This is a genomic window from Lacrimispora sp. YZC11, from assembly GCF_057543815.1.
Genome location: NZ_BAAJYQ010000020.1, coordinates 403,701 through 519,043, shown reverse-complemented (window position 1 = coordinate 519,043; position 115,343 = coordinate 403,701). Strand labels below are relative to the sequence as shown.

101 protein-coding genes, 1 pseudogene and 2 riboswitches (2 of these 104 cut by a window edge) are annotated in these 115,343 nt (G+C 44.0%); of the genes and pseudogenes, 8 read left to right on the top strand and 94 right to left on the bottom strand.

From position 1 onward, the window contains the following. The 9 genes from AC27IJ_RS23900 to AC27IJ_RS23860 all read right to left on the bottom strand — a co-directional run. Positions 1–329, bottom strand: the 5' portion of a protein-coding gene (locus tag AC27IJ_RS23900; RefSeq protein ID WP_312441201.1) for an ABC transporter permease. It extends 685 nt beyond the left edge of the window; 329 of the gene's 1,014 nt are visible here — the first part of the coding sequence; it begins with the start codon at positions 327–329; its stop codon lies off the left edge, out of view. A 19-nt stretch (positions 330–348) separates the two neighbouring features. Further along, a complete protein-coding gene (locus AC27IJ_RS23895; RefSeq protein WP_313259437.1) occupies positions 349–1,383 on the bottom strand; it encodes a siderophore ABC transporter substrate-binding protein in 1,035 nt (344 codons plus the stop codon). Positions 1,384–1,894: 511 nt separating this feature from the next. Next, positions 1,895–2,242 carry a VOC family protein gene (locus AC27IJ_RS23890; RefSeq protein WP_024296292.1) on the bottom strand — a complete coding sequence of 116 codons (348 nt, stop codon included), beginning with the start codon at positions 2,240–2,242 and terminating at the stop codon, positions 1,895–1,897. Positions 2,243–2,451: 209 nt separating this feature from the next. Further along, on the bottom strand, positions 2,452–3,732 hold the full coding sequence (locus AC27IJ_RS23885; RefSeq protein ID WP_487151069.1) for an SLC13 family permease: 1,281 nt from the start codon (positions 3,730–3,732) through the stop codon (positions 2,452–2,454). A 136-nt stretch (positions 3,733–3,868) separates the two neighbouring features. Continuing rightward, positions 3,869–4,963, bottom strand: a complete 1,095-nt coding sequence (locus tag AC27IJ_RS23880; protein WP_312441197.1) for a PdxA family dehydrogenase — start codon at positions 4,961–4,963, stop codon at positions 3,869–3,871. Between the two features lies 1 nt (position 4,964). After that, a complete protein-coding gene (gene dapA, locus AC27IJ_RS23875) occupies positions 4,965–5,873 on the bottom strand; it encodes a 4-hydroxy-tetrahydrodipicolinate synthase (protein ID WP_487151067.1) in 909 nt (302 codons plus the stop codon). Between the two features lie 33 nt (positions 5,874–5,906). Next, entirely contained in the window at positions 5,907–7,070 is a 1,164-nt protein-coding gene (locus tag AC27IJ_RS23870; protein ID WP_487151065.1) for an iron-containing alcohol dehydrogenase, read from the bottom strand. Between the two features lie 55 nt (positions 7,071–7,125). Then, the gene (locus AC27IJ_RS23865) at positions 7,126–8,289 is read right to left on the bottom strand and encodes a sialidase family protein (RefSeq protein ID WP_487151063.1); all 1,164 of its coding nucleotides are present in this window, start codon (positions 8,287–8,289) and stop codon (positions 7,126–7,128) included. A 32-nt stretch (positions 8,290–8,321) separates the two neighbouring features. Then, entirely contained in the window at positions 8,322–9,563 is a 1,242-nt protein-coding gene (locus tag AC27IJ_RS23860) for a four-carbon acid sugar kinase family protein (protein ID WP_487151061.1), read from the bottom strand. A gap of 246 nt (positions 9,564–9,809) precedes the next feature. Here AC27IJ_RS23860 and AC27IJ_RS23855 point away from each other — a divergent pair, with 246 nt between their 5' ends. Beyond that, a complete protein-coding gene (locus tag AC27IJ_RS23855; RefSeq protein WP_312441189.1) occupies positions 9,810–11,594 on the top strand; it encodes a sigma-54-dependent transcriptional regulator in 1,785 nt (594 codons plus the stop codon). Between the two features lie 187 nt (positions 11,595–11,781). On the opposite strand, the gene AC27IJ_RS23850 is transcribed toward AC27IJ_RS23855, so the two are convergent. From AC27IJ_RS23850 to AC27IJ_RS23665, 38 genes and pseudogenes are all read right to left on the bottom strand, one after another. Beyond that, on the bottom strand, positions 11,782–12,600 hold the full coding sequence (locus AC27IJ_RS23850; protein WP_487151058.1) for a TIM barrel protein: 819 nt from the start codon (positions 12,598–12,600) through the stop codon (positions 11,782–11,784). Positions 12,601–13,194: 594 nt separating this feature from the next. After that, a complete protein-coding gene (gene phoU, locus AC27IJ_RS23845) occupies positions 13,195–13,857 on the bottom strand; it encodes a phosphate signaling complex protein PhoU (RefSeq protein WP_313156041.1) in 663 nt (220 codons plus the stop codon). 35 nt (positions 13,858–13,892) lie between these two features. Further along, the gene (locus AC27IJ_RS23840) at positions 13,893–14,654 is read right to left on the bottom strand and encodes a phosphate ABC transporter ATP-binding protein (RefSeq protein WP_312502633.1); all 762 of its coding nucleotides are present in this window, start codon (positions 14,652–14,654) and stop codon (positions 13,893–13,895) included. 10 nt (positions 14,655–14,664) lie between these two features. Further along, entirely contained in the window at positions 14,665–15,501 is an 837-nt protein-coding gene (pstA, locus tag AC27IJ_RS23835; RefSeq protein ID WP_312441184.1) for a phosphate ABC transporter permease PstA, read from the bottom strand. Between the two features lie 7 nt (positions 15,502–15,508). Further along, the gene (pstC, locus tag AC27IJ_RS23830) at positions 15,509–16,354 is read right to left on the bottom strand and encodes a phosphate ABC transporter permease subunit PstC (protein ID WP_312441183.1); all 846 of its coding nucleotides are present in this window, start codon (positions 16,352–16,354) and stop codon (positions 15,509–15,511) included. Beyond that, positions 16,351–17,199, bottom strand: a complete 849-nt coding sequence (locus tag AC27IJ_RS23825; protein WP_312502634.1) for a phosphate ABC transporter substrate-binding protein — start codon at positions 17,197–17,199, stop codon at positions 16,351–16,353. Before AC27IJ_RS23825 ends, pstC begins: the two co-directional genes overlap by 4 nt. 144 nt (positions 17,200–17,343) lie before the next feature. Continuing rightward, entirely contained in the window at positions 17,344–18,141 is a 798-nt protein-coding gene (gene pstB / locus AC27IJ_RS23820; RefSeq protein WP_312441181.1) for a phosphate ABC transporter ATP-binding protein PstB, read from the bottom strand. Between the two features lie 981 nt (positions 18,142–19,122). Next, positions 19,123–20,901 (bottom strand): oleate hydratase, encoded by a 1,779-nt coding sequence (locus AC27IJ_RS23815; protein WP_312441180.1) that lies wholly within the window; start codon positions 20,899–20,901, stop codon positions 19,123–19,125. Between the two features lie 169 nt (positions 20,902–21,070). Next, on the bottom strand, positions 21,071–21,649 hold the full coding sequence (locus AC27IJ_RS23810; protein ID WP_312441179.1) for a TetR-like C-terminal domain-containing protein: 579 nt from the start codon (positions 21,647–21,649) through the stop codon (positions 21,071–21,073). A 992-nt stretch (positions 21,650–22,641) separates the two neighbouring features. Further along, complete coding sequence (locus AC27IJ_RS23805) at positions 22,642–23,493, bottom strand: DUF2971 domain-containing protein (protein WP_487151053.1); 852 nt, start codon at positions 23,491–23,493, stop codon at positions 22,642–22,644. Between the two features lie 824 nt (positions 23,494–24,317). Then, positions 24,318–26,717, bottom strand: coding sequence for an SEC-C metal-binding domain-containing protein (locus tag AC27IJ_RS23800; protein ID WP_487151051.1), 2,400 nt, complete (start codon positions 26,715–26,717; stop codon positions 24,318–24,320). A gap of 203 nt (positions 26,718–26,920) precedes the next feature. Continuing rightward, positions 26,921–27,178 (bottom strand): recombinase zinc beta ribbon domain-containing protein, encoded by a 258-nt coding sequence (locus AC27IJ_RS23795; RefSeq protein WP_487151049.1) that lies wholly within the window; start codon positions 27,176–27,178, stop codon positions 26,921–26,923. 169 nt (positions 27,179–27,347) lie between these two features. Continuing rightward, positions 27,348–27,614, bottom strand: a pseudogene (locus tag AC27IJ_RS23790) (group II intron reverse transcriptase/maturase); the annotation flags it as partial. Between the two features lie 401 nt (positions 27,615–28,015). After that, entirely contained in the window at positions 28,016–28,138 is a 123-nt protein-coding gene (locus tag AC27IJ_RS23785) for a DUF6809 family protein (RefSeq protein ID WP_487151047.1), read from the bottom strand. 207 nt (positions 28,139–28,345) lie between these two features. Beyond that, a complete protein-coding gene (locus tag AC27IJ_RS23780) occupies positions 28,346–28,504 on the bottom strand; it encodes a hypothetical protein (RefSeq protein ID WP_487151045.1) in 159 nt (52 codons plus the stop codon). A 234-nt stretch (positions 28,505–28,738) separates the two neighbouring features. After that, complete coding sequence (locus AC27IJ_RS23775) at positions 28,739–29,488, bottom strand: GNAT family N-acetyltransferase (RefSeq protein WP_487151043.1); 750 nt, start codon at positions 29,486–29,488, stop codon at positions 28,739–28,741. 319 nt (positions 29,489–29,807) lie between these two features. Then, positions 29,808–31,175 carry a 23S rRNA (uracil(1939)-C(5))-methyltransferase RlmD gene (rlmD, locus tag AC27IJ_RS23770; protein WP_487151041.1) on the bottom strand — a complete coding sequence of 456 codons (1,368 nt, stop codon included), beginning with the start codon at positions 31,173–31,175 and terminating at the stop codon, positions 29,808–29,810. Positions 31,176–31,408: 233 nt separating this feature from the next. Further along, positions 31,409–33,097: a DEAD/DEAH box helicase gene (locus tag AC27IJ_RS23765; protein ID WP_312441173.1), complete on the bottom strand. Its 1,689-nt coding sequence runs from the start codon at positions 33,095–33,097 to the stop codon at positions 31,409–31,411. 224 nt (positions 33,098–33,321) lie between these two features. After that, positions 33,322–34,251 (bottom strand): magnesium transporter CorA family protein, encoded by a 930-nt coding sequence (locus tag AC27IJ_RS23760; RefSeq protein ID WP_312441172.1) that lies wholly within the window; start codon positions 34,249–34,251, stop codon positions 33,322–33,324. A 193-nt stretch (positions 34,252–34,444) separates the two neighbouring features. Next, positions 34,445–35,041, bottom strand: coding sequence for a cytidylate kinase-like family protein (locus AC27IJ_RS23755; RefSeq protein WP_313152128.1), 597 nt, complete (start codon positions 35,039–35,041; stop codon positions 34,445–34,447). Between the two features lie 16 nt (positions 35,042–35,057). Further along, positions 35,058–35,720 carry an amino acid ABC transporter permease gene (locus tag AC27IJ_RS23750; RefSeq protein ID WP_312441170.1) on the bottom strand — a complete coding sequence of 221 codons (663 nt, stop codon included), beginning with the start codon at positions 35,718–35,720 and terminating at the stop codon, positions 35,058–35,060. After that, positions 35,714–36,448, bottom strand: a complete 735-nt coding sequence (locus tag AC27IJ_RS23745) for an amino acid ABC transporter permease (RefSeq protein ID WP_312441169.1) — start codon at positions 36,446–36,448, stop codon at positions 35,714–35,716. The genes AC27IJ_RS23750 and AC27IJ_RS23745 overlap by 7 nt, the downstream gene beginning before the upstream one ends. 24 nt (positions 36,449–36,472) lie before the next feature. Continuing rightward, a complete protein-coding gene (locus AC27IJ_RS23740) occupies positions 36,473–37,360 on the bottom strand; it encodes a transporter substrate-binding domain-containing protein (RefSeq protein ID WP_312502640.1) in 888 nt (295 codons plus the stop codon). Positions 37,361–37,399: 39 nt separating this feature from the next. Then, positions 37,400–38,131 carry an amino acid ABC transporter ATP-binding protein gene (locus tag AC27IJ_RS23735; protein WP_038284088.1) on the bottom strand — a complete coding sequence of 244 codons (732 nt, stop codon included), beginning with the start codon at positions 38,129–38,131 and terminating at the stop codon, positions 37,400–37,402. Positions 38,132–38,277: 146 nt separating this feature from the next. Further along, positions 38,278–39,270 (bottom strand): ABC transporter ATP-binding protein, encoded by a 993-nt coding sequence (locus AC27IJ_RS23730; RefSeq protein ID WP_487151036.1) that lies wholly within the window; start codon positions 39,268–39,270, stop codon positions 38,278–38,280. A gap of 1 nt (position 39,271) precedes the next feature. Then, the gene (locus tag AC27IJ_RS23725) at positions 39,272–40,291 is read right to left on the bottom strand and encodes an ABC transporter ATP-binding protein (RefSeq protein WP_312441166.1); all 1,020 of its coding nucleotides are present in this window, start codon (positions 40,289–40,291) and stop codon (positions 39,272–39,274) included. Between the two features lie 16 nt (positions 40,292–40,307). Continuing rightward, on the bottom strand, positions 40,308–41,192 hold the full coding sequence (locus tag AC27IJ_RS23720; RefSeq protein WP_312441165.1) for an ABC transporter permease: 885 nt from the start codon (positions 41,190–41,192) through the stop codon (positions 40,308–40,310). A gap of 6 nt (positions 41,193–41,198) precedes the next feature. After that, positions 41,199–42,152: an ABC transporter permease gene (locus AC27IJ_RS23715; protein WP_312441164.1), complete on the bottom strand. Its 954-nt coding sequence runs from the start codon at positions 42,150–42,152 to the stop codon at positions 41,199–41,201. Positions 42,153–42,271: 119 nt separating this feature from the next. Continuing rightward, positions 42,272–43,900, bottom strand: coding sequence for an ABC transporter substrate-binding protein (locus tag AC27IJ_RS23710; RefSeq protein ID WP_487151033.1), 1,629 nt, complete (start codon positions 43,898–43,900; stop codon positions 42,272–42,274). Positions 43,901–44,102: 202 nt separating this feature from the next. Continuing rightward, positions 44,103–44,795, bottom strand: coding sequence for an MgtC/SapB family protein (locus tag AC27IJ_RS23705; RefSeq protein WP_487151031.1), 693 nt, complete (start codon positions 44,793–44,795; stop codon positions 44,103–44,105). 238 nt (positions 44,796–45,033) lie between these two features. Next, the gene (locus AC27IJ_RS23700; protein ID WP_312441160.1) at positions 45,034–45,810 is read right to left on the bottom strand and encodes a 5-deoxy-glucuronate isomerase; all 777 of its coding nucleotides are present in this window, start codon (positions 45,808–45,810) and stop codon (positions 45,034–45,036) included. A 140-nt stretch (positions 45,811–45,950) separates the two neighbouring features. Then, entirely contained in the window at positions 45,951–46,964 is a 1,014-nt protein-coding gene (gene iolG / locus AC27IJ_RS23695) for an inositol 2-dehydrogenase (protein WP_312441159.1), read from the bottom strand. A gap of 30 nt (positions 46,965–46,994) precedes the next feature. Continuing rightward, complete coding sequence (gene iolE, locus AC27IJ_RS23690) at positions 46,995–47,894, bottom strand: myo-inosose-2 dehydratase (RefSeq protein ID WP_312441158.1); 900 nt, start codon at positions 47,892–47,894, stop codon at positions 46,995–46,997. 174 nt (positions 47,895–48,068) lie between these two features. Then, a complete protein-coding gene (iolD, locus tag AC27IJ_RS23685; RefSeq protein ID WP_312441157.1) occupies positions 48,069–50,000 on the bottom strand; it encodes a 3D-(3,5/4)-trihydroxycyclohexane-1,2-dione acylhydrolase (decyclizing) in 1,932 nt (643 codons plus the stop codon). A 21-nt stretch (positions 50,001–50,021) separates the two neighbouring features. Then, entirely contained in the window at positions 50,022–51,056 is a 1,035-nt protein-coding gene (iolC, locus tag AC27IJ_RS23680) for a 5-dehydro-2-deoxygluconokinase (protein WP_312441156.1), read from the bottom strand. Positions 51,057–51,200: 144 nt separating this feature from the next. Continuing rightward, entirely contained in the window at positions 51,201–52,724 is a 1,524-nt protein-coding gene (locus AC27IJ_RS23675) for a CoA-acylating methylmalonate-semialdehyde dehydrogenase (RefSeq protein ID WP_487151028.1), read from the bottom strand. A 97-nt stretch (positions 52,725–52,821) separates the two neighbouring features. After that, positions 52,822–53,670, bottom strand: a complete 849-nt coding sequence (locus AC27IJ_RS23670) for a class II fructose-bisphosphate aldolase (protein WP_487151026.1) — start codon at positions 53,668–53,670, stop codon at positions 52,822–52,824. Then, positions 53,661–53,786: a hypothetical protein gene (locus AC27IJ_RS23665; protein WP_312502654.1), complete on the bottom strand. Its 126-nt coding sequence runs from the start codon at positions 53,784–53,786 to the stop codon at positions 53,661–53,663. The genes AC27IJ_RS23670 and AC27IJ_RS23665 overlap by 10 nt, the downstream gene beginning before the upstream one ends. Before the next feature lie 241 nt (positions 53,787–54,027). On the opposite strand from AC27IJ_RS23665, the gene AC27IJ_RS23660 reads away from it, so the two are divergent. After that, positions 54,028–54,804 carry a DeoR/GlpR family DNA-binding transcription regulator gene (locus tag AC27IJ_RS23660; protein ID WP_312441154.1) on the top strand — a complete coding sequence of 259 codons (777 nt, stop codon included), beginning with the start codon at positions 54,028–54,030 and terminating at the stop codon, positions 54,802–54,804. Between the two features lie 134 nt (positions 54,805–54,938). Here AC27IJ_RS23660 and AC27IJ_RS23655 read toward each other — a convergent pair whose 3' ends face one another. From AC27IJ_RS23655 to AC27IJ_RS23625, 7 genes are all read right to left on the bottom strand, one after another. Next, positions 54,939–56,021, bottom strand: coding sequence for an iron-containing alcohol dehydrogenase family protein (locus AC27IJ_RS23655; RefSeq protein ID WP_487151023.1), 1,083 nt, complete (start codon positions 56,019–56,021; stop codon positions 54,939–54,941). A 32-nt stretch (positions 56,022–56,053) separates the two neighbouring features. Continuing rightward, positions 56,054–56,179, bottom strand: coding sequence for a hypothetical protein (locus AC27IJ_RS23650; RefSeq protein ID WP_312441152.1), 126 nt, complete (start codon positions 56,177–56,179; stop codon positions 56,054–56,056). 12 nt (positions 56,180–56,191) lie between these two features. After that, on the bottom strand, positions 56,192–56,965 hold the full coding sequence (locus AC27IJ_RS23645; RefSeq protein ID WP_312441151.1) for an SDR family oxidoreductase: 774 nt from the start codon (positions 56,963–56,965) through the stop codon (positions 56,192–56,194). Positions 56,966–57,210: 245 nt separating this feature from the next. Next, positions 57,211–57,900 (bottom strand): FadR/GntR family transcriptional regulator, encoded by a 690-nt coding sequence (locus tag AC27IJ_RS23640; RefSeq protein ID WP_312502656.1) that lies wholly within the window; start codon positions 57,898–57,900, stop codon positions 57,211–57,213. A gap of 107 nt (positions 57,901–58,007) precedes the next feature. Continuing rightward, on the bottom strand, positions 58,008–58,856 hold the full coding sequence (locus AC27IJ_RS23635) for a sugar phosphate isomerase/epimerase family protein (RefSeq protein ID WP_312441149.1): 849 nt from the start codon (positions 58,854–58,856) through the stop codon (positions 58,008–58,010). A 76-nt stretch (positions 58,857–58,932) separates the two neighbouring features. Further along, complete coding sequence (locus AC27IJ_RS23630; RefSeq protein WP_487151020.1) at positions 58,933–60,087, bottom strand: Gfo/Idh/MocA family protein; 1,155 nt, start codon at positions 60,085–60,087, stop codon at positions 58,933–58,935. 3 nt (positions 60,088–60,090) lie between these two features. Beyond that, complete coding sequence (locus AC27IJ_RS23625; protein ID WP_312441147.1) at positions 60,091–61,110, bottom strand: Gfo/Idh/MocA family protein; 1,020 nt, start codon at positions 61,108–61,110, stop codon at positions 60,091–60,093. Between the two features lie 122 nt (positions 61,111–61,232). On the opposite strand from AC27IJ_RS23625, the gene AC27IJ_RS23620 reads away from it, so the two are divergent. Next, a complete protein-coding gene (locus tag AC27IJ_RS23620; RefSeq protein ID WP_312441145.1) occupies positions 61,233–62,078 on the top strand; it encodes a helix-turn-helix domain-containing protein in 846 nt (281 codons plus the stop codon). A gap of 2 nt (positions 62,079–62,080) precedes the next feature. On the opposite strand, the gene AC27IJ_RS23615 is transcribed toward AC27IJ_RS23620, so the two are convergent. From AC27IJ_RS23615 to AC27IJ_RS23550, 14 genes are all read right to left on the bottom strand, one after another. Beyond that, positions 62,081–62,839, bottom strand: coding sequence for a DUF6062 family protein (locus tag AC27IJ_RS23615; RefSeq protein WP_487151017.1), 759 nt, complete (start codon positions 62,837–62,839; stop codon positions 62,081–62,083). A gap of 3 nt (positions 62,840–62,842) precedes the next feature. Next, positions 62,843–63,532, bottom strand: a complete 690-nt coding sequence (locus tag AC27IJ_RS23610; RefSeq protein WP_312441143.1) for a response regulator transcription factor — start codon at positions 63,530–63,532, stop codon at positions 62,843–62,845. Beyond that, a complete protein-coding gene (locus AC27IJ_RS23605) occupies positions 63,529–65,043 on the bottom strand; it encodes a sensor histidine kinase (RefSeq protein WP_312441142.1) in 1,515 nt (504 codons plus the stop codon). The genes AC27IJ_RS23610 and AC27IJ_RS23605 overlap by 4 nt, the downstream gene beginning before the upstream one ends. Before the next feature lie 239 nt (positions 65,044–65,282). After that, complete coding sequence (locus AC27IJ_RS23600) at positions 65,283–66,557, bottom strand: zinc-binding dehydrogenase (RefSeq protein ID WP_313152145.1); 1,275 nt, start codon at positions 66,555–66,557, stop codon at positions 65,283–65,285. A 30-nt stretch (positions 66,558–66,587) separates the two neighbouring features. After that, positions 66,588–67,523 carry a 1-phosphofructokinase gene (gene pfkB / locus AC27IJ_RS23595; RefSeq protein WP_313260448.1) on the bottom strand — a complete coding sequence of 312 codons (936 nt, stop codon included), beginning with the start codon at positions 67,521–67,523 and terminating at the stop codon, positions 66,588–66,590. Continuing rightward, complete coding sequence (locus tag AC27IJ_RS23590) at positions 67,520–67,990, bottom strand: PTS mannitol transporter subunit IIA (protein WP_312502661.1); 471 nt, start codon at positions 67,988–67,990, stop codon at positions 67,520–67,522. Before AC27IJ_RS23590 ends, pfkB begins: the two co-directional genes overlap by 4 nt. Positions 67,991–68,154: 164 nt before the next feature. Then, complete coding sequence (locus AC27IJ_RS23585) at positions 68,155–70,260, bottom strand: BglG family transcription antiterminator (protein WP_312441138.1); 2,106 nt, start codon at positions 70,258–70,260, stop codon at positions 68,155–68,157. After that, the gene (locus AC27IJ_RS23580; protein ID WP_312441137.1) at positions 70,250–71,593 is read right to left on the bottom strand and encodes a PTS sugar transporter subunit IIBC family protein; all 1,344 of its coding nucleotides are present in this window, start codon (positions 71,591–71,593) and stop codon (positions 70,250–70,252) included. Before AC27IJ_RS23580 ends, AC27IJ_RS23585 begins: the two co-directional genes overlap by 11 nt. A gap of 241 nt (positions 71,594–71,834) precedes the next feature. After that, a complete protein-coding gene (locus AC27IJ_RS23575; protein WP_312441136.1) occupies positions 71,835–73,229 on the bottom strand; it encodes a PTS mannitol transporter subunit IIBC in 1,395 nt (464 codons plus the stop codon). Positions 73,230–73,552: 323 nt separating this feature from the next. Then, complete coding sequence (gene metK, locus AC27IJ_RS23570; protein WP_312441135.1) at positions 73,553–74,740, bottom strand: methionine adenosyltransferase; 1,188 nt, start codon at positions 74,738–74,740, stop codon at positions 73,553–73,555. A gap of 89 nt (positions 74,741–74,829) precedes the next feature. Beyond that, a riboswitch (SAM riboswitch) is annotated at positions 74,830–74,958 on the bottom strand. Between the two features lie 112 nt (positions 74,959–75,070). After that, positions 75,071–75,373, bottom strand: coding sequence for a PTS sugar transporter subunit IIB (locus AC27IJ_RS23565; RefSeq protein WP_312441134.1), 303 nt, complete (start codon positions 75,371–75,373; stop codon positions 75,071–75,073). Positions 75,374–75,415: 42 nt separating this feature from the next. Continuing rightward, a complete protein-coding gene (locus tag AC27IJ_RS23560; protein ID WP_312502664.1) occupies positions 75,416–76,090 on the bottom strand; it encodes a PIG-L deacetylase family protein in 675 nt (224 codons plus the stop codon). Positions 76,091–76,103: 13 nt separating this feature from the next. Then, positions 76,104–77,048 carry a GNAT family N-acetyltransferase gene (locus tag AC27IJ_RS23555; RefSeq protein WP_312441131.1) on the bottom strand — a complete coding sequence of 315 codons (945 nt, stop codon included), beginning with the start codon at positions 77,046–77,048 and terminating at the stop codon, positions 76,104–76,106. Then, complete coding sequence (locus tag AC27IJ_RS23550; protein ID WP_487151011.1) at positions 77,048–78,391, bottom strand: PTS sugar transporter subunit IIC; 1,344 nt, start codon at positions 78,389–78,391, stop codon at positions 77,048–77,050. The genes AC27IJ_RS23555 and AC27IJ_RS23550 overlap by 1 nt, the downstream gene beginning before the upstream one ends. A gap of 183 nt (positions 78,392–78,574) precedes the next feature. Here AC27IJ_RS23550 and AC27IJ_RS23545 point away from each other — a divergent pair, with 183 nt between their 5' ends. Continuing rightward, positions 78,575–79,333 carry a MurR/RpiR family transcriptional regulator gene (locus AC27IJ_RS23545; protein WP_312502669.1) on the top strand — a complete coding sequence of 253 codons (759 nt, stop codon included), beginning with the start codon at positions 78,575–78,577 and terminating at the stop codon, positions 79,331–79,333. Between the two features lie 206 nt (positions 79,334–79,539). Further along, positions 79,540–79,632: riboswitch (glycine riboswitch) on the top strand. A 106-nt stretch (positions 79,633–79,738) separates the two neighbouring features. Continuing rightward, positions 79,739–81,124: an alanine/glycine:cation symporter family protein gene (locus AC27IJ_RS23540; RefSeq protein ID WP_312441128.1), complete on the top strand. Its 1,386-nt coding sequence runs from the start codon at positions 79,739–79,741 to the stop codon at positions 81,122–81,124. 46 nt (positions 81,125–81,170) lie between these two features. Here the strand turns inward: AC27IJ_RS23540 and AC27IJ_RS23535 are convergent, their stop codons facing one another. The 4 genes from AC27IJ_RS23535 to AC27IJ_RS23520 all read right to left on the bottom strand — a co-directional run bounded on the left by AC27IJ_RS23535 (position 81,171) and on the right by AC27IJ_RS23520 (position 86,334). Continuing rightward, complete coding sequence (locus AC27IJ_RS23535; RefSeq protein WP_312441127.1) at positions 81,171–83,123, bottom strand: DUF5107 domain-containing protein; 1,953 nt, start codon at positions 83,121–83,123, stop codon at positions 81,171–81,173. A 30-nt stretch (positions 83,124–83,153) separates the two neighbouring features. Further along, complete coding sequence (locus tag AC27IJ_RS23530; protein ID WP_312441126.1) at positions 83,154–84,029, bottom strand: carbohydrate ABC transporter permease; 876 nt, start codon at positions 84,027–84,029, stop codon at positions 83,154–83,156. Between the two features lie 12 nt (positions 84,030–84,041). Continuing rightward, entirely contained in the window at positions 84,042–84,947 is a 906-nt protein-coding gene (locus AC27IJ_RS23525; RefSeq protein WP_313259658.1) for a carbohydrate ABC transporter permease, read from the bottom strand. A gap of 82 nt (positions 84,948–85,029) precedes the next feature. Further along, the gene (locus AC27IJ_RS23520; protein ID WP_331667258.1) at positions 85,030–86,334 is read right to left on the bottom strand and encodes an ABC transporter substrate-binding protein; all 1,305 of its coding nucleotides are present in this window, start codon (positions 86,332–86,334) and stop codon (positions 85,030–85,032) included. A gap of 235 nt (positions 86,335–86,569) precedes the next feature. Here AC27IJ_RS23520 and AC27IJ_RS23515 point away from each other — a divergent pair, with 235 nt between their 5' ends. Further along, positions 86,570–87,478, top strand: coding sequence for an AraC family transcriptional regulator (locus tag AC27IJ_RS23515; RefSeq protein ID WP_312441124.1), 909 nt, complete (start codon positions 86,570–86,572; stop codon positions 87,476–87,478). A 265-nt stretch (positions 87,479–87,743) separates the two neighbouring features. Here AC27IJ_RS23515 and AC27IJ_RS23510 read toward each other — a convergent pair whose 3' ends face one another. From AC27IJ_RS23510 to AC27IJ_RS23490, 5 genes are all read right to left on the bottom strand, one after another. Further along, positions 87,744–88,562, bottom strand: coding sequence for a hypothetical protein (locus AC27IJ_RS23510; RefSeq protein ID WP_313152164.1), 819 nt, complete (start codon positions 88,560–88,562; stop codon positions 87,744–87,746). Between the two features lie 189 nt (positions 88,563–88,751). Continuing rightward, positions 88,752–89,111, bottom strand: coding sequence for an acylphosphatase (locus AC27IJ_RS23505; protein ID WP_312441122.1), 360 nt, complete (start codon positions 89,109–89,111; stop codon positions 88,752–88,754). A gap of 162 nt (positions 89,112–89,273) precedes the next feature. Further along, a complete protein-coding gene (gene galE / locus AC27IJ_RS23500; RefSeq protein ID WP_312502673.1) occupies positions 89,274–90,290 on the bottom strand; it encodes a UDP-glucose 4-epimerase GalE in 1,017 nt (338 codons plus the stop codon). A 126-nt stretch (positions 90,291–90,416) separates the two neighbouring features. Then, positions 90,417–91,529: a phosphotransferase enzyme family protein gene (locus tag AC27IJ_RS23495; protein ID WP_312502675.1), complete on the bottom strand. Its 1,113-nt coding sequence runs from the start codon at positions 91,527–91,529 to the stop codon at positions 90,417–90,419. After that, positions 91,529–92,458 (bottom strand): nucleotidyltransferase family protein, encoded by a 930-nt coding sequence (locus tag AC27IJ_RS23490; RefSeq protein WP_312441119.1) that lies wholly within the window; start codon positions 92,456–92,458, stop codon positions 91,529–91,531. The genes AC27IJ_RS23495 and AC27IJ_RS23490 overlap by 1 nt, the downstream gene beginning before the upstream one ends. 167 nt (positions 92,459–92,625) lie before the next feature. Between AC27IJ_RS23490 and AC27IJ_RS23485 the strand changes: the two genes are divergently transcribed. Then, positions 92,626–93,534, top strand: a complete 909-nt coding sequence (locus AC27IJ_RS23485) for a helix-turn-helix domain-containing protein (RefSeq protein ID WP_312502676.1) — start codon at positions 92,626–92,628, stop codon at positions 93,532–93,534. Between the two features lie 36 nt (positions 93,535–93,570). On the opposite strand, the gene murA is transcribed toward AC27IJ_RS23485, so the two are convergent. From murA to arcA, 9 genes are all read right to left on the bottom strand, one after another. Next, complete coding sequence (gene murA, locus AC27IJ_RS23480; RefSeq protein ID WP_312441117.1) at positions 93,571–94,863, bottom strand: UDP-N-acetylglucosamine 1-carboxyvinyltransferase; 1,293 nt, start codon at positions 94,861–94,863, stop codon at positions 93,571–93,573. A gap of 106 nt (positions 94,864–94,969) precedes the next feature. Continuing rightward, entirely contained in the window at positions 94,970–97,447 is a 2,478-nt protein-coding gene (locus tag AC27IJ_RS23475) for a hypothetical protein (RefSeq protein ID WP_312502678.1), read from the bottom strand. Positions 97,448–97,651: 204 nt separating this feature from the next. Further along, positions 97,652–99,433, bottom strand: a complete 1,782-nt coding sequence (argS, locus tag AC27IJ_RS23470; RefSeq protein WP_487151004.1) for an arginine--tRNA ligase — start codon at positions 99,431–99,433, stop codon at positions 97,652–97,654. A gap of 17 nt (positions 99,434–99,450) precedes the next feature. Continuing rightward, positions 99,451–99,915 carry an arginine repressor gene (locus AC27IJ_RS23465; RefSeq protein ID WP_312441112.1) on the bottom strand — a complete coding sequence of 155 codons (465 nt, stop codon included), beginning with the start codon at positions 99,913–99,915 and terminating at the stop codon, positions 99,451–99,453. A 25-nt stretch (positions 99,916–99,940) separates the two neighbouring features. Further along, positions 99,941–100,285 (bottom strand): hypothetical protein, encoded by a 345-nt coding sequence (locus AC27IJ_RS23460; RefSeq protein WP_313181582.1) that lies wholly within the window; start codon positions 100,283–100,285, stop codon positions 99,941–99,943. A gap of 72 nt (positions 100,286–100,357) precedes the next feature. Beyond that, positions 100,358–101,602, bottom strand: coding sequence for an AraC family transcriptional regulator (locus tag AC27IJ_RS23455; protein ID WP_487151002.1), 1,245 nt, complete (start codon positions 101,600–101,602; stop codon positions 100,358–100,360). Between the two features lie 210 nt (positions 101,603–101,812). Beyond that, a complete protein-coding gene (gene arcC, locus AC27IJ_RS23450) occupies positions 101,813–102,751 on the bottom strand; it encodes a carbamate kinase (protein ID WP_313259493.1) in 939 nt (312 codons plus the stop codon). 14 nt (positions 102,752–102,765) lie between these two features. Further along, positions 102,766–103,758, bottom strand: coding sequence for an ornithine carbamoyltransferase (argF, locus tag AC27IJ_RS23445; RefSeq protein ID WP_312441107.1), 993 nt, complete (start codon positions 103,756–103,758; stop codon positions 102,766–102,768). Between the two features lie 39 nt (positions 103,759–103,797). After that, positions 103,798–105,036, bottom strand: a complete 1,239-nt coding sequence (arcA, locus tag AC27IJ_RS23440) for an arginine deiminase (RefSeq protein ID WP_487150999.1) — start codon at positions 105,034–105,036, stop codon at positions 103,798–103,800. A 261-nt stretch (positions 105,037–105,297) separates the two neighbouring features. On the opposite strand from arcA, the gene AC27IJ_RS23435 reads away from it, so the two are divergent. Next, positions 105,298–106,278, top strand: a complete 981-nt coding sequence (locus AC27IJ_RS23435) for a helix-turn-helix domain-containing protein (RefSeq protein WP_487150997.1) — start codon at positions 105,298–105,300, stop codon at positions 106,276–106,278. Here the strand turns inward: AC27IJ_RS23435 and AC27IJ_RS23430 are convergent. The 8 genes from AC27IJ_RS23430 to atpA form a co-directional block, all read right to left on the bottom strand. After that, positions 106,270–107,256 carry a helix-turn-helix transcriptional regulator gene (locus AC27IJ_RS23430; protein WP_487150995.1) on the bottom strand — a complete coding sequence of 329 codons (987 nt, stop codon included), beginning with the start codon at positions 107,254–107,256 and terminating at the stop codon, positions 106,270–106,272. The genes AC27IJ_RS23435 and AC27IJ_RS23430 overlap by 9 nt on opposite strands. A 200-nt stretch (positions 107,257–107,456) precedes the next feature. Further along, a complete protein-coding gene (arcD, locus tag AC27IJ_RS23425; RefSeq protein ID WP_487150993.1) occupies positions 107,457–108,878 on the bottom strand; it encodes an arginine-ornithine antiporter in 1,422 nt (473 codons plus the stop codon). A 326-nt stretch (positions 108,879–109,204) separates the two neighbouring features. Beyond that, positions 109,205–109,924: a hypothetical protein gene (locus AC27IJ_RS23420; protein WP_312441102.1), complete on the bottom strand. Its 720-nt coding sequence runs from the start codon at positions 109,922–109,924 to the stop codon at positions 109,205–109,207. 120 nt (positions 109,925–110,044) lie between these two features. After that, positions 110,045–110,974, bottom strand: coding sequence for a sugar phosphate nucleotidyltransferase (locus tag AC27IJ_RS23415; RefSeq protein WP_312502691.1), 930 nt, complete (start codon positions 110,972–110,974; stop codon positions 110,045–110,047). Between the two features lie 168 nt (positions 110,975–111,142). After that, the gene (atpC, locus tag AC27IJ_RS23410) at positions 111,143–111,541 is read right to left on the bottom strand and encodes an ATP synthase F1 subunit epsilon (protein WP_312441100.1); all 399 of its coding nucleotides are present in this window, start codon (positions 111,539–111,541) and stop codon (positions 111,143–111,145) included. Positions 111,542–111,552: 11 nt separating this feature from the next. After that, positions 111,553–112,947 (bottom strand): F0F1 ATP synthase subunit beta, encoded by a 1,395-nt coding sequence (atpD, locus tag AC27IJ_RS23405; protein ID WP_312441099.1) that lies wholly within the window; start codon positions 112,945–112,947, stop codon positions 111,553–111,555. A gap of 57 nt (positions 112,948–113,004) precedes the next feature. Beyond that, entirely contained in the window at positions 113,005–113,859 is an 855-nt protein-coding gene (gene atpG / locus AC27IJ_RS23400; RefSeq protein ID WP_312441098.1) for an ATP synthase F1 subunit gamma, read from the bottom strand. Between the two features lie 16 nt (positions 113,860–113,875). Beyond that, positions 113,876–115,343 carry the 3' portion of a F0F1 ATP synthase subunit alpha gene (atpA, locus tag AC27IJ_RS23395; protein ID WP_312441097.1) on the bottom strand. Its footprint extends 35 nt past the window's final position, so 1,468 of the gene's 1,503 nt are visible here — the last part of the coding sequence; its start codon lies beyond the right edge, outside the window — the gene reads right to left on this strand; it ends in the stop codon at positions 113,876–113,878.

Sequence of the window (115,343 nt, the reverse complement as noted above, 5' to 3'; positions counted from 1 at the left end):
CCCAAACCCGACCATTCAATCGTCCCTGTTGTGGTAGGTTCAACTAAACGATTCTGTGTAATAAGCTGCATGACTAGTCCTGACATTGACATTGCAGCACCAGTAAGCATGAGTGCAGCTGTTCTTGGAACCCGTGTTATGAAAAACATATCCCTTCCATCCACTTGACCCCGTATATCATAAACTCCGGTAAACAGTGATATAATACCTAAAATAATAACAACGATAATCGCTAATATAAAAGGTTTTGTCCATTTTTTACTGTAATTATAACGTTGGGGCTGAGAATTCCCAGCCCCAATCATTTTTTTCATTGTATTTTTAAACACTATGCTATACTCCTATATACTATTCAGCCAAAGCCTTTGCAAGGTCTCCAAATAACTCCAGATAGGTTTGTATGGATTCATTTGTGTATGTATCAGCTGGTGCATAAACGATATGTCCTTCAGAAACTGCAGTTATGTTTTGAAGAGCAGGTGAATTATCGATAACATCCTGAGCAGGAACCGCATCAGTTGTAGAAGATACTGCAGCATCACGATCTAACACGAAAAGCCAATCCGGATTACTTTGTGCAATGGCTTCAACAGAAACATCATCGCCTTGATGATCGGAAGTAGCATTGTTAATGTCTAATGCCGATACCCAGCCGAACACTTCATACATCGGTCCCCAGACACGTCCCGAACCAGGAGCTGAAAAACCAATATTTCCGCCAGAAACCACAACACTCATAACTGTATCCGTTCCATTATATGCAGACTTGACAGCTTCAATAGCCTTATCAAAATCAGCTGCCAGCTGTTCAGCTTCTTCATTTTTATCAAAAATCTTTCCCAAAGTAACTGTAGAATCCTTAAGTCCATTTACTAAGTTTTCTCCAGGTGTATCAGCTTCCTCAGAAACATCAAAATTCAAATCAATAACAGCTGCATTTGGTACTAATTCTTTTATTTCTTCGTAATAGGAAGCAAATCTTTGACCAATAATTACGAGTTCAGGGTCGGCTGCTGCTATAAGTTCAAGATTTGGTTCACGATGATTTCCGATATCCTGAACGGACTCATCGGTTACATATGGTGAATCTGCCGGCATTACCCCCTTGGGAACAGCTACTAATTTAATTCCCCAATCTGATAATGTTTCGTAAGTTCTATTATCCAAAGAAATTACATTTTTAGGATTTACAGGAACTGTAACCGTTCCATGAACATCGGTGATTTCAACCGTTAAAGCTGCCTCAGGCTCCGCTGTTGTAGTGGTTTCAGCTTCAGTAGCCCGAGTCGTTTCAGTAGCTGTGTTACTTGAATTTGAGCAGGCTGTCAACATCATAGCTACAGCTGCAATAATAGCAGTTGATTTTAATATAGATTTTTTCATGGCTGGTCTCCTCTTTAAATAAATATAGTAAGTTAGTTTCCGCTAACTCCACCATTGTATTATTATAAAAGGTTATTGTCAACCGCTTTTTTTAATAATGGTGAACGAATTTCACATTACCCAACCTCTGAACGTTTAACTTTCATCCCCACATCTAACTTGACATTTGTGGAAATCCGAAAAAAAACGGGACCAAAAAAGACCATTTTTAAGTCTCTTTTTCGCCCTGTTTTCATCAAAAAAACACTATATCTTGTGGTTCTCATCTGTTTTTATTAAAACCGCAATACGTCATCATTATCACTACTTCCACATGTCTTGAGTATACAAAAAAGATGCCGCTTGAGTTTAAACGCAACGCCTCATACCCTTTTTCGATGACTATATGTATTCCTCTATAAAAAAACTGCACCCCTTTCGTCTAACATGTTGATTTTATCACATGCCTGACTTTTGGAGTGCAGTTAAATCGGAGGTTGATTTCCCTGTGTTGTTTAAATTTGTTTTGCCGTTACTTTTGCATAATATGGATGGCAAAACCGCCAAACTCGCCGTCTAAATAGACGTTCTTCAGTTTGCCATCCTCGGAATATGCGGCAGTATCCATGTTGAAGGAGAAGCCTTTCTCTTTCAACTCCTCTGCGGCAGCGGTCAAATCAGGTGTACGCATAGCGATATGACCGTTTGCACCCAGGAATGGAGCCTTCATACACTCGAAGTAAGGGCCGCCGAATTCGGATTTTTGTCCGTGACGAGGCTCCAGGTTAAACATCATGCTCAGAAGCTGAGCCAGTTTTTCTGCCTCCTCAGCATTTGGGGTGTTGATGCCAATATGCTCTAGTTCAAATTTATTATTCATAATCATACCTCTTTCTCAAAATGTCGGAATATTATCCGTTTCATATAAAGTTAGTTATTTTTTGATACGCATTGAATGCATTCAGTCACTACTGATTTTGTCGCAATACGCTTGTCGTAAGCGATAAGAGAGACCATAGATCCCTCATATATGCAATAAGGGCTTAAATGAATCAAAAAGATTACCATTCATATAAGTAATTTAGAAGCTTACATTGGGAATATCAGCAAAGCTCCGGCAGTAAGAGCAAGCAGGCGGATGAAGTACATCGGAACTGTGAATTTCCAGAACTCAGTCAGCTTGTAGTTGCCAAGGCCCATGATCATAGCCGGCATGCCGTCAATAGGCAGGAAATGACCGTTCCAGCCTGAAACTACGATTGCAGCCGCGGCAGCAGTCGGATTTAGACCCAAGCTTAAGCAGGTAGAAATAGCCAAAGGTGCAAATACATATACAGTACCCAAGGTAGAACCTGTAAGGGTTGCAAGTACACTTGTCAGGATACAGAAAGCAAAAACCAGAAGGAAAGGATTGATGCTAGTGCCAAGCATTTGGGCCACAGTTTCTCCAACTAAAGCGGTCAGCCCTGTATTGCCAAGAGCATCGGCAACGCCAATAACACCGGCAGACATCAAAATGATTGGAGAACCGATGCTGTTACGAATTTCATTGAAATCCAAAACATGGGCAGCCAGCAGTACAGTTACAGCCAAACCTGGAATTACATAACCTGCATCGCCAATTTTGCTTTGAAGAATCATGCCAACAACGGCAGCCGCAAAGGCTACATATGTAGTGTATTCTTTCCATTTTGGCATTTCGGTAATGTTTTCGCCATGGGACTTAGCATTCTCGGTTGCCTCTGCGATCGGATGGCTAGGCAGTCTTTTGTAAGCAATTAAGCACCATCCCAGGAAGGCTAACGAAAGTATTAAGTTCACAAAAGAGAATTTCACTAAGGAAACCTCACCAACAGTTGCTCCGGCAGCTTGTAGAACAGCAACAACAATGCCGTATTGCAGTGCCACGTTCACAGGAATCAAAGGATGGTTGGCAGCGAAGCCGGAAGCCATAATAATTTTGGAACCTGGTAATTTTTCATTGAAAGGTATGGTGGACAGGATACCTAGAGTAAGAACATAATATGCAGTTGAGCCTGTGCCGAATAGGCTGGTACCTAGCATAACCACAAGAATCAACAGTACATAGGCCTTAAAGCCACCTTTGCCAGCCATGTTGTACATTGCTTTTTTGAAAGAAGCAATAAAGCCGGTCTTTTGCAGAGCGGCTATGATTGCCATGAAGGAGGCAAGCATAACAATGGTAGAGTTAGAAAAGCCAGCGAAAGCAGTCTTGATATCGGCTACGCCGAAAAGAACCAATAGCAGACATGCGAGAATTGGAGGTGCACCGAATGGAAGTTTTTCTGTCATGATTAAAATAATCATGACTACAGTGATAGCAAGGGCAATAATCATTGGGATGGTCATTTGTTTGAACTCCTCTCTTTTATACAGGATTATTTTTTGCAGTTGGGCACATGATATCAATTCAAGCATTCGGTTTGGCGAAATGCTTGAAAACCGACTTGGAGAAATGCGCGTACAGTGTATATACCATACAATGTCAGGCTTCTTTCCTGGCATTAACCATAAGGATGGCATAATCTATGGCATTGACCAGGCTCAGCTCACTGGAACGGCCGCTGCCTGCTAGGTCGATGCCGGTGCCATGGTCCACGCTGGCACGAATGATAGGCAGACCCAGGGTTACGTTCACACCTTCGACAGCCTCCCAATGCTTTTCCTCACGGTTATAAACAAAGCCTTTCACCTTTAGTGGGATATGACCTTGATCGTGGTACATGGCCACAACGATGTCATACCAGCCGCCCAGTGCCTTAGAGAACACTGTATCAGGAGGGGTAGGCTTCTTTTCAGGGATAATGATGCCCTCAGCCATGGCAGCCTCGATGGCAGGCTGGATTTCTTTCACTTCCTCCCAGCCAAACATGCCGTTCTCACCACAGTGGGGATTCAGCCCTGCAACGCCAATTTTAGGTTCTTTAATTCCCAGTGCTTTGCAGCCTTCGTTGGCAATGCGGATGCAATCTAAGACACGATCTTTCTTGACACGGTCACAAGCTTCACGTAAAGACACATGAGTGGAAACATGGACGACCCGCAGATCGCCGTGAGCCAGCATCATGGTGTACTTAGGTGTGCCCGTGTAATCAGCATAAATCTCGGTATGGCCTGAGTAGTGATGGCCAGCCATGTTTATGGCTTCCTTGCTCAGAGCATTGGTAACCGTAGCATTGATCTGGCCATCCATAGCCATCTGAATAACTTTTACAACATACTGGAAAGCTGCCTCGCCACCTAAGGCACAGGCTCCCACGCCAAAAGGCTTAGGTACATCCAGTTTGGAGGTATCCGGAATTTCGTCTGAAGGAATCAGCTTCAAATCCATTAGGTCGATGGTGCCATAAGTGTACTTGCCTTCGGCGGGTGTGGAAACCACATTCAGCTCCAGATGAATTCCGTGAACTTTCCCGGCCACCTTCAGAGCGTAACTCATGGAAGTCTCGTCTCCTACTACTAAGGGTTTACAACGCTGGTAGATTTCCGCATCTGCCAGTGCACGAACAGTAATTTCCGGGCCATTTCCAAAGGGGTCACCCATGGAAATGCCAATAATAGGTTTCAATTGTATACTCATATTAGCACATCCCTTTGTCGGCGTTTTCCTTCAAAACTTGTTTTAGTGCGGTGGCGCCTTCGTTGCATAGGTAGTTGAATGGACGGCGGCAGTCGCCTACAGGATAACCAAGCAGAGAAACAGCCTTTTTCACAACAGTGTTAGGATTGCCATATTTGAATACGGCACGGAAGGAGGCGATGGAGTCTTGAGCGGCTTTAGCCTCTCCGAGCTTGCCAGCCTTGAACAGTTCATAAATAGATGCAAGAACATGAGGATATACGTTGGCACATCCTGCGATGCCGCCTGCACCGCCTGCCTCTAAGCAAGGTAGAATCAGTGAATCGTTTCCGGACAAAACACGGAAATCTTTGTCTAATTCCTTTGTAAGGTTGATGTAGGCAAGTAAGTTATCCCAGTCACCGCTTGAGTCTTTGGCACCCATGATGATATCTACATCTTTCGCCAGCTTTGCAACGGTTTCAGGAAGCAATTTATTGCCTGTGCGTGCAGGGATGTTGTACAGCACGATCGGAATGTCTACATGCTTTGCAATTTCCACATAGTGGTCGTAAAGCTCTTTTTGTGAAGCAAGCGCAAAGCTGGGCGTGATAATGGATAGCACGTCGGCGCCAAGCTCCTGCGCTTTCCTGCTAATACGAATGGTATCCGCCGTGGAAACGCAGCCGGTACCTGCGTACACAGGAACACGACCTTTTACTTGGTCGATCGTAGCCTCAAGAACCTCAATTTTTTCATTTTCGCTTAGGATGTAACCTTCGCCGTTGGTTCCGAATGGGAACAGACCATGGACGCCGCCCTCCAACATGCGTTCAATCTGGTTACGAAGTTCCTTCTGATTGATCGATTCATCGGGATTCATAGGGGTTAGAATCGGTGGGATAATGCCTTTTAATTCAACATTCTTCATAATAACGCTCTCCTTTTCTATTTGTGTAATAATTTATAGGATTTCTAAGTACAGGTTTCTTGCATCCTCTGCAGTTACAAGACGCATATTATTTAACAGCAAGCGCTGCACTTGCATACCGGCCTCTACTAAGCCGTCCAAATCCTCGAGTGGAACGCCGAATTCCTTTAAGCTGGTTGGAATTTCTAAATGACGTACGATTCGCTCAAGTTGCTCAATCATCCATTCTGCCTTTTCATTCGTTGTTTGGCAGATATTTTCGGTGTCATGGCAGCAGCGATCATATACTAAAGCAAAACGATCCTGACAGACAGGTGCATTGAAACGCATAACCGGTGCCAGTAAGATCGCATTGGAAACGCCGTGAGCAATGTGATACTTGCCACCCAAAGGATAGCTTAGGGCGTGAACAGCTGTGGTACCGGAAGCTGTGATGGCAATTCCGGCATAGAATGCAGCAATCTGCATCTTGTTCTTAGCTTCCATAGCCTCGGGATCATCACAGGCAGGGATAATATTGTTCAAAATCAGATCAAGCGCTTCCATTGCAAAGGTGTCTGAGAATGGATTAGCCTTTTTGCTGGTGTAGCACTCAATGGCGTGAGCTAAGGCATCCACGCCGGTAGCAGCAGCAATCTGTCTAGGTAGATTTTTAATCATGCGGGCATCTAAAATCACATAATCGGCAATCATATTTTCGTTTACTATGCCAACTTTCAGCTCTTTTTCCGGAACTGCGACAATGGCATTTGGAGTTACCTCCGCACCGGTGCCGGCGGTGGTGGGAATCAGAATTGTTGGAACACACTTTTTTGCACGCCCCGGCTCATCCAGTAGTTCCTTTACACCGTATTCATCGGTTACAAGCACGCTGGCCAGCTTGGCAGCATCCAAAACACTGCCGCCGCCGCCGGCAATCATCATATCTGCGCCGCTTGCTTTGAATTGATCAACAATATTCTGCACCGCTGTGTAGGACGGCTCTGGTGGAATCTCGTCCAGTACATAGTAATCTGCACCCGCAGCCTTTACTGCAGCTTCCGGCAAATCAAACAGGCCGGAGGCATGTATTACCTTGTCGGTAAACATGGCTACACGCTTAACTTGATGATTCTTTAGGATTGCGGTGATATTGTCTATTGAGTTTTCGCCGCCATAGACGGCATGGGGCAATTTTACGTTATATACAGTCTGCATCTGACATCACTCCTTTTGGTAATAATTTAGTAAAAGATATCCTTGTGGATGTTGCTTATTTTGTGCCCTCGCCGGAGGTAGGGTTGTACACGCCGACGTACTCACGCTTTGCGCCGATAACATCTTCTTCGGTGAAGCTAACGTATTTAATGCACTTACGGGTGTACGCCGCGTATGTTAGATGCAGTCTGCCATCAGTGCTCTGCATCAGGTAAGGGTACTCGTACTGCTTGTTGTTTGTTTTGTTCTCCTCACCGATGTATCCTTCGCCGCGTTCCATCAAGCGGATTAATGGGAAAGTAAGGCCGCCGTCTTCGGACAGTGCCACAGCAACAGGGCAACGCAGCCCCGGCCATGCAGCTTTGCCTGGAACGGGAGATGGAGTGGCGGTGGGGTTATATGCCACAGCAACACGGCCGCTTTTGGTGCGGATAGCACTTATAGAGGAGTTATTGTTTGGCAGAGGAGTAGGTTTCGGCTCTGACCAGGTTTCGCCCCAGTCCAGAGATTCGCTGCGGTAGACATTGTCGGCCTCACGGCTGCGCATGAAAGCTGCAAGGTGCCCGTCATCCATCTCCACAACGGTAGGATGAACACGGCCACAGCTGTCCGGCATTTCTACCATACGCCAAGACTTGCCCTGGTCATCAGAAATCTGAAATACGCTGGGGTCACCGGACAGACCTTCTTCAGAGTCGGTGCACAGCCAGTTGCCAAAAATCCAGCGGCCATTTTTCAGAATCTGAATCGGCTGGCGGCAGAAGCTGCCTTCTCTTGGGAAGACGGTTTCATAGCCGCCCCAAGTCAGGCCGCCATCAAAGCTCTTTTGGCATCTGATTTGAGAGGTGAACTGCATGTTGTCTTTGCCCGCAATGCGGTCCAACTGCGCGGTGTACATACACCAAACAGCACCGTCAGGGCCGTAGAATAAAGATGGATTCTGCTCGCTGCGCTTTGGGTCACCGGAAACGGAGACCGGCGACCTCCATCGATCGGCACCCTTTGGAAGACGGGCACATACAATATGTACGTCGGCTTCCCCTTCATAAGTTCCCGCAAACCAGCAACACAGCATGTCGCCGTTTGGCAACTCCAGCATAGCAGGAGAATGGCAGGTGGCGAAAGGGCCGGGAGGTACCATGGATTCCACAGTACCCATTTCTTCGTTGCGGTAGATACGACCGTCTAAAGTCAAACCGGCGAGAGTAGGATAGTTCATAATATATACCTCCAGTTAATATTTTGTTATTTTCAGGAAATCTTTTCTGCTAATTTTATAAGCAGATCTTGATCTCCAAAACCACCGGATTTTGAAATAATATGATATGTTTTTTCTTTGTAAATAAATTCTGTTAAAACAACGCCTGTTGCCATTTCGCAAATTGGCGTCAGCTCCGAAACGTCTACCGCTTGCATTAATGCCATCAGCGTGTCGCCGCCGGTACATAAAAGAGTGGCGTTCAGACCATCGTCAAGTATTCGTTTAATCAAAACTGCCAGATTGTCCGAAATTTGCACCCGAAGCTGTTCCGTTGTCAAGTTGTGTTCCCGTGCGTAGATATCGGTATCCTCACACCCTTCCGGGTCATTAACATCAAGAATAAAGCGTTTTTTTGCGGATGCCTGTGCCAGCCATTGACGAACACATTCGACCGCCTGTTTACTATCCACCCAGCGACCTTCCAGTTTTTGAACAGGGTTCAAATTTACATGTGGAAAGCCGTGTTCCTGTGCCGCCTTCATTTGGCTGATCGTTACCGGATTGACACTGCCGCAAGCTATAAACAGAGTATCTTCAAGCTTTGGTATTTTCGGGGCAGGCCCCTTCAAATTCAGCATATCTGCAAGCACCGCCGCAAACCCGGCACATCCTGCACAGAATCGTAACAACTCCAGCCCCAGTTCTCTGCCGATGTGTTTTAAATCTGCATCTGTTTCAGCATCAAATACCTGGATGCCGGGATTTGAAATCTTATGCTCTTCCTTTCGTGGGTGTATCAACACCGGCACATTTGTTTGCTGACCAAGGATATCCGCCACCGCCGAGTCCAAAACCGGTTCAAAAAGATCCTGGCCAAAAACACTCTGGGCCAAAGGTACACCGTCGATATAGTGAATTCCCTCCCGGGTGACCCTGCCCAGTTTGGGAAAGGCAGGGAGAAACGGTATGGTTTCGACACCTGTTGCGTCCATCAGTGCCGTCAGTTCACTGCCAATATTTCCCCGCAGTACGGAGTCTGTCTTTTTATAAATGTAAGCAATTCCGGCTTGAAATGCTCTATGCACTGTGCTGTACACAATCTCATAGGCCTCCTGTGGCTGCAGATGCCGGGTTTCTGCAACCATTACTAAAACTTCAACTGTTTTTTCAATTGACCGGAAATCATAGTTTAAATCTGTGACCACGATTGTTGCCGCACCCCTGGCTGCAAACTGCACGCCTGTGTCAAGTGCTCCCGTGAAGTCATCAGCAATGATTAATAGCTTTACCATTCATTCACCTCCTGTTGTTTCATTTTGAAACAGTTTAGAAGGGCTAATTTCTTTTTTTGTACATTTCGGAAATTGTTAATCCCTTTTAGTTTAAATTTATATTCATTTTATATAAATTCCACTACTTTCGTCAAGTTATTTTCGCCTTTAAATTGTTTATATTTGAAACATATGAAAAATTTGTTGCTTAATTTTTGTGCATTTGGTATAATATGTTCAAATATGAAACGTATTATTGAGGTGTTTATGAAAAATTATATTCGTGTTTTGGGCATTGCACCCTACGAGGGAATGAAAATTCAGATGCTCAATCTGGCGAAAGAATATCCCCAGATTGATTTGACAGTCTATGTGGGTGATATGGAGCAGGGTCTTATCATCGCTCGGAATAACTTTCATGGAGATTACGATGTGGTAATATCCCGTGGTGCTACGGCGCAGATGTTGCGGCAGCAGCTAACCATTCCGGTTATCGAGATTGAAATTTCTATGTATGATATTCTCTGTGCCATCAAACTGGCGGGCGGGCTGAAAAAAAAGACTACCATGATTTCCTTCGCCGATATTCGAAACCATGTGCAGCCCCTATGCGATTTGCTGGAATGTGATATTGATATTCATATAGTAGATTCTATTGAAGCGGTGGAGCCGACCCTGCGTAGTCTTCAGGATAAACAGTGTGAGACCATTCTCTGCGACGTGATTGTTAACACCACAGCCCAGCGGCTCGGAATCAATTCCTTCCTTATCACCTCCGGGATAGACAGTATCCGAAATGCCTTTAACCAGATATTGCTACTGTGCGACAACCAACAATACCTGCGGGATGAAAATTTGTTTTTTCGAGAGCTTATTCGCGGGCAGATCGGACAGACTATTGTCTTTGACAGTCAGGGAGATCTGTTTCTGTCCACGCCGGAAGATCTAAAGCCCGAATTATTGGAATTGCTGCGTCAGGAACTATCCCAAGCTGGACAGGAGGGGGATCAGCGAATCAGTCGTTCTTTAAAAGGCATGCGCTACTCCATTCGTGTTCGGCAAATTGCCAGCGGTTCTTTGCGATATACCGCCTTTTTCTTCGATGAAAGAAAATTACCGGTATCCTCAAACCAGATTGGTATCAGTTTCTCCGGTCGAGCCGAGGCAGAGGCAGCTTACTACAACAGCATTTTCAGCTTTGCAGGGAATCTCCAAGGTTTTCAGCAGGAAATTGACCAAATAGGCCAAAGCACCGCCCCTGTCATTTTCACAGGCGAGGATGGCACGGGTAAGGAATCTATCGTCAGCATGCTTTACATCAGGGGCCCGCTGCACAACAACCCCTTAGTGTCCATCAACTGCAGCCTGCTGAACGACCGTAGCTGGGCGTTTCTTATGGAGCATCACAACTCCCCATTGGCAGACGAGGGCAGCACCCTATACTTTGCAAATGTGGATGTATTATCTCTGGAACGGCAGTACCAGCTAATCGCTGTGCTGAAGGAGATGGATGTGTGCCAGCGAAACAGAGTAATGATTTCCTGTGTTTGCCAGAGTGGCGAATATATATCTAAAGTAGGTGCTCTTTTTCGAGAAAAACTTTCCTGTCTTTCCTTGTATCTGCCGCCGTTGCGTCAGCTCTCACATCAGATTCCCACTCTGATGAATCTATGTCTGAGCCACATGAACGTCAACATGCCCCGGCAGATTTTAGGTGCAGATCCGGAAGCGCTGTCTCTGCTGCAAAGTTACAACTGGCCCCATAATTACACCCAATTCCGTCGGGTAATTGGGGAACTTGCGATAACGGGTGCCAGCCAAATCATCACCGCCGAAAATGTCCGTCAGGTACTGCGTAAGGAGCGGCACGTTGGTGCTTTCTCCTCCCTGAAAGAAAATGCCGCTACTCCTCTGGATTTAAACCGTACACTTACAGAGATCAGCCAAGACATCGCTATTCGGGTGGTCAACGAAACCGAGGGCAACCACACCGCCGCAGCCAAACGCTTGGGCATCAGCCGTACAACCCTATGGCGTCTGTTGCAAAAATAATAAGCAAAAAAAGCACACAAGTATCTGTCAACTAAACATATGAGTGCCTGGGATGGCAAAAAAGCTAGTAAAACATTGTTTACCAGCTTCAGACTGCAGACAAAGGAGCTAGGGTACAAGCCCTAGCTCTATTTTTATTTTATTTTCGAATAATTTCAGTACAGAAATTTCATGCAATCATTTTCCTTTACAATCTATCATATGTCTGTTTCAGGAGCAGAGCATCCTTTTCCAGCAACGGGCCTTCAGCAATTATACACCCCTTAACCTTAAAATCCTTAATCGCTCTCAGACATTCTCTATAGTTGAAATCACTTTCCATTAATGGAGCATGACTTTTTTCTCCCTTTGAGGTATACCTTATACCTCCCATGTGAATATGCAAATCCTCTATTGCGCTCCTGCCCAGATTATTGCAGACATATTCAAGAATATCCGTAAAGTCATCATACCTTCTGAGTCCTCCGTTCGTTCTCGCATGGATATGTGAAAAATCAATACAAAGCTTACAAGTAGGAATCTCTTTACACAAAGCCACCAGTTCCTCCAGAGTACCAAACTGAGTTCCTTTTCCAGTTGTCTCAAGCCTATAATTGACTCCGCAGTCAGGCAGCTTCCTTAAATTATCCTTAATGGTATCATAAGTTTCTTTCTTTGAATCTTTCATATAGTATCCTGGATGCAATACCAAACTCCTTCCGTTGACCTTTCTCAGCCCGCCGGCAGCATCAATTATTCTTTTTACTGATTGGTTCTGTATTTCAACATCATCAGCATTCAAATTCAAATAATGAGACGCATGTGCGGAAAGATAAAATTCTTCCTCATTCTTCGCCTCCAGTATTGCCTCCTTGTTGTGATCCGTTACATTAACATTACGGACAAAAAGAAGTTCCATAGCATCCAATCCCACAGACCTCAAATAATGAATGGCACTTGCATAATTATATTTCTTTGTGCCGTTATGTATCGGCAAGCCAGATATACCAAATAACAATCTTTTCATACTTTCTACTAATCATCTAAATTCCTGCAAATTTACTGGAACCCGGAATTTCCCTTTCATTGTTAAAGTGAATAACTCAATTTGCGGGTTTAGCCCCAAAAGATTATTCCCAACCTCCAACCTAACCCGTCTATAATAATCAAACCTATAATGCCATTATCAGACGGTTCTTTAATTTCTATTCTGACAACATGGGCACTAAAAAGAAAATATAATTATTTAGTTATTCTGTCCGCTTAATATCTTCTATTTCCGTCTTTATATCTAAATACCAAGAAGCTATCATACAGGACAGAAACATTATATAAATTCTATTTCGGGCAACCGGTCTTTCCCCTTTGTTTGTATTATAATGCAGATTCCGGTCATTTCAAGAAGAGCTGCTTTCTGACAGCCCAGAAAGTTTTTAATGTTAGAGTTTTTAAGTTTTTCAACTTGAGCTCGGAATGGAGTTTTTTATGGTTGAAGTTACTTCAGTTGAAAATCGTTTCCGCATATGGGAAAAGCCCACTTTTACATGGGCCTTTTTAGTCTGTGTTTTTTTGTTTTAGTTTTTAAGAGCAGTCTGAAAGGAAATAAATTAAAGGCATGCCTCTAATTTATTTCCTTTAACTCACCTGTAATCATGTATATCGTTCTTTCACATATATTGGTAGAATGGTCGGCAATTCTCTCAAGATACCGTCCTAAGAACAGAAGTTTAGTACCTTGTTTTGTAAGTTCCCTTTTTTCTGTGATGATGTTTAGGATATCATTTATAACGGTTTCATAGAGCCTGTCAACATCTTCGTCCCTCTCAGCTGCCTTTTCTGCAAGGGCAATATCCTCATTTACAAAAGCATCAAGACTCATTTTTAACATTTTCTGAGCAATATCTGCCATCCTTGGAATATCTTTTAGGGAATTCATAATGGGTTCTTCGCCAATCTCAAGTATTACCTCTGCAATATTTACTGCATTGTCTCCCATTCTTTCAAGATCTGTTATGATTTTCAGAACCGATGCAATTGTCCTTAAATCCTTGGCGAGAGGCTGCTGAAGGGCAAGAAGCATCATACATTCCTTTTCAATTTCAAGTTCTAACTGATCTATTTCGTCATCTTTCTTCAAAACATTCCTTGCAAGATCAAGATCTTGTGTCTTTAAAGCAGTCACTGCCGTGTCAATAATATTCTCAACCTGAGCTCCCATTTTTAATACCTTTTGTTTAACTTCAAGTATCTTCTGTGTGAATCGTTCTCTAACCAATATGCTCATCTCCTTTTACAAAAAATTAAAGAATATACGGAATTTTAACCAAATCTTCCGGTAAGGTAATCGTTCGTTCGATTGTCCTTGGGGAATGAAAAAACCTCTTGGGTATAGCCTTGTTCTATTAGATCTCCCATTAACATGAATGCAACCCGGTCAGCGATACGCCCAGCCTGCTGAACCGTATGTGGTGCAATGATAATGGTGTATTGCTCCTTAAGCTGTATTAAGGATTCCTCAATTTTAGCCGTTGATATTGGGTCAAGAGCAGAACAGGGTCTGTCCAGCAAAATAACCTCCGGCTCAAGAGCCAAAACCCTGGCAATACACAAGCGCTGCTGCTGACCACCGGATAACCTGGCTGCAGGAGTATCCAGCCTATCTTTGACGTCATCCCAGAGGGCAGACATACGCAGAGCCTTTTCTACTTCCTCTGCCACAGCCGCCTTGGTTTTCATTCCACCCATACGGGGTCCCAATGCGACATTGTCAAAGATGGACATAGGCAGAGGTGTTGGTACATCAAAGACCATCCCTACCCTGCGGCGCAGTTCTGTCACATTAACGTCCGGGTCAAAGATGTTCTTCCCATCTAAAAGTATCTCACCCTCATGCCGGGCTCCCACAGTCAAGTCACTCAGACGGTTTAATGTGCGAAGCAGTGTTGTTATACCACTGTTGGCCGGACCAAAAACAGACATAATCCGATTTTGGGGTATCTCTAGGTTAAGTTCTTTAATAACCTGCTTTTGTTGATAATAGAAGTTTAATCCTTTTATTTCTATTTTTGATTTCTGTGTCATTTTTCACCTCTTAACGGCCTTTAGCTATGAATCTATTGACCAGCATATTGAAACCAACATTAAGCAGAAGAATAAGAATAATCAAGAGCGCTGCTGTTCCATAAGCGTTATCCATGGATATTCCCTCCCTCGCCAGTATATAAAAATGTACTGCCATCGTTCGAGTTGGGGAGAAGAGTGATGTTGGCATGCGCAATGCTGAGCCGGCTGTTAAAATAACAGCAGCTGTCTCCGCTACACATCTCCCTATGCTCAAAATTACTCCATTAACGATACCAGGGAGTGCAGATGGGAGTACCGTCCTGGTTATTGCCTGCCACTTAGTGAGTCCCAAAGAGAAGCCTACCTCCCGGTATAGCTGTGGCACAGTACGAATCGCCTCTTCTGATGTACGTATGATAGTAGGCAGAATCATGATAGCCATGGTTAATCCACCGGATAAAATTGACCATCCCATTTTTAAGTATATGACAAAGAAGATAAAACCAAAAAGTCCATAAACAATGGATGGTATCCCTGCCAGGGACTCGGCACTGAAACGGATAATGCGGGTGACTCTGCTCTCACGTGTGTACTCCGTAAGGTATATAGCTGTTCCAATTCCAAATGGTGTTGCGACAATAACGGCAACTGCAGTCACAATCAGAGTACCGACAATGGAAGAGGAAATACCCCCAGAACGGCCCATATCCCGCGGAATATCCGTTAAAAACTGCCAACTGAGCATAGGTATGCCCTTGATTAGTATATGGATAATTATTGAAAAAAGAATTGCAATAACAAGAAGAGCAGCTGTCCAAATCAAAAATTTTGCTATCTTTTGGGAAGTTTTCGCGCTAATTCTCATAGTGACCTCACCTCTTTCGTGTGATGTATTGGGCAGTAGCATTTAAAATCATGATAATGATAAACAATACAATACCTGTGGCGAAAAGCGCCTGTTGGTGTTCGCCAGATGCATATCCCATCTCAATACCGATATTCGTGGTCAGTGTCCTGACAGGGTCAAGAACTGATTCAGGAAGTGCGACAGCATTACCCAAAACCATAATCACCGCCATGGTCTCACCAATTGCCCTGCCTAAACCTAAAATTATGGCGGCAACAATACCCGATTTGGCCGCAGGTAGCAGCAATGAATGTATGGTTTGCCAATGTGTCAACCCTAATGCAAGTGCCCCATCTTTATAATGGCGTGGCAGCGCAAGGAGAGATACTTCGGTGATGCTGATGATCGTTGGCAGGATCATAATACCCAAAATGATGGAACCGGCCAATATGCTTAAGCCCGGCCCTCCCAGGTAATTACGTATCATTGGTACAACGAACAATACTCCCCAGAACCCATATACCACTGAAGGTATAGCCGCCAACAACTGGATGGCGGGTCTGAATATGTTTCTAAGTTTTGCAGGAGCAAACTCAGCCAAAAAAATACTGCAGCAAATGGCAATAGGAACTCCTAGGATTGCTGCTCCTAAAGTGACCGATACAGATCCCACTATCATCGGGAAAATGCCATAGGCACCTTGGCTTGGAGCCCATTTCATCCCAAAAACAAAGTTTATTATACCAACCTTGGCAATAATAGGTATACCCTTTATAAATATAAAAACAGTGATGAGCGCCAGCACCGATAAAGTCGAAAGAGCAATTAGAAGAAACACACGCTCAGATAATTTTTCCTTAAAACTCTTCATTTCCCTGCCCCCTCTTCTGATGGAATAAGTCCCTCATTGCTCAGTAATTTCTGCCCCTCTGAAGAAAGGGTAAAATCTATGAATTCCCTATTTAACCCGGTCGGCTCACCGTCGGTGACAAATAAAAACTGCCTGGACAGTCTGTAGCTGCCATTCATTATATTTTCTCGTGTCGCTTCGATGCCATCTAAATGTAAAGCTTTCACTTCATCCGTAACCAAACCCAAAGAGATAAATCCTATCGCATTGGGGTCATCCGAAACCAATTGCCGTACCGCCCCATTGGAGTCCTGGACGATAGCTTTCGGGGTTATCTCTTCTTCACCCATCAACAGCTCCGTAAAGGCACTTCTTGTACCTGATCCTTCTTCACGCGCTATGATATTGATCTTTGATTTTGACCCACCCAATTGACTCCAGTCGGTAATTGTAGCTGCATAAATATCGCGAATCTGATCTGAAGTAAGGTTTTGTATCGGATTCCTAGGGTTCACTATCAATACCAATCCATCCTTGGCAATTTCTACATTCCACAGACTTTTCTCCTCATCTTTCAATGCACGGGAGGACATTCCAATATCAGCACTGTGTGTCTTGGTTGCCGTAATGCCGGCCGAAGATCCTCCGCCCTGGATATCAATCACAGCGTCTGGATTTAAAACCATGTACTCTTCAGCCAGAATCTCAGCATAAGGTTGTACAGAAGTTGAGCCTGCAACAATCGTGGCTGAGCCAGGTGCTTGGCTGCAGGCAGTCATCATACCCATAGAAAGGGTCAATATCACTACGCTGATAGAACCTCTTATTCGTCTTAATAATTTGCATGTTACAATCTTTTTCCTCATATCTCTCACAAAAATTAAACATCAGAATCATCAACTATGATAAAACTCTAATGTTTAATTTCCTCCATTTCTCAGAATATATTAAAGAACTACAAGTTCTATGGTGTACTTATCAACCCTATCGGATACACCTTTTAAAAGTTTCTATCCGAACCGACCTGTAATATAGTCCTCGGTGCGTTTATCCTTAGGATTAGCAAAAATTTGTGCTGTTGGAGCGTATTCGACCAATGTCCCCGCTCTATCATGATCCATCATCATAAACGCAGTCATATGAGACACCCTTGCCGCTTGTTCCATACTATGAGTTACAATAATAATCGTATATTTTTTGGCCAGTTCCTCCATTAACCCCTCAACTTGCATTGTAGATTCCGGATCAAGAGCACTACATGATTCATCCATTAATAAAACCTCAGGCTCCACAGCCAATGCACGGGCAATACATAGACGTTGCTGCTGGCCCGGAGAAAGATCAAAAGCAGATTCTTTCAGTTTGTCCTTCACTTCGTCCCATAAAGCCACCTGGTTCAAGTTCCTCTCCACAATCTCATCAAGACGAGCTCTTTGTTTTATTCCATGATGCCTTGGACCAAAAGCCATATTATCATACACAGACATCGGAAAGGGATTGGGTTTTTGAAAAACCATACCAACTCTTTTTTTCAGTGCAACAACATCCATATTCTTATCATAGATAGAAACACCATCAAGCATAATTTTCCCCTCTACCCTAACTCCTGGTATCGGGTCATTCATACGATTAAAAAGACGCAGAAGGGAAGATTTACCGCATCCCGACGGCCCAATTATGGCTGTAATAGCACATTCCGCTATATCCATTGTAACATTCCTCAGAGCTTGGAAGTTGCCATAAAAAAGGTTTACCGCATCTGTTTTTATCTTGGCACTTTGCCCAGACTTTAACATTAGATCATCCATTCGTCACCCTCGCTAATCGACTCCTTATTAAAGCTTTAATAAGAAGCTCTTATCTTTTATAATATTTTAAATTTGTATCTTCTTTTTCACAACAACAATTAATTATACAATAACCAAAGACAATTAAAGCATTATCTATGTTAATTATAGGTAAAATTTTTGTAAAATTTTTCACCTCCGGAGAGATCCGCAGGCAAGGTAATATAAAGCCCTCCCTTCGGGATTCATATAATACCTATATTCTACAATTAGAATTCCGAAGTATTCTTGAAAACAATTCTTCGAACATAATCGCATCTTGTCCTTTATAACTATCAAAAGGATTTTATTGTCCGTAATTCGAAATACGTTTTTATATTCATACTGTTCAAGTTCCCAAATCCCTGTTTATTTATACTGTATTTTGTATGTATTGTAATATCTTCCCCAGAATATCACGGGTAACAGAATTGTCAAAAATTAAGAAAGAGATTTCTAATTGAAATCTCTTTCTCTTAATACTATATATTTATATCAGTTTCCATATTAAAATTTTTTCTATTTTTGTTGGATAAAAGTACCACCGTCTCCACGTGCATTGTACTTATGATTCTGATGACCATAAAGGTATCAACGTAATCCAACGATAACTTAGTTTCTGAATTTAATCCCATATGATTCTTTCCAGCGAGTGTATAATTCCAGCTTTTTTCTTGCAGATGAGACATATTGTAATAAGGTTGATCTTCTCAATTGTCAATAACTATTATTCTTTCATTTTTTGCTGAACAGTCTACCATAGTAACTAAAGCCTTAGGATGAGTATAAATATGAACACATGAGCCAAAGAACTTGAGCTGGAATATTGTGATATCCCTTATAGATTGGATAGCCTGCCACTAAGATAGCACTGATAATGAAATAAATGCAAAAAGAAGGCACAGTTTACTATGAAATGAAACTGCACCTTCTTTTAAGTATCTTTCTAGGAAGATAAAACCGTTAACCTATCAAATGGTATTCCTTTAGCAGCTTTTCAATTTCTGTGTTCTGTACTTTCTTAATTACCTCAACAAGTCCCTTTTTCTGGTCAGGTTCTAATTCAAGGCCCATTAAACTTTTTCCATCCTGTAACTGGACAGTAGCACTAAGAAGACGACGGATATCATATGTGCTTCCCCAAACCTCGGGCACACCACGATCAATGTTCAGTAATGTATAAACGGACTCCATTCCGGTTCTTACAGAATATTCTGTAGTAAAGATAGTATCACGCTTGGTTTCAGCAAACTGTCCAAGGAAAGCAAAATTGGTGCTGCCTTCAGGTACAATACTTGGACGATCACCTAAACGGCGTGGCATGAAAAATGCAGTAATATAGGGCATCATGCAAGGAACGGTATTTGCGCTATGTTCTGCTAATTCTTCGATTTTATCTGTAGGTACGCCCATATGATACAGCCATTCCATACATATTTCCTTACCTGTGCACTCTCGCATAGATTTCTTCACGAAGTTACCTGGTTTGTCGCTGAACAGTCCATAAATCCAACCAACCAGCTGATTCTTTGGTTGACTGCTGAAATGTGGCTGACGATTGAATGTCCAGCTGAGAAGCCAGTTAGAATCTTTAGCTGTTACAATTCCACCTGTTACGACTTTGCCATCGAATGGATCACGTTTACAAATGTTTTGAATATACTGCGGAATACGCTCATCTAAAGTGGTGACAGTAGCCGACATCCAGTTGCTCTGCTCAGGATTGCTACAGAATTTGTCGGGATTTCCAAACGATGCATCCTGCTTTGCGATTTTGCGCCACATATCCCAGCCTCCACCAGCATTGATATCACAGCGGAACTCTGCCGGATGATTTTGGTCACCCAATGTTGAATTTTCAACACAACCACCATTTGTAATGAAAACAAGGTCGTTCTCCGTCAGGGTGATCGTATCCTCCACCTCATCATGAATACACAAAATGCTCTTTGCCTGTTTTTTATCCTTTTGGATATCAAACTCGACATTGACTACTTTCGTTCCATAGTGGAATTGAACGTTATGATTCTCCAGATATTTTACCATCGGAAGAATTAAAGACTCATATTGATTATATTTGGTAAATTTGAGTGCCTTAAAATCGGGCATGCCCCCAATGAGGTGAATAAAGCGGTGAAGGTAGCGTTTCATTTCCAAAGCACTATGCCAATTTTCAAAGGCAAACATGGTACGCCAGTATAACCAGAAATTAGAATTCAGCACTTCATCATTAAATATTTCTTCAATACGTTTATCATACAGGTCTTCATCCTGCATAAAAAACAGTTTCATAATCTGCATAGATCCCTTATCAGACAAACCAAATTTTCCATCCGTATGGGCATCCTCTCCCTGATTGATTGTCGCACGCATAAGAGAATAGTTGGGATCACGTTTGTTGAGCCAATAATATTCGTCTAATACACTGACGCCTTCTGTCTCAATGGATGGAATGGACCGCATCAAATCCCACATACACTCAAAATTACTTTCCATCTCGCGCCCGCCGCGTAATACATATCCAAGTTCATTATATTTATAACCATCGCAGGCACCTCCGGGGAGTTTGTCTTTTTCCAAAATGTGGATTCGTTCTCCCTTCATATGTCCATCACGGACAAGAAAACAAGCCGCTGATAAAGCTGCAAGACCAGAGCCGATTATGTAAGCGGATTTGTTATCCACACCTTCAGGCTTCAAAGGACGCGCAAAAGCTTCATAATTACCACTACTGTAATACATACATTAATCCTCCTTTATAATAGCAAATTCAGGGTTATACCCTAAAAGCTTATGAATTTATTCTATCAACAAGAGGCTTTCACTGATACAGACAAATAATAAAGAGTGTTCGAATTTCGAACACTCTTTATCATCTGATGAATTTTCATATATCCTTGCTGAGACAAATTTACCAACTATCATTTAGCTCAACACTTTTTCGTAAAGAACGTTCTATATTTCCATTAAAAAGTTGGCCGCTTCTACGAATAATATTTTCTTGCTCCACACTCATGCCAGAAGAAATCCAATTAATAAACATTTCGGTTAGGGCATATTGATAAAACAGAATGATAATATCTATATCCCTAATGGAAGCATGGATATCAAGGTTTATTATTATCCTTTCCACGTAACGTCTCATGGCATTACCAGATACATCGAACAAGTATTTTTCTAATTTCTCTTTCTGTATGGAATTATAGATATGGTAAACAGCCTTTTTGTTTTCTACCGCAAATTTCAATGCTTGAAGTACGCTCTCTTCCCATGAATTTGTATCATTATAATCATTGATTACTTTTTGTAATTCTGTTTGAAATATTTCAGATATAATATCATAAATATCCGCATAATAGTAATAAAACGTATTCCGATTGATCTCACAAGCGGTTACAATGTCTGTCACTGTAATTTTCTGTAATGGACGTTTGTTCAACATTTGAACGAACACTTCACGTATCATTTTTTTAGTCAACAATTGTGGCATTTAGAGTCCTCCTTTTCCCTATAAAGTTTTACAATATTGACATCCTTATTTTGAGTATCATTCGTTCATTTCTTCGTTTATTATATCATCTCATTATTGAAATGCAATTGAGGATATCCATCCTTATATAATTCAGTTATTGCTCTCCATGGCAGCTTATTGTTTTGTGTAATATGAAAACAAAGGCATCAGAATTTTTGATTCCAATGCCTTTGGCTTACCTCTGTGAAAGTTGTGTTTTTTGGGGTGTCATTTTAAAAATTCCGAATGTCATCTATAAAAGCCCCTAAAAATCGGGCCAAAAATGCATTTTTCTATCCCATTTTTCGACTATTTTTTGCTAAAACCATAATTTTCTTTTCGTCAGCAAGTAATTCATTACTCTTATACTCAATTATTAAATCTCTGTGACAAGTTCTAGACAATATACGCCATGTGCACAACAATCGATAATCCCCATCCTTCCCATCTTCTTACAAATGCTTCAATCCCTTAACAATGTCTACAAATAAACATGTATTGTGCCTTTGAATTGTCATACTCATTATTTTTCATTATCGTTTTCATAATATACCAAATCAATACTATTAACACCTATTTTCTTGTATCCTCACACTCTATATCAACAACCACAAAAAGATTGATGTAGTTTTAATGATCTTATTCCTGATTTTATCTCACTTACTCGTGAAGACGATATATTTGAAAAAGTGTCTAAAACAAAAGATTTCTACGTATCAGCTCGTTGTATCAACACAATAGCCTCCACATACGGAGGGCGTAAGTTTTATTCTACATGATGAAAACGACCAACTTACATCTATGGTCTGTTTATTATATTCATATTTCTTCTACTAATCATTTAAAGTTACTCTTGTATTATCTATCATGTATAGCTCTGTACTTTTTAAATTTATTCTGCAAAAACTTTTGCAATCTCATTAGTCATTGTTCCTTAACCCTGTAAATGAGGTTTTTAATTAAATTAGTATTTATATATATGTAAGCTCAGACTTCCTAACGGTTATATTTGATACATCATACCCCCATAGGAATAAAATTTGTTTTACTTCACGTTCTGACATACCACATTTAGGTCCAATCACAATTTCATTAATAAAACTATCCTTTTTATTTTGAAAATTCAGATCAAAATATGTCAGTATTTTATTCTTACTACAATATGTTTTTATTTCTGACAATGTACATTTACCAAAATATGCTTTGTTGTTTATTCTACACTCTGGGCTCATTGATATACTAAGCCTCCACTCTTGTTCTTCCTTAAACATAGGGTTTTTCATGCAAGCATATTCATTTACTTTATTCTCATATACATCACTTACTGCATGGAATATCAAATCTCCTTCTAGTATTGCTTCCACTATGGAACTAGCTTGTTCTCTAGCATATTCATTCTGAATAGCTTCATCATAACATACTGGCGAGAATTTTATTCCATATATCTCTTTATTAAAAACCTCTAAAGCTTCTTTAGAAAATCCTATAGACAGGCCTTGGGCATTATCTGCATAGGCTCTCCATTGACTCAATACATCTCCATTTTCAGAAAAACAGCTTGCATATAGTTTGGAATTATCTTGAAGTACACCTTTAGCAAAATTAAAGTTATAATTAACGAGACTTTTTTCCTCTTCAGTAACCCCTCTTAATCCATTAATTTTATCAATTACCTGTCTCTGTATTTTATTTTCAATCCAAACTCTTTCTGCTAAATCATTTGAATTTTGAATATCAGTCAAACGTAAAGTATAAAATTTCGTTATACTATGAAATACTTCAATGCTACAATAATGAAATACATTTAATAAATCTTTATTCATATTATTCCCCCAATTTAAATTTATAAAATGTTATAAACTATTTTCTAATAATCATTTTTTATATTTATACACAATATACTGGTGCTTTAGGAATCACCTTATGAACACATGGTAGTACTACTTTCAGTTCATCTGGCCTTCCAGCATCAAGTTTTTTAAAATATAATATATTTATATCTTAATACCTAATTTCATCATCTTCATTTATGCGATATACATGTGAAAAAGCATATTTTCCACACTATTCATTCTTTCTACATGATCCAATCCGTATGTATTTTAATTACATCAATTTTTTTGTATATTTCATTTTTTTGTTTTGCAGTTTATACATGTTCAACTGAACCAATTATATTTTTCAAGTTCATATATATCCACTATACTTGCATCACCAGTAAAATGAGCTCTTTTTCCCATAAACTCTACTAGGAAAACAATTGAATACTGATTGACTAACTTCGAATTAGGTATGCCAATGGTTCCGTCGCTCTGCACTTTTCTCTTATAATCATCTCTAACTTTTTCAACATCACCTACATTGTTTGGATGTATGAAAATCATTACAGGAAATATTTAGTAATTCTTAATTCTTCTGGCGATTCCTCACTTTGCCTTTCCTTATGCCCATCAACCATAATTATGTACTTTTCTTTTTCATTGACCATCACAATAAAAAACGATCACCAAGTACACTTCCAAAGTTTCGAATAACAAATTTATTCATCATAAATCCTCTTGTCTACTATAGTAAAAATCTAAATTTCCAAATCATAATTATATTATAATTAATCATGGTTTTTCTTGTTTTAACGAAATATCATAAATCATTCGAATTGTATGCAACACTTCTTATACTTTTTACCGCTACCGCATGGACAAAGATCATTCCTGCTAACTTTTCTATGATTTTGACGCTGGAAACTTGCTATTCTGCTTTTTCTATATTCGATATTCAATTTCCTTAATCGGTCAATGTCACTGGTTGGGATGTCACAATAGCTGCATTGTTTACCCTCTACATCAAGCAAATTTCCGTCTTTATCATAATCAAGATTAATCCACATTATTGGCATAGATTCATAGCTAAGAATGGCAGACAAAACATAGTCCTGACGTTCTGCTATATCTATGACTTTAATCCCAGGAGTTGACACAAATAAACAATACTTAATTTCAACAAAAGTAGACATTACAACCATTTTTCCAATTTCATGCTGCCTGCGAATCACATGATGAATAGCTTTGCAAAATTCTTCCTTAGCTTCTGAAGACATATTCAAGAGGAAGTGCGCCACATCAATCTTGTTCTTTTCTATTCCTAGTTCTAATAATTGAATAATCTCAGTTATTTTATATGGTATGTCTTGTTGCGGCTTTGTAGGATTAAGCTCTGGGTGATACAAGCCACCAAAATAGTCGTCTAAATTTTGCCTGTAACCATGCCAATTAACTCTATGCTCTGCCGGAAATTCGGAGGCTGTAATCGAGTACATATTATGGCTAATATACATACCCAAGTGGTCAAGCTCATCGTTCAGTGCAATTTGAGGAATATCTATCGCTAGCTTCCGTTGTTTCAAAAAATGAAGAAAATATATTGGTGAATCAAAATAGTTTTCGTATGCTAGTAGGTCGTCATATGAAATTACAATAGTTTTACTTGAAAGAGTTATAAAATTCAGCTTCTCAGCCTTTGCTGCAAAGTCATTGAAATTATCAATAGTAACAGAAAATGAATATACTTCTTTAAATTCAGAGATGCCGTTGATTTCAAACTTCTTTTGCTTATCAATATCATAGAATGGAGCAGGCTGATGTCCATCTATATATTTAATGGTCCGGCTACATTGAGAATCTGCTTCTTGCGCTAGCTTTGTATATGCCTTTATATGGGCATCGAAGTCATTAATTGGTGGTGTTTGAGGGAAGGAGCCTGCTTTTACTTCTATAATAAAAAGGTAATTCTCATATATAATTAGTAAGTCATTTTCATTCATCTTCTTTAACGAATTGCCTACCGGATAGTAATTACCTCCATAAGCAGTTGCTCCAGGCAGTAATTCTAAAAATAGATCTTGAACCATTTTTTCGCTGGCTATATTTTGTCGTTTACTCCATTTATCTACATATTCAGGTTTTATACGGAATATTTCTTTCTGTAAGGCTCTATAAATATTGTCAAATAATGAATAATAATCAAAAGCATACGCAATCCCATCAATTTTTATAAATGGTTTCTTTTTGGTCGGCATCTCCATGATTGGCCATCCTGAAAACTCTGAGCCGTCAAAGAAGGAATTACACTCGCCAACGCCTAACGACAGAGTATCTATTAACCTGGAATCCCATCCAGTAACACTAGAAATATCATTTAAAGCTTCTCCAAATATTTTTTCGACTATGGAATTCATCAAATCACGTGTATCTTCAATTGCTGCTTTAGGATCTGCTCCCAAATCAACCATCTCGCAAAACTTATCATATTTTTTCCCCATGTCCATCCAAGCATCTGCTAATCCCTGCGACATAGAATATTGGAGCTTTACAAGTCCCGCTATTACTTGATCAGCCGTAATACCGAACAATTCCACAAGAACATCATTATGCGAAGGTAAAAGATTTTTTAGTGGCTCAAGTTCAAAAACCTGATAGCGATTACCTCTAACGAGATAGAGCATCTGGGATTCTACAATATAATTCATCATCTCATCAGAAATCTCATCGGTGTCTTTTTTATACGATGACCAATAATGATAGAAATACATGAATTCCATATACAAGTCTTTTATGTCCGAGAGAACTGAATACCACCGTTTCTCCTGATCTTCTTTGGGTTCGGTTACATCAAAATGGTTTTCTGTTGAAACCAAAATGCTTTGAATGTATTCTTGTTCTCTAATTACAATATTTTCTTCGGTTGAATAATCAAGCTCTGAAAACTTATTCAGATGAGACAACATAGCCATGTCTTTAGTGAATTTAAGCAACATTAACGGATTGCAGATAGATATTTCATTTTTTATTTTTTGGATCTTTTTATTTATCCGGTCCTTAACCTTTGGGTATTCCTCTTTATAAAATGCTAGCATTTGTTTATGCTGTTCGAGTGTGCTAAGGTTACGCATCGATACAACTTTACCATAACGGGCGAGTTCAAATAACCCATCATTATAATATTCATCAACTTTTACTAATTTTTGCTTTTTATATTTCTTTTTACTCATGAAGTACACTCCCTCCAACAGGAATAACCATCTCAACAACATTATTATCTCAATTTTACTCCCATGAGAAGATTTTCACAATGATTAAAAACATTATTTGGTAATAAACCATTTATTCTCTGATTCATTTTTAGTCGTTCATACTCACTTATTTACTCTCAAAACAATCGGTTAAATATTCATATCCTCTAAATTTGAATTATCTATTCCGCATCATTTTTCCCCTTTACGACTAGATATTTTTGATAAACACTAACCCGCTCAACCCTCTCCCTTGTGATATTCTCATCATATAATTCACCACAGACCATATAGGCCAGCCTTTCTTTTATCCATTCCTCATTTATAGTCGGTGACTCTGGGCACGCTTCTTTTCCTTTCTCAGTTCTAGTCTCACATCTCCAAACAACTTTCCCTCTTTCAGTTCTTCTTCGATAAGAGGCTCTACATTCGCCATACACAATGAATCACCCTCGCACGTTTAGACATTTCTTCCTGAACTCTATCAAACACCTCAGCAGTAACAATCGACAGATGACTTTCGCTTACAAAGTACCGAGTTCTCTGTCCAGTATTTTTTGCTTAACTACCCTTCATAATATCTTCTGTAAAGGTTTTTTGAAGCAAGGTATATCTATCTGTAACTGTTGGTACTCCAAGTTTTCTGATTCCACCATCTGACTTTGGTATCTCCACGCGCCTTACTGGTTGCGGTTTATATTTACGTGTCCGCAACTGTTCCTTAATTATTTCGTCGTTCTCCGAAAGGTATTTGCCTAGTTCTGTGTACTCCATTCCGTCCACACCCTCTGCTCCTTTATTTCGTACGACTTGCAGATATGCTGTATTGAGGTTATCTTTACTTAATATCTGCTCCATTAGATTACTTGTGTCCATGCGTTGCTTCCTTTCTGTCCCGTTTGCCTCTGCCACCTTTGACGTTATCGACAGGTGTTGCTTTGGCTACAAGTCGGAACCCACTTCAACTGATTGATTGTTCACCCCTTTACTCCATTTCCATTACGGAAACTTCTTCGCTACTATGGGTTCTGCTGACTTCTCACAGTTCGTGGTTACTCGGCTAATGAAACCGCTGTGAGACCTCCCCGATTAAGGTGCGAGCTCTTTCCTCTCATCTATCCGCCACATTTACTCTTACTTCCAGCAACTTTTGGACTTCATCTCTTTGTGCAGACTTATCCATATTTCAGAGCCTTATATGTGATTTCTGTCCGTAGGACCAAGAGTTTGCCTACAGCTTCCTTCAGATTCCACCTCACGATGGACACCCTTGCTGTTCAGCTATGTGCTTCCTCGTTGCCTAGAATCTCCTTTGCTTCCTTATATCCATCAATGCGAATATTCAACTGTTCACTTGGATAAAGTTCTCCATTATAAAGCTGTTCTATTGTCTTTTGCACCTTCATCACCTCCTGCTTACCATGTTAGAGCAGAATCCATTGAGCGTCCAGACTGGAATAGCGTACAAACTTTTGGTGCGATTCCGGTGCAATCTTCGGCAAAGGCGCATCAAAAAACGTGACTGCCAATCGCTGACAACCACGTTTCCAACTTAATTTATACAACTTTACCAACACAGTTTTACACACTCTATGCTCTGACTGCGACTAAACCCGCACTCCTTCATGAAGTCTTTTATTCTTAAAATCTGCCCCATCCATAGCAAATGCAAAGTGCTTTTGATAATGGGTAAATTCCAGAATAACATAGAGTTTATGCGGATTCAAAGGACTTCCTATCTCGCTTTCTACTTCTCCACCTGACATAGTTTTACCACGCACCCTACGTGCGGTGAAAGTTTCTTCTTATACTACATGGTGAAAACATACTAGCATATTAAAGTGGGGGTAACCTTTTTACCCCATCTATTAAATTTCCATGCCATAATAAAATATCTCTCTTAAGTAAGTCTTATCTTTGTATTATATGGATAACAAGCATTCGATCTACTGTTTAAAATACAGTCCTAATAATCAACGGGAAAAAACGAAATTGTATTTTCATTTTTTGAGTATTCTCTTTAAGTAGGCGACATCTAACAAATTTACTGTCTCAAAATTTCCTTTATAAAACACACCCCAGTTATTGAAAACACAAGGCAATTCCTTTGCTTTTTGTAGCGTATCCACTTGAATTAAAGATACAGGAACGTCATTCATTTCACAATACTGTTTTATCATCTCAATGTTTTGATAGACATAGGGGCATTGCATATCATAATAAATTGTTAGCTCTTTGCTTTCAATTTCTTGATTTTTAACATTTTGTGCGAACTTTGGCGTTGTTCCGTCAAAAGAAAGTGCAAGCAATTCATATCCATTATCGGTAGTATCAACAACCTCAAAGCCGAACTTCTTCGCAAATGATTGGTCAGAAAGGAAAGATTTTTGTTTTTTTGCTCCGAGCATACAAATACCAGATTTACCTCTTTCTTTGGCATCAGCCAAACAATACTCCATCAGTGATCTCCCATACCCTTTTCCTTTGTGACTACCAGAAATCCATAAGCAATACAGATAATAATAGTTGTCACCAGTTATGGGAACCCAAGCTGTTTCAAGAGGAGCATATTCAATAAAAACCGTAGCCTTTTCATTTAACTTTCTAAAGACATGGCCTTCATTTAGTCGGTCTGAAAGCCATTGTCGCTTTGTTTCAATACCTTGATGGAGCTTTTTACTGCGGATAATGCAGCATAAATGCTCATTGACAAGGTTTTCTGTTGTTAAGTTCACAAAATCAGTATTCATATTCACCCTCGCTTTATATTAACATCTATTGCTTATTATGCTGCTAAAAAATGTTTAACATAAACATTTCTTGCGGTTGTTCAAATGGTGTGTTATCTAAAAAAAGACTTCCTCTATCTTTGTATCCGAGCTTTCTATAGAAATGCTGGGCTCCTTCGTCAACTTGTGTTGATGTCATAATCATTTTATAGCCATAGTCTTAAGTTCAATTTCAAACATATAAATTTACTCAAGGGTAAAATAAGTTTCCGCGGACTAATCATCAAAGTTAAAAACACACGTCCATTCTTCTTCCAAAATCCCAGAAACCTTTTATTTACTAGCCTTTCCGCTCCAGCAAACAGACCGTTTCCACATGCAACCCCTGCGGAAACATATCACACCCTCTAACCTTCTCCACCTCATACCCTCTCTCCGCCAGATACTTCATATCCCTTGCCAAAGTAGCCGAATCACAGCTCACATACACCACCCTCTTAGGCGCCATCTTCACAATCGTATCCAAACACGCCTCATCGCAGCCCTTCCTGGGAGGATCCACCACGATTACATCAGCATACACATGATTCTTCTCATACTGCTCCTGCAGAACCTCTTCTGCCTTCCCTACAAAGAACTCCACATTGTCCAACCCATTTAATCTGGCATTCTCCCTGGCATCTTCAATAGCCTGGGGTGCGATCTCCACTCCATACACCTTTTTTGCCTTTTGAGCCAGGAAAAGAGAGATGGTTCCGATCCCGCAGTAAAGATCCCAAACCGTTTCCCCGCCTGTCAGCCCGGCATATTCAAGGGCGGTGCCATAGAGCTTTTCCGTCTGCACTGGATTCACCTGATAAAAGGAAAGAGGCGAAATACGGTATTTCACATCCCCAATATAATCCGTAATATATCCCGGCCCATAAAGGTTTTCCACCTGGTCCCCTAAAATCACATTGGTCCTATACCTATTGATGTTAAAGGAAATACTGGTCATACCCGGAATTTCCAGAAGACGTTCCACCAGTTCCCCGCTGTGGGGCAGGCTTTTTCCATTAATAACCTGACAAACCATAAGCTCTCCGGTCCGAAAGCCTTTACGAATCAATGTATGGCGGATCAGGCCCCTGTGAGTGGCTTCGTCATAAGGCATAAGGTGATACCGCTCCATATGCGCCTTGATCCGCCTTAAAATCTCCCGGTTCTCCTCTACCCCCAAAAGGCAGTCCTCACACCCAATGATGGAATGAGTACGCCCTGCATAAAACCCAACAATAATATTCCCATCCTTATCCAATCCCCATGGAAACTGCGCCTTATTCCTATATCTCCATGGCTCGTCCATCCCCATGATAGGCAGCATGGGAACTTCGGAAAAGCCGCCGATCCTGGTGATATTGTTACAAATCTTCCGTTCCTTATACCGAAGCTGTTCCTCATAATCCATTGCCTGAAGCTGACAGCCGCCGCAGGGCCCTGCAACTGGACATTTGGGTGTCACACGGTTTACAGACGGCTCTGTGATCCGTTCCAGTTTTGCAAACCCATAGGACTTCTTGGTTTTCATCACCTTAGCCTCAACCTTATCTCCTATAACTGTATCTTTAATAAACCAGGTAAATCCATCGGTCTTACCGATCCCTTCCCCGGTTTCACTCATATCTTCAATTACTGCTTCTATTCGATCATTCTTCTTCCACTCTGCCATTATAACCTCCTGTATCTACATATCCGCTCCCAGGCTGTCTTCCACGTCCCTGTCCGAAGCATTTCCAGGTTAAAACATCATGAAGCCTGTACCATATGCACATCTTGAACATATTGTAACTTCTTTTTCCACAAGAAGCAAGAAAACCTTTTACTGCCTGTGGACAAAAAAAATGGGAGCCCGGCGGATCCGGTAAGACGATCCGTCTTCCTTCCTCACCAGCTCCCGGAAATTTATCTGCCTTTTCCGTTGGCTTTTTCCATATGGATATTTTTTCCTTTGATCTTAACATCCTTCATGGCCTGTAATACTGCATCGGCGTTTTCTCTCGGCACCTCTACGAATGTATACTTATCATACATATCAATGCTTCCGACCATCTTTCCAGGCATACCGGACTCTCCGGCAATGGCACCCAGGATATCTCCCGGCTTCACATTCTGGTTCTTTCCGATGTTAATGAACAGACGGGCCATATCATCTCTGGAAGAATCGTTTCTTCCTCCCCGGCTGTTTCCATTTCCATTACCATTTCCGCTTCTGCTGCTGCGGCCACGGCTTCCGCCGCCGTAGAGGCTATCCAGCGTATCAAGGGAACGAGGTTCTCTTGTATCGATGATATCCTCACTTTCGTCGCCCATCGTCATTTTCAGCAGGGCAGCCGCTAAATCAAGGGAGGTGTAATCCTCTTCCAAAAGCTTCTTTTCAATGATGTTTACCATCTTGCTTAAATCCGTATCTCCAATGGTGTCCGCCACACTTTCCAGAATCTTATCCACCTTAATGGCTGTCACGTCATTTAAGGATGGGATCGCCTGAGGAATGATCTTGGTCTTGCAGTAACGCTGAATGTCACGGAGCTTATAAACTTCCTTGCCCACTACAAAGCTGAAAGCAATGCCCTCACGTCCTGCACGGCCTGTACGGCCGATCCTGTGAACATAATATTCGTCATCCTGAGGAAGATCGTAATTAAATACGGCTTCAACATCGTCTACGTCGATTCCACGGGCTGCAACATCAGTTGCCACAAGGATCTCCGTCTTACCATTACGGAAGCTGTTCATGACCCTGTCACGCTGGATCTGCTTTAAATCTCCGTGAAGTCCTTCCGCAAAATATCCCCGTCCCTGAAGGGCCTGTACCAGCTCGTCTACCTGCTTCTTGGTATTACAGAAGACAACGGACAGCTTCGGTGCATACATGTCCAGAAGACGGCACATAACTTCTACCTTGCTCTTAGGCTTTACTTCATAATAATACTGGGTTACCTTCGGAACGGTCAGCTCCTTCTTTACCACCTTAACAGTCACCGGATCCTGCTGGAATTTTCTGGCGATCTCCATGATGGCGTTCGGCATAGTAGCAGAGAACATAACCGTCTGCCGATCTTCCGGAAGCTGGCTTAAAATGGTTTCCATATCCTCAAGGAATCCCATATTTAACATCTCATCGGCTTCATCCATGACCACAGTATGAACGTTTTCAAATTTCACGGTCTTTCTGCGCATATGATCCATAACACGTCCCGGAGTTCCGATGATGATCTGAGTACCGTCTTTTAAAGAACGGATCTGTTTTACAATGTCCTGTCCTCCGTAAATCGGAAGAACTTTAACACCGTGCATATATTTTGCAAGCCTGCGGATTTCATCTGCCACCTGAATGGCAAGCTCTCTGGTTGGACAGAGGGCAACCGCCTGAAGCTTTTTCGACTTAGGATCAATCTTCTGCAACAGAGGGATGCCAAAGGCTGCTGTTTTTCCAGTTCCAGTCTGAGCCTGCCCAACGATATCTCTTCCCTCTGCTTGGACCGGAATGGCCTGGGCTTGGATAGGAGATGCCTCTTCAAATCCCATATCTGCTACTGCCCGCAGAATTCTTTCATCTAACTGTAATTCATCAAATCTAACTGTTTCCATAAATGCTTGGTTCCTTTCTTACGGCCAACCGGCTTCCCATGTTGCCGACGGCCTCGCACACACTTTTCGCAAACAAAACGAGAGGTAGCAGGCACGTTTCAGACCTTCATCCTCTCGCTTCACACAAAGGTATATTATAGCAGATTTTTTTTTGAGTGTCAAGGGCGATGGCTTGAATTTTCCATATCATTTTTAATTGGAAATAATTCCCAAAACCCTGCTTCTTATCTTTTAAGCCAGCCATTCTTAGTAAAATACCAAATCTCTATCAGAATAATTATGACACTTGCTATCACGCAGACCAGATAGCCGTAATCCCAGTTAAGCTCCGGCATATTTCTAAAATTCATGCCATACCAGCCGGCAATCAGCGTAAGAGGCATGAAAATTACAGTGACCATCGTGAGAAAGGTCAGCACGTGGTTCTGCTTCATATCTATATGCACCTGGTACATTTCCCGGATCTGCAGGGCATATTCCCTTAATTCCTTCCCATACTCCGAAAGCCTTGCTATGCGGCCGGAAAACAGGTAAAACAAAGCACAGTCCTCATCCTTTAAGAGTCCGTTATAATTTTCTGTCAAGGTCTGGCTGATATTTAAGAGCTGTCCATAGTAAGAGGAAATCTTTGCCAGCTCCTTTCTCGCTCTTAGAATGGAAGCAGGGACATCGCTCCGGTCCCTTCTACCGCTCATGATCCGGTCTTCCATTTCCGCCAGCTTTTCCTCATACTTCTGCAAAAATTCAATCTCATCCTTTACCAGATACTCCAGGAAATCAAAAAACATATGGGAAACACAGGTTTTATCAAAAATCTGGATCCGGTCCATCTCGTGAAGGTTTTTTTCCACTTTTCCACTGTCATCAATGAAGATAAGCCGGGTCTGGTCCATGTAATAGCCAAACACCACAGGCCTGCCTAAAAGCTCTTTTTTAACAGGAATAACAAGGGTTCCAATGACACAGTCCTTTAACAGCTCTGCCCTGCAGTACTGCGCCCTTTCTAAGTTTCTCATCAGCAAATGATCCTGATACTTCGTATGATAAGCTTTAAAGTATTCTTCCTTGCTCATGATCTCCACCAGGGGTTCCCCTTCTGGAACCGTCTCATCCGCTCCCACAGGAATCAGCCTTTTCTTTAATCGATAACGCACTTTCTTTTCCTCCTGCCACCGCATATTTATCAGGCGGACTTTTTTACCCAATCCCTGCCAGCCTGCTTCTTTATCCAATTTTATCCCTGGTTTTCTTCCATGTCAACAAAACAGGCCCTTTCAGTAAAAAACCGGGGTTTTCACCCAAGTTTCACCAAAAAGGCCTGTTTTTATGAAAAGCTTCCCAATTTGATTATTCTCCATATAACTGACGCACAATCTCTGCAATCAGCTTTGCGGTTCCCGTAACTCCAAGAAGGGAAGAATCGATCATCAGGTTCTTATGTTCCGGATCGCCGGGCAGATAACCGGCGTATTTCTTATGATAGGCATTTCTGGCCCTGTCAACAGACGCGATCATTCGTTTTGCCTCACTCTCTGTCATGCCAAGAGTATTCACACAGTTTTCCAGCCTTTTTTCATAAGGTGCATAAACGAAAATATTGATGTTGTTCTTTTCCTTTTCCAACAGGTAATCCGAGCATCTTCCTACCAGGATGCAGCTGGTCTTTTTAGCCAGGTCCAGAATGATGCCTTTTTGAACATCAAAAATAATATCCTGGATATAAGTCTCGTCCGTCCCCAACGGAAACATACGGGGCAGAAAGCTCTGCTTTGATTTTTCTTCCTCTTCGCTGACCGTGGAGACAGGAAGGTTAAGCTGTTTTGCTACCTCCTCCACAATATCGCGGTCATAGAATTCCACTCCCAGCTCTCTGGACAGCTCCTTGGCGATAGAACGCCCCAGGCTTCCGAATTCACGGGTAATGGTGATTGTAAACTTTTCCATAACAAGATGTTCCTCCCTAACCGGTCACAATGGTTTTCTGATATCCCCTCACCACGCAGCTAAGAGCAAAGCAGATGGTAAAATAGCAGAGGGCTTCAAATCCGAATAAAAGCAGCATACCCCTGGTATCGTAAATGCTTCCAAGGACAACGGAGCAGTTTCTCATAAACTCCGCCACATCCACCATTTTTAAGAAGGAAGTATCCTTGATGATGGTGATTACCTGGCTTAACAGGGCTGGAATCACCTTTTTATACATCTGGGGAAGCACGATAAATAAAAGAGTCTCCACAAAGCTGAATCCCTGGGACTGGGCACCTTCAAACTGCCCCTTTGGAATGGAGTTTAAGCCCCCGCGGAAAATTTCAGCCATGACCGCTGAGGTGAAAAGGGAAATCGCGAATACTGATACTCCTACCTTATTCCCCTTCACGGTGAAATAGATCCAGAGTATCCACAAAAGATTGGGTGTACAGCGGAAAAATTCTGTATAGGCAGCCACAAGCCCTCCTGCCCATTTCCATTTTCCTGATGAATAGGTTCTGATAAGAGCAAGGACCGTCCCGAAAAATGTGCTGATAAGGGTGGCAAGAACGGCAATCATGACAGTCATTCTCAATCCCTTCAGCATGAAGATCACGTTGGCCTGAGTAAATATCTGCTGAAATAATTCTAACATGCTGCCTCCTCATCTGCCTTAATGTCAAGCGTTTTTGCTATAGGAAGCCGCATGGATCTGATTTCCAGATAACGGGCCAGCCTTGCCAATGGGAAACAGATGATAAAGTACATCAGTGCGCTTGTAAAATACGCCTGGGCAAAGTATCCCCGGTCAGCTCCCCAGGAATCCGTAAAGTACATAAGATCCATACCAGCCACCATAGCCAGAATGGAAGTATTCTTCACCAGATTAAGCGCCTGATTCGCAAGAGGCGGCATGATAATCTTTATGGTCTGAGGCAGAATGATATGATACATGGTTTCCAGAAAGGAAAAGCCCTGAGACGAAGCTGCCTCGGACTGGCCTTTTGGTATGGCTTCGATTCCGGTCCTGATGACCTCTGATATATAGGCGCCGTGATAAACACCTACTCCGATCACTCCCAGTACGAACTTAGGGATCCGGAAGCCTGAGCTGGAAAATACCATGGGCAGTACGGAATAATAGCACAATACCTGCAAAGCCAAAGGCGTGTTCTGTATGAATTCCACATAAATTCGTGAAATTATCTTTAATAGCTTAAATCTAGCCGTGGAAAACATACCAAATATCACTCCAAGGGCCAGCGCAACGGCCAGCCCCACCAGTGATATTTTTAGCGTCATAAGAAAGCCCGGTATATAATATTCAGGAAATGCCTGAAACAGGGCATTCCAGCGTTTTGCATCAAAAAGACCTTTTATCATATCATCTATCCTTTACATAAGGTTTTACTGCAAGCCCCATTTGTCCTGAAGGGTCGTAAGGGAACCATCAGAAATCATGGAAGTCACTTTTTCATCAACAAGTGCCGCAAGCCCTGCGTTCTCCTTTGCTGCTGCCACACCATAGTCCTGTTCTGCGAACCGGTCCTCTAAGATCTGGTTGCCGTCATTTAAATAGCCTGCCAGGATGGCACGGTCTACGGAGAAGCAGTCGATCTGCTTGGTCGCCAGCGCCTGAGCCAGTGCAGGGTAACCGTCAAATTCCTGGAACTGAGGATTTACCTTGAATCCTTTTTCGTCAACATATTTCTTAAAGCCGTCCTTCGTCGTGGAGGACTGGGCAACGCCGATGATCTTGCCATCCAGATTTTCGATGGATTCGATTCCGGAGTTCTTATTAACCAGAAGTCCTACTGCATCGGTATAATATGGGGTAGAGAAGTTATAAGTCTCTTTTCTTTCCGGTGTAATGGTAAAGGTAGCGATAACAAGGTCGATTTCTCCGTTCTCCAGGAGAGGTCCTCTTGTCTTAGCGGTTACACCCTGGAATTCTACCAGCTTCTTTTCTTTTGCTTCATCCGCGGTGCATCCGAAGATGGAGCCGGCGATCTCATAAGCCAGATCATCCTCAAAGCCTTCATATTCTCCGGTTGCCGTATTCTGTAAGCTGAACTTTGGAATATCTGCCTTACAGCCAACCTTTAAAGCTCCGCGGTCAATAATCTTCTGTACGTCTGCAGTCACTTTTCCGCCTGCTGCCTCTGAACCAGCCGCCGTTGTTCCTTCCTTTGCAGTAGTCTCTGCGGTGGTAGCCTCCGGAGCCTTTGCTCCGCATGCGGTTAAGGATGCCATAGCTGTAAAAGCCAGGGCCAGTGATAACATTTTTTTCATCATAATTGGTTCCCTCCTCATTATTATTATTTAAACAACGTCCTAATGAAGGATCTTGCTTAAAAACGCTTTGGTCCGCTCATGCTCCGGACATTCAAAAAAGTGTTCCGGTGTTCCTTCTTCCAGGATATAGCCCCCATCCATAAAGATCACACGGTCTGCCACCTGGCGTGCAAATCCCATTTCATGAGTCACACAGATCATGGTGATATTCTCATGAGCCAGCTCCACCATAACATTTAAAACCTCCTGAACCATCTCAGGATCCAGTGCAGAAGTAGGCTCATCAAAGAGTATTAAGGGCTGTTTGGTGCATAAAGCCCTGGCTATGGCCACTCTCTGCTGCTGTCCGCCGGAGAGCTGGACCGGATAATTTCCCGCTTTTTCCTTTAAGCCGACCCGTTCCAGGCATTTGATGGCATTTTTCTTTGCCTCTTCCTTGGGAACATGCTGCAGCTTAATGGGTGCAAGAGTCAGATTTTCTAAGACAGTGAGATGGGGATATAAATTGAATTGCTGAAAGACCATGGATGAATATTTTTTAGCCATTTCCAAATGGTTCTTTTTTGTCACTTCCGTGCCTGCCACGGTTATCTTTCCGCTGGTGGGTTCTTCCAGGTAATTGATACAGCGGATAAAGGTGGACTTTCCTGAGCCGGAGGGTCCGATAATGACCAGCTTTTCGCCCTCCTTTACCGTCAGGCTTATATCCTTTAAAACCTCTAAATCTCCGAAGTTCTTTTTTAAGTTTTCAACTTTCACCATATCTGGCATAATTCCATCCCCTCTCTGTAAGCTTTTTCTAAAAATATGCAAAAAGACGCCTTAGAGTTTGAATATCTTAAGCGTCTTTGCTTAGTCTTTTTTAATTGTTGTTATTATAAAAAGATTTATTTGAAAAGTCAAGGATTATTTTCTTTTCATCCAACAAATGGCAGGCAGGAGCAAGCCACAAAATGCCCGGGAGAAACCTCTCTCATCTCCGGAACCTTACCGCTGCATTCTTCCCTGGCATACATGCATCTCGTATGAAAATGGCAGCCTGAGGGCACATGCATGGGGCTGGGAAGCTCTCCATGAAGCATCAGGCGCTTTGACTTTGCGGAAAGCTGCGGGTCGGCCACCGGGATGGCGGAAAGCAGTGCCTTAGTATATGGATGAAGGGGATTTTCATACAGTTCATCACTGTCTGCGATTTCCACCAGCCTGCCCAGATACATAACGCCGATCCTTGTGGATATATGGCGCACCATGGATAAGTCATGGGCCACAAATAAGTAAGTAAGCCCCATTTCCCCCTGTAAATCCTCCAGCATATTCACTACCTGGGCCTGTATGGAAACATCCAAAGCAGAAATAGGCTCGTCGCAGAGCAAAAATTCCGGCTCCACCGCCAATGCCCTGGCAATTCCGATCCTCTGGCGCTGGCCTCCCGAAAACTCATAGGCATACTTATACATGTCATCAGGCTTCATTCCAACCTTTTTAAGCATCTCTTCGATTCTGCCGTCTACCTCGCTTGCCGCTATGCCAGATACCGCTGCCATGGACTCCCCAATGATTTCCCGCACATTGTGATGGGGATCCAGGGCTGAATAGGGATCCTGGAAAATGATCTGCATCTGCCGGTGGATAGGAAGTAATTTACTGCCCTTTACCCTGGTGATATCCTGTCCCTTAAACAGGATGGACCCGCTGGTGGGATCATACATACGGATTAAGGTCCGTCCTAAGGTAGATTTCCCGCAGCCGGATTCTCCTACCAGTCCAAAGGTTTCCCCTTTTCGGATGGTAATATTCACACCGTCCACTGCCTTTACCTCTGCCTTCTTGCGGCCGAAAAAATCCTTGGCAGGAAAATATTTACATACTTCCCTGGCTTCCAGCAGGATTTCCTGGTTCCTGATATCCATATCACTCCACCTTCCTTTCCCTTGCATCCAGTTCCTCTGCCGAAAAGATGCACATGGCTCTCTGGGTGTCCGAATATACCCTGTACTTAGGAATTTCTTTCACGCATTGCTCACAGGCAAATTTACACCGCTCTGCAAACGGGCAGCCATCCGGAGGATCCACCAGGGACGGAGCCATTCCGGGGATAGGTTCCAGCCGCTTCCGGTCCCCTGTCTGGGGTTTGGGAATCGCTTGGAGAAGGGCTCTGGTATAGGGATGCTTTGGTGCATAAAAGATTTCTTCGGTCAGCCCCTCTTCCATCAGGAGCCCGCCGTACATAACCAATATCCGGCGGCTTAAGCTTGCCACCACTCCCAGATCGTGAGTGATGAGTATGATACTCATTCCCGTCTCATCCTGAAGTTTCTTCAAAAGCTCAAGGATCTGGGCCTGAATGGTCACATCGAGAGCCGTCGTCGGCTCATCTGCAATCAGAAGCTTCGGACGGCAGCAAAGGGCCATGGCAATTAACACCCTCTGTCTCATACCACCGGAAAATTCATAAGGATACTGGTTTAACCTCTTTTCCGGAGATGAGATGCCCACCTGTTCCAAAACCGCGACCGCTTCCTTATGGGCGGCCCGCTTATCCATACCTCTGTGGCGTTTAAGTACTTCTGTCAGATGAAAACCTATGGTCCTCACAGGATTTAATGCCGTCATGGGATCCTGGAATACCATGGCGATCTCTTTTCCCCGCATCTTTCTTAGCTGTTCCGGTGCCATGTGAAGCATGTCTTTATCCATGAACATCATCTGGTCCGCAGTGACTTCTGCGTTCTCCGGCATCAGGCCTAGAATGGATTTCATCAGAACACTTTTCCCGCTGCCCGATTCTCCCACAACGGCCAGGATTTCCTTGCGGCCTGCATGTAAGCTTACGCCGCGCACTGCCTTTACCGATTTCCCGTGGGTACGAAAGGTTGTATGCACATTTTCAACGGACAGGATCTTATCATCGTTTTTCTTAGTCTCTTCCAATTCCTGTTTCCTCGCTTTACTCTTTTTCGTCGTTCATAATTTTCGGTTCCACGAAAACCCGGAGCAGGTTTCCCAGCTTATTAAAGGCAAATATTGTGATTATGATCAGAAGCCCTGGAATCAGTGCCATGTAAAAGGTGTTCTGCATGGTTCCCTGGGCGTTTTGCAAAAGGCTTCCCCAGGAAGACATGGGCTGCTGGATGCCCACTCCCAGGAAACTTAAGGAAGACTCTGTCATAATTGCATTGGCAATGCTGGTGGTAGCTGACACAATGATCGTGGGAAATACGGAAGGTATGATATGGCTGGTAATGATCTTCCAGATGCCCACGCCGGAAAACTCGGCATAAAGGATGAATTCCCTTTCCTTAAGGGAAAGTGTCTCAGCCCGCACCAGCCTGGCAATTTCCATCCAGGTAAAAAAGCCGATGACCAGAATGATGGATTTTAACCCTGGCTTTAAAAAGATGCTGACAACGGTAACCAGAATCATCCATGGAATTGAATACAGGACATCTACGATTCGCATAAGAACCATATCCACCATGCCGCCGCAAAAGCCGGAAATAGTGCCCACCGCTACCCCGATGGTAAGGCTCGTGAGCATAGCTAGGAATCCAACCAGCAGGGAAACACGGCCCCCGTAGATAACTCTGGCAAAATAATCCCTTCCAACTTCATCGGTCCCAAACCAGTGTCCGGCAGACGGGGACTGAAGGCGGTTTGCAATATCAGTGGCATTTGGCTCCACAGGAAGCAGCGGTGCAATGAGTGCAAATAAAATGATCACTCCCAAAAGAATCAGGGATATGATAGCCGCCTTATCATGCTTTAATGACAGCAGTACGCTGTCCACTCTGACGGATCTGTTCTTTTTTGTGTTCTCTTTGTTTCTTTTCATCTTTTGTCACCCCATTTCCCTGATACGCGGATCCGTAATGCAGTAGAGGATATCCGACAGAAGGTTTCCAAAAATCACAAGGGCGGAGGACAGTACCAGAACAATCATGACAATGGGATAATCCATGCCCTGGATTGCCTTGATAAAATAAGGTCCGACTCCAGGCCAGCCAAATACGGTTTCCGTAATGATGGCCCCTGTTACCAACAGCTGAAGAGCCATGCCAAGCCTTGTAATAATGGGAAGCAGCACGTTTTTACAGACATGCTTATACATGATTTCCCCTCTGGAAGCCCCAAAGGCCCGCTGGACGAGCACATAGTCCTCAGAAAACTGGGTGACCGTAGAGGAACGGACAAATTTTACATTGGCCGGTAAAAATGTAAAGGTAAGGGTGATAAAAGGCATGATAAAATGCCTTAGAAAATCCACCATGGAAGATTCCTTTCCTACGGAATGCATCCCCACGATGGGAAGAAGCTTAAGCTTATAACCCAGAACAAAAATCAAAAGCATGGAAAACCAGAAGGAAGGAACGGCGATCGCTATGGAAGATATTCCGTCAATCACTTTATCTGCTGCCTTATTCTTATGGGAACCTGCTAAAAGCCCAAGGATGATTGCCATAATATAAGCGGTTGCATAGGCCGGCAGAACCAGTTTTATGGTGTTTGGAATCCTGACAGAAAGATCTCCTGCAATGCTTTGCTTGGTTACGATGGAATATCCGAAATTCCCGTTCAATATTCCGTTCAGCCAGCGCAAATACTGGATGAACAGAGGTTTGTCGTACCCATATTTTGCCTTAATCAATTCAATTGTTTCCGGTGACATCTTCGGTGTTGTCATAGCATCAATGGCATTATAAGGTGCAAAATGCATCAAAGCAAAACATAGAATTGTGATTAAAAGGACCATGGGTATGGCTGTCAATATTCGTCTTAATATATATTTCGCCATATAGTTTCTCCTTATATATAGAAAGAGGTGTCTGCTGCAGGATTCTAGCAGCAGAACACCCTTCCCTTTTCACAGCTGATCCACAACCCGCCATTTCTGCAGCTTTCACACTGTCTGCATTACTTCATCTGTAATTTGGAAGTATCTTCAAAGGTATAAACTGGAACCAGCTTTGCTTCTTCAATTCCTGTTACGTTTTTGGATACTACAAGAAGGCGTTTGTTGGAATACAGGGGATAGAAGCAAGCGGTATCCTGCAGCTTCTGCTGTATGGTTGAATAGATTTCCTTACGCTTTGCCTCATCTGTTTCCTTCCGGCCCTGTGCAAAAAGTTCATTCATCTCAGGATAGTCATAATGCATATAATTGTATGCTGCACCTGATTCAAATAAGCTTGAAAACGTATCCGGGTCTATGCCCATGATATAGCCGCCAAAGTACATATCATAGGAATTGTCAGCCTGCTTCATCTGCTGGCTGAGAGCAGTGGAATCCACGCCCGTTAAGTTCACCTTAATTCCTGCCTTCTGAAGCTGCTCCTGTATCATGATGGCAGAGGTGGACTGGAGGCTGTCAGAAGCGTTATAGGCAAGTGTTAATTCCGGATTTGTCACACCGGAAGCAACAAGAAACTCTTTGGATTTATCCAGGTTCTGTTCATATTTTTCCACATCCTCCGTAAAAAACTTGCTGTTAGGAGGCATAAAGCTCCATGGCAGGTCATAATACTGGGGATCCAGAAGGGCCGCATCTGCAATGGCTTTTTTGTCCATAGCATAGAGGATCGCTTTCCTGAGGTTTTCATCCTTTACGCGGTTGGCATTGATCATCATATATCCCACACGGCCTTCCTGATATGGATAAACCGTTAAATTGGCCGCTTCCAGATTCATCTGCGTCACCTGTGCAGGGGTTCCTATCCATGCGTTTACTTCTCCGCTCTGAATCACTGTCATGGCCGTATTTTCATTTTCAATGATCCTGAATACGAAATTGTCAACGGAAGGGGCGCCCAGGAAGTAACTCTCGTTCTTTGTGAATTTTACATAGGAACCTGGGGAGTATTCCGCCATTACGTATGGTCCGGTGCCTACAGGCTTGGTGTTAACGTCATTGTTTTCAAAATTCTCCACATTTTCATAGATATGCTTTGGCATGATGAATATCTGGGAAAACATCTCCACCGCGGCGGAGTTGACAAAAGGCATGGTAAGGGTAACGGTATAGTCGTCGATCTTTTCGATCTTAACTGCACCTTCAGGGAACACCAGCTGAGAATATGCCCAGCCTGCGTTTTTCTCGTCTGCCATGGCTTCAAAAGTAAAGACAACGTCATCGGCAGTGAATTTCTCTCCATCCGACCATTTTACATCATCCCGAAGGTGCATGGTATAGGTAAGTTTGTCATCAGAGGTGTCTATGCTCTTTGCCAGGAAATAATTAATCCCATCCGCATTGTACATATACAATGGGGAATAAATCATCTTAATGGTCATAAGGCCGAAACGGTCGCTTGTGGTGATAACATTCACATTAGCCCCCGGATCGCCTGCAATTGCATAGGTAAATGTGCTTTCCTCTCCTGCAGCCGTTGTTCCGGCTCCTTCATCTGATCCACCTGCTGAACTGGCGTTAGCAGCCGTGGTATCTTCTGCGGCCGGATCCTTTCCTCCGCAGGCGGTAAGTCCGCCCAGCACTATGACAGATGCCAGCAGGAATGCCGCACTCTTCATAAAAATTTTTTTCATACATTTCTCCTTTCAGTTTTCCGTCAATCATAACAGATGCTGTCTCCGGTTATCCCTAAGAAAAGCCAGATTCATTATAAACACATTTCCGGTGTTTTTGCAACTGTTTTAAGTTTATTTCCTACTTTTTCTATAGGCTTTATGGTGATTCAATTTGAAAAACAGCTAAAAACTTCTATACTGGAAAATCATCCCTGCTGCTTTATCCGCTGATGGAATCGATTCTTTTATCATTTGACAACTTGACGATTAAGTCGTTTTTCTCATATCCGGCCGGATAAAGGAGATCCAGCTCCACCTTGACCGCATCCTTTGTTTTTCCTACCTTAATGTTTAAAACCTTAATCTTCTCCTCATTTAAATTATGAAACAGCTCCATAATAACGATGTCGTATTGGTTTGTCGTTATTTTTAAGACGCCTCGGTATGGCTCCCTGGATAGAAAAGGAACATCATGAAGAATGACCTGGGTAAAAATGAGAAAAAGTCCTGCTCCGCACCCCATAAAGTAGTCGCCCGCGCCGATTGCCATCCCTACTCCCGCAGTTGCCCAGATGCCTGCCGCAGTGGTTAAACCGCTGACTGAATGATTCTTAACAAAAATAACCCCCGCTCCAAGAAAACCGATCCCTGATACGATCTGGGAAGCGATTCTGGAAGCATCAAAATTGGGGACATCCCGGAAACCATATTTGGAAACCACCATCATCAGAGCGGCTCCCATGGCCACGATGGCATGGGTTCGCATCCCCGCCCCCTTATAACGATTCGTTCTCTCATATCCGATCAGATACCCTAAAAACCCCGCAACAACAATTCGAAAAAACAAACCCGTCTGGTAGATAAGGTCATACCTCTCCACAAGGTTTACCAGTACTTGCCAAACCTGGCTCATGATTACTCCTCTTTTCTGATATTAATTATCCATCAATATCTTATAAAATATGCTGGCAGAGTATATCATGTTTGCAAATAGGTGTTTATAGATCTTCTGTTTGTCCTGCACGGCCCTGATCCTGTCTATCCCTGTGTCTTCCGGAGAAGAGCTGTTAACTGGCAAAAGCCAGAAAAAGACAGAAGCCTGGAGGCTTTCCATCTTTTTCTGGCCTTTGGTAAGAGGGACCAGGATTAATTTATTTTAATTCCTTGATCCAGTTGTATCTGGGATCATCCACCCGTGTTGTCCACGGATTGCCCGGAAGGTGCCGGATCATCCAGCAATAGTACATAGGAAATCCAGGCGCGGTCACCTGGGGGTGAGTCCTGCCGCCAGTAATGGCAGCACAGCTTCCATCCTTGATCTTAAAGACTTCCTCCCCAATAAAGCAGGCACCAAAGCCCTCCGGCCTCTCAAAGCGGTAATAATAAACCTCAGGCTGGGGATGCTCATGTGGCGTGTAGCTGGACCACCCTCCCTGGTGAGTGATGACTTCTCCATTTACCATATTGGAATAGGGAGCATTTTTGTAGTCAAAGATGGTGCGGACTGTCCGCTTCATCTTGTTTTCTAAAAGCCCTTCCCCAAAAATATCATTGGTGCAGTCCTCGGGCTTATAGAAAACGCTGTCAAATGCTCTGTCATTTTGGGTGCGCTGAACCAGGACCTGACTGTCCTCTTTTGCCGATACACTGACCAAAACGCCCTTTGAAACGTGAAGGCAGTAGGGTCCTTCCTCTATCAGACTGCTCCGTTTTCCCCACTCCTTCTTTTCTTCCCAGGAAAATGAGATTTCTCCGGTAAGGAGAAGGACTGCCATCTCATCCGACCGACTGGAGAAGGAACGTTCCTCCCCCGCCTTCATCTGATAAACGGCAATGTCCATTAACATATCATTTTCCCCATCTCCTGCTTTGGTGAGGAGTTTTATTCCTTTGGGATCAAATTCCGGATAACTGAATAATTCGCTCATAGCAGCTCCTTTCGCCGTTCGCGCCGATGAGCAAGCTCATCTTCGCTCTCTTGCGCTCATTATCTCATGAACCTGCGGTTCCTGAGCGGCATTCGCCGTTCGCGCCGATAAGCAAGCTCATCTTCGCTCTCTTGCGCTCATTACATCATGATTTCAGAGATCTTTACAGGTCTGTGCTCTTCTACGGACTTCTTGGCAGCAATGCCCATTAATACGGGCTTTAATCCATCTTCTACACCAAGAGGGGTATCGGTATCATTCTCAATGGCTTCGATGAAGCAGTTCACTTCCTTTGCAAAGGACTGCATATAACGCTCTAAGAAGAAGTAAAGGGGCTTTTCTCCTGTAACGCCTTCGGCAGTGCTTAATACTGCACTGGTTTCGGTATCATTGGAGGTTGCCACCATCCCCTTGGAGCCGAATACCTCTGCCCTCTGGTCATAGCCGTAAGCAGCCTTTCTGGAATTATCAATGACTGCAATGGCTCCGTTCTCCATCTTCAGGGTAATGACTGCGGTATCCACATCCCCAGCTTCCCCGATGGCCGGATCCACAAGCACTGCGGACTGAACGTAGATTTCCTCTGCATCGCAGCCTGCTAAGTAACGGACCATATCAAAATCGTGGATGGTCATATCTAAGAACATTCCTCCGGATACTGCTGCATACTCAGCGCTTGGCGGCTCCGGATCTCTTGAGGTCACTTTGATAATGTGAGGCTCCCCGATCTTTCCGGCTGCAACCGCATTCCTCACGGCCTCAAAGTTGTGGTCAAAGCGGCGGTTAAAACCTACCTGATATTTTATCTTACTGCCCTTTAAGGCTTCCATAACTTCCTTGATCTTCTCAATGTCGTGATCAATAGGTTTTTCACAAAATACGTGCTTTCCCGCCTGAATTGCCTCAACGGAAATAGGGGAATGGGTATTGGTGGATGAGCAGATCAACACGGCATCGATCTCCGGGTCTGCTAAAATCTCCCTGTAATCCTTAGTCGTATTGGGAACCCCCATGTCTTTTGCCCATTTGTCAGTTTCCTCATTCATGTATGGATCGGCAATGGTCTTGATCCTCCCATTCTTTACCAGGTTACAGATGCTGGTTGTATGTACTTTTCCGATTCTTCCTGCTCCAATAATTCCTACAGTTACCATAATTTTCTTCTCCTTTCTCTTTCTTTCCTCTTATAGACCGGTCTTCTCGGCGATGAACTTTCTTGCACGGATGGCATATTCCAGAGGATTTGCCTTTGCAGGATCCTGCTCTGCTTCCACTACCATGTAACCCTCGTAAGAAGCTTCTTCCAATACCTTAAAAATGGAATCAAAGTCCACGCATCCGTCTCCGGGAATGGTGAATGCGCCTGCCCGGACTCCTGCCAGGAAGCTCATTTTTTCCTCTCTTACCCCTTTTACGATCGACTGCCGGATATCTTTTAAATGTACATGCTTGATTCTTCCCACATACTTTTCCACCATGGCAACAGGGTCCTCACCACAGTATGCAAAATGGCCGCTGTCAAAGAGCAGGCTCACATATTCCGGGTCAGTGCCCGCCATCATGCGCTCTACCTCCACAGCGCTCTGGACAACGGTTCCCATGTGGTGATGGAAGGTCAAAGCCACCCCGTATTTTTCCTTGGAAAGTTTTCCAAGGCGGTTTAAGCCCTCACACAGCAGGTTCCATTCCCTGTCATCCATCTCATATTTTCCTTCAAACACCGGCTGGTCTATAATCCCCTGTGTGCTGTAGCTCTGCTCGGAAACACCTACGACCCTGGCTCCCATGGCTGCCAGGAACGCCACATGCTTTTCAAATCCTTCTTCTGTCTCCTCATAAGGCCTGCTGATCAGAAAGGTGGAAAACCATGCATTGCAGATTTCTACGCCGCGAAGATCCAATGCCTTTTTTAATACTTCCACATCTCTTGGATATTTGTTGCCCACCTCGGAGCCTGTAAAGCCTGCCAGCGCCATTTCGCTGACACACTGTTCAAAGGTGTTTTCCTTCCCCAGATCCGGCAAATCATCGTTGGTCCATGCGATCGGTGCAATTCCTAATTTTACTTTCTCCTTGTTTAACATTTTTGCATCCCTTCCCTGTCTTATAATATTTTTTACACCGCCTGTATTTCGGCAGTTATCCCCTTTGTTATTTTAAATTCTTCATGCTGCTATATATCTCTCTCATCTTCAATACAATCGGTCTGATTCCTCAGATTGTAGTTCAATGAATATAGGAATGAATATAAAGCGGCATCAATACTTTCTTGCCTCATTTCTACCTTCCATGACTCTTTCCCACGCTTCTCTCACGCTGTTATTCTCTGAGGTTGTGGCAATACCTACGTTCCACCAGGATTCATATCCATCCGACATGGTTTTGGGAATTACCTTTAAATCAAACAGGCAGGCCCTTTCCTGTGTTTTGGCATCTTCCAGAGCCTCTTCCAGTTCTTTGATGGTTCTGCAGGTATAAGACTTCAGGCCGTAGCCCTCCCCGATTTTGGCATAATCAACGGTCATTAAATCCCCAGAGGGCTTTTTCCCGTCCGTATAGCGGAATTCCGTGGCAAGGCTTCCGATCCCATGGTTCATTTCCAGATTATTGATGCAGCCAAAGCCGCAGTTATCAAATATCAGAATATTGACCTTCTGTCTTTCCTGCATAATGGTCATGATCTCACTGTGGAGCATCTGGAAGCTGGAGTCCCCTACAACACAGTAAACTTCAGATTCCGGTTCCGCAAATTTAACGCCCAGTGTGGCTGCCACTTCATACCCCATACAGGAGTACCCGTACTCCGCATGGTATCCGCCCCGTTTGTCAGTGGTCCACATGCGCTGCATACAGCTTGGGAGGGAGCCTCCTGCCGTAATGATGATGGCATCTTCATCAATGACCCTTCTGATTGCTGCAAGAGCGGCGGTCTGGGTGATCTTTCCATTGGTTAAGCGGACAAACTCCGGAATGGTCCTGGGATCCCGCGCTTTTATGTTGGGTTCAAAATCATCTCCAGTGTATTCAATGCTGCCTAAACGCACCATCTCTTCGTCCCATTTTCTTTTTACATCAACGATCTCGTTTTTGTATTGAGACACATACTGTCTTTCCTTAAGCTTCTCCGCCAGGGCCGAAACGGTCACCTTTGCATCCCCCACGGCCTTGACCGCATCCATCTTGTATGCATGAAATCTGCTGTTATTGATGGTAATAAATCGGACATCTTCCTTTTGATACAGCCACTTTGAGCTTGTAGTAAAATCGCTCAGCCTGGTTCCGATAGCAATCACCACATCTGCATCCTTTGCGATCACATTGGAGGCATATGTTCCGGTAACTCCGATTCCGCCAAGGCAATAGGGATGGCTTGATTTACAGGCGCTCTTCCCTCCCTGAGTCTCTCCAAAGGGTATTTTAAATTCCTCGCAGAATTTTTCTACGGTTTCTCCCGCGTCAGAGTAACGGACTCCCCCGCCTACAATTACAAGTGGCTTCTTAGCTTCTGCAAGGATGTCTGCGATCTCATCCAGTTCTTCTTCTACTGCAAGAGGCCTGGTGATCCGGTGTACCCGTTTCTTAAAGAAGTAATCCGGAAAATCATAGGATTCACCTTCTACATCCTGACAGAGGGCAATGCAGCACGCTCCGGTTTCCGCCGGGTCCGTCAGCACGCGCATGGCATTGATCATAGCGCTCATGATCATTTCCGGTCTGGTGATCCTGTCCCAGTATTTGCACACCGGTTTAAAAGCATCATTGGTTGTGGTCGCAAGGCTGCTGCTTTGTTCCAGCTGCTGCAATACCGGATCAGGCTGTCTGGAGGCAAAGGTATCCGCCGGAAATACCAGAAGCGGAATGTTGTTTACCGTTGCGGTTGCACAGGCTGTTACCATATTAGCCGCACCCGGTCCCACGGATGAGGCACATGGAATGATTTTCTTCCGGTTATTCTGCTTTGAGAATGCAATGGCCGCATGGCACATCCCCTGCTCATTTCTTCCCTGAAGCACCTTAAGCTGTCCGGGGTCCGTATCCAGAGCCTCTCCTAAGCCAACCGCGATTCCATGACCGAAAATAGTAAAAACACCTTCAACGAACTTTGTTTCCACTCCATCGACAGAAACATACTGGTTATCCAGAAACTTCACAAGTGCCTGTGCTGTTGTCATTCTTATTGTTTTTGACATGTTCCGCTCTCCTTTACATTTTTATACACGGGCGATCATCTCACCAAACTTTTCCTTTTCTTCTTTTATAAATGCATGTACTTCCTCCGGCGTAGGCAGAGAATCCGAACAGTTATTGCTCTTTACCATCATAGAGGCCTCTGCCGAACCAAACTCCAGGCAGTCTATGATATCCCAGCCCTCATACAGACCATACAGGAACCCTGAACCGTATCCGTCGCCCCCGCCGAAACCTTTTCTGGCCTCCACCGGGAACGGTTTGATAGAAAATGACTGTCCGTCATGAGTATATGCGGTAGACCCTTTCATTCCGTGCTTGATGACCACGATCCTGGCACGATAGCTCTGCCACAGTGCCGCACTATCTTCGTCTGTCATGCCTGGCTTGATCAGTTTTTCCGTTAAGTCGAATTCTTCTCTTGAGCCCATAATAATGTCTGCTTCTTTGGCAACTGCGGAGTAATATATGGATATTTCGTCCGCATTTTTCCAGTTATAGGCTCTGTAATCGATATCAAAGATAATTCTGACATCGTTTCTCTTCGCCAGCATGACCGCCTTAAGGGCAGCTTCTCTTGACGGGCTTTGTGCAAGCGCCGTACCTGATATCAAAATGGCTTTTGCCTTTTTGATATACGCTTCGTCTATGTCTTCTACATCCAGCTGCAAGTCAGCAATGCAGTTCCGGTACATCAGGATATTGCTGTCACTGGAAGAAAGCATTTCTGTAAAGGTCAGGCCCAGCTTTTCTCCATTTTTGCATCTTGTAATATGAGAAGTATCGATTCCCTGTTCATTGAAATAATCCACTACAAATTCACCGAACTGGTCATCTGATACTTTCCCGATGAATCCCGCCCTCATGCCATGTCTGGTCACACCTACGGCGATGTTAGCCGGAGAACCGCCCACAAACTTTTCAAACATGTGCACCTTCTTTAAGGGCTTGAATTCTTCTTTCACATACTCATTGTAAGCCGGATTAAAATCAATTGCCACCCTTCCAAGAAGAATTATGTCCATCTCTCTGGTTTCATCAAATTTTATATATTCCATCGTTACCTCTCTCCCATCCCGTTCTGCGTGCCATTGTCCTTATTTTCTCCCGGTGAGTTCAGCCATATCATGGCGTGAAAAAACACACTGCAAGGTTTTAATCCGCCTTGCAGGGCGTTTTTATCTATCATTGGCCGGTAACTTTTAGATTGTTCCATCCCAGGTATTCACGTTTGTGGATTCTCCGGTTTCTTCGTCGAACCATCTGGTAGTTACAACTTTATTTTCTGTGAAGAACCGGTATCCATCCTTGCCTAAGCAGTGCAGATCTCCGATAAATGACAGTTTATTGCCGTTGAAAGGAAACATGCCAACCGGAACCGGAATTCCTACGTTAATACCGATCATACCGCCGTCCGAGTGTCTTGCGAACTCTCTGGCATAGTGACCGTTCTGAGTAAAGATAACAGAACCGTTTGCATATGGATTGGCATTCATGATCTCTAATCCCTCTTCAAAGGTCTTCACTCTCTTAATGCACAGCACCGGTCCGAAGATTTCTTTTTCCCCTACGCTCATGTCAGGAGTCACATGGTCAAAGATCGTCGGCCCTAAATAAAAGCCGTTTTCATAACCTTCCACTACAATGTCGCGTCCATCCAGTACAAGCTCTGCGCCTTCTTCTAGACCTGTCTCAATCCACTTTACGATGGACTCTTTATGAGCCTTATTTACCACCGGTCCCAGTTTTGTACTCTTATCATAGGCCGGTCCCACTTTAAGTGTTTTAGCCTGAGCGATGATCTCCGCAACAAGGGCATCGGCAATCCCCTCCTGTACAACCACAACAGGCAGAGCCATACACCGTTCTCCTGCGCATCCGAAAGAAGAATTGATGATACCCGCCGCTACACGCTTAACCGGAGCATCATTTAAAACCAGAGCATGATTCTTGGCTTCACAGAGAGCCTGAACTCTCTTGCCCGTGGCCGCAGCCGTGGAATAAATATGCATACCCACAGAAGTAGAACCCACGAAGCTGATCCCTTTGATATCAGGATGAGTGAGAAGAATTTCTGCTTCTTTTCTGGAGCAGGTGACAATATTAATGACGCCATCCGGCAGTCCTGCTTCTTTATACAGTTCTGCTATACGCATACAGGACCGAGGGGTAAAGGATGCTGCTTTAAGCACTATGGTATTGCCGCAGGCAATACACATGGGAGCCATCCAGCCCATAGGGATCATTGCAGGGAAATTAAAAGGCACGATACCGGCAAATACTCCTAAAGGCATACGGTACAGCACCGTATCAAATCCGGTGGAAGCGTCCATCAGGCTCTCTCCCATCATCAGTGAAGGGGCACTTATGGCCTGTTCGGTTCCTTCTTTGGCTTTCAGTACATCGCCCTGAGCCTCTTCCCAGCTTTTACCGTTTTCCTTTGCCACCAGCATGGTCAGTTCATCCATATGCTCGATGAGCAGATCCCTGAGCTTATAAAGTACCTGAACTCTTTTTATTACAGGGGTAGATGACCAGGACGGAAATGCCGCTTTTGCAGCCTCCACGGCTTCTTCCACTTCTGCCGGAGTACAGCATGGTACTTTGGCTATTACTTCGCCGGTGCTGGGATCATATGAATCAGAATACTTTTCCGTCATCGATTCCTTCCATTGACCATTTACAAGATACTTTAGTTTTTTTACTTCTCCCATTTTTATATCCATTCCTTTCTCTTCGCTCAAAACTGGTTGTATTAAAACGTTGTTTTAAGCGGTTTTAGTTTATAATTTTTGCATGTAAACTTTTAATGATCTTATTGATTTACGTAAGCGGCTCCGCACATTGAAAGATCCTGATATGCTGCTTTACATTCTCATACACTCCCCGGACCATCGCTTCATTCAGCCCGAAATAATCATGTTTTCCTTCAGATTCCAGATACTTTGCAGCTTCTTTCGTAAGGCTGTCAAAACTGGCCGTTGCAATGTTGATCTTCCGGATTCCAAGGCCTATGGCTTTCCGGAAGTCTTCTGGGGTAATTCCTGTCCCGCCGTGAAGAACCAGAGGCACATTGGTCTTCTGGTCAATGGCTCCCAGAACATCAAAGGCCAGCCTTGGAGCCACCGGATAATTGCCATGGGCATTACCGATTGCTACTGCAAGTGCATCCACTCCGGTCCTTTCGCAAAAGGTTCTGGCATCGTCAGGATTGGTGCAGCGGATTCCCTCATCCGTACTCCCATCCTCGCTGCCGCCCACCAGGCCAAGCTCTGCTTCCACGGTCGCCCCATATTCCCTGGCGAGATTCACTGCCTCTAAGGTCTTTGCCATGTTCTCTTCAAAGGGAAGGTTGGAACCATCCATCATCACGGAGGTGAACCCATAATCCAAAGCCTGTCTTAACACTTGAATGGTCTTGCCGTGATCCAGATGAACTGCGATATCGACCTTTGCATTCTTTGCCGCCTCCACCATCATGGGCCCCATCAGAGTCAGCGGGGAATGGGGAAGACGCACTTCCGCGATCTGTAAGATAATGGAGGTATTCATATCTTCAGCTGCCTTTACAGCTCCCTTCACCATCTCAAGATTTCCCACACTGAAGGCTCCAACCGCCCTGTTTCTTTCTGAGGCCTGATTCAGCAATTCCTTCATTTTTACTAATCCCATACTTCTTCTCCTTTATCCGGGCTTCCATCCCACTGACTGTGGAAAAGCTCCGTCACATCATCCCTAATCATCTCTTTTCCGGTATTGGAGGAGGAAATCACTTTTCCTGACCCCACCACCATTTCATCAGTGACAATAAGAGTTTTTCTCTCCCTTCCCTTTTATGGTCATGTTTTGATTTTATTTATGTAATGTTATGGTCATATTTTAGCACTTATTTAGGTGTCAGTCAAGACAATCTCTATTATTTTTTAAATTTTGGTTAAGTGTTGGTTACTTCTTGATATTTTTTTGTACATCTGCTATAATCTTACTATAACAGTATGCCAGAGAGGCAGCTGAGCAAGGAGTACACCTATGAGAATTTCCCGAATTGACCAACTGGAGCAATATATACTGGAGCACAGAACGGCTTCCATTGATGCCCTGTGTGAAGAATTTGAAATTTCAAAAAATACCCTTCGCCGGGACTTAGAGATCCTTGTTGCCCGCGGCACCGTGGAAAAAGTCTACGGCGGCGTCATCGCATGCGAAAATGCGTCCCCTATCCCTAATCTGGTCACCTTCCATGAGCGTGCCGGAAGAAATGCCCAAAGTAAGCAGAGGATCGCCGCACTGGCCGCTTCCTTTGTACGGGAGAGGGATATCATATTTATTGACAGCGGGACCACCACCATGGGCATTGTGGATCACCTGACCCATTTAGGTACGGTCACTGTCATTACCAACAGCCTCCAGGTCATCAATAAATCCATGAATTATCCCAACATCAATTTAATCGTCCTGCCCGGATCCCTAAAAAGGGATACCGCTTCATTAGTGGGCAGCTCCTGCGTGGAATACTTGGAGGATTATAACATTGTCCGGGCATTTATGGCCTGCACCGCAATTTCCCTTCAGGCCGGGGTTTGCAACGCCTCCACAGAGGAATACATCATTAAGAAAACGGCGTTAAAAAAGAGCCAGAAGCATTATCTTCTGGCTGATTCCTCAAAGTTTGGGCGTACCTCTCTTATGACCTTCGGTGAGATCGGGCAGTTTGATTGTATATTGACGGAACAGATGCCTGATGATGATTTCAGTTCTTACTGCAAAGATCAGGACTGTGCCATCCGAATCGCTCCCGAATCGTAGATTAAAGCTTTATCTATTCGGTGTGGAGAGAATCTTCCAACTCTTATGTTAAAATGATAACCGGCGGAAAATAAAAGAAAGACACAGGTGTCTGCTGCTGTTATTTGGCATTACCTGTGTCTATTACAAGTGATCTAAACTTTATAATCTTCCAACTCCTGTATTGCGTGGTATATCATTTCTTTCGTGACCGGATAAGGTGTATGGGTCAGTTCCTGATTTGCCAGGGTTGCCTCCAATACATCCTCAAGCGAATCGCTGCGGTCCAGCTCCAGATCCGCCAGACAGACCGGAAGACCGATGGAACGATTCAGTTCATAAGCCTTCTGAAACTTATCCCAGTTCTGATCGAGAATCAGATTTACCAGAGTGCCATAGGATACAACCTCACCATGCAGATGATTCTTTTCGATACTTTTACGCTTTGTCAGTCCATAAAACAACGCATGTGCGACCCCGCCGTTATAATCCGGATGAACCGATACCGAAGTGACACCAGGAGCTACTACGACATTTAAAATCGTATTTACCAATGCCTCGCTTACCTTTCCTGCCTTCGCATCCTCCAGTGCCTGCTTTCCTTCCCGAACCATCGGAAAAAAGCACATATTACCGGCTGTGATGCCAAACTCGCTGCCAAAGTCCAGATGTTCACCTGCCTTGGCGGACCACTCAGATTCCACATTTTTCGCCATCGCATCACCAATTCCTGCCCAGAGATATTTTGCCGGAGCCGCCAATATGATACGCGGATCAATAAAACAATGAGACGGTACGGATTTCAGTTTTACGATCTCGCGGAAGGAACCATCCTTATGATACATAATGCTGATTTTTGTTACCGGAGCACAGTTTGATGCGATGGATGGAACCGTAAACACAGCCTTTCCCATTCTATCCCCAATTACCTTACCCGTATCAATGCATTTTCCCCCTCCAACGGCAAGAATCATATGGATATCCTGACTGCCGAGTATTGCAAGGATTCGTTCCACATTTTCAAAGGTTGTGTCCTTGCCGTAAAGCACTTCTGCCGTTACGGTAAGTCCTGCTGCCTGCAATGCAGGCAAAACATAAGATTTCGATGCATTCCATGCCTTTTCACCATAAACCACTGCCACTCTGGTTCCGTATTTTCTCATCTCATCACCAAATGCTGAAAACGCATCCTCACCAACCGTAAACTGCGGCAAATAAATCGATGTTCGTATATTCATGATTGCTGTCCATTCCTTTCCAACCTTTTAATCTAGTTAAATTCCGCCATGGCCGAATCTGTATCCCCCGGTGAAATCACCTCATGCAGTCCCCTGTCTTTTGCAGAAATATATCTACAGCCTTCCATTCGTTCTTTTATAATCTTTCCAGTTATCATATGAAAGCCTTCTTACCGAACCAGATATCCGCCGTCTACTGGAATGACCGCACCATTTAAATAATCGGAGGCTGCTGATGCCAGAAAAACGCATGGTCCCTTCATATCTTCCGGAGTCCCCCATATATGTGCCGGGATACGGTCCGTAATCTCGTTGTATCTTGGATTATCCGGTTCTGTCAGTGACGCGTTCATTTCCGTATCCATGTAACCAGGTGCCAGTGCATTGACATTGATACCCGCAGCTGCCCACTCATTGCACAGAGCTTTTGTAAGCTGTGACACGCCTCCCTTGGATGCCGCATAGGCCGGCACGGTATAGCCGCCAAAAAAGGATAACATAGAAGCGATGTTGATAATTTTTCCTTTGCTCTGCTGTTTTAAGAACTGCTGCCCGGCAAGCTTGCAGAGCTTGAACACGGCATTCAAATTGATATTGATTACAAAATTCCAATCCTCAATGGGAAATTCTTCTGACTTATGACGCTTCTGCACGCCTGCTCCATTGACCAGAATATCCAGATGTCCTCCCATGCCGGTTATTGCAGCATGGAAGCCGTTCTCAAGGTCCTCATCATCTCCCAGATCTGCAATCACGCCGTGGCAAATGTAACCTCTGTCACAAAACTCTTTCGCTGCCTCCAGAGTCTTTGGGCTGATATCAATGATGCAGACTTCTGCTCCTGCTTCCAAAAGGCCTTCCGCCATGCCATGACACAATCCCTGTGCCGCACCTGTTACGATTGCCTTTTTCCCGGTTAAATTTGTGAAATTTTTAATTTCCATCCCTTTGCTCTCCTTTTTATATATAAAATCAATCTTATTTCCTTCTTTATCAGGCGCCGGTTTAAAAGGTACTGACCTACGGCACCAATTCTACAAGAAAATAGATAATCAGATATCCAAGAAAAAATGGCAATTTCATTTTTCTCCAATGCCTTTACTTGTTTTTCTCTTCTCTTGTTAGTCGTCTGACAAGTATTTTCTATTTTATACCCCGGCTCATCATGCCGGGGTTAAAATACAATGAACTATGATTCAGTTCCTGAGTCCAGCGCATCTTTCATGGAAGTCTGCAAATGCTCTTCCATCAGCAGTCCTGCCTTTTTCCCATCCCGATTCTTAAGCGCTTCCAGAATCATCGTATGATAATAGATGCCGTTTTTATATCCAACCAGTTCATTCAGCTGACGATGGTACTCTCTCGTGTTTGTAAGTACTTCACACAAGCCGTGCTTAAGCAGCAGATTACCAGAGGCTTCTGAAATCTCCTGATGAAACATCATATCGCTGCGCACAAACCCATCCGAATCTCCCACACTTCGTTTCATCTCATCCAGATAAGCTTCCAGCCGCTTTAACCCCTCCGGAGCGATATGCTCCGCTGCCAACTGGGCCGTCCCCTTCTCTACGATAATTCGATACTGAAGAGACTGAACAATATCTTCCATGCTGTAGTAATGATCTTTTCTGCCGGTTTTCCGAAAGACGGACATATCATTTGAAATAAGATAAGTTCCCTTTCCATGATGGCTCTCCATCAGCCCCAATGCAATGAACTGCTGAATCGCCGTACGGATACTTGCCCGAGATACGGAAAGCTCCTCAGTAAGAACATGCTCCGACGGAATCATCTCACCGGCTCTCCAGATGCCGTTTTCAATGTTGGATTTCATATATTCAATAATCTGAGCTGTTACATTCGATTTTTGAATTTTCATAAGCATTTATCTCCTTGAAAGGCATTATAACAGCTTGTCAGACAAATTACAAGTAGCATTTTTTCTTACTCTTGCATTCATAAACCAGTCGGCAGGAATATATATCGTTAAATTGATTCCAGTATTTTCTTAAGTGACTCATAGGCCATGGTGAAGGCCTCTTCTCCGCTCAACTTTTTCTTTTCAGCTGCATTCTGCTCCAAAGCGCTGAATCCTGCAAAATCGCTTAAATGAGGTTCCAGGGATAAAAATCCCTTGTATCCTCCGGCTTTCAGCATCTTTAAGATTTCTTCCACATGTCCGTCTCCCATGCCTGCAGGAACCACGCTGGCATCGGACCACAGGGCATCCTTTACATGGATATAGGCGATGTAGGGTTTTAACATCTCATAAGCTTCCAGAGTGTCCTGCTTGCACTGGACGAAATTGGCAAAGTCAAAGACTGCCTTAAAATGCTCCCCATAGAATTCCTTCATAATTTCCAGACAGCGGTCTGCCACATCTCCGTATATATCCTTTTCATTCTCATGAAGAAGCACCACCTGGCTGGTCTTTGCGTAATCTACGAACTGTCCAAGCTGTTCCATGACCTTTCCCCGATAAGGAGCAAAGCTTTCATTCTCAGGCATGAAGAAGCTGAACATACGGATGTATGGAACTTCCATCATATGGGCGATTTCCACCGTATGCTTGTAAAGCTCCATATGAGGTGCAAAATCATCGGTGATTTTTATTTTTCCAATAGGAGAGCCCACAGAGGATAAACGGATTCCCGCCTCATCAAGCTGCTTTTTGATTTCCTTTCCTTCATTTATGGAATACTCGACCAGGCCCTTGCCGTTAACCCCCCGCATCTCCACATGATGAATATCCAGCTTCTTTAATACTTCAATCTGCTTTCCTAAGTCCATATCGATTTCATCTGCAAAACCAGATAATAGAATTCCATCCCACATAATCGTTTCTCCTTTTTTCATTTCCTATTTGTTGGCCATGCTCTTTGGGCATAAAGGGATACCCGAAGGGTGTTTCCTAATAGCTTCCTTCTGTGTTAAACACCACTTCGGTCCCTTCTTTTTTCCTGGATTCCTTACGACGCTTATTAAGCTCCTCCAGGAATAAATCTTCATCAAAGGGAATCTCCACCTCCCGCTTTAACCAGCTGGATAAATGCATGGCATTTGATAAGGTCAGCCCGCCTATTCCTTCCACGCCTTCCGCAATTAAGGGAGTGCCATGAAGAATCTTCCCGGCAAACGCCTTTAACACTCCCACATGCTGTTCATTCTCCCCGTCTGTCGTAGCTTCTGTCACCGTGCATTCCGGGGTATCAAACCCGCCCTTTGCCGTTTTGCAGAAGGTGCGCTCGTTTTCCGCCAGCTTATGAATCATAAGCTTATCGTTTTCGCATACCAGCTTGCCCATTTCCAAAGTAATCTCAAACCGGTTGGTTCCCGGCGCATCTGCGGTTGTGGTGACAAAGACTCCCGTAGCCCCGTTTGGATATTCCATATAAGCCGTTACATCATCTTCTACTTCAATGTCATGCCATTTCCCGTTGTGGCAGAATGCCTGTACCTTACTTGGCATTCCGCAGATCCACTGGAGTAAGTCCATGTTATGAGGGCACTGGTTTAACAGCACGCCGCCGCCTTCTCCATCCCAGGTGGCTCTCCAGTTTCCTGAGTCATAATAGGACTGAGTGCGGTACCAGTCCGTTACGATCCAGTTGACCCGCTTGATGGCTCCCAGTTCCCCGCCAGTTACAAGCTCATGCATTTTCCGGTAAATGCAGTTGGTCCTCTGGTTGAACATCATGCCAAAGACCCTGTCACTCTTTTTAGCAGCCTCATTCATTTCCTGAACCTGCTTGGTGTAAACTCCCGCAGGCTTTTCACACATTACATGCAGCCCATGATTCAAGGCATCAATGGTCAGTTCGGGGTGCTGGTAATGTGGCACTGCAATTAAGACCCCATCGCATACTCCTGCTGTAATCAGATCCTTTCCCTCTTCAAAAATGACAACCGACTCCGGCAAATGCTCCTTTGCCCAGGTTCTTCTGCCTTCCTGGCGGTCCGCCACCGCAGTCACTTCCATCTCCGGAACTTTTCCGTCCAGAATATTCTTTAAATGACCGCTTCCCATGTTTCCAATTCCGATAATACCAAGTCTTACCTTATCCATGTCCTATCTCCTCTCATTTCTTGCGGAATCATAAATATCCATCATGGTGTAAAATGTATTCTGAACCGAGGCCAGGTCATTGAAATAATCCTTCCCGGTTTCCAAACAATCATAAAAATCCCTGATACAGGCTTCGTGTCCGCTGCCCCAATAAGTCTTTCCCATAAGAGAAGACTTTTTTGCCTGCCATACCACAGGCTCCTCCTGTCCCTCCGTCTGATACCAGACAGAGTTTCCTTCCAGACGGACGAATCCGTTTTCACAGGCTAGCTCTAAGAAAACCGGCGCATCCATGGTGTAAGCGGTGGTGGCATAAAAGCTGGCACTTACCGGCTCTGCTCCTTCTGTAAAAGCCATATAGGCTTCCAGGGTGTCCTCTACCTCAACAATTCCTTTCAGATGGTGATTGCTCATGGAGCCTTCCGTCCTTACAGGTTTTCCAAGCCAGGAAAGAAGCAGATCAAGAGCGTGGATGGACTGGTTGATTAAAGCCCCTCCGCCCTCTGTTTCAAGTTTTCCTCTCCAGCCGCTTTCTGTATAATAGGAAGAATCCCTATGCCAGGTCACAAATGCCCTTCCGCCTTTTATCCTGCCAAGGGTTCCCTGGGCCAAGATCTCATTAACCCTTTTTGTGGTTTCATTATACCGGTTCTGGAAACAGATGCCTAACCTTCCCCTGCTCTGGCCGGAAACAAATAAAAGCTCTTCAAACTGCTCTCTGCTTATGGCCGGCGGCTTTTCCATAAATACATGAAGTCCTTTCTTTAAGGCCGCTGCCGCCATAGGCACATGGCAGTAGTGGGGCGTGCAGATATGGATTACGTCAAGCTCTTCCTTTTCAAGCATATCCTCCATGGATTCATATGCCTTTGCCTTTCCGGCCGTAAAGCGGGCCGAATATTCCTCTGCCCGTTCCAGGCGGATATCTGCCAGAGCGCAGATCCGGACCTGTTTTATTTCATTCAGTACCATAGCGTGAACTCCCCCGATGTTTCCGCAGCCGATTATCCCAACCCGAACCATGATTACCTCCTCTTTTCTTTTTCCTCATTCTGTGATAGATTTATTATATACTGTTTTTAACGCAATTTGTTTGCGTAGATTGACTATAAGTATGCATAAATTGTCTATTTAAGGAGGAAGCCATGAAAAAGGAAAGCCCTTACCATTACAGCCAATTTACCGAGCCCTTCAGCTGCGATTTTACTACCAGCCAAATTGCCGGAAATGTAGATTTTCACATGCATAACAGCCATGAAATCTATCTGCTCATGGACGGCCACATCCAGTATTTTGTGGAGGATGCCTGCTACGATATGACCCCGGGAAGCTTGATCCTGTTTTCCAACCGGGAGATCCATAAGGCCATCAACACCACAAGCGAAGCCTTTACCCGCCTGGTCATTCACGTAAATCCTGCCTTTATCCGCCCTTACTGCACCCCTGACACCAACTTATTAGAGTGTTTCCACCGTGAACCTGCCATAGGCAATCTGGTCCTGCTCTCTAAAGAGGAATACAGGCGTCTGGTTTCCATGGCTCAGGACCTTCATGAGGCAATAAAAAATCGCTGCTCTTACGGCAGCGATCTAACGGCAATGACAACATTGATCCAGATTCTTATTATTATTAACAGGGCCTGGCAAAAGACAAGCCCCGGAGGGACAGCCCCAAAGCCCCACCGGGCTCAGGCGATCATGAGTTACATTGACAAAAACTTAACAACACCCATGACCCTGGATTCCATTTCCCAGGCACTTTCCCTTGATAAATATTATATCAGCCACTTATTTAAATCCGAGACAGAAAGCAGTATTTTCCAGTATATCGTGGTAAAACGGGTGGCTCTGGCAAAGGAACTGCTTACTCAGGGACATACGGTTTTAGAAGCCTGCCATTTATCCGGCTTTCATGATTATTCCAACTTTATCCGTACCTTCCGCCAGACTACCGGCTATACACCCGGACAGTTTAAGCGCCTGAGCCGGTAATTTTACCGCTGCTTATAGGCCGGATCTGCCGGGTATCCGCCCCGCAGTTTCTGCATTCCGCGCTGAATGGCGTCCTTAGACTGCTTCCAATCCGCATCCCGGTTTAAGTAATCAAATTTCTCGATGAACCAGTCGACATCGCCGGATATCCGCTCCATATTTAGTTCCATGACTTTAAAAATGGCAGGATAAAACTCCTTCCGCTCCCTGTCATTTAAATATTTATCCGCTCCGCTGCACAGATCAGCAAAGTGGTGAAGACAAAATCCCTTGCTTTTATTAAGCTTTTCCTGAAAAACGGGATCCTTTTTGTATAGGTGGAAAAAGGTTGCCACATACCGCTCATAGGTTTCAGAAAACCGGTCGCATATATAGCAGGTCTTTTCCTTCCCTTCGATCCAGTCGCTGATGGAATTGCAATTTCCCGCCTTTCCCGTAAGGCGTTCCTTTAAGGAGGTTTTTCCAGGAGCAAACTCCTTAAATTCCTCCTTCATTTCCTTTATCAGTTTCTTATAATAGGTCTTTAATATCCAGCCATTTCCCAGGGCATTTCCGTAATCAAACATCTTCTTTTGATGGATCCGGCAAAAGCCTGACCGGTCTGTAGCTTCTCTTGTATCGCTTTCCATATAAGAAGCACAGGAGCCTAATACAAAATCCATAAGCTCCTGTTCCGCTTTTCTCTCAAGACAGCAGAACGGGCATTCATCGTCTGCATCCATGGCATCATTTAACGGTATCTCGTATAGTTTTTCCTTCATCTTCTATACCTTAAACCGGTAACCGACTCCCCATATAGTCTCGATATACTGAGGCTTAGCCGTATTAAACTCAATCTTTTCCCTGATCTTCTTAATATGAACGGTAACCGTAGCGATATCGCCAATGGATTCCATATCCCATATTTTATTGAACAATTCTTCTTTCGTAAATACGTGGTTAGGATTCTGTGCCAGGAAAGTTAATAAGTCAAATTCCTTTGTTGTAAAGTTCTTTTCCTCTCCATTGATCCATACCCGTCTGGCGGTCTTATCGACTTTAAGTCCCCGGATCTCAATGATCTCATTGTCCGGCACTCCGCTTCCGATCAGCCTTTCATAACGGGCAAGATGGGCTTTAACACGGGCAACCATCTCACTTGGGCTGAAGGGTTTTGTGATGTAATCATCAGCCCCAAGGCCCAGGCCCCGGATCTTATCGATATCTTCTTTTTTAGCGGAAACCATGATGATCGGGGTGTTTTTTACTTCCCGCACCTTCCTGCATATCTCAAAGCCATCCACTCCCGGCAGCATTAAATCCAGGATCACCAGATCAAAATCCTCATGGAGTGCCATATGAAGTCCTTCTTCTCCGTCATTCTCAATCTCAACCTCAAATCCGCTCAGCTCCAGATAATCCTTCTCCAGCTCTGCAATGCTTTCTTCATCTTCTACTATCAGAATTCTGCTCATTCCTGTATGACCTCCTGGTATTTTCTCAAAACAAAATGTATCTCCGTTCCAATGCCTTCCTTGCTGGTGGCCCAGATCCGGCCTCCATGATCCTCAATGATCTTTTTAACAATGGACAGGCCGATTCCACTTCCGCCCTGGGCGGAATTTCTGGAGGAATCGGTGCGGTAAAACCGGTCAAAAATACTGGGCAGATCCTTTGCCGGAATTCCTTTTCCGTTGTCCTCAATCTCCACCTGGATAAAGTCTCCCACATCCTTGATCCGGATATTGATGATCCCGCTCCTCTTATCCATATATTTCACTGAATTGCTGACAATATTATTAATGACCCGGCGAAGCTGCTCTGCGTCCGCAATGACCATCACATCCTCATCTACATAATTAAAGTATCCCAGCTCAATGCTGCGGTCCTCCATCTCTAAACCAACTTCATCAACGCAATCCCTGAAATAGCCTGCCACGTTGATCTTGGAAAAGGTATAGGGGATTTTATTGGTGTCAATCTTTGAGTAAAAAGTCAATTCATCGATCAGCTTATCCATGTCATTGGCCTTGTTGTAGATGGTACGGATATACCGGTCCAGCTTTTCCGGAGAGGAAGCAACTCCATCCATGATACCCTCCACATATCCTTTAATGGCAGTGATGGGAGTCTTTAAATCATGGGAAATATTGCTGATCAGCTCCTTGTTCTCCTTATCATACTCCACCTTTTCCTCCGCTGATTCCTTAAGGCGGATCCTCATCTCCTCAAAATCCTGGCACAGCTGTCCGATCTCATCGTCATTTTCCACCTCAAGGGAGAAATCCAGATTTCCGTCCCGTATCTTCTTGGTGGCGACTTGAAGACGCCCCAAGGGACTTACCACGGACCGGTATACCCACATCATGAGGATTGCATCGGTAAATACGATGATCATAATAATGGCCGTCAGCATTTCCGCCATCATGACTTTGATCTCAGGAAGGAGGCCGTTCACATTGGAAACAATGAATAAGCTCCCCTTGTCCCCATCGGGATAAAGAAAATCCATCTGCTTTACCAGATGCTGCGTCTCCCCATCCAGATAAATGGCGCCGTCTATGCGTCCGTCTATTTCCTCATATTTAGGAAGCTGGTCATAAAACCCCTGGGTGATATGGCTGTTCCCATCAAAAATAAGGGAATCTTCCTTCCGTACAATCATATAGGCATACTTTGATGCCAGGTTCTCATTAAGCTTTCCCAAATAATCCACATCCTGAAACTGACCGGGATCGCTTTGGAGGATCTGGCTGATTTCATTTTGCTCCGACCGGGTCAGGCGGTTAAATAACTGCAGGGAATTGCTTGACAGAAGATCGACCTGCTCCGTTAAATTATAAGCTTTGCGGAACGCCTTCATCTGGTAATTGCCAAGCCCTGCCACCACTGCAAAGATCAGGATCAGGGGGATCACTGTTATAATCAAAAATGCCACAACAAGACGGGTTCTCAATCTTAATTTCACTATTCTCGTCTCTCCCATGCTCTGAAACTTTATTTATAACGAAAAATTAATATTACATAGGGGTATTATAACACACATGCACATGAGAATTTATAAAACAATTCTAAAATTTAAGGCATTTACGCATGATTTCCGAATTTTACCAGTAAATAAAGACTTACCTAATCCTATTATTCCCTTAAATTGAATCAAAAATGCTGTATCCTTCCTATAGGTAAAAGGATACAGCATACAAAATCATTCATTTTAAGTTTTGTTTATAATTCTTTTGGGTCTATTCCAAAATGATCAAAGAGAATTTTTTCTGCTTCCCCATTCCACAATCCCTTGTGCGCCTTACAGGATTCACTGAGTTTCTTATACAGCGGATCGGTTTTGCCCAGCTCTTCAAAATCTTCAATGGCTGTCAAAGGCATATCAAATTGTGTATAGGCAAGCTTCTTTCCTCCAGGTATGGATGGCAGATTTTTTGTTGCTTCTGCAATGCTGTCAATTCCTCCCACATGAGTTACCATAACCGCCGCTTCTATGGCTCCTTCTGCCGAAAGTTTATTGGCCTCAATCAAATCATCCGTATTACCGCCGGTAGTTCCCATAATGTGAGTACTTGTATAGTGGCAGTTATAAAGATTTATTTCTGCCTTAAACCGGCTGTCCGAAGGACCGGCGAAGAAGTTCATGCAACCGTCAAAGGCCAGAAGCTTATCACCCATCTCTGCAACCTCTTTTACAGGAACATATACAAACACATCATCGTAGCCCTGGCCATCGGTTATAGCCATTAAGCCAGAAACAGGATCATCCATCTTATCTGTATTTACATAAAGAAGTTCGACTCCCCTCTCCTTTGCGGATTCTTCTGAAATCACTTCCCTGGCCCGGGCAATCCGCTCATCGCTGATATCCGTAACTACAATCCTCTTAGGCTTATTCTCAAACTGAAGGCCATAGCTGACCGCTCCAAGCCCCATAGGGCCGCAGCCTCCCATGATCAGGATATTTCCGTCCACTTTAGTCCCCATGGCATGATCATAATTTCTTTTGTTGGTATGGTAGTTGGCATGGAACCCACCTATGATACAGCTCATTGGTTCACCTAAGGATGCCTCAAAAAAGCTATCTCCCGTGTAATCCAGCAAACATCCCAGTTCCATGACCTCGTTTGGCATAATGCAGTATGTACAGGCACCTCCGCAGAATTCATAAGAATATCCCGGCGAATCCAGTTTTCCCATATAATTTAAAGCGGGCTGCAGTGAAAATTTTTGTCCCGGTTGAAACTGATCCTTCCACTTTTTGCCGACTTCCACAATCAGTCCTGAGCATTCATGGCCAACGATCACGGGATTGGTATCTATATTCTGTGGAGCTCTTTTATGCTTTTTGCCTTGTTTTACCAGTTTGTAGGTAGACATGCAGATGCTGTCACTCATGATTTTTACAAGAACCTCATTTTCAGCAATCTGCGGCAGTTCAAACTCCTCTAATCTTAAATCATCTGTGCCATACATTCTTACCGCTTTTGTTTTCATAGTTCCATCCTCCAACCTTATTCATTAAATTTACTTCCGGACTTCCAGCAATTCTACCTTCTGCATCAATTCATCAACCAGACTGCGATGGGGCGGCTTGGTCCCTATGCTGGTAACTGCACCTGCCGAGGCTCCCATGCATAATCTGATGCATGTTTCAAGGGGAAGCTTCTCATTCCAGGCGTAAGCCATGGCCCCCACCAGGGCATCTCCGGCCCCCACGGTTGAATGCGCTTTCACGCGAAGTCCGGGGCACCGGTACCGTTTATCCCCTGTTATAAATAAAGCTCCCATCTGACCAAGGGAAATCGCGACCATATCGGTTCCATGTTCCAGCAGTCTTTCTCCCATGGTAACCAGTTCCTGCTCAGAGGCACGGTAATCCATCTGGTAATAGCGTTCCAGCTCTGAACGGTTAGGCTTTAACATATCCGGTACCGCCTTTAAGGATTCGGCAAACAGCGTGCCGTCTGCATCCAGCAAGACCTTTGCCCCTTTTTGGTGAACTTCTTCCGTGATCCTCCGGTATATATCTGTTGGTATGCCTGCCGGTATGCTTCCTGCCAGTACAAACAAAGTATCAGGGGCTGCATAACCATTCAGCCTTTCCAGAAGATCTTCCAGCTGCTCTTTTGACACCTCAGGTCCGGGTTCATTAAGCTCTGTCACTTCACCATTTTCCTCCACCACCTTCAGATTCGTTCTCGTCTCCCCTTTTACTTCCACGAAATCTGTCTGAATGCCCTGGTCAGCCAGCACATGTCTGATGATGGTACCGCTGGTTCCTCCCACAAAACCCATGGCAATACTTTCTCCGCCTAATTCCTTAATGGTCTTGGAAACATTGATGCCTTTGCCTCCGGCATCCAGCTCCACACGTTTTATCCTGTTTAAATCTCCCCGTTCAAACCGTTCAATATCTACGGTTTTATCAATGGCTGGATTCATAGTGACTGTTACTATCATTGCGGACACCTCTTTCCTGTAAACATGGTAAGGATTTCTTCTGCACTGCATCCGGTGATCCGTTCCACATCTGCCGGATCAGCCAGACACTCTGCGATGATTGAGAGTATTTCCAAATGCTCCTCTCCTGCCCCTGCAATCCCTATGACCAGTTTTACCATTTCTCCTCCCCAGTCTGTTCCCTCAGGGAATACCATAACTGCAATGCCGGAGCGCTTAACCGATTTTTTAGCTGCCTCAACGCCATGGGGAAGTGCAATTCCATTGCCGATATTCGTGGAAAACGTCAGCTCCCGTTGAAGCATGGCTTCTATGTAGGATTCTTCTACACAGCCGCACTGATAAAGCAGCTGCCCTACCTCCCTTATTACCGCCTCCTTTTCCCCTGGTCTGCAATCCAAACGGATATTCCCAAGTTCCAGAAGCTCTGCACTCTTTTCTACATTCTTTTTCCCGTAGCCAAACACGTTTTTTGCCCTCCTGTGTTAACTTTCTATCTAAATTATAGGGGTGTCATCTCCTCCTTTTCAACGAAAACAAAATGGCATTTGGCGCCATCTGATAACGCCAAATCTGAAATCAACATAAAAAGCCGGACCCTTTTGGGCCCGGCTTACACCTTGCGTTTATCTCATATCTTATCCAGATATTGTTTGAAATATTGGTTTAAATACTGGGAAACCAAGGCTCTGATCTCCTCTTTTCCCTCATGTCTCACAGCTTCCAGAAAATCTTCTTCCTCGATCAGCCGCTCGCTTAACACACCCAGAATATCGCTGTTCTCTACCTCATGATCATCCTTTGGCACCAGCATAATTAAGACAACACATACTCCCTTAAAATAAGGGTCGCTGAATGGTTCTCCATCCTTTGTCTGGCACACCGAAAACACCGGCTTTACCACTCCTTCCGTCCTGGCATGAAGCAGGGCAAAGCTTAAGTCCGGATATATCTGGCTGCACAGCCGTTCTCTCCTCATTAAATCTTCTTGAATGATGCTTTGCCGTTCCGGGTAGGCAGCCAGCTTCTCGCTGACAGCGATCAGCAGTTCCTCAAAGGTGATCCCATTATTAACCCGCTGGTATTCCATAAGCCTAATGACATTTTTAATCTGTACGGCTATAAAATTCACCTGGTCTAATTGAATGGTAAACTCTTGGTTATCCTGCTTTTTAGGCATAAACTCACACCGGCGTACCTTTCCGGCGATCTGCTCCATATCCTCAGCAGGAAGCAGGGGGCTTACATACAGGATATCAGCCTCCTCCTTAATGGGTATGGTGGATACAAAGAAATCCGTCTTGCTAAGTACATAAGGAGACAGATCCGTCATTCCATAGACCGACAGCTCCACCCTGTCCGCAAAATCCCTGGCAACCTTGGAAGACATAAGCCGTGAGATTCCGATCCCGCTGGCGCAAACGATCCCTATATTCACCTTTCTCCGGCTTTCCTTCCTGCTTTCCATCCGAACCTCTGCCGCACCGAAATGAATGGCAAGAAACCCGATCTCTGATTCCGGCACTTCATATCCATACCGCCCTTCGATCACCTTGGCAACGGTTCTGCACCGTTCAAATATGACCGGATAATCCTGCTTAATTTGCTCCAGCAAAGGATTCTGGATCTTCATGCCATTGGTTAAGCGGACCAGAGTTGGCTTTAGATGGGCAATCAGGCCCTGAATCACAAATTCCTCATCCTGCTTTAGCAGATAGGCAATGCTGTCGTCATAGCAGTCGATCATCTCATTGACCACATCCCACAGTTCCCTGGATTCCTCTATTTCACTTCTTGACTTCTCATCAATATTCAGCTGCTGGATTTTGGAGCCTTTAATATGCAGGCAAATATAAGCACACTCAATTTCCGGAATCTGAATCTGAAATTCAGCTTCCAGGGATTTGGTGATTCTCTTTGCCAGGTCATAATCCTGATCATTTTGCAAACTATCTGCCATAAGCGGATTTTCCTCAATGATCTCCTGCCTTCGGATCCGGTTCACAGCAATCGCCACATGGATCACCAGTCCAAGGTAGGAATCCTGAGTCAGATTAAGAATGCGTTTATCCCGGATTCTTAAGATGCAGGCTGTCACCCTTTTTACAATATCTTCATCTAAGATCCGGTAAATATTCCTCTCACTTTTATTCTGAATCACATTTAACACAGACTGGTTCCTGTCCTCATACATCTCCTGTATGATCTCCGTATGGATGTTTTCATCAATAAACACGCGCAGGGCACGGCGGAAATCCCGTTCGCTGCCCTCAATAAACACACCATACCCAGGTTTTCTCTTTATCTCAAGATGATACTTGTGAAACCACTCTTTTACCACCTCTAAATCCGAACTGACGGTGGCCTCGCTGACTCCAAATAAATCACTGTAGTAATACAGCTTTTTTAAGGTCTTATCCTTGAGAATCTCCAGGGTCAGACGCTTCTGACGTTCTATCCTGTCTGAAACATCCAGAGCATCATCCTCTTCAAGTTCAGCCTTTAAGGCTTCCATCTGATTCTTATCTCCCTCCAGCCAGATGCCGGTTCCCGTTTTTGAGCAAAAGTTGAGCCCGTATTTCTTTAGCACTCTGGGAATATACTCCAGCTCCCTTTGTACCGTTCTTTTGCTGATATGGATCTGATCAGCAAGCTGCTTTACGGGAGCAGGTCCATCCTCATTAAGAAGAGCCAGGACGATCTGCTGCATCCTGGGTGTAAAATCATTACCTGCCATCTTCTCCACCTCCCATTAACCAGTTCAGGAGTTCCTTATAACCAGACATATCCGTGAGATTATTGACTGTAAAGCATGGTTTATCAATTCCTGACAGGGAACGGGCAAAATCCTTCTGACATACAATCACATCCGCGTCAGGCGGAATGCGGTCAGCCGATACATGAAACACTTCAATACCTGTTAAGCCTTCCAGCTTCAGCCTTTTCTTAAACAGCGCGCTGGCCATGGCACTGGAGCCCATGCCAACATCGCAAACAAAATAGATTTTGGCATGTTCCATTTTCTTCATTGGCATCCCTTCATCTTTCTGTAATTTTTCTTCATCAGCAAGTACTTTTTGTTTCTTTCCTGACATAATCAGGCAGGACAGGAGACAAGTCACCCCGGCAGATACAAAAATCCCCGTAAGGATTCCCAGCCAATGCTTTTTGTCTGCCATAATCATGATCGTGATGATACTCCCGGGAGAAGCCGGTCCCAGAAGCCCGCTGCCAGTGACCATGAAACAGTAATTTCCTGCAATACTGCCTGCTATGGCAGCAGCCAATAATCGGATATCTGACAGTACATAGGGAAAGTAAACCTCATGGATGCCGCCCAGGGACTGAATAATAAGGCTGGAAAGCATTTGCTTTCTCATATTCCGGTAAACCAGGGTATAGGCAAGGAGAATTCCAAATCCCGGACCCGGATTGGTCTCTAAGAGAAATAAAATGGAACTTCCTTGTGTTTTCATCTGCTCTAAACCCAGGGGGAGGAAAAAGCCGTGGTTGATCCAGTTATTAAAGAAAATGATTTTTAATGGTTCTACCACGAAGCTGATGAAAGGGATGACTCCCTTTTCGATCATTAGTGATAAACCGTTTCCCAGAAAGGTGAGCAGCCATGCGGCCACCGGTACAAGCATGTAATGGGTGAGCGCTCCGGCTAATAAACCAAGACCTGATATATATAGGTTGCTAAAGAGCATCTCAAACCCGGCCGGAATCCGGTGCTTGATCCGATCCAGACCCTTCCGGGATAAAAAACCGGCAATGCTGCCTGCGATGGCAGACAAAATCATGGCAGAAGCAGGTTCTGCCATGACAACAGCAGAAGCGGCAAGGGTGCCGGCTAAACCGCCGACATCCCCGCCGCACATCGTGCCTGCTTTGTATCCCATAAATACCGGAATCACCAGAAAAGACAAAATATTGGACATTTCAGGCAGGTATCTATTATGGAATATCACTGCCGATAAGACAGACAGCAGCCCCGCTGTCACAAACAAAGGTATGCACTCGGCAATTACTCTGCTGTAATACTTCAGTATTCTCCCCGCAAATTTCATTTATATAATTCCCCTTTTGAATCCGTATACATTATTGTACCGTAGGTCCGCAGTGCAGCTGGTAAAGCCTGCGGTTTTACCAGCTCACGGGCATTCGCCCTATGAAATAAGGCAGGGATAAAATTTCTTATGTGCAAGCACAACGAAATTTTATCCCTGTCTTATTTCGCACTGCTCATTGCTTTCGTGTACATTATACCATGATTCACAATCGGATACCAGGAAGGCTGTTTATTTCATCTTATAAATCTATTTGTTTATTTTTTAACGTTTCCACCAGTTCATCATATTCCGGTGCCGCCATAAAATTAGTGATTAAGATCAGTTCTGCCTCAGGATTGCTGCGGGATGCGCGCTCCTTGAGTTCTTTATGAGTCACCACAATCTGGGCATCCTTGGGAATGGAAGACACGGGTGAATGAACCACCTCAATATCCCCGAATCCTGCTGCCGCCAGTTTTTTCTTCAATATGGTAGCGCCCATAGCGCTGGAACCCATACCTGCATCACAGGCAAACACGATTTTTTTGACGGTTCCTGCTGGTATCATTTTCTTTTCTGCGGTCTGATTTCCCTTAGACTCCTGCTTCATTTGTTTTACTTTTTCCGTTGACTCTTCCAAATCCCCGCCTTTTCCTGTAAACCGCAGTAAGGGAAGGGCTACAAGGAAGGAAACTACCGTCGCCACCGTAACACCTGCTAAAACTCCAAAATATCCGCCTCTTGGTGTCATTGCAAGAACAGCAAGGATACTTCCAGGAGATGCGGGTGAGGTGAGTCCAACCCCAAGGAGCTGGAATACGAAGATTCCGCTGGCTCCGCCTGATACCACCGCCAGTAGTAAAAGGGGATTCATCAGTATGTATGGGAAATAAATCTCATGGATTCCGCCTAAAAAGTGAATGATAATTGCGCCAGGCGCAGAGCTCCTAGCCGATCCTTTTCCAGCAAGGCAGTAAGCCAGTAAAACACCAAGTCCCGGACCCGGATTCGCCTCCAGAAGAAAGAATATAGACTTCCCGATTTCCTCTACCTGCTGGATTCCCAGAGGAGAAAGGATACCATGATTGATGGCATTGTTTAAGAACAGGATCTTGGCTGGTTCAATAAAAATGCTTGCCAGAGGAAGCAGCTTACGGTCCACAAAGAATCCAACTCCTGACTCCATCACCCGGTTCATCACCTCAACAAAAGGCACAACTCCCTTTAAAGCAATAGCCGTCAGGATGGCACCGATGATGCCGAGGGAAAAGTTATTTACTAACATCTCAAATCCGGCGGGGATCTTGCTCTCGATCTTGCGGTCAAATTGCTTAATCACCCAGGCGCTGATTGGTCCCACGATCATCGCCCCGATAAACATGGGAACTCCAGAACCAACAATCACGCCCATGGCTGAAATAGCGCCGATAACGCCGCCCCGCTGTCCGTAAACTACCGAACCGCCCGTATAAGCGATCAAAAGCGGCAGCAGCATGGATGCCATAGGGGAGACCAGGGCACCAATTGCTTCATTTGGATACCAGCCGGTCGGAATAAACAATGCCGTAATCAGACCCCATGCAATAAATGCACCGATGTTCGGCATTACCATACCGCTTAAAAAGCGGCCAAATACTTGTACCTTCTCTTTCATATTACATACCCTCACTTAATTATATAGTATTTACTGTATGATCCGTGTAAGGTATGATTGGCCAATCAAATCCTTTCGATAGCCTTATTATAATCAATGTCAACTTCAGATTTCAACAGGAAGAAACAAGGATTTGGCGCTAGTTTTAGTGCCAAACCCTAAAAAGCCGGAATCCCCTGTCCCATTGTTTCCTCAGATTCCCTGCAATCAGCGGAAAGCATTGCCCTGAGAATCAGTCTGACTTTATGTACCAGTATATAAAAAGATGCCGCTAGGCAGCTATAAACCAGCTGATTTTGCGGCATCCTTCTTATACATGAAGATTATAAATATTCTTTTAAGAGTGAAACCTTGTCAAGCTTCTCCCATGGCAGATCTAAATCATTTCTTCCAAAATGTCCGTAAGCCGCAGTCTGCTTGTAAATCGGACGGCGTAAATCCAGCATCTTGATGATTCCTGCAGGACGAAGGTCAAAGTTTTCCCTGATGATCTCCACAAGCTTTTCATTGCTTAATTTTCCGGTTCCAAAAGTATCCACCATAACGGAAGTGGGGTGTGCCACACCGATGGCATAGGAAAGCTGGATCTCACACTTGTCAGCGAGCCCTGCTGCTACAATGTTCTTTGCGACATAACGTGCCGCATAAGCAGCGGAACGGTCAACCTTTGTGCAGTCCTTACCGGAGAATGCTCCGCCGCCGTGGCGTGCATAACCGCCATAGGTATCTACGATGATCTTACGGCCGGTTAAGCCGCTGTCTCCGTGAGGTCCCCCGATTACAAAGCGTCCGGTAGGGTTAATGAAGAAATTGGTCTTCTCATCCACCAGCTCTGCAGGCAGAACTTCATCAAATACATACTTTTTAATATCCACGTGGATCTGTTCCTGGCTCACGTTTTCATCATGCTGAGTGGACAAAACCACCGCATCTAAGCGGAGGGGCTTGCCGTTCTCATCGTATTCCACGGTTACCTGGGTCTTACCGTCGGGACGGAGATAAGTAAGGGTTCCATCCTTACGGACCTTTGTAAGCTGAAGGGCCAGCTTATGGGCAAGGGCGATGGGGTATGGCATATACTCTTCGGTTTCATTGCTGGCAAAACCAAACATCATACCCTGGTCTCCTGCTCCGATGGCGTCGATCTCTTCGTCAGACATCTTGTGTTCCTTTGCTTCCAGGGCCCGGTCAACACCTAATGCAATGTCAGCGGACTGCTCGTCCAAAGCAACGATCACGCCGCAGGTATCGCAGTCAAACCCGTATTTTGCACGGTCATAGCCGATTTCCCTTACGGTCTCCCGTACCACCTTCTGAATGTCTACATAGGCATGAGTCGTTATTTCTCCCATAACCATAACAAGACCTGTGGTACAGCAAGTTTCACAAGCCACACGGCTCATAGGATCCTGCTTTAACATCTCATCCAGAATCGAATCAGAGATCTGGTCACACATTTTATCCGGATGTCCTTCTGTAACGGATTCTGATGTAAATAATAATTTTTCCATGTTGTCATTTCCTCCTTGATATCACATGGGGGAATAACAAAAAGAAAAGTCCGCAGCAATGCGGACTTGATTCAACAATGTATCAAATCCTCTTATTGCTCGATTTCTCGCTCAGGTTGGCACCTTCCAACCGCGTCTTTCTGGCTAATGCCATCATTTCCGGTAGGGGTTGCCGTGACTTCACAGATCCTTTGTATCTCCATCACTCTGAATAAGGGATATTACGTACTTCTCATTTGTTATTCAATTGTAAGCTGTTTTATTGCATGTACATTTTAACGTATTTAAAAACGGCTGTCAAGGGAATTCTATCAGGACACACCCCACCACTTAATCCTCCAGGCTCCGTCTGGCCTGTGCCAATGCACCTTTGCCGTCAACTATTCCATAAACCTGCATGTCTATTGCTTCAATTATTTTTTCAGGATATTCCTTTTTCAGCTTATTGGACATATATCTGACCTGCGGCCCTAATAAAACAATATCGGCTTCAGGAATCACCTCTGGTGCATCTGCTATGGGATATGCATTTATTTCACACTCATAGTTATCTGTTTTTGCAGCATCCCTCATATGTAATACCAGCAAGCTCGTTGACATTCCTGCCGAACATATTAAAACGATCTTTTTCATATTCCTACCTGCCTCTCTTTTATCTCTCTGCACTATATTTCTTTACTCATTATCAATTAACGCACCATGCATGTATGCTTTTACAAATCCATGGCTTCCTGCTTCAATTGCCCTTATGGTTCCCATCGAATGATAATAATCATAATATGGAACATCATTGATCTTACCTCTAAAGATTTTATAGTTCTGTAATCCTTCAAACCAGGTTTTCATCTCTTGTTCACTCATGCTTACATATACAGTGGGGGTAAATCCAATCAGATCTTCACAATTCTCTCCATAGTAAATCTGTATGGGATTTCCCTCATTATGAAGGATTCTTACCGCCTGTGTTACTGCCTCATATGTATAATAATGTCTGGGGTGCAATGTTCCACGTGCATGAGTTATAACACAGTCAGCTTTTTCCCTTCTCAGATATTCCAGGATTACATTGGTAAACACTTCTACATCCGGCAATTCCGCTGAAATATAATTCATGCTAAAGCTGTTGCACCCCATGGTTGCAGCCGCATGTTCGATCTCATCGTTTAAAGCAGTCTCATATGCCTGTTTCTCTTCCTCAGTTGCTGTTAAATCTGTAAGACGTCCTTTGGTCACATGGACGAATGTACCGTCAGCTCCCTGTTCCGCATATTTTATCAGCATCGGTCCACCCATAAGTTCTGCATCCAATGGGTGAGCGCCAATGGATACGATTCTATTATATTTAGCCATTTCAATCTTCCTCCTATATGCTTTTCCGGTAGAGCTGATATGTTCTGTAAACACTCATTCCATGCCGTTCATAGAATCTAATTGCATCACCGTGAGTCCATAAAAAATATGCATAATAAATACCTCTTTTCTGCATTTCCCTCATCTGTAAATCAAATAAAATTCCTCCAATTCCTTTAGAACGAACAGACTCTTTTACTCCAATAGGACCAAATCTCGCATCATTACCGTCAATCTTGCGCATACAATATCCAATTACATGATTTTCCTTATCCTCTGCAATTAAAATGGTACCCTCTGCTTCTCCATCACGAATCGCCTGTAAAATATTTCTTACCCAGCCGGCATCAAATTCTTGTTTTACAAATGCTAATAATTTTTCCATATAGGAAAGTGAATATGTATGAAACCTTATTCCTTCTTCCTTTAGATGCTCGATCATTTCCAGAGTTTTCTGCGGCATATGATAAGTAAATAAGTCTTTTTTCATACTCACAGCCTCCATTCCTCTCACATAGCCGTTTTGTTCAAAGAAAAGCAACGCTTTTTTATATTTTAAATCCACACCGGGAGTAAAATAATTTGGACTGTAAGCACACAGAGTAATTTCTTTTACCTGCTCTTTTATAAGTTTCTTTTCCACTTCTTTTAACAATGCTTTTCCATATCCTCTGCCCTGATACTCTGCCCTGACATACATAATGCTGATCCAGCCTCTATCTTCCTCTAAGCCTCGGGTTAAATATGGATATTGTCTTTTAATACCAAAGCAAAATCCTGCAACCTTCTCCTCTGCCAACAAAACAAGTGCCAAATCAGGATCAAAATTTTCGTCCATTAAAACCTGCTGTAAAAATCTTTCTTTACTAATAGGATCAAAAACCAGTGTCTCATTCCAGCCAATAATAAGCTGTTCCATATATTCCTGTCTGTATGATACGATTCGGTATTCTTCCATCATTTCTTCCTTTCCAGTTCCATTTCGTATTGTTGCTCTTCTATTAAAGCCTGTTTTTCCATTACTTTGAAAAAGGGCAGAAACATAAAGAAAATAATCACAAAATTTATTAAGGTGATAATCGGAGCTACTATATTGAATCCACTGCCAATAAAGGATGCCAGCGGAGCAGGCATAGTCCATACTGTCATTGCAACAACAGGGGGAGTGATGCCTAATATTCCAAGGATCGCATTAAATATGTAAAGCACTGCGAAACCAAGTACCCAAGGAACAAACATAAGCGGATTTAACACAATAGGCAGGCCGTACATAACTGGTTCTGCAATATTGAAAATAGTTCCAGGAAGAGATAACTTTCCTAATACTTTAAAGCGTTTTACTTTACTCATGGTACAAAGAAGTGCGACCGGAAATAAGGAACATCTTACATAAAAATTAATCCATTGTTCCGTAAACATATATGGTATCTTCTGATGTGCCGCAAATGCATTAATATTATCAGTTATCATAGTAGCCCAGATCGGCTGCATAACAGATGAAACAATGTTTGACCCATGTAATCCCACAAACCAGAGCAGTCTATCCAACATAAATCCTATCCCCTGTGCAACAGGTCCGCTTCCACCTACTACCAGATATGCCGTCCCCTGATTCAGCATACTTAAAAAATCAAACTCTCCTATGCCCTGTCCAATGAAAGTACACAATATAATAACCGCACAAACCGGAATCATACTGGTAAAAGCCGACGCTATCATTGGCGGTACTGCTTCCGGCATCTTAATCGTGATCTTTCTTCCAATCAGAAATCTATATATTTCTACCGCAAAAATACTAATCAATAATCCTCCAAATAAACTAGGTGATCCCAGTATATATACCGGCCAGTCAAATTCAGCACTGAGCTGCGAAAAATCAATAAAGCAAAGGAATGCGATCATAGCTACAACTGCCGATGCTACCGCAGTAACATTGGAATCTTTCCTGTTATAATAATCACCAAGGAAATATCCATTCAACAAAGCTGCAACCATCGCTAATAAATTAATTGTCACAAAAACAATCTGAAGCAGCCATGGTCTGCATGGAGCAGTCACACTGTCAATGGCTTTTGCAACTCCAAGCATATTTAACCCGGTTTCCTCAGCAAATAATCCGCTTAGATTTAAAATAAGAGTTATAGTCGCACCTAAAACCATATACGGCATTAATGTTATAAACGTCCTCTGTAATGCTTCCAGATACCGTACCTGTGACAGACTTAACAGGGGTGGTGCAATTTTTTGTTCAATAAAATCCGTACTTCTTTCCAATACTGTTTTTTTTGCCTGTGCTTCCATAATAGTATACCTTCCCCTTTCTAACCTCGCTCTTTATTCTGTTTTTCACATTATACATTAATCTTCTCATTATTTCAATAATTTTCTCATTTATTTTGGGAAATTTACCACTTTTGTTTTTATATTAGTTATGTTATAATTTTTACAATCAAAAATACTTGTTATAATTTATGGAGAAATTATATGAATCCTATGGAATTGATCAATCTGCATGAATCAGAATTTACGAAATCAGATGAGAAAATAAAAATATTTGTCATTAATAATCCGGATTATATTTCAGCCTACCCTATTATTAATGTTGCCGCAAAAGCAGGTGTTTCGAAATCTGCCTTGCTGCGTTTTTGTCAGAAACTGGGCTACGACGGATATTCTGAATTTAAATACGAGGTTTCCAAGTATCTCCAGTCCGGTAGATTTAAAAATCCAACAGTTGTTAAATCCAATATGGATATCATAGAAAATTATTTAAGCTGCATACAAAAACTTCCGGACTATATAAGTGAAGACAGCCTTATTTCTCTCGGTAAATATATTCTGGGTTCTTCCCATATACGAATATTCGGTCTCCATGAAAGCGGTCTTTCTGCCACGTATTTTTCCTATCGTCTTGCATCATTGGGAATTGATTCTGAAGCAATAATCCATGGAGGTATCTTTAGTGAAAAAGCCTCTTTTTCTGTTGCTTCTGACTTCCATATTTTTATATCGGTATCGGGTACTACTGATTGTATCACTGCAGCCGCAAAAACTTCTTTTGACCGCTGTACTCCCTGTGCAATTATCACACAAAACAGCAAGGCTAAATATTCCAATAAATATGACTGCTTTATTTCTATCCCATCTTTAAATTTGGATAAAAATCAGTTGTTCCTGGATTCACAGGCTATTTTACTCATTACGATCGACCTGATTATTAATAAGTTATCAAAACTACTCTGACCTGTTTACTTACATTATAAATATCACCTCCCAAGCAGGTTATCTTGGTTCAGGCGGTTATAACTATATTTCCTATTCGGTTTCAAAATACGCGGCGAACATGGATAAAGTTCTTGCAAAATTTTAATCCATAATGTATAATGACACCATTCTTTAAATATTCGCCATATGAAATCTCCGGAATGCGCCCAGCGCAGACCGTGGATGGATGGCACTCTGGAGACATCTGCTACCACGCAGGGGCCGAAGGGGCAAGCGCTTAGGCGCGAAACTCTCAGGCAAAAGGACAGAGGCGATTGTTTCACTTTCTTTTTGGAATATCGCATGATCTCTGTTTTTTTGTGAGTGGGAGTATATCCCACTCTTTTTTTATCAAAAAATATGAAGGAAGGGAAGTAGAAAACAATGCAAACAGTTATTGAACTTTTCAACAAGCTGGACTCAGCAATTTGGGGGTTACCCATGATTGTACTTCTGTTTGGCACTCACCTCTTTTTGACCGTACGCACAGGCTTTATCCAGCGCAAAACCTTTACAGCCATTAAACTTTCCGTGACAAAAGACCCTGATTCACCAGGTGAGGTCAGCCAGTTTCAAGCGCTGACTACTGCCCTTGCCTCCACCATCGGCACTGGCAATATTGTGGGTGTTGGTACAGCCGTGTTCTTAGGCGGTCCGGGCGCAGTTCTCTGGTGCTGGCTGACCGGTGTATTCGGCATTGCCACCAAATATTCTGAGTCCCTGATTGCAGTTAAATATCGTGTACAGACAAAGGATGGACGAATGCAGGGAGGTGCCATGTATGCACTGGAGCGTGCACTGGGCTTAAAGTGGCTGGGCATACTCTTTGCCCTGTTCGCACTGTTTGCTTCCTTTGGTATTGGAAGCGGAACTCAGATCAACGCTATTGCTGAGATTATTGAAAACAACGTACCGCTGCCGATCCCACGCATAGCGATCGGCCTTGTCTTCGGTGTGATTACCGCTGTGGTTATTATCGGGGGCATCAAGTCCATCGCAACGGTGTGCGAAAAGCTTGTACCATTTATGGCTGCTTTCTATGTGGCAGGCTGTCTGATCATTCTTAGTATCAACGCTGATTTCATCATTCCTGCGCTGAAGGCGATTATAACCCTGGCCTTTAGACCCGGTGCGGTCGCAGGCGGCTTGGTTGGCCGGGGCATTATGCTTGCTATGCAGTACGGCATTGCCCGCGGCTTGTTCTCCAATGAGTCCGGTATGGGTTCTGCACCGTTAGTAGCTTCGGCGGCACAGACACGCAATCCGGTACGCCAAGCGCTGGTTTCCTCAACCGGCACCTTCTGGGATACGGTTGTTGTCTGCCTTATGACCGGTCTGGTTCTTGTTTCAACTATCATGAAGAACCCGGACATCAACATGGATATGATTCAAAACGGCGGTCAGATGACCACTGCCGCTTTCCGTCAGATTCCTGTTCTTGGCCCGGTGATTTTAGTCGTGGGCATCATTACCTTTGCTTATTCCACCATTCTTGGCTGGTCCTATTACGGAGAACGCTGCTGCGAGTACTTATTTGGCGCCAAGGGAATGCTGCCCTATAAAATCATCTTCGTGTCAATCGTAGTTGTCGGCCCTGTGCTGTCTCTGGATCTGGTGTGGACGATTTCAGACATCCTAAACGCACTGATGGCGATTCCCAATCTTGTGGCCGTGCTGCTTTTATCTGGCGTTGTGGCTAAGGATACAAAGTACTATCTGAACCACTTAGACGAAAGGGACGAAACGCCGATTCCGGTGGTGGATAAGTAATAAATGGCAAGTGCCTCATTTTTTGAGGCACTTGCCATTTATTGAGCTAAAAGGATTTAAAGCAGAATACATGGGGCATTTTTTCTTGCCCCTCCGGGTAGAGTTTCCGGTAAATCTCCTCCCACACAGTTCCTATTGCATCCTCGCCCTCCCGTATATCTTCAACGATCAAACCGCCATCCTTCATTAACAGCTCATACGCTTGAGCAAATTTTCCAAGCTCCTTCAAGGCAATGATGTAATAAAACCTTATTCTTCCTTCCCCTGCAATTTGATCTGGAAGGCCTGAGTACAATTCTTCCATTTCACGGTATGCGCCGCAATCATTTAATAGCTTTAATACTCCTTTTGTATAAGACAGGCTATTACGGCATAGTTTAATGCCTTCTAATGCAGAAGATACGGCACTCTGCTTATCCTCCTCAAACCTGTAAACCGCAGCTAACCCCAGCTTAGCCCAAGGATTTTCGGAGCAGTTATAGGAATTTAAGAAACTTTTCTTTGCTTTTGAAAAATCCTTGTAATAAAAGGCATGGAAGCCAAGATGCAGCCAGGCATACCAATTACCGGAATCCTTTTCGTTAACGTAATCACTTAATCTTTGGCAAAGATAATCGTCCAGGAAATAATCTTCCGGTGCCTCCATTGGGTCAGGAGAAGAAAGCCTTCCCTGCTCTAAAAAGTCTTCCCATACTTTTTGCCTGGTATCAGGACTGCTAAAATCCAGTTGCGGAGCGAGAGGAGGAAGATGGCGTTCTTCCCTCAGCCGATTTTCCAATTTACCATATCCGCTTCCTTTATGGATAACGGTCCCTTCTTTTTTTGCCAGTTGGCGGGTTTTTAAAAGCTTCTCTTCCAGAGTGTTTAATTCCGCCTGCTCCCTTATGTAGGAGCTGACTGCTTTCCGTGCTGATGGAAAATCCTGCAAAGCATCCTTTGATATCCGTACCGGTCCATACTGCTCAATCCATTCCCAGGCAGTATTGGGGGCCATAGGAATACATCCGTATTGGGTCTTGCCAAGACCTGCCTGAATCTCCACATATCTTCCCGCCTCTTTTGTCAGGAACTCCTGCCATCGGTCAGACCCCTCGCTATTCCCCCAGCAAAAAAGCTTTCGCCCCCGAAGACGGTTTGTGGAAACCTGGAGCAATCCATAGCCCTCTTGATTTACATTTGCTATGAATTTTAATTCTTCCTCAGGAATATCAAAGAAATAATCCACCTGAGTCTCAATATTTCCATAGGATGTCACATCTGTTTCCTGAACATATGGTATGGATACCTTCTCAATGGTACCCTTGGTAGTTGTATATGCCTCCTTTGCAGGGACAATCACTCTTCCGCCCGGATACTCCGGAACTGCCATATTGCTCCACCAGTACATGGGTACAACCTGTTCATTCTGGTTATGGATGCGCATTCTGCAGTTTAGGTATCTGCTCTCTTCTTCCAACCAGAAATCAATCTGATATGCTACTTTTCGAATTCTTTCAAACTCATAGAACCGCAAAACAGGTGTGGTCCCATCCTCCAGGCTTAGTTCAGCAGTGAATACCTGGGACATGGTGAAGGGATGATGCCCAATCATTCCGATATTCCATTCCACACCTCCGCTGAACCAGGCATTCCGCAGTGCAAGATTGCTTGGTCGGATGACGTCATTGGTATACAACAGGTTTGTCCCAGTCCGTTTGTCAATGAAACTCCAGAGCCTTCCGCCATAGGTCGGAAGAAAGGTCACCTTTACATGTTCATTTTCAAGGATAGCGACCGGAACCTCCGCTGGTTCCAGTTTGCGGTTATAGGTATTTTGCAGGCAGTATGGATAAACATTTTGAAGCTGGCCATAGCCTTCATAGATTTCTTCATATTCATTGAGTACAGAATTTATTTTATTCTGTATGTTGAGTTCTCCCAGAATATCCGGCAGTACGGAATCCGTCCCTAAATCGCTGATTTCCATGCTGACTTCCGAAAATGTTAATTGCGGTTTCATTTTAATCCTCCTCTGGCTTTTCATGTTTCCTTACCCTTTGACCCCGCCTCCGGTAATGCCTGCAATGATCTTCTCCGACAAAAAGATATAGAGGATAAAGGTAGGAAGAAAAACAATGATAACGGAAGCAAACATACCCGACCAGTCTCCCGTATATTTCATGGAATTAATCATGGAATAAAGTCCAACCGCAACCGGCCGTACCCTGTCAGAGTTGGCAAAAATCAGGGAAATGAAATACTCGTTCCATATGTTGATAAAATTAAAAATAGTAACTGTTATAATCCCTGACTGGGCCATGGGAAACATGATCAGCCAAAAGGCCCTCATGGGAGGACAGCCGTCAATGGCAGCCGCTTCCTCGTAAGCCCTGGAAATATTAGCAAAAAATGTCAGAAGAAATATGGTCGTATAAGGGACGTTAATTCCCACATAGAGAAAGATCAGCACTGCTTTATTGGCAATATAGTTGTTCAGCACATTCATTCCGGCAATCAGGCTGAACAAGGGCAGAACGATCATGACCACAGGCACTCCCATGGCAGACACGAGGCTGGTCTGGATCATTTTATTCCCTGCAAAGCGAAAGCGGGACAATACGTACGCGGCAGGCGCACAGATCAAAACCAGAAGCGTGCACGATACAACGGAATACATCAGGGAATTAAAGAAAATAGCGGACACATTGGAATTAGTCCAGGCTTTTGCATAGTTCTCAAAATGAATTCCCTGAGACAGGACATGGCCTGAGAAGATAGCCTTTGTCGTAGAAAAGCTGGCGGCTACCACCCAGCCCAGCAATACAATGGTAAATAAAATCCAAATACTTAAGAGCAGATAGCCCGGAAAAAGTCTAAGCTCTCTTTTCCAGTTAAATGTCTCCATAAACGTTCCCTTTTTAGCCATTGATTCCCCTCCTTAGAATTCCAGATCATCCTCTTTTATCAGTTTATTGCATATCAGGAAGACAGCTACCACGCAGATACTTAAAAAAACGCCGATTGCCGCTCCCAGGCCCGCATTCCGCTCGGTCATGCTGTTGCCGGCTCCAAAAATCATCATATACATATAAACCATGGGAGTAATGGTCTGGGTATCCGCCGTAACCGTTGAAAACAGCTGGGACCAGACGAAAAAGCCTACCGATGTGACGCTCCACATGGTGATATTGGTTTTAAATACCCCTTTTAACAGGGGAAGGGTGATATAGCGGAACTGGTTTACTTTATTTGCTCCATCCAAAGTGGCCGCCTCATAGTAATCCTCCCCGATCCGTTCGATCCCGCTTGCAAATATCAGCATGTGGTATCCCACCATACCAAAGCAGTAAGCAACAAGCAGGGCCATGAATTTATGATCATTATCAAGCCACTGGACTTTGGATAAATACTTAAGTCCCACGGCGGAAAATACATTTTTAAGGAGACCGAACTTAGGGCTGTATACATACTGAAGCCACATGGTTGCAAGGGCAACCGCACTGACTACGTTGGGAAGATAGATCATTGCCCTGAAAAAGCTTTTAAAACGTATCCCGCTGGTGAGGATCACCGCAAACAAAAGTGCGAGGGACATAACAACCAATCCGCCTATCAACCAGATGCGGAACAGATTCCACATGGAAATACGAAATAAGCTGGTCGCCGCAAGCTTGCTGTAATTGGCTAATCCGGTAAACTGCCACTTGGTCATAGAATCCGTGATTCCTTCAATCTTAAAGAAACTCATTAAAATTGTCCTGAGTATGGGATATAGGAATACAAGGACAAACATCAATACTGCCGGCGTTAGAAATACGGCAATCATTGTCTTATTCTTCTTCACGTTAAATACCTCCCCCGGCTTTCCTTAATCACAGGGTGACACCGCCAAAGCGGTGCCACCACATTAAATCTATTGATCCGGATTATTTGCCAGCCGCTTTCAGAGCGTCGGTGAACTCTGCAGCGGTAATGGAACCTCCGCAAAGCTTCATAAAGTTTTCCTTGATAATCGGTGTTAAGTCAGCATTGGCTTCCGCTCCGGCTGCCCACGGATAGCGTACGCTCAAGCTCTCCATAACTGGCTTCACACTGGCAAGCTGTACCGGCCACTCTGAATTTCTGGAATCAGCCGGAATACCCATTGACATCTCGGACATCTTCTTGTCAAATTCTCCCTGAGTGATGTATTCAATCAGCTTAAATGCATTTTCTCCATTTTGGGAATTCTTGTTGATCGCCAAAACCTGAGCGCCGTAGTTGGAGGCATTGGTGCCATCCTTTCCGCCTTCCACTGCGGGATAGCTGAAGCAGCCCCACTTAAAGTCTTCTCCTGCCATATCCTTTACTTCATTGGGAAGCCAGGAGCCGTTTAAATACATGGCTGCCGTTCCAAGAGCAAGCTCCTGGTTCTGTCCTGCAGGCCATACGTTAGAAGCAATGGTTTCTGAAAAATACCCTTTCTGTGCAAAGTCTTCATAAGCCTGAGCCGTTTTAAGGACTGCCGGGTCATCCCATTTGCCTTCCTTAACAACCGCCTCTGTTCCCGGTTCGCCTAAAAGTCTGGACATGTGATAGCCAAACATGGCTGTGATGTAGGCGTCATCACAGGTAATGGGAGTATAGCCTGCATCCTTGATCTTCTGGCAAGCTGCATCAAGCTCTTCCCAGGTCTTTGGCACTTCCTTGATTCCTGCCTCATCGAAAATAGACTGGTTATAGAAAAATGCAAATACATTGGGCTGGTAAGGAATGGATTTTAATGTTCCGTTTCCTACTTCCCTGCAGGCCTTTATTAAGCCCGCATTGGCATTGGCTTCATAACCGGAAGTCTTTACCAGATCCTCTAAATCCATCAGGTACTGCCCCCATGTAGTGTTCACACGGTCAATGTCCTCATCAAATAAGTCAATGTTGGTTCCAGCATCCAAAGCCGGCTGCAGACCTTCACGGATTCCCGTACGTCCCTTAAACTGAACATCGACCTTAATCCCTGTATCTGCCGTAAATTTGTCGATTGCCATCTGGATCGCCTGGCCCTGAGGCTCTGTTGCCTCCCACATGGACCAGTAAATAAGCCCTTCCCCGCCGCCTGCAGCCGTCTCCTTCGGCGCATCCGTGGAAGCCCCGGCCGCCGCTGTGGTGGCTGTGGAAGCCCCTCCGGCGCATCCCGCCAGAAGACCGGCAGTCATGACTGCACTTAGCATAACACCCATAAAACGTTTTTTCATAATGTTACCTCCCTCTGTTATCCAACTTATCCGTCGGATGTTCTTGGTGAGTCTATATTATTATACTTTTAGACAAAATGCTTTGTACAAAAGGTCATCATTTTTAACATTTTAGATTTTTATTGTTTGCTTTTTTCATAATTAGAAGTTAAAATACAGATAAATTATATGCTATTTGCACAATGTCGCTTTTGTGAATGCGAAAGCATTTAGTCTATAGAATCAGGGGGGTAGCATGAAATATAAGTATACGGAATTAACAGAAGAGGTGACAATACACCGGATCATCAGCATTCATTATTTTGAATATATGAGTGACTTCACGTTTGCGGGAGAATCTCATAACTTTTGGGAATTGCTTTGTGTCGATAAGGGCGAAGTGGACGTGGTGGCTGATCATGAACGGCTGACGCTTCAAAAAGGTGATGTTATTTTCCATCAGCCAAATGAATTTCACCGGGTTCTGGCCAATGGAGTCATTGCTCCCAACCTTGTGGTCATTGGATTTGACTGCCAGTCACCCCGCATGACTTCTTTTAAGGAGCAGATCTTAAAGGTGGGGCAGGAGGAGCAGGAGCTTCTGGCACGGATCATTGCGGAAGCCCGCCTGTGCTTTGACGGAAGGCTTGACAATCCCTATCAGGAGGTGCTGGTGCGAAAGGAACATGGTCCCTTTGCGGCAGAGCAGGTGATAAAAATTTATCTGGAAATATTCCTGATACAAATGTACCGCCGTGCTTTTTCAGCCCGGCGGGCTCCCGCCCTCCATAAGGACATCCCTTCTGCAGAGGACATCTATGAAACCATTCTTCTTTATTTCGAGAAGAATATCTCCACCCAGCTGACCATTGACCAGATCAGCCGGGACAATCTAATCAGCACTTCCCAGTTAAAAAAGCTTTTCTTTGAAAAGGGAAACACCGGTGTTATTGAATATTTTAACGGTATGAAAATCGATGCCGCCAAACAGCTTATCCGGAACCGGAAGCTTAATTTTACCCAGATCGCCAATCAGCTGGGGTATAGCTCGGTTCACTATTTCTCCAGGCAGTTTAAGCATTTGACCGGGATGACCCCTACGGAGTACGCCACCTCCATAAAAAAGCTGTCTGATAAAAATATGCTGCGAAACCCAAGCCTATAAGCCCAGGCCTGAATTCTTCGGGAATATTGCCGGCTTATTAGCCTTGCCGTGGCAAAGTCTGCGTGCTCTCAGGTGAATGGCTGACAAGTCCTGATTTTCTGAACGGAAATAACCCTATAAAAGAACAGGAGTGCCGCACACTTGTATGAAGTCATGATAACTTCATGCAAGCGACGGTATTCCTGTTCTTTTTTCACCTATTCATAATTCTCTTTTCATTCATATCCGGCATCTGCTGTGAGCCTAAAGGCTGTTCCAGCCTATTTTAAACGATAAATTTTATATAAGTCCTGTCATCAATGGCAGTTTTTCCGTTAGTAAAGCCTGACCCAGCTTTATATTTTTCAATGCACAATGGATCATGTTCCTTAAGTTCCTTTAAATACAACTCGCTTTCATACAATGATGGTTCTAATCTGGGATATCCGTCAGATGCTAATATGACCGTATCCCCCTCTTCCACGTCACGGATGATTATCTTTGAGAAATCATTGCAAAAACCATCCAATACATTAAATCCATACTTGCCGCCTTTATCACAGTTGGAAAAGTACAGTTGATTTTTTACGACAGGAAAGATAATTTCATGAGATGGGTCCGAAAAACATAGTTCTTCTACTGATTTTCCGCTGATAAGCTCTGATTGAAGATATACTGATCTCACTTCCGCCAGCAATCGATCGATTTCCATTTCTTCTTGAAATACTTGCCCATTAATGCTGAATTGGCAATCTCCAAAGCACCAAATCTGTTGATATCTGCGGCTGTAAATCACAATGGTAGACCGTATTCTCTCCGTTGTATTTTTAAGGAAATAATCATCGTTGCCATTGTATTGCTTATGAAGCTGGGAATTTAAATATTCCAATACCTGAACCGCACTTTCACTTCCGTTTAATTGTTCCATAGCATTCAGCAGTGTTTCCTTTGCATGAAATCCGCTGGTCTTATTGTTCCATAAAATATCTCCTTTGGCAGTGACTCCATCCATTACAGCAATAAATTTATCATTGATAAATAACCCATCCTCACACAAAGCATCATCACCATACTTTGACGCTATGAATTGTTCAATAATTTGCATTCTCATTATGTATGCAGTATACAGGCATACGATCCTTTCTAAATTCTTACTACTAAAATTGATGTAATCCTTTTGTAATTGACAGCCAAACAAAAAAATATCCGTCCATGGAATGAAAATCCTAAGGATAGATATTTTGATAACGGAAACTATCTGTTTTAATTATCACGATAGTAAATAACTACGTAATTAAATGATTTTAAACTCCTCTTCCTGGTTTAAAAGAGTTCTTATCTCTTTTTGCATTTGGCTTATTTTAATACGTTTCAGCGAATTCATAAACTCCAATAAGAAGTCTATCTTATTTTTCATTCCCTGAATTTCCATTTCAACATTTCCGCTCTCAAGGTTCTTTATCCATCCAGTTAATTTTAATCTTAATGCCAGCTGCTCTATTTCCAGGCGAAAACCAACGCGTTGTACTCTACCCGAAAAAATAATATGATACCGTATGATCTTATTCGGTTCAAATTCTGGAATATTAATTCTTCTCACCTGCTCAATAACATAATTATTCCTGATCTGTTTCAACATCATTTTTATCTTCATCTTTCCCTCAAAATATATTCTTATTTTATCAGTATTAAAGTTCAACGGTGATCTGAAATAATAGCTGTTTGATGGGTCGAAAAAATTCATAGAGCATCTGCTTCCGGCTGGCCGCCATTAAGACCAGCCGGTGCATCATGCAGGGCAAAGGCCCCTAAGCTTTTACCTGTATCCGTTAGGGTTCCCGGACTGCCATCTCCAGGAGTCTTCACACATCTCGTCAATTCCGCGTATTGCTTCCCAGCCAAGCTCCTTTTTAGCCAGAGCTGCATCTGCATAGCATTCTGCAATATCACCTGGGCGGCGGGGTTTGATGGAATATGGGATATTTTTTCCGCATGCCTTAGAAAACGCTTCTATCATCTGAAGCACGCTAAAGCCCTGCCCGGTTCCCAGATTATAGATGCGTACCAAAGGCTCTGAGGAGGCCAGCTTTTCAAGGGCTTTTACGTGGCCAACTGCCAGATCCACCACATGGATATAATCCCTGACTCCGGTTCCATCAGGCGTGTCATAGTCATTTCCAAATACACCTACTTCCTTCAGCTTGCCGACTGCAACCTGGGTAATGTAGGGTGTTAAGTTATTGGGGATTCCCGCAGGATCTTCTCCGATTAAACCGCTCTTATGAGCGCCAACAGGATTGAAATAGCGAAGAATGATCACGCTCCATTCCGGATCAGCGGTATGAAGGTCTGTGAGGATCTGCTCCAGCATGCCCTTTGTCTGCCCGTAAGGATTGGTAATAGCACCTTTGGGGCATTCTTCCGTGATCGGTACAAAGGCCGGATCGCCATATACGGTTGCCGAGGAACTGAATATGATGTTCTTTACCTTATGCTCCCTCATAACATCGCACAAAATCAGAGTCCCGGTGATGTTGTTGTGGTAATATTCCAAAGGCTTGGCAACGGATTCTCCCACAGCCTTTAATCCGGCAAAATGGATAACAGCATCGATTTCCTCTTGATCAAATATCTTCTCTAGCGCATCCCTGTCCAGAAGGTCTGCTTCATAGAAGGTTACCGTTTTCCCGGTAATGGCTTCCACCCGCTCCAGGGACACTCTGGAGGAATTGCAAAGATTATCCACTACAACAACTTCATGGCCTTGTTCTAAAAGTTCAATGCATGTATGGCTGCCGATATATCCGGCGCCTCCGGTTACCAATATTCTCATATTCTCTCCTCTTTCTTATTCATATTTTATATACTAATGAACCAATCGGATATGCTTACATATCCAGTTGATGCCTGGTGAAGCGGGGCATGCTGTTCATTAATTCAATGTTGAAAGCTGCTTTTCTTATTTTTCACTCTTGCGGACAATCTCTTCCATTTCTTCCCACTTCTTCTCCATGTCAGCCACAAGCGCAAACTGGGTCCTGGTCCGGTCCAGATTGTGATTTTCTCTGCTTGTGTGGAAATAAGTATCTCCCTGAAGAAAATCTGTTAAGAAACGCACGCCGCACTCAAAAGTCATAAGCTTTGCCCCCATGGGAAGCATCTTCTTTTCATCCGGCGACAAACTTCCTTTACATCCCTCTAAATATCCTCTGGTATAGGTCTCAAACAGAGGCAGGGACAAGGATACCTTGCTCACATCAGGCTCATCCTCCTCAGCCGTATTGGCCCCAAAACGGATGGAATCGCCAAAATCAAAGATGGACAGGCCTGGCATAATTGTATCCAGGTCAATCACACACAGGGCTTCTCCGGTTTCATCATCGATCATGATGTTATTAAGCTTGGTATCATTGTGGGTAACACAGAGAGGGAGCCTGCCTTCCTTTAACATATTCATGGCAATGGCTGCCTCTTTCTCCCGGTCAAGGGCGAATTTTATTTCAGCCTCTACCAGATGGGCACGGCCGCAGGTATCGGCTTTCACAGCCGCCTTAAAGGCTTCCATACGAACCGGGGTGTTGTGGAAATCAGGGATGGTTTCCGCCAGTTCATCTGCCGGATATTCTGCCAGCAGGCGTTTAAACCGCCCGAACGCCTTGCCGCTACGGTAGAAATCCTCCGGTTGTCTTACCTTATCATAGGTGGTGGCCCCTCCAATAAAAAGATAGCCTCTCCAATAATTCCCGTCACTGTCCTGGCAGTAATCCTTGCCATCTGTTGCTTTCACAATATTAAGCGTCTCCCTGGCCGGATCTCCGCCCTGGGTTTCGATCCGTTCCCGCAAAAAGGAAGTAACGCCTGCAATATTTCTCATAAGAGAAACCGGGTCCTTAAAGACCTCATGGTTGATTCTCTGGATGATGTAGTGTTTTTCCCCGTCCCCTGTCTTACAGATCAGACGAAATGTATCATTAATATGGCCGCTTCCATAGCGGTTCCATGAAACCGGCTCTCCCTCAAAGGCCAGAAGTCCGATGGCCTCTCTGATTTTTCCGCACTGTGCGTCTCCCATTACTTTTCCTCCCATAGCTTATCCGGATACAGGCCGGCTTCTTTCAGTTCTTTGATGGCATTTACCACGGTCTCTTTGTCTTCTTTATAAGTGACTCCGTACCAGCGGTCCACGCTCTTTAATACTGAAACCTCTGCCTTATCTTCCTTTAACAGCTCATCAACCACAAAGGGAAGGAAGTATTCACATTTCACAGGATTTACAGGAAGCTCCCTGTCTAAAAATGCGGCAAACCGTTCCTCAAGCTCCTTTAATATGCTGCTTGTGAATCCCCACATATTCATGGATACGATGGTGTCCTCTCCAAGTTCTGTCCAGGTCTTACCGTCATCCTCTGTAAATTCTGCCTTGTCGCCATGTTTTTCGATCCTGGTCCGCTCATGAATGTCAATGAGCTTTCCTGCTTCATCGGTACTGCATACGCCTCTTGCCACATGGCCGTTTTCCGTCAGGGTGTTGTAAAGCTGGTAGCCGACCATGGTGTACTGGTACTTCTTCCCGTCAGAAACCTTATTAAGCTGGTTGTAAATGGAAACAAAGGCGCTTCTGCCATAATAATCATCTGCATTAATGACCGCGAAAGGACCGTCTACCATGTCCTTGCAGCATAAAATTGCATGTCCTGTTCCCCAGGGTTTTGCTCTTCCCTCCGGAATCTCATATCCTTCCGGAAGCTTATCAAGCTCCTGATATACGTATTCCACCTGCACATGAGCCGCCATGCGGTTCCCGATATTTTCTTTAAATTCCTTTTCAATGTCTTTTTTAATGATAAAGACTACTTTTTCAAATCCAGCCCAAACCGCATCATAGATAGAAAAGTCAATGATCTTGTTTCCATAGGTGTCCACAGGATCGATCTGCTTTAAGCCCCCGTAGCGGCTTCCCATACCTGCTGCCATGATTACCAGAACCGGTTTCTTATTCATCGGTGTTACCTCCTAAATTCTATTAACCTCAGTATAATGAATGCACGCCAAAAGATATTTGCACTATTTATTACTTAATTTGCATTATCGTTCTCTTCTCGCTATTTTACCACGGAATGTGGTATACTGTCCATAACACAATCACATCTGTCCGGAAGGAGGTTTCCATGGCATATAAAAGCACCCAGCTGCGTTCCTCAGCAATTGTAAAAAAAGTCATAACCATTCACTATTTCGAATACATGAGCGATTTCTCCTTTCCTGGGGAAAGCCATGACTTCTGGGAGTTTGTCTGCGTTGACAAGGGAGTCATCGATGTAATGGCCGGCGAAAAGCAGATCCCATTAAAGCGGGGAAACATCATCTTCCACAAGCCCGGGGAGTTCCACAATATCCTGACCAACGGAACCGTAGCTCCCAATCTGGTGGTGGTAAGTTTTGAATGCAATTCACCCTTCATGAAAGCCTTTGAGGGAGAAGTCCTTTCCGTACAGGAGACGGAAATGGCCCTGCTGGCACAGATCATTATTGAGGCGCGGAATGCATTTTCAGAAAGGCTTGACGACCCATACCAGGAAGAGCTGGTCCGAAGGCAGCCTCCCCTGTCCTTTGGGGCGGAGCAGCTGATCGGAAATTATTTAGAGGAGCTGATCATCCATCTTTACCGCAGATACTTTTCAAATCCGGAACAGATTTCTACCGGACGCGTGACAGCAAGCTCCATGCATGGGGATGCCCACAACCGCATCGTCCGCTATATGGAGGAGCACATCGGGGAACACCTTACCATTGAAACCATATGCCGGGATAATTTAACCGGACGGTCACAGCTTCAGAAAATTTTCCATAAAGTCTATGGCTGCGGGGTCATCGATTTCTTCACAGGCATGAAAATCGACGCAGCAAAGCAGCTGATCCGCGGCAACCAGCTGAACTTTACCGAAATTGCTGACCGCTTAGGCTACAGCTCTGTCCATTATTTCTCCAGGCAGTTCAAAAAGCTGACCGGAATGACGCCGTCGGAATATGCCACCTCCATACGGTCCCTTTCGGAAAAAGGTATGGAAAAGCAATAGCCCGCACAAATAGAAAAAGGCGGGAATTATCCCCGCCTAACCAACTTTTAATTTAAATTTCTTTACTTCATGTTCAGAATCTACTTTTTCAATCATGGCACCAAGGCCCTGAAGCTTTTCATCAAAACATTCATAGCCCCTCTGGATGTATCCGATCTCATCCACAACCGTATATCCATCCGCAGCTAGTCCGGCAATTACCAGCGCCGCACCTGCACGGAGATCAGGAGCGTTGACAAACGCCCCGGTAAAGCCTTCTACGCCGTCAATAACGGCTACATTTCCTTCTACCTTGACATTGCCTCCCATACGGGACAGCTCATCCACATAGCGGAAACGGTTTTCGAAAATGCTCTCTGTGACTACACTGGTACCTCTTGCAAGGGCCAAGGTCACTGTCATCTGAGGCTGCATATCAGTTGGAAATCCCGGATAGGGAAGTGTCTTGATATCCGTATGCTTTTGATATGACTTACCGACCACGCGGACCGCATCGTCGAACTCCACGACCTCGCATCCCATCTCCAAAAGCTTTGCAGAAATAGCCTCTAAGTGCTTTGGGATGACATTTTTTACCATTACATCTCCACGGGTGATGGCAGCGGCACACATAAAGGTACCTGCTTCAATCTGGTCCGGAATGATGGAGTATTCGGTTCCATGGAGCTTTCTCACCCCACGGATTCGGATGGTATCCGTGCCGGCTCCCTTGATATTGGCTCCCATACTGTTTAAAAAGTTTGCCACGTCAACCACATGGGGCTCTTTTGCCACGTTTTCCAGTATCGTCTGTCCCTCAGCAAGAGTTGCCGCCATCATGACGTTGATGGTAGCTCCGACGCTTACCACGTCCAGATAGATATGACTTGCCACCAGATCAATTGCATGAGCGATCACGGCCCCACGTTCAATCCTTACATCGGCTCCAAGAGCGCGGAATCCTTTTAAGTGCTGGTCAATGGGCCTGCTTCCGATGTTGCAGCCTCCCGGAAGGGGAACCTGGGCGCTTTTGTATTTGCCAAGCATTGCTCCGATAAAATAATAGGAGGCTCTGATCTTACGGATGTAATCATCATCTACTGAAACTTCCCGGATGGTCCTGCCATTGATGCGGACTGTATGCCTGTCAATCCGCTCCACATTTGCACCGATCTCCTCTATGGCCTCCAGCAACACATTTATATCTCTGACATCAGGAAGATTATCGATCAGAACATCCTCATCTGTCATGATCGCTGCTGCCAGAATTCCTAAAGCGGCATTCTTTGCTCCGCCAATGGTCACTTCACCGACCAGGGGATTTCCGCCCTTCATAATATACTGCTCCATTTCACACCTCTGATTATCATGTTATCTATTACAAAATTCTTAAATTTTTCCATTAGCCTTTTATGATTATAACATATCTTACGAATTTGTAAAGAGAACGCATTTTCTATTCCGTAAATACTCCGCAGACAAAGTCATTTCCCTGGCCTGAAAAGTATGCAGAGGCATCATTTAAGCCCATTTTCTGGCTCTCTCCGGATACCGGATTATAGACCGTCACATTATAGGAATCATAGCCGGAAAGGAGCACATAACCGCCCTGAAGGTTATAGGCTGCCACCGGACATCCATGGCCGATGAAATACAATACCTGGCTTAAGGTGCAGCCCCTGGCATCCAGCATAAGGACTCCATCCCCATAGAAGCTGTTCTCAGTAAATCCTTCCAGATTCCGCAAAAAGGCTGCTCCAGTTTTTAAAGGCTCCTTCATGTTGCGGACCGGCGGACGGTTCACACGGCTCCATATGATTTCCTGGTTCTTATCGGTCACAACTCCCATTTTATCATAAGCAAGGGTGAGGGCATCCGTAAAACTGCGGCTGCTTCCGAGATAATGGCCTCCCCCATATGCATAAAACTTATTTTCCTGGGTTCTTGTATTGCCCTTTAATTCCACGACCTCCGTGGTTTCATAGGCTACCTTTTTGGGAACCGAGATCTTTACATCCCGGCTTACCACGTCTTTATCCAGCTGGACAAAATACAACTTTCTTCTGTCCTCTGAGGCGTACCAGCCAATGCCTTCCATCTCTCCGTCTGTCAGCTCCTGGTTGCAGACAATGGTATCCTGCTTGGAAGCCACATAGGACTGATCACCGGATTTCGCCACCTGAGTCAGATGGATCCGGCTGGCTTCCACGGACACATCTGCGATGTAAACATTTTCATGCTCATATTCCTTAACGATCTTTCCGCTTTGGTCCATGATCTCGATCCGGTACATGGGAGCATCCTTTGTCCTTCCGTTTTGCACCCACACGTCGCCTTTCCGGGCAATTCCGTAAATGAAATCATCCCCAACAAACCCAAGGGGTCTATAGATATTATCCTCGCCACCGGTTATCTCCCGCTTCACTCCGGTATCCAGGTCCATGAGATGAACCACTCCGGCTCCATAAAGGTCACTGCCCTCCTGCCATGCAAAACGGCGCGATCTGCTGCTGACCGCATATCCGCCCTCAACCAGGGAATCTGCAAGTACCATATATTCATTGCTGTTTAAATCAATGCCGTAGACCGCCCGGTCCGCCATCAGATAAAGCATCCCATTGGTTCCCACGTGAGCCAGCTGGTCGATATCCTCTTTAAGCATGTCAAAGGACAGGGTCACAGGGGTGAAAAAGCGCTCTTCAATGGCATTGTCCTGGCTGCTGTACTGATACATGGCGACACCTAAGCTTCCCTCGTGAATTCCCCGGTTCATATACCCATAAACCAGGAAATCCACATCTCCGTTATCACTGACCGACAATATCTTGATATCATGCTGGTTGTAGCCGCTGCGAAGCCCATCATCTTCGCCGCTTCGGAAAGAAAACACCTTTACCGCATGCTCACGGCTTTGGTCAAAGGCCCATAAATCCCGGTTTACCACATAGGCCAGGCAATCCCCTGAAGGGCTTTTTGCAGTCCGTATTTCATCTTGGTTGGAAATGCCAAGCATAATCCGTTTTCCAGAAAACAGTCCCTTTTGCCCGGAAAATACCTGATTGGTATTCCGTTCAAAATCCATAAGGTAGATACGTCTGCTGTCCCATTTCATCGTGAAGCTGTCTTCCACCTCATACAGCTCCTGAGTTTCATCCTCTCCGGTCCTGGCCACCTCATATTCCAGCTGAACGCTGCACATGATTCCATCTAAATCCTTAAGAGTCGCCCTTATGTCTCCTACCGGCGTCACCGAAAGCCCTCCCCATGTAAGCTGGGAAAAGCTGGAGCGGATGGTCACATGGCCAAGGGAGCTGTTATCCTCTCCCTCGCTGGTTTCCAGATAAGTGGTAAGCTGCCGGGCCTGATCATAATCAAAAGTCCGGGTGGTGAAATCAACCGCAAAATCGATCATGTCCTTTACATTGGTGCTGTCCGTCCACATGATGCGGGTATAATAAAGCAGCTTCCCATTCCCCGAGGTATCCAATGACAGAATGAGAAGGTATTCCTTATCCTTTGCCAGAAGGTTCTGGATCGGAAGCGTGGCCGTAACGCCTCCCTCTCCCTGGTTCCACGTATCTACCTTTGTCCGTTCCACCAGACGTCCTAAGTCCATGCTGCGGACTTCATACTCAATCCCCTGGATACTGCCTTTATAATCTGATATCTGTATGTTCATGGATCTGTCCGCAGGAAGAACGGTAAGAGCTTCCCGGGAAACCCCTTGCTTCATATCCTGGGTATATCCATGGAGAAGGTTCATCTTTCTTCCATTCATATCGGAATATACCACGGGCAAGGCTGCCTCATCCATGGAGGTATATACCATAACATCGTTTTTTTCCGTATTTTTCTGGTTCCATATAAAATAAACTGCGATTGCTATAACGAAAACCGCAGATAAAATTCCTACTTTTTTAATTAACTGATTCATCCCAAACTTCCTCTGTTTTCGCATTTTTGTATACTAATGATCACGCGGATATGCTTGTTATCCAATTGGTTCACAAACGCAAGGTTGAAAGATGTTTTTCTTTCAACCTCGTCATCTTTATTGTATACAATAATATCCAAAACTACAATGAAAACTTTCTTAAACATTCGTTAATTAGAAGAATTTTGAGGTCAGATTTCTTTATTACATACTGTCCGGCGCCGAGAATCCTAGAACATCAATACAGGTTTCCAAAATCCTTTTGCAAAGCACCAACAGAGAAAGGTGAGATTTCTGTACCTCTTCATCCGTCTGGACAAGGATTTTTGTCTCATGGTAAAACCGGTTAAATGCATTGGAAAGATCATAGATATAGGTACATATCTTATGAGGTGCAAACTCCTCATAGGCGGCTTCCATTACTGCCCCGAAAGCTGCTAGAATGAGCATCAGGTTTTTCTCACTTCTGTCATGAGGGATTAAAACCATGGGTCTTTCCAGGTTTCTCCCCATTTTCTCATACTTATTTAAAATAGACTTGATCCTTACAATGGTATATAAAATATAAGGACCTGAATTTCCTTCAAAAGAGAGAAACCGTTCCATATCAAACACATAATCTTTTGATGCCTGGTTGGATAAATCCCCGTATTTTAATGCGGCTACAGCGACCGTTTCCGCTGTTTTCAGTATTTCTTCCTTCTTTAAGCCTTCCGGTCTGTTTCTGGAATTCTCTTCCATCTTCTGGTACATCTCCCCAGTGATTTCTTTCATTAACACTTCCAGACGCATGACTCCGCCCTCACGGGTCTTAAATGGTTTTCCATCCGTTCCATTCATAGTCCCGAATCCCAGATGCGTCAGTTTCGTACCATCTGGAACCAGTCCTGTCTTTCTGGCACAACGGAATACCTGAAGAAAATGCATCTCCTGGCGCTTGTCCACAACATAAAGAATCATATCCGGATGAAAATCCTTTTCCCGCTGGACAATCGTTGCAAGATCCGTTGTGGTATAAAGAGAAGCTCCGTCTGATTTTTTCAAAATACAGGGAACCACCTCTTTTTCATCTTCTTCACAGGAAACGTCAACCACCAGTGCTCCTTCGCTCTCATAGGCATATCCTTCTTTCTGCATCCGGTCAACCATATCCGGAATGAAGGCTTCTGCATCAGACTCTCCGTACCACAGTTCAAAATGTACGTTCAGATGATCATAGATTTTCCGAATATCCTGAACGGAAATATTTAAGATATGCCTCCAAAGCTCGTAATAACCAGACTTCCGGCTCTGAAGAAAAACGGTCGCCTGCCTGGCTTCTTCCTTAAAATCCTCATCCTTTTTCGCTCTTGAACTGGCTGCTGTATAAAGACTTTCCAGATCAGCAATGGTAAACGGCGCTTTTTCCGGATACTCTCCTATATGCTCATCATCAAAATAAACCAGATCCGGCATTCTATGCTTCAGTTCTGTAATAATAAGCCCCATTTGAAGTCCCCAATCCCCGATATGTACATCACCGATCATTTCATGTCCCATATACCGGCCGATCCGTTTTACGCTTTCTCCGATAATAGCAGAACGGAGATGTCCTACATGAAGAGGCTTAGCCACATTCGGGCCTCCGTAATCCACTATGATAGTTTTTCTTTCTCTGCTCTGTTCACAGCCCATACGGCTGTCACCCAGCATCTCATTGAGGTAAGAAGTTAAAAATTTTTCTGATACGTTAAAATTTATAAATCCTGGAGACAGGACCTGAATCCTGGTAAACAATCCGGAATCTTTTAATTTTCCCGCAATTTCACCTGCAATCTCCAACGGAGCCTTACGAACCTTCTTTGCCAGCGCCATGGCGCCGCTGCACTGGTATTCACACAAATCCGGACGGGCAGACAAGGTTACTGCTGCCTTTTCTCTTTCATAACCACAGGCTTCAAATGCCCTGCCCATTTCAGAGGTTAAAATACTTAAAAACTTGTCCATAAACATTCCATCCCTTCTTAACTGTTAATATTCTTAAATTGCTCAGCCAGTTGATGTGAAGTACCTTCCCTTGTAATAACAAAAATGGTATCATTCCCGGCAATGGTTCCTATGATTTCGTTCCAGCCCAGTTCATCAATGATGGAACAGACCGAGGCAGCCATTCCAGGCTCGCAGGCAATGACAATCACATTCCCTGACTGCTCCACAGCCTTAACTGCCATGGAAAACAGTACAAAAAGCCTGTGGGATATCTGGCGTTTGGGAACGATTCTGCTTTGAAAATATCCTTCTCCATTTACTCCCTTTATAAGGTTCATTTCACGAATGTCCCGGGATAAGGTAGCCTGAGTCACATGAATTCCCTCCCGGCTTAAGCAATCCTTAAGCATTGTCTGGGTCATAATGGGGTGTCGCCTGATCAGTTCAAGGATTTTCTTCTGGCGCCTGCTTTTTATATTATCTTTCTCTAATTCATTCACGGCATTCCCCTTCTATCTACATCTCCTAAAGAATTTCAACTCCAGTTTCCATATCCCGGTCAGGAACCATCAGGGCCAGTTTCCCCGCCCGGTCCTCCGCCACCATCAGCATGCCTTCTGATTTCATCCCTGCCAGCCTGGTGGTCTTCACATTTTCCAGAACCATTACCTTTTTTCCAATGACTTCTTCCGTTTTATAATATCCCTTAAGACCGGAAAGAATCTGGCATATCTTATTCCCGATCTCTACCTGAAAGCATAAAAGCCGGTTTGACTGGGTTACTTCCGTACACTTTACGATCTTTCCTATTTTAAACTTCATTTTAATCAGATGATCACAAGTTACATATTCTTCTTTTTGGTATTCCATTCTTTCCCTCTTACCTTTCCACTTTTTCGCAACGCTCTTTTTGCATAGAGGCAGACCCGCAGGATGCCTCCATTAGTTGACAAGCTTTGCCTGGGTTGTCCGGAACTCATTGGGCAGAACATGTCTGAGTTGAATAAAGTTCCTGCGGAATGTATTTACCGTGCCATAGCCTACTTCAATGGCAATATCCGTAATAGATTTATTCGTATCAAGAAGCATTTCACATGACTTATCTATCCTGAGCCGGTTTATAAAATCAGAAAAATTGCATTCTACCTGCATAATCAAATGCCGGTTCATCTCTTCTATGGAAATGCCGAATTTTTCAGACGTTCCCAGTGCCTGAATATCCTCCTGATAGTTTTTAGTAATATATTCCACAAGTTGGTACGCCAGCCTTTTTTCTTCTATATTAGTAATGTTCAAAACTTTTTGATAGGTTCTCCGATACTCACTGACCTTATTTTCCATCCGACAGGAAAACACCTTGGATATATGCGCCGCATCTACATATCCCAGAATAGGCGCAATATCCTCCAAAGTCATATCCGTATACAAAAGGTAATTGATTATTTTCATAATCCGCATTTCACTCACCAGTTCTTGAAACGCAAGTCCTGTTTTTTCATAGACATACATCCGGACCGATGATTTGCTTAAATAAAACTGTTTTGCAATTCTTTCCAAGGTGATCTTTTCACCCAGATGCATGTAGATGTAACGCAGAATCAACATCCGGTTGTCTTCTAAATCGTTTTTCATACTTATTATTTTATCCCGGTTATCTATCACACGGCAAAATGCAATAATCAAAGAAGAAAGCAGCATAATAATATTTATTTCCTGATAGGACCTTCTTTCCCGAAAATCCATTACCGATTCAATCCCCACCTCTTCCCTGATTTTAAGAAAGAGGTATTCCATCTCTGTTTTCCTTTCATTCGATAGATATGCATAGGGGGATTCTTCCAGTCTCTTTAATACGGAAACCGGATCCCATATGCAGGAAGAAGATTTTAGATTCTCCGCCACCACATCATAATTATATTTAACAATTTCAAAATTTAAGGACTCCTTCACCTCTACGACTTGCGTACATTCCCATGGCAGTATGGAAAGCAGTACCCCTGATTTTAATTCATACCTTTTTCTGTCTATCTCAATACTGCCTTTTCCTTCTCTCACTAAAATGAATCTTGGACTTCTGTGATACAACGGCAAAGTTCTTTCCGTGATTGTTTCGTAATCAAAAGTGCATATTTTTTTAATATCAATCTTTGAACAGAACTGCGTCTGCAGCTCAATATACTCTTTCATCTTGTTAAATCCTTCCAGATTTTGCGAAATACATTTATAAGTTATTGTATATTCATCCGTTTCTCTGTAATATAAGTAGTTTTATTCATACATCAGGAAAAGATATCCCATTTTATCTGCATACAGAGGCGCCGTCTGTTGAACATGCACGCATGTTCGCCCAGCTCACTGTCCTCGTAAATAAAATGGGGGGATATCTTTTCTTTCGTCTTATCTGCTGACAATCCTTGTTCCAGTTGTTCCGTTTAAAGCCTCTGCTGCTTTTTCCAGTGAACAGATAATAGATATTCCATCCTTTTTCTGCTCTATGAATTTCATAGCAGCCTTTACCTTGGGAAGCATGCTGCCTGCAGCAAAATGACCTTCTTCTATATACTGCTCAGCCTGTGCAAGAGTAATCTGAGAAAGATCTTCCTGGTTTGGTTTTCCAAAGTGAATGGAAACCCGGTCCACTGCGGTCAGTATGACAAATACATCTGCCTCCACCAGCTCCGCCAGTTTTTCAGCTGCCAGATCCTTATCAACCACTGCAGCCACTCCATGGTAGGAACCATCCCCGTCTCTGACTACAGGGATGCCGCCGCCTCCGCCGGCAATGACTACATGATTGGCATTAATCAGCGTATTTAATGAAATTCTTTCATAGATGCTTACCGGCTGCGGAGACGCCACCACCCGGCGGTATCCCCGTCCGGAATCCTCTACATACTTCCGGCCGGTTTCCTCCATCAGTTTTTTTGCTTCCGCCTCATCATAATATCTTCCAATGGGTTTCGTAGGATTCTCAAAAGCCGGATCCTTTTCATCCACAATCACCTGCGTCAGCATCGTAATAACAACCGTATCTTCAATGTGATTTCTAACAAGCTCCTGATCAATGGCCTGCTGAAGATGATAACCGATATATCCCTGACTCATAGCCGTACATTCAGGAAGCTGCATATCCGGTACAATTCCCGCCTCATGACCCTTTTCAAAAGCAAGGTTTATCATTCCTACCTGGGGACCGTTGCCATGGCACACGACCACCTCATATCCCGCTTTTACGATATTCACAACTGCCGCCGCCGTAATTCTTACCCGCTCCAACTGTTCTTCCGATGTATTGCCCAGCGCATTTCCGCCCAGGGCGATTACAATTCTTTTCATCCTGGTCAACCTTTCTAGCAAAGTGTTGCATACATAACTGCTTTAATGGTATGCATACGATTTTCTGCCTCATCAAAAACCTTGGAATACCTGGCCTCAAAAACCTGATCTGTTACTTCCATTTCTGCCAGGCCGAATTTCTGATAAATGTCTTCTCCAATGGTGGTTTTTCTGTCATGGAAAGACGGGAGGCAGTGCATGAAGATGGCCTGGTTTCCCGCATTCTCCATAACCGCTTCATTTACCTGATACGGGCTTAAAAGCTTGATGCGTGTCTCCCATACATCATCCGGTTCTCCCATGGAAACCCAGATATCCGTATAGACGACATCGGCTCCCATAGTTCCCTCTTCCACATCTTCCGTCAGCGTTATGGTACACTGATTTTCTGCCGCGATCTCCCGGCACACTTCAACCAGTTCTTCGGCCGGCCACAGATCATTCGGCGCACAGGCTGTAAAATTAAGCCCCATTTTGGCACATGCCACCATTAAGGAATTTCCCATATTGTTTCTGGCATCTCCCATAAAAGTAAAGTTGATTCCCTTTAAAAAGCCAAAGTGCTCTTCAATGGTCAGAAGATCTGCAAGCATCTGGGTGGGGTGAAACTGATCTGTTAATCCGTTCCAAACCGGAACACCCGCATACTGTGCTAGTTCAGTAACCAGTTCCTGGCTGAATCCCCGGTATTCAATCCCATCATACATTCTTCCAAGGACTCTTGCCGTATCCGCAATGCTTTCCTTCTTCCCCATCTGAGAACCGCCCGGATCAAGATATGTAACTCCCATTCCAAGATCATTGCCCGCCACTTCAAAAGAGCATCGGGTTCTTGTGGATGTTTTTTCAAATAATAAAACGATATTTTTTCCCTCAAGATATTTGTGGGGAGTGTTGGTTCTCTTTAAGTTCTTAAAATTCTTAGCCAGATCAATCAAATAGCGGATTTCCTCCGGTGTAAAATCCAATAATTTTAAATAGCTGCGGCCTCGTAAGTTTACTGCCATCTCTTTATCTCCTTTTTCTGTTTTATTTTCAGGTAAAATTTAGTAATTAACGGGTTCACGGTCCAGCGGCATACTCATGCAGCGAGGACCCCCTCTGCCTCTGGACAGTTCCGCACTTGGAATTTCAAGGACCTTCATCCCCCTCTGTCTCAGTAATTCATTGGTCTTTGTGTTACGCTGATAGGTAACTATAGTTCCCGGTGAAATACAAAGGGTATTGGAGCCGTCGTTCCACTGCTCTCTTTCTGCTGCAATCATATCTTCTCCGCCGCATTTGATCAGTTCTACCTTATCAACACCAAGACTTTCTTCCAGAATCGTCTCAAGATCAGAATGAAGGACTTCTACCGTGATTTCACTTCCGCAGTTTCCTTTTTCAATTTTATAAACCCGAAGGGGACCCAGAATTCCCGGATGAATGGTAAATTTATCGTAATCAATCTGGGTGAACACCGTATCCAGGTGCATAAATGCGCGGCTGTTTGGGATGTTAAATCCAAGAATGGTTTTGATTGTACTGTTTTCCTTTTCAAAAATATTCTTTGCCAGCAATTCCAGTGCATCCGGCTCCGTTCTCTGGGAAATTCCCACAGCAAGAACTTTATCGTTGATATTTAAAATATCCCCGCCTTCAATATGAAACGCGTTGTAACGGTCGTAATATTTTTCAACCTTATCTTTAAAATCCGGATGGTATTTAAAGATATACTCTCCATAAATGGTTTCCCTGTTTCTAGTTACAGAATACATCCGGTTTAAACTGACCCCGTTCCCAATACATGCAAATGGGTCACGGGTGAAATACAGATTCGGCATAGGGTCGATCACCAGTTTAGAAGAATCACTCATAAGGTCTACCAGGGAACCGCTCTTTGTATAATTCAGTTCCTTTAAAACAATTCCTTCCATAGATTTAAGTACCAGCGCCTTGCTGTCATCCTTAAATTGCATCATGTAATCATAAATTTTTTTCTTATACAATTCGGTGGATATTCCGGCCTCATTGATCCACTGTTTTATGAACTCATCTCTGATTCCATCGTTTAAGTCCAACACCTCGGCCATAACATCTTCCAGATAAAGCACCTCCACCCCATTGTTCCTCAATGTCTCAGCGAATGCATCATGCTCCTGCTGTGCAGCCTCTAAAAAAGGAATATCATCAAAGAGAAGCCTCTCCAATGTATCCGGCGTCAGATTTAATAATTCCTTTCCTGGTCTGTGCAGCAATACTCGTTTTAAGCGACCAATTTCACTTTTTACATTAATACTCTGCATAATCAGTAACCTCCTTTTATGTTTTCTCTTCTTCCAATTGTTTATCATTGGCATCCTTTACAACGTTTTTGCTCTTTAGCTCTCACGTCCATCAGAGAATAGCACCAAAAATCAGGGTTTGGAATAAACTTTTTCATCTATTTTTATGAATGCTCTACATTTTAGACAAAACCTTCCATAAACTTTGTACATTTCTCACAATTTATCTTGACTTGATTTTTCTTACACGCTATACTGAAAGAAAAAATTTCAAGAGGAATCATGAAATTGATACTTTACTTGTATGACAATACACTTTTAATTTTATATTTCGGAGTGTGCCTTCTGGCTTTCTGCCGCTATTTAAGTGAACGATGCGGTATCTCTGCCTGGCTGTCTGCACTCTATTTCTTTTTATTCGCCAATCAGCTAGTTGTATCTATGGCAGAATTTATTCCCGAATTCACCCGGATCTACCAGGATGCTTATATTTCCATGCCCATATGGAGTACGGTTATTTCCATATCCGTTTCCATCTGCCTGTTAAAATTGAGCTGTCTGCTGAATCATACCTTAAAAGTTCCCTTCTATGAATCCATTGCTTTGTATCCATTTATTTTTCTTCTGCTGGTGGTTCCCACCTTAAAAAGCAGCAAGGGCGCCCTGTTTATTTATAACTCTCTATTCCCCATCTTCCTGCTTTACAGAAGTTTTTCGTTTCATGCTCTTGCAAATAAGACAGGTACTGCTCAGAAAGAGAAACCTTTATCCGTTTTTCATCCCATAGTCTTCCAGGCCTTTATCATTTTTTCCCTTTCCGGTATATTGGAAACCTTTATCAGGATTTTTGCTTTCCCCACTTATGGCATGATTTCCTTCTCCCGTATTCTTTCCATTGATTTTTTATTTGCTGCCACCGCCCTGATCTATATCTGTTTTTTCCTGCAAAAAACAGCAGCTCTGCATGCATGCAAAACTGCTGTGAATTTCCAGGAGTCGGATTTGGAGGTTGAAACTTCACCAAATGACGAACCTGCTCTCTATTATTCTTTTTGTAACTCCTATCATCTCACTCTGCGGGAACAAACTATCCTTACAGAGCTGTTAAACCATGCCACCGATAAGCAGATCAGCGCCAAACTTCTTATCTCAGCATTTACCGTCCGATCCCATGTCCATAACCTTCTGAAAAAAACCGGCACAAAATCCCGGCAGGAGTTATGCGTTCTGTATGAAAACAGCAAAAAGCAGAACTCAGGTTAATGGATTTTGCCCCCAGCTTACATAAAATTCCTTATATTTATGAATCAGTTCCGACCTGTTCCTGGAATCCGTTTTTTCATAAATTCCATGGGCATGAAATTTTACGGTTCCCACAGACAGTCCCAGTTCTTCTGCCATTTTCTGATAGGTCCAGTCTTTCATCAGCAGAAACAGCACATCACGCTGGCGGTTGCTCAGTCCATAAGCTGTGATAAAAGGCTCCTCTTCCAATGGGACTTCCTTTTCCGGCCCGGCTTTACACGGAGCTGCTTCTGCCTGCTCTATGCTTTGAGTCAGTTGTGAAAATCCATTCTTTACTCCGATGATTGCCAGAATCGCAAAAAATATATCTTCGCTCAAATTATGTTCCGTAAACACTTTCAAGTCAAGAATATTGACCACATACTGAAAATTAAAGATAACTGTACTGTCTTCGGCGAAAACCAGAACAGCAAAAATACCGCCAACAAGAAAAAGGGACCGATATTTACTGATCCGTATCTGATACTCTCTGTCCTTGGAATATGCATAATAGATAAAATAATAAAGAACATAGCCTGCCAGATATATCTGACGGATTGTGTAAAATATCCAGTGCTGCGTTGCCGAACCATTTAAGTTCCCTACATATACCGTAACACATATAAGCGGCATCATAACAATGGCATGAAGGAACCCGATTTTTTTCTCAAGAAAAGAAGTTGTCAGACACAGATACAGGGCGCTTATTGCAATTCCGCAGATAACCTTAACGCCGAAGTAGGTCAGCACATGATAAGCCCCTTCGAAAAGGGGCACTTTAAGAAGAAAATCAGACATGAAAATAATCATGGAATTCAGGCAGTAAAAGAACATAAGCACGCCGGTCTCTAAATCCCTGACATGCTTGTGTTTGCAGTATGCAGTTACATTAAGCGTACCGGAACAGGCAAAAATTATGATCAGTACGATGTCAAATATAAAAATTATTGTACTCATTTGAACCTCCATTATCCTGGATGTCTCTTTGAGGTAAACCGGGAGCTCACAGTCCCCCGGCTGGTAGTACTACTGGTGAACCCAGGCCGCTTCGCAGTACCCTCAGCTTAAGGACTGCCTGTCCATGTTCAGACTATGACTCACTCCTGATCCAGAAGAATCATCGAAGGAGTTCCAAATGGTGTTTTTCAGTCAGGTAATCAAACAGCGATTCCACCGATTATCAGCATATAAACAGAGATGGCGGCCCCCAGAAGAATGAACAGTATAACGATCCCTTCCTTTTTTGAAAAGACTTTTTCTGCTCCGTTTTCTTTTCTTGCTCTCACGTACAGGAAAATACCGATAATATAAACCAGCATGCAAAGCAGAAAATATCCGATTCCGGAAGCCCAAATTGCCCATGCATAAAAGACGGTTCCGATAATTCCTACTGCCAGCTGTCCGGCCTCCCCCCTTTTTCCGCGATTTTCATAAGAAAGCTTCATCTGATATACGCATACCAGGATCCATGTAATAAAGATTGCTGCAGTACATAGAGAATAAGCAAAATTATAGGCTTTATCCGTAAATAACAGGGTAAAGATAAAAATCTGGGAAAGAACAGTCATAAAGACCAGAGAGAAGGTTGGTACATTTTTGGCATTTATTTCTCCAAATTTTTTCGGAAGAAGATTCTGCTGTGCCATCAGCAATGTGGTTTCAACAGGAAGCATAGTCCATGACAACCAACAGCCCGCGACTGATATAATCATTGCAATATTGATAAAAGCCGCTCCCCACGGGCCTACGATATAAGAAAGGAGATATGCCATGGTAGGCTGCTTTAGTTCACATATCTCACCGCGGCTCATTAATCCATAGGGCAAAAGAGATAAAAGAAGATAGACACATAAAAGTCCTGACAGACCAAGTACGGTGGCTTTCCCCGCCGTTTTTTTTGTTTTAGCACGATCTGACATCATTGCCGCGCCCTCAATTCCCACGAATACCCACATGAGCACCATCATGCTGGAATTTACCTGAGACATCACATCTTTGAAAGAAAATTTTCCTGAAACAGTTCCCCAGAAATCCATAGTAAATATGTCCGTTTTAAACGCTATAATTGCCACAATGGAAAAAAGCAAAAGAGGAACTAATTTGCAGACAGTTATTATAACATTTAAAAATGCTGCGCTTTCAATCCCCCTGTTTACAACCAGACACATAATCCATAATATCACACTTGCCACAATAATGGAGAGAAGATTGCTTCCGTCCCCAAGTGCGGGGATAAAATAGCTGAGTGCACTCATCATAATAGTGGCAAAAGCAATATTGCCAAGCCACGCGGATAACCAGTATCCCCATCCGCTGATGAATCCTCCAAACGGGCCAAATGTCTCTGTTGCATAACTGAAAATCCCACTTAATTCAGGCCGCTTATTAATAATATTGGTCAATGCCAGGCACAGCATGAGAACTCCCACGCCGGTGATGATCCACGCCACAATAGCTGCCCCAGGACTTGTCCCCTCCGCCATGTCCGACGCAATACCAAATATTCCGCTTCCGATAGAAGAACTGATTACCAGTGCAGTCAGTGCCAAAAGTCCCAGTTTCTTATTCTCCGTTTCCATAAGAACCTCCTTATTATAAAAGTTTCATGTATATTTATACTTTTATAATAAGGAATTACAGAAAAAGATGTCTGACAAAAAAGGGCTTTTTTCTTGTAATTTGGCACCGTATTTTTTACCGATTAGATCGCATAGGATTTACAATAATAGAAATATCGGTATTTTCCGCTTCACAGTTAATACCGTTCAAAAACAAGTATAACCTTTTACCGTTGTAAATGAATAATTAAAAAATGCACAGAACACGACTTTCATCCTTGAAAAATCACCATACCGGGTAAACTTAAAAAGCAGCCGTCCTGCTAAGGACAGCTGCTTTCCATTTCCTATCTGCAAAGTCCGCTGCGGCATCTCCTGCGGTGCATCTCATTAAGAAGAAGCACATTGACGACGCCATCCAGCAAACCGTCATCAGTCCTCTGGCTCCATGGCCCTCTCGGTCCCCATGGACCCCATGGACCCCATGATCCTGGCCCCCACGGTTCTCTCGGCCCACAAGGTCCTCCCCACGGCCCGCAAGGTCCCCACGGCCCTCTAGGCCCTCTTGGTCCCCTTGGTCCTCTTGGTCCCCTTGGTCCCCTTGGTCCCCACGGATCCCATGATGAACCACGGTCCTGAGACAGCAGATCCGATTCTTCCATCTCTTCTGTTCCCCACTCCATCTGTTCCGCCAGCTCTTGCTCCGCTGCCGTCGGTTCTTCATATTCTGGTCCTTCTGTCATTTCATCCATCAGGATACCATCTTTACGTATCTGGTCGCATATAGAATCGCAGATCTGGTTAATCATCATTCGGTCCGGAAATTCGTCATACATGGGACTGTTCTTATAATCCAGATGATCGCACGCTGATACTACATATTCCTGCAACCGTTTCATATGTCCTGGGTACATTCCCTGTAGGTATTCCAAATCCTGTACAATAGAATCCTTTCTTTCCAAGGAACGCCCTGCAGCACTCCTGTCACCATAAAGCATATATGGCTCCAGATCCTGAAAGCTGTTTCCATAAGTATAATCCGGGTTAATAGGCACGGTTGTTATCACTCCCTGCTTTCTGCTTATACAACACTATAGTATGCAAAGCAAAAAGGCAAGGTGCAAAATCACAGGAAAAGAAAATACGGTTTTCTGATTGGCAAGCCATCAGAAAACCGTATTTTCTTTTTACTTCACATCGAACAGGCGCTCCGGATACACACCTTCTGAAACCAGGCCCCTGATAGCCGCAGCAACAGCAGGCTTGTCCTCTTTATAAGTTACACCAAACCACCGGTCTCTTGTTTCAAGCACCGTTACCTGCGCTTTTTGAGAATGAACAAGCTTATCGATGATTTTAGGAAGCAAATATTCCGTTTTCACATCCCCCTCTTTTAAACCGGCCAAAAACTCCGGGAATCCTCTCTCCAGCTCCTCAAGAAAGGCTGGGGAAAGCCCCCACATATTCATGGAAACATTTTGATCTAGCGGGATTTTCACCGGGGTTCCTTCCTCACTGCGGCCTTCTGCCCAGTCTTCACTTCGCCTGATCTCATATGTCTCTGTAACCCCTTTCAGTATCCCTCTTTCATCTACCTGGCATACCCCCCTGGTCACTCCACCATTTTCGCTCAAGGTGTTGCCCAGAACAAATCCTCCCATGCAGATATCAAAAGGCTTAGACATTGGATCCATCTCATTTACCAGATATTCATGAATCTTTATAAAACCTTCTTTTCCATAATAGTCATCCGCATTAATCACGACAAAAGGTTCATGGATCACCGTTTGGGCACATAAAAGCGCCTGGCCGGTTCCCCATGGCTTTGTTCTGTCAGCCGGCTTTGCATAGCCTGGAGGAAGGTCATCCAGTTCCTGATAAGCGTACTCCACATGAGCGATCTTTTCGATCCTCTTTCCAATGATCTCCTTAAAATCCTGTTCCAGATCCTTTCTTATGATGAACACGACTTTGTCAAATCCGGCATTCAGAGCATCGTATATGGAATAGTCCATGATAATCTCACCGCTCGGTCCTACGGGTTCCAGTTGTTTGATCCCTCCGCCAAACCGGCTGCCAATGCCCGCCGCCATAATCACTAATGATGTCTTCTTCATAACACTATCTCCCTGTTTGTTTAATCTGCCTAATAGTATAACACAAAAGAGAGGTTTAATCCATAGATACCGGATCATCCGCGCTCCCTCTTCTCATTTACAAAGATTCATTTATCATAGAAAAAGGGATTTGGACTTATTTTGCAAGGTCCAAATCCCTTTCTTACTTTACTTTGTAAGTGAAAGCCTTATTAGGGCCCTTTTCAGAGCAGATTCCGCTCTGATAATATCAATCTCTCCGCTCTGTTCCTTTAAGCGGCGTTCTGCACGGATCCTAGCCTCCTCTGCACGGTTTGCATCAATCTCTCCCGGCCATTCAACAACTTCCGCCATTATGACGATCTTCTCCGGTAAAATCTCAGTAAAACCAGACATCAGGGCCGCTTCCTTCACTCCGCCTTCCTCGTGAATCTTTAAAATTCCCGGGGCAACGATGGCGGTCATGGGGATATGATTCCGGTATACACCGATATCCCCTTCCGTGGTAGTCAGCTCCATCATGGAAGCCTCTCCCTCGTAAAACTTTCGTTCCGGAGAGATGATCTGCAGTTTGAATAAATCAGCCATATTCCAACCCCCTATTTTTTCACACGGGCAAGAACGTCCTCGATGCTGCCTGCATTTAAGAAATAGCTCTCCGGAATATCATCATGCTTTCCTTCTAAAATCTCCTTAAAGCCCTGAATGGTATCAGAAAGCGGCACATAGCGGCCTTCCAGACCGGTGAACTGTCCTGCAACGAAGAAAGGCTGAGAAAGGAATCTCTGAATCTTTCTTGCACGGGCCACCGTGATCTTATCTTCCTCAGAAAGCTCATCCATACCCAGCATGGCAATGATATCCTGAAGTTCTTTATATTTCTGAAGCACCTCCTGAACCCCGCGGGCAACACGGTAGTGTTCCTCACCTACGATACGGGGATCAAGGATTCTGGATGTGGAACTAAGGGGATCAACCGCCGGATAAATACCCAGCTCCACGATGGAACGGTCAAGAACCGTGGTCGCATCCAGATGGGCGAATGTGTTGGCCGGAGCCGGGTCCGTAAGGTCATCGGCCGGAACGTAAACTGCCTGAACCGATGTGATGGAACCATTCTTCGTGGAAGTGATCCTCTCCTGAAGAGCGCCCATCTCCGTCTGCAGGGTCGGCTGATAGCCTACTGCGGAAGGCATACGTCCAAGCAGAGCGGAAACCTCAGAGCCTGCCTGGGTAAAACGGAAAATGTTGTCAATGAATAACAGTACATCCTTTCCGCCCTGGTCACGGAAATACTCAGCCATGGTAAGGCCGGTAAGGCCTACCCTCATTCGGGCACCCGGCGGCTCATTCATCTGTCCGAATACCATGGTTGTTTTATTTATAACGCCTGATTCCTGCATCTCGTGATAAAGGTCATTTCCTTCACGGGTGCGCTCACCAACGCCGGTGAATACGGAATATCCGCCATGCTCTGTAGCGATGTTACGGATCAGCTCCTGAATTAATACAGTCTTACCTACTCCTGCACCACCGAAAAGGCCGATCTTACCACCCCTTTGATAAGGGCAGAGAAGGTCAACGACCTTGATACCGGTTTCCAGAACCTCCGTTTCAGTGGACTGCTCCTCAAAGGTGGGAGCCGGTCTGTGAATCGGAAAACGCTCCTTTACTACCGGTGCCGGTTTATTATCGATCGGATCACCCAGAACGTTAAATAAACGTCCCAATGTTTCCTCTCCAACCGGTACGGTAATCGGACCGCCGGTAGCAACCGCGTCCATACCACGTACCAGTCCATCGGTGGATCCCATGGCGATACATCGTACCGTGTCATCGCCAAGATGCTGAGATACTTCTACAACCAGTCTGCCGCCATCCTTTGCAGCGATATCAATGGCTTCATTGATATCGGGCAGCTTGCCCTGGCTGAACTTGATATCCAGTACGGCACCGATGATCTGAGTGATCTTACCAATATTTTGTCCTGCCATCTTGTTTCTCCTTCTTTTATATTTCTCTCATTCCTGAAAAATAAAGTTCGATTCGCCTTATGAAATCGCATTGGCACCGGCTATGATCTCGGTAAGCTCCTGGGTAATGGACCCCTGTCTTGCCCGGTTATATGCCAGTCCAAGTTCTTCTATCATCTCTTCCGCATTATTCGTTGCAGAGTCCATGGCTGCCCTTCTGGCCCCGTTCTCACTGGCAACGGCCTCCAGCAAAGCGCCATAGATCATGCTGCTCATATACTTAGGAATAATGGAATCCAATACCTGATCCTCATCCGGCTCATAATTCATTAAAGTCAGATCCGTCTTTTCACTTCCCTTTTCCATTTCAACCGGGAGAAGCTTTTTAAGAGTCGGTATTTGGGTTACAGTATTCTTAAAAGATGTATAAGCCAGATAAATTTCACCTATCCGGTTCTGTCCAAAGGCGTCTAAAAGCTCCATGGTAATATCGGCCGCATCGCGGTAGATCGGTTCATTGATCACCTCGGAATAATCCGCGGCAACCGTATATCCCTTTCTCGCCAGTGCTTCCTTCCCTTTCCGTCCGACGGCGTAAACATCCGTAAGTTCCGGCGTAAGCCTCTCATCTCCATGAACCATTTTGGCAATGTTGCTGTTATAGCCCCCTGCCAATCCACGGTTTGAAGTGATGACGATAACTGCCTTCCTCTTAGAGTCACCTGGTTTTAAATACTTATGGTCAATGCTGCCGGATTTGCGCAGCATCGAGCCTATGGTATCATACATCATGTCGTAATAGGGTTTGGATTCCTCTGCCTTTGCTTTGGACTTCTGCAGCTTAACGGTAGATATGAGCTTCATGGCTTTTGTAATCTGTTCGGTACTGGAAATACTGTCTCTTCTTCGTTTGATATCCCTAATGGATGCCATGATTGTTCACCTGCCTTTAAAAAACACCTGCTTTGCATTCGTTAATTGCCTTTACCAGCAATTCTTCCGTCTCAGGCGTGATCTGCTTTGTCTCGCGGATGCTTGCGGGAATTTCAGAATATTTGGTGTCAATGAAACTGGTCAGAGCCTTTTCAAAATCAAGGATTTTCCCAGTAGGAATATCCAAGAGCAGCTTCTTTGTCGCCGCGAAGATAATGATGATCTGGTATTCAACCGGCATCGGCTGATACTGGCCCTGCTTTAATACCTCTCTGATCCTCTCGCCCTGGGCAAGCTGTTCTGCCGTTTCCTTATCAAGCTCGGAACCAAACTGCGCAAAGCTCGCAAGCTCGCGGTACTGCGCCAGTTCCACACGGATAGGAGCTGCGATCTTTTTCATAGCCTTGATCTGGGCGGAACCGCCTACTCGGGATACGGAAAGTCCAGCGTTGATGGCAGGACGGAAACCAGAGTTAAACATTTCTGTCTCCAGGTAAATCTGTCCGTCTGTGATGGAAATGACATTGGTCGGAATATAAGCGGATACGTCTCCAGCCTGGGTCTCAATGATCGGAAGGGCTGTTAAAGAACCGCCTCCCAGCTCTTCTGAAAGTCTGGAGGCTCTCTCCAGCAATCTGGAATGCAGATAGAAAACATCGCCCGGGTAAGCTTCACGGCCCGGCGGTCTCTTAAGCAGCAATGACAGGGTACGGTAAGCGGCTGCATGTTTACTTAAATCATCGTAAACAACCAATACATCCTCTCCGTTTTCCATCCATTCCTCTCCTATGGCGCATCCGGAATATGGAGCAATATACTGAAGAGGAGCTAAATCGGAAGCAGTTGATACGACAATGGTGGTATAATCCATAGCGCCGTACTCTTCCAGTGTCTTAACAATGTTGGCAACCGTAGATGCCTTCTGGCCAATGGCTACATAAATGCAATGAACCCCCTGGCCCTTCTGATTAATGATCGTATCAAGAGCAATCGCCGTCTTTCCGGTCTGGCGGTCACCGATGATCAGCTCACGCTGTCCTCTTCCGATGGGGATCATGGCATCAATAGCCTTAATACCGGTCTGAAGAGGGGTATCTACTGATTTTCTTTCAATAACGCCATGAGCCACACGCTCAATCTTACGGAATTTGTCTGTCTGTATCGGTCCTTTTCCATCAATGGGCTGTCCTAAGGCATTAACAACACGCCCGGTCAATGCATCACCAACAGGAACTTCCACCACTCGTCCGGTAGTCTTAACCGTATCGCCCTCGCTGATCGCGCCGGCACCCAATAAAACTGCACCAACGTTATCCTCTTCCAGGTTGAGCACCATGCCGTAGATTTCTCCCGGAAATTCAAGAAGTTCCCCCTGCATGGCATTTTCAAGGCCATGGATACGGGCAATTCCGTCCGCCACCTGAATGACTGTACCGACATCAGAGACATCCATTTTCGTGGAATATCTTTGTATCTGTTCCTTG

Coding starts and splice junctions, on each gene's coding strand:
- AC27IJ_RS23765 (WP_312441173.1), bottom strand. CDS start 33,097: ATGGAAACAGTTAGATTTGATGAATTACAGTTAGATGAAAGAATTCTG.
- AC27IJ_RS23580 (WP_312441137.1), bottom strand. CDS start 71,593: ATGAAATTTGCGGGGAGAATACTGAAGTATTACAGCAGAGTAATTGCC.
- AC27IJ_RS23620 (WP_312441145.1), top strand. CDS start 61,233: ATGAAAAAGGAAAGCCCTTACCATTACAGCCAATTTACCGAGCCCTTC.
- AC27IJ_RS23720 (WP_312441165.1), bottom strand. CDS start 41,192: ATGAAAAGAAACAAAGAGAACACAAAAAAGAACAGATCCGTCAGAGTG.
- argF (WP_312441107.1), bottom strand. CDS start 103,758: ATGGCAGTAAACTTACGAGGCCGCAGCTATTTAAAATTATTGGATTTT.
- AC27IJ_RS23435 (WP_487150997.1), top strand. CDS start 105,298: ATGAAATTGATACTTTACTTGTATGACAATACACTTTTAATTTTATAT.
- AC27IJ_RS23715 (WP_312441164.1), bottom strand. CDS start 42,152: ATGGCGAAATATATATTAAGACGAATATTGACAGCCATACCCATGGTC.
- AC27IJ_RS23495 (WP_312502675.1), bottom strand. CDS start 91,529: ATGGGAGACGCACAGTGCGGAAAAATCAGAGAGGCCATCGGACTTCTG.
- AC27IJ_RS23780 (WP_487151045.1), bottom strand. CDS start 28,504: ATGTCAGGTGGAGAAGTAGAAAGCGAGATAGGAAGTCCTTTGAATCCG.
- AC27IJ_RS23735 (WP_038284088.1), bottom strand. CDS start 38,131: ATGCCAGATATGGTGAAAGTTGAAAACTTAAAAAAGAACTTCGGAGAT.
- AC27IJ_RS23885 (WP_487151069.1), bottom strand. CDS start 3,732: ATGACCATCCCAATGATTATTGCCCTTGCTATCACTGTAGTCATGATT.
- AC27IJ_RS23430 (WP_487150995.1), bottom strand. CDS start 107,256: ATGAGTACAATAATTTTTATATTTGACATCGTACTGATCATAATTTTT.
- AC27IJ_RS23860 (WP_487151061.1), bottom strand. CDS start 9,563: ATGGTAAAGCTATTAATCATTGCTGATGACTTCACGGGAGCACTTGAC.
- AC27IJ_RS23540 (WP_312441128.1), top strand. CDS start 79,739: ATGCAAACAGTTATTGAACTTTTCAACAAGCTGGACTCAGCAATTTGG.
- atpD (WP_312441099.1), bottom strand. CDS start 112,947: ATGGCAGGACAAAATATTGGTAAGATCACTCAGATCATCGGTGCCGTA.
- rlmD (WP_487151041.1), bottom strand. CDS start 31,175: ATGGCAGAGTGGAAGAAGAATGATCGAATAGAAGCAGTAATTGAAGAT.
- AC27IJ_RS23515 (WP_312441124.1), top strand. CDS start 86,570: ATGAAATATAAGTATACGGAATTAACAGAAGAGGTGACAATACACCGG.
- iolG (WP_312441159.1), bottom strand. CDS start 46,964: ATGGTAACTGTAGGAATTATTGGAGCAGGAAGAATCGGAAAAGTACAT.
- AC27IJ_RS23550 (WP_487151011.1), bottom strand. CDS start 78,391: ATGGAAGCACAGGCAAAAAAAACAGTATTGGAAAGAAGTACGGATTTT.
- AC27IJ_RS23775 (WP_487151043.1), bottom strand. CDS start 29,488: ATGAATACTGATTTTGTGAACTTAACAACAGAAAACCTTGTCAATGAG.
- AC27IJ_RS23520 (WP_331667258.1), bottom strand. CDS start 86,334: ATGAAAAAACGTTTTATGGGTGTTATGCTAAGTGCAGTCATGACTGCC.
- AC27IJ_RS23675 (WP_487151028.1), bottom strand. CDS start 52,724: ATGGATATAAAAATGGGAGAAGTAAAAAAACTAAAGTATCTTGTAAAT.
- phoU (WP_313156041.1), bottom strand. CDS start 13,857: ATGAGCATATTGGTTAGAGAACGATTCACACAGAAGATACTTGAAGTT.
- atpC (WP_312441100.1), bottom strand. CDS start 111,541: ATGGCTGATTTATTCAAACTGCAGATCATCTCTCCGGAACGAAAGTTT.
- AC27IJ_RS23505 (WP_312441122.1), bottom strand. CDS start 89,111: ATGAAGATAAAAATGATGTTGAAACAGATCAGGAATAATTATGTTATT.
- AC27IJ_RS23615 (WP_487151017.1), bottom strand. CDS start 62,839: ATGAAGGAAAAACTATACGAGATACCGTTAAATGATGCCATGGATGCA.
- AC27IJ_RS23805 (WP_487151053.1), bottom strand. CDS start 23,493: ATGAATAAAGATTTATTAAATGTATTTCATTATTGTAGCATTGAAGTA.
- AC27IJ_RS23730 (WP_487151036.1), bottom strand. CDS start 39,270: ATGGATATCAGGAACCAGGAAATCCTGCTGGAAGCCAGGGAAGTATGT.
- AC27IJ_RS23880 (WP_312441197.1), bottom strand. CDS start 4,963: ATGAGTATACAATTGAAACCTATTATTGGCATTTCCATGGGTGACCCC.
- AC27IJ_RS23610 (WP_312441143.1), bottom strand. CDS start 63,532: ATGAGCAGAATTCTGATAGTAGAAGATGAAGAAAGCATTGCAGAGCTG.
- dapA (WP_487151067.1), bottom strand. CDS start 5,873: ATGAAGAATGTTGAATTAAAAGGCATTATCCCACCGATTCTAACCCCT.
- AC27IJ_RS23870 (WP_487151065.1), bottom strand. CDS start 7,070: ATGCAGACTGTATATAACGTAAAATTGCCCCATGCCGTCTATGGCGGC.
- arcA (WP_487150999.1), bottom strand. CDS start 105,036: ATGCAGAGTATTAATGTAAAAAGTGAAATTGGTCGCTTAAAACGAGTA.
- iolE (WP_312441158.1), bottom strand. CDS start 47,894: ATGTTAAACAAGGAGAAAGTAAAATTAGGAATTGCACCGATCGCATGG.
- arcD (WP_487150993.1), bottom strand. CDS start 108,878: ATGGAAACGGAGAATAAGAAACTGGGACTTTTGGCACTGACTGCACTG.
- AC27IJ_RS23800 (WP_487151051.1), bottom strand. CDS start 26,717: ATGAGTAAAAAGAAATATAAAAAGCAAAAATTAGTAAAAGTTGATGAA.
- AC27IJ_RS23865 (WP_487151063.1), bottom strand. CDS start 8,289: ATGAACTATCCTACTCTCGCCGGTTTGACTTTAGACGGTCGTATCTAC.
- pfkB (WP_313260448.1), bottom strand. CDS start 67,523: ATGATAGTAACAGTCACTATGAATCCAGCCATTGATAAAACCGTAGAT.
- AC27IJ_RS23530 (WP_312441126.1), bottom strand. CDS start 84,029: ATGGCTAAAAAGGGAACGTTTATGGAGACATTTAACTGGAAAAGAGAG.
- AC27IJ_RS23825 (WP_312502634.1), bottom strand. CDS start 17,199: ATGAGGAAAAAGATTGTAACATGCAAATTATTAAGACGAATAAGAGGT.
- AC27IJ_RS23650 (WP_312441152.1), bottom strand. CDS start 56,179: ATGATAACTGGAAAGATTATAAAAGAACGAATGGAAGGCTGTAGATAT.
- AC27IJ_RS23490 (WP_312441119.1), bottom strand. CDS start 92,458: ATGAATAAGAAACCGGTTCTGGTAATCATGGCAGCAGGTATGGGAAGC.
- AC27IJ_RS23415 (WP_312502691.1), bottom strand. CDS start 110,974: ATGAAGAAGACATCATTAGTGATTATGGCGGCGGGCATTGGCAGCCGG.
- AC27IJ_RS23585 (WP_312441138.1), bottom strand. CDS start 70,260: ATGGCAGGTAATGATTTTACACCCAGGATGCAGCAGATCGTCCTGGCT.
- iolC (WP_312441156.1), bottom strand. CDS start 51,056: ATGGAATATATAAAATTTGATGAAACCAGAGAGATGGACATAATTCTT.
- AC27IJ_RS23810 (WP_312441179.1), bottom strand. CDS start 21,649: ATGCCACAATTGTTGACTAAAAAAATGATACGTGAAGTGTTCGTTCAA.
- AC27IJ_RS23535 (WP_312441127.1), bottom strand. CDS start 83,123: ATGAAACCGCAATTAACATTTTCGGAAGTCAGCATGGAAATCAGCGAT.
- AC27IJ_RS23560 (WP_312502664.1), bottom strand. CDS start 76,090: ATGGCTAAATATAATAGAATCGTATCCATTGGCGCTCACCCATTGGAT.
- atpG (WP_312441098.1), bottom strand. CDS start 113,859: ATGGCATCCATTAGGGATATCAAACGAAGAAGAGACAGTATTTCCAGT.
- pstB (WP_312441181.1), bottom strand. CDS start 18,141: ATGGATGATCTAATGTTAAAGTCTGGGCAAAGTGCCAAGATAAAAACA.
- murA (WP_312441117.1), bottom strand. CDS start 94,863: ATGGAGCAGTATATTATGAAGGGCGGAAATCCCCTGGTCGGTGAAGTG.
- AC27IJ_RS23745 (WP_312441169.1), bottom strand. CDS start 36,448: ATGATAAAAGGTCTTTTTGATGCAAAACGCTGGAATGCCCTGTTTCAG.
- AC27IJ_RS23640 (WP_312502656.1), bottom strand. CDS start 57,900: ATGAAAATTCAAAAATCGAATGTAACAGCTCAGATTATTGAATATATG.
- AC27IJ_RS23510 (WP_313152164.1), bottom strand. CDS start 88,562: ATGCAAATTATTGAACAATTCATAGCGTCAAAGTATGGTGATGATGCT.
- AC27IJ_RS23645 (WP_312441151.1), bottom strand. CDS start 56,965: ATGGAAATTAAAAATTTCACAAATTTAACCGGGAAAAAGGCAATCGTA.
- AC27IJ_RS23750 (WP_312441170.1), bottom strand. CDS start 35,720: ATGTTAGAATTATTTCAGCAGATATTTACTCAGGCCAACGTGATCTTC.
- AC27IJ_RS23740 (WP_312502640.1), bottom strand. CDS start 37,360: ATGATGAAAAAAATGTTATCACTGGCCCTGGCTTTTACAGCTATGGCA.
- AC27IJ_RS23635 (WP_312441149.1), bottom strand. CDS start 58,856: ATGTGGGATGGAATTCTATTATCTGGTTTTGCAGATGAAATCGATATG.
- AC27IJ_RS23710 (WP_487151033.1), bottom strand. CDS start 43,900: ATGAAAAAAATTTTTATGAAGAGTGCGGCATTCCTGCTGGCATCTGTC.
- AC27IJ_RS23705 (WP_487151031.1), bottom strand. CDS start 44,795: ATGAGCCAGGTTTGGCAAGTACTGGTAAACCTTGTGGAGAGGTATGAC.
- pstA (WP_312441184.1), bottom strand. CDS start 15,501: ATGAGAATTAGCGCGAAAACTTCCCAAAAGATAGCAAAATTTTTGATT.
- arcC (WP_313259493.1), bottom strand. CDS start 102,751: ATGAAAAGAATTGTAATCGCCCTGGGCGGAAATGCGCTGGGCAATACA.
- AC27IJ_RS23700 (WP_312441160.1), bottom strand. CDS start 45,810: ATGAGCGAATTATTCAGTTATCCGGAATTTGATCCCAAAGGAATAAAA.
- AC27IJ_RS23600 (WP_313152145.1), bottom strand. CDS start 66,557: ATGAAAACAAAAGCGGTAAGAATGTATGGCACAGATGATTTAAGATTA.
- AC27IJ_RS23840 (WP_312502633.1), bottom strand. CDS start 14,654: ATGACACAGAAATCAAAAATAGAAATAAAAGGATTAAACTTCTATTAT.
- AC27IJ_RS23660 (WP_312441154.1), top strand. CDS start 54,028: ATGAGAATTTCCCGAATTGACCAACTGGAGCAATATATACTGGAGCAC.
- AC27IJ_RS23485 (WP_312502676.1), top strand. CDS start 92,626: ATGGCATATAAAAGCACCCAGCTGCGTTCCTCAGCAATTGTAAAAAAA.
- AC27IJ_RS23755 (WP_313152128.1), bottom strand. CDS start 35,041: ATGGAAAAGTTTACAATCACCATTACCCGTGAATTCGGAAGCCTGGGG.
- AC27IJ_RS23630 (WP_487151020.1), bottom strand. CDS start 60,087: ATGGATAAGGTAAGACTTGGTATTATCGGAATTGGAAACATGGGAAGC.
- AC27IJ_RS23575 (WP_312441136.1), bottom strand. CDS start 73,229: ATGAAAGAGAAGGTACAAGTATTTGGCCGCTTTTTAAGCGGTATGGTA.
- AC27IJ_RS23625 (WP_312441147.1), bottom strand. CDS start 61,110: ATGGTTCGGGTTGGGATAATCGGCTGCGGAAACATCGGGGGAGTTCAC.
- AC27IJ_RS23895 (WP_313259437.1), bottom strand. CDS start 1,383: ATGAAAAAATCTATATTAAAATCAACTGCTATTATTGCAGCTGTAGCT.
- AC27IJ_RS23460 (WP_313181582.1), bottom strand. CDS start 100,285: ATGGAATACCAAAAAGAAGAATATGTAACTTGTGATCATCTGATTAAA.
- iolD (WP_312441157.1), bottom strand. CDS start 50,000: ATGTCAAAAACAATAAGAATGACAACAGCACAGGCACTTGTGAAGTTT.
- metK (WP_312441135.1), bottom strand. CDS start 74,740: ATGGAAAAATTATTATTTACATCAGAATCCGTTACAGAAGGACATCCG.
- AC27IJ_RS23850 (WP_487151058.1), bottom strand. CDS start 12,600: ATGAAAAGATTGTTATTTGGTATATCTGGCTTGCCGATACATAACGGC.
- pstC (WP_312441183.1), bottom strand. CDS start 16,354: ATGAAGAGTTTTAAGGAAAAATTATCTGAGCGTGTGTTTCTTCTAATT.
- AC27IJ_RS23815 (WP_312441180.1), bottom strand. CDS start 20,901: ATGTATTACAGTAGTGGTAATTATGAAGCTTTTGCGCGTCCTTTGAAG.
- AC27IJ_RS23670 (WP_487151026.1), bottom strand. CDS start 53,670: ATGGGATTAGTAAAAATGAAGGAATTGCTGAATCAGGCCTCAGAAAGA.
- argS (WP_487151004.1), bottom strand. CDS start 99,433: ATGGACAAGTTTTTAAGTATTTTAACCTCTGAAATGGGCAGGGCATTT.
- AC27IJ_RS23555 (WP_312441131.1), bottom strand. CDS start 77,048: ATGGAAGAATACCGAATCGTATCATACAGACAGGAATATATGGAACAG.
- AC27IJ_RS23605 (WP_312441142.1), bottom strand. CDS start 65,043: ATGGGAGAGACGAGAATAGTGAAATTAAGATTGAGAACCCGTCTTGTT.
- AC27IJ_RS23475 (WP_312502678.1), bottom strand. CDS start 97,447: ATGAATCAGTTAATTAAAAAAGTAGGAATTTTATCTGCGGTTTTCGTT.
- galE (WP_312502673.1), bottom strand. CDS start 90,290: ATGAGAATATTGGTAACCGGAGGCGCCGGATATATCGGCAGCCATACA.
- AC27IJ_RS23455 (WP_487151002.1), bottom strand. CDS start 101,602: ATGAAAGAGTATATTGAGCTGCAGACGCAGTTCTGTTCAAAGATTGAT.
- AC27IJ_RS23655 (WP_487151023.1), bottom strand. CDS start 56,021: ATGAATATACGAACATCGATTTATTTGCCGCAGTTTACGGTTGGTGAG.
- AC27IJ_RS23890 (WP_024296292.1), bottom strand. CDS start 2,242: ATGAATAATAAATTTGAACTAGAGCATATTGGCATCAACACCCCAAAT.
- AC27IJ_RS23545 (WP_312502669.1), top strand. CDS start 78,575: ATGAATCCTATGGAATTGATCAATCTGCATGAATCAGAATTTACGAAA.
- AC27IJ_RS23855 (WP_312441189.1), top strand. CDS start 9,810: ATGAAAAATTATATTCGTGTTTTGGGCATTGCACCCTACGAGGGAATG.
- AC27IJ_RS23565 (WP_312441134.1), bottom strand. CDS start 75,373: ATGAAAAAGATCGTTTTAATATGTTCGGCAGGAATGTCAACGAGCTTG.